The following is a 109324-nucleotide window of genomic DNA, read 5'->3' as shown; positions in this document are numbered from 1 at the left end:
GGCGGCACGGTCGGAGCACGTCGCGGCGGCGGGCACGGCTTCGGAATGTCGATGTTCATACCCGCTGGGTGTGGCGCGGACCACGCCCAGCGCCACACCAATCCAGTCAGACGGACACGAGCAACCAGAGGAGGTGCCGAGATGTCCACAGTGGTCGTGCTGAACGCTTCATATGAGGAGCTGCACCGCGTCAGCGTCAAGAAGGCCATCACCATGCTGGTTCGCGAGGTGGCTGTCATCGAGGAGGCCGTCCCGGACGCCTCCTTCGGCCCGTTCCCGATGCCTGCAGTCCTGCGGCTGGTGCGGTACGTCAAGACCGCTTGGCTGTACCGGCGCCGTTCCTCACCAGGTGGCCGTGTCGTCACCGGGGCGAAGGACACCTGGACGCCGGTGGACGCGCTGGCCGGCTACTCCTTCGAGGGGGTGAAGGTCCGCGACCATCACCAGTGCGCCTACTGCGGTCGGCCACAGGCCAAGGTCGAGACACCTCCTCCGGGCACGCCGGCGATCACCGTCGACCACGTGGTCCCACGGGCACACGGCGGACAGTCCACCTGGGAGAACTGTGTAGCGGCCTGCTGGATCTGCAACTGGGACAAGGCCGACCGCACCCCCGAGCAGGCCGGTCTGGTGCTGCTGTGGGAGCCGTTCGTCCCCACCACCTACGACCTGACCTGGACCACCTGATCTCAGAAGCCCCGTCAGAAGTTCTGGCGGGGCTTCTGTGCGTTCGGGGCCTCAGCGGTTGTCGCCGCAACCTTGCAGGCCATCGCGCTGGGCACGGCAGGCGAGCTTGGCCTGGGTGGCTGCGGCGACCTGGCCGAGGTCCGAATCGAGCAGCTCGGCGATGTGGGACAGGATCCCGGGTACGTCCGGCATATAAGAGGCGGTTGATGAAGGCGAAACTGACACGCAACGTACTCCTACGCGGTGAGCACCACGCGGCCCGGTAGGACGGTAGACGTCACCAAGGACGTCTATGACGAGCTGGTGAGCATGGGCGTCGCAGCGGAAGCCGCAGGACAAAGCCAGCGAAGAAGAAGTAGCGGCCCGTCACCGCACATGAGAGCACTCCGAGAGGGGTGCTCTTTCGTTGTGCCTACTACCCGGGTGGCGGTGGCGGTCGGTAGGCTCGGGTCATGGAACTTGGGCACTGGATAGCCATAGTGGCAGTCGTCGCCACGCTGGTACCTGCCGGAATAACGCTCTACCTGAGGCAAAGGGACAAGTCATCGACGACGCTAGATTACCAAGTGATCGCTCAGACCCCTATCGCCCCGAAGGGAGTGCGGGAGGCAGTGGAAGGTTTGAGTGTGACGTTGGACGAGCGCGAACTCCCTGATCCGCATGTGATGAAGGTTCGTATCGCAAATACGGGAAACAGGCCCATCGCGAAGGGTGATTTTTCTGTACCCATTACAATCTTTCAGGAAGGGTCCAATCCGATCTCCGCTTGGGGAGTTGCCGCCTATCCGGAAGCGCTGAGCGGTGGCGTCAAAATCACAACCGGGGGCGAAGCGGTCAGAGTAGTCCCTGCGCTCATGAACCCGGGGGAGTTCTTCGATTTGGCAATTCTGTGGGAGTCCCTGTCAGACGAAGAAATGTATATTGATGCGCACTTTACCGGTCAAACGCGCCCAATGAGTGCGGTCCGAGAACGTTTTTCATTAGAGATGCTTCGCTACCACCTGACGGCGAGCATGCTCGTAGTGGTCCTATTGTTTTTCCTGCTCGGTGCCAATCTTGGCATTGGCTACGAGTCGCAGACTGCGGCTGGCAAGAGCTTTATCAGCGTCGTGGCGTCAGTGGCTGTGGGACTATTCATTGTCGGCATTCCAGTGGTGTTTTGGTTTGAGTGGAGAAGGTATAGGCAGCGGCGATTGTTGAAGCCATTCTCAATGGTAGCCGGTTGACCAAGCCTTCACATTAAAGGCAACGAGTGGTTTAATGGTGACATATGGCAACAACCCTCCGACTAGAATCATTCGCCCGAGCAAACATCCGTGAACGATCGGTGTTAGCCCATGCAGTGTCAGTCGGAGACAGCTCCATCACAGTCGAAAGCGCCGAGGGCTTTAAGCGCCTGGCCAGGCCATCTACGTTGGCGAACTAGCCCGTGAGGGCATGCGCGAGGGCTGTCGTAGACGCGGTAGCCGACGCAACCACACTGACACTCACATCGCCGCTCCAACACGCTCACAGGGCGTTTGCTGCCGTCACAGCCGTACTTGGCGACCGGGTCTTGGGGCTCGCCAAGTACGGCGATGGCCTGGTCGCGGACAGCCGTCGGCAGGAAGGGAACCAGTGCGTTCCACGCCTTGTTGAAGCCGGCGCGCTCAGGGAAGTCCATGTCCTCGTACTTCGCCATGGCACGGGCCAGCGCGTCGGTCGGCCACTGGCCGGTGATGACCCACAGGGGGTCGCGCCCGGCGAACTCAGCGACCAGCGCGACCTCGAGGCTGCTCACGTCCCGGCCCGAGGCGACCCTCTCGGCGAAGTCGTTCTTGGGGATACCGGCGACCTGAGCCAGCTCGGGCACGGTCAGGCCAGCGTCGGCGGCAAGGGAGGCGATTCTGTCGGTTATCTCGCTCATGAGCGACAGGTGTGGCGCCGCTACTTGTAGACGATCAGCGAGGGCGCGCGGGAGAACTCGACCGCGGTCCACCAGCGACCGGACACCTTCGCGCGGGTGCCCGGTTCGGCCGAGCCCAGGAACTCAGCGACTTTGGGCGGGATGTGGACGCTGACCCAGGAGCCGTCGACCTGCTCGTGCAAGCGCAGGAACAGGTGGCCCAGGAACCGGCCACCGGCGTACTGCGCTGCGCGGCACATCACGACCAGCTGGCCGTCGGCCGGGTGGAGTCCGACGCCGATGACCGTGCTGCCGAAGCCGCCGATGTCGGTGCGACTGACCGGCCTGACCCTGACCTCGCGCTTCATGCCCTGCTGGTGTGGCGGGCCAGATCGAGTGCCTCGCGGTCCAGCCGGTAGGACCATGCCAGGGCGAGCTCGTTGGCCCCGCCGACTGGGTCGGCATCGTCCGGCTCGTGGATACCCAGGTGCGCCCGGTAGTCCTCAATGGTCTGGGCGTCCAGCGGGTGGTCACCGGGAAGAGCGGTCCCTGCCCGGACGTCGTACAGGTGCTCGGCCGCGCCCTGGTGGCGGGCGGCGAGCAGCCGTGTCGCCTCCGGGTCGTCCGGCATGACGCCTGCCATCACGGTGTCGTAGTCGGCCGGCGACAGGCCACCGCGGTCATCAATGGAGGCACGGACGCAGGCACTGATGGCGCGGGCCTTCTCCGTCGTACTGGCCAGCCCCGAGCAGCCACGCGTCATCGTCGCGTGGGCGGTCAACAGCTCGGAGGACGTGGCCTGCGAGCGGCCCGGGTTGCAGGGGTCGAAGTCGGACATGGTGATGATCGCCGCCTGCCGTACTGCGTCGCGCCCGAGACCGCCCAGCCGGCAGTCCGACTCGACCGCGGCACCGGCACCGAAGCGGCCACTCGGGTGGCGGTTCTGCTCTCGTGCGGCCTCTGTAGCGGCGGTCATCTGGGCGCTCATACCTGGCCTACTGTGCGGCGCCCGGTCAGTCCAGAACGACGGTCAGGATGGTGTCCCGGTCGATCCTGAGACCACCACCGGCACTGTCGACCATGACCGAGTCGTCGTCGTAGTCGAGCAGTCTCCCGGACACCTCAGACCCATCGTCCAGGGTAAGCTCGATGGTGACCGGACCGTCACTCAGGATGTCGGCCAGAAGGGCGCTCAGGAGAACCTGGAAGGTGCCCTCCCAGACGCCGGAAGTGCCGTGGGAGAGGGTCAGGGCGGAGCGAGATGTCGTCTTCATGACCTGGTGGTGTGGCGTCTGGAGCCATCAGGCGACGTCGTTTGGCTACTACTGAGCGTCGGTGTATACGACACTCTAAGATCAGTACTAGAGAATAGAGGGGCTTTCGGGCTCCAGATCGGCGAATGAACAGCGCTCTCGAAGTGCCCGACCTACCTTCGGCGCACCCCAGGTCGGATCGGGCCGAATGAGGCATCAACCCCCTGACCTGCGGGTTTGCAAAACGGCCCCGAAAAAGGTGACTGAATTGACTCGCGTTGACTCAGCGCTGAGTCACATGAACGCATGTTCAAACGTGCAGGTCAGAGGCCTAAAAACCCCTACTACTAGCTAGGGTCGTGTTGCGAGCCGGCTAGTGATGGTGCTGGGGATCCTCGGCGCCATCCTAGTGGGGGCGTTCGGGCCCGTTGCCTGGAGCGTGCTCGACCCAGCGAGCTCAGGCGGACCGCCGGTGTCCCGGTCTACCCGACGTGTTGGTGGACGTACTCACCGGAGGGCGGGATCGGGGTGATCACGTCCACAAGGACGCCGTCCGGCGCAGCCAAGATGAAATGCCGCTGGCCGAAGTCCTCGGTGCGCAGCGGTAGCACGACATCCACCGAGGGATGATCGGGCAGCGCGGCATGGAAGGCGTCGACGTCATCGACCTCAAGGTTGACCAGCACTCCCTCGGCAGGCCTTCCACGGAAGGCCTCTGGGATCGTCTCGTGGTCGGGATGGAGGATCGCGAGCTCGTGGCCCTCGCGGGCAAGACTGACGTACCACTCCGAGACGAACGTGGCGGCGAAGCCCAGCACCTGCTCGTAGTACTCGCGGGTGGTCGCGACGTCGCGGCTCATCAGAACCGGGTAGCTGCTAGTAATCACAGTGACTCCTTTGGTGGAAGGTGTGCAGCCGCCCGCGTTCGGCTCGGAGGACGATCTCGGTGAGCTGCTGGGTTCGGAAAAGACCGATGCCTTGATATCCACGGCGCGGTCAGGCACGACGGTCGCCAGGCCGTAGAGCGGCCGTAGAACACCACTCTATTTCTTCGCACCGCCACGCAACTGAAAGCCAGCTCCTTCGCCCTGGTCAGCCACCCGTGCGGCGAACGCCACCAGCCCCGCGGGAGCTCCCTGTCCACGATGGATCTCACACTCATCCTCATCCTCCCTTGCTCTGCTTACTTCACACCTGCCCCGAAGAAGAGCGCGCCCGGCGAGCGATGGTCAAGAATGAAACTGCGGCGGTGCCGACCCAATCGAATCCGCGCACCCACGGCCGCAACCGTAGGGCTCCCGTGCTGCTCGATGACGGCCAGCGTCGGCGTGGCGACGAACTTGACCAGGCCGATGCCGACGAGCCCGTCGGCCACGACCGAGCCACCGTCCGCTGTCACCTGCACAGCCCGACCATGTTCAGCAGCCAAGGTGCCACCCGCCCAGTAGAGGCTGGATCCCGCGTCCACGCACCAGGGAAGGCCGGGAGCCACCGCCACCGGATCCCAGGACCCGACGCAGGCCCTGCGTAACCAGCTCAACCGGCTGAGGAGGGTGGGCAACTAGGTGAGCCTCGGGGCCGTTGTGCTCTCAACTGCCCGATGCCTTCGCCTTCACGAGCTCCTCGACCGCCCGCGGGATAGTGGTCTCGAAGTCGAGCAGCTTGACCCAGGTAGGCGTGACCCGGATGACCACCATCTCGTCGTAAAGGCCCTTCACACCGACCTCCCACTCGACGTACTGCTCCGCGGTCATGAACCTGCGTCCGCCCTCCAGGTAGCCCTCGGGGACGCCGTCGACGATCTCGAGCTCGACGGCGCCGCGGATCAGCAGCACTTTCGGCGGGAACGCGTTGGTGTCGATGGTCAGCGCGACCTTCGGCTTGGCGCGCAGGGCGGCGACCTTCGGCGCGTTCGGCGTCGTCGCCATCACGACTCGGTCGCCCTCGGTCCAGAAGCCGATCGGGACGACCCTCGGGTCGCCGTCGAGGCCGTCGTAGGCGAGGCGGACCGGGTCGGTGCCGTTCAGCAGCTGCTGCGCGTACGGCTTGGCCAGGATCTCGGTGATCTGCTGCTCGTTCATGGTGCTTCTCCTTTCGGTGATGGCTGGACTCGCTCAGTGGACGGAGCCAGTCCAACGTTCTCGACATCGACCGAGCCGTAAGGCGTCCAGGCCTCGTCGATTACCTCCTCGACATGCCTAGTCATCGCGTCCAGGGTGTTGGTCCGATGGGGCAGCGTCCTTGACCATCGTGTCCAGTTGTGGTCGACGTTTATAAGCGCTCCTCGACCAGCCCGACGACCCAATGCCGGGTACCACCGGCCCGTGGAACGTCGACAGCTCGATCCGGCCGTGGCCGTCAGGGTCCGTATCATCGCAATGTTCGCTCGGACGCCGACGAGCCCGAGGAGCTGGTCCACCCACTCGCCCGCGACTGCGGCCTCGCCCTCCAGTGCCAGGCCGAGTTCGTCGAAGAACGCGATAGTAGCCGAGAGGTCCTCGACAACAACGCCGACGTGATCCATCCGGATCGGCATGGCGTTACCCATGGTTCTTGATCTCGTAGCGCAGAAGTGCCACGCCATGGTCGAACCCGGTGGCCTCGATCAGCGTCAGGTCTTCACGGTCCTCGAATACGCGCGTTCCCCTGCCGCGTGACGCCGGGCAGACCAGCATCCGGACTTCGTCGATCAGACCGACGTCCAGCAGGGAGTGCATGAGCTGCAAGCTGCCCCACAGCCAGATGTCCTTGCCGCTGCGCTCCTTGAGTTCCCGAATGGTGGCGGCTGGGTCGCGCATCACGATCGCGGCGGGAAAGTCGCCCCACGGGGCGTCATCCAGCTTCGACGAGGCGACAAACTTGGTGAGGTTGTTAAGCTTCCGCCCCCACTCGCCCTGATCCTTGGCATAAGGCCAGTAGTCCTTGCTCTGGGCGTAGGTGTTCGCGCCGAGGATCATCGTGTCGACCGAGTCGATGAAGCCCATCATGCTTGATTGGAACGGGCTGGTGGAGACGTCGTCGAACGGCTCGCCCGACACGAAGCTGAGCCCGCCGTCCTCCTCCGCGGCGACGTTGTCGACAGTCACCCACTGCTGGACTACCAGCTTTCGCACGTTTTCCATGTTCAGGGTCTCCCTTGCTTCGGTTGCGGATACATTTGGGTCAGGAGTCAGCGGCTGCTTGTCAGAAGGCGGACCGCAGCTGCGACCAGCCCCAACCCGGTCACCTGCTCGATGCGCGTCCGCACTCTGGGTCGTCGTAGCCAGCGGCCAAGCTGCTCGACGCTGACGATGTACAACGAGAACCACGCCAGGTAGAGCCCGGCGAAGATCGCCGAGAGCAGGAGCGCGCGGGCGCGCGGCGAGCCCCCGTCCGCGGTGAGGAACTGTGGCAGGAACGTGACAAAGAACAACGCCACCTTCGGGTTGAGCGCGTTCGATAGCAAGCCCTGCCGCAGATACGCCGCGCCCTGCGGCGCGACCGCCTGATTGTCCGCCTCGGAGGACCGGCGGGACCGGATCGCCTGGCGCAGCATCTGGATGCCCAGCCAGGCGAGGTAGAACGCGCCCACGATCTTCACGACAGTGAACGCTTGCGCCGAGGCAATAAGCAACGCGGACAGGCCCACCGCGGCGGCACCGGCGTGCACCGTGAGGCCGAGGGCGCCACCGAGGACCGTCAGGAAGCCGCCGGACCATCCGCCGACCAGGGCGTTGCGGGTTATCAGAGCCTGGTCGGGTCCCGGCAGCATGATCAGGAGCAGTGAGGCGATTGCGAATGTGGCCATGGCTCCGATGCTGCCCCCAACTGAGTCATGACGTCCAATGCCAATAGTCGCTGAAATACATAGATAAAGTGAATGCATGATGACGCTGACGCAACTCCGGATCCTGTACGCGGTCGCTCGGCACGGGTCGGTGACGGAGGCCGCCCGGGAACTGCACTACTCGCAACCCTCTGTCAGCCACCAGCTCGGCCGGCTCGAAGCCGCCACCGGGGCACGGCTCCTGCAGCGGGTGGGGCGTGGCATCCGGCTGACTCCCGAGGGCGAACTGCTGGCCCGCCGGGCCGCTGAGATCGTCGGCCGGGTCGACGCGGCCTCGGACGAGCTGGCCGCGCACGTGGGACTGCAGGCCGGTCGGGTCCGCCTCGCGGCCTTCCAGACCGTGCTCAGCACCTTGGTCCCGGGCGCCGCGTCCGAACTGGCCCGCCGGCACCCTGGCCTGGAGCTGAACCTCGTCGACGTGCACCCACCCGAGGCCCTGGCCATGTTGCGGGCCGGCCAGGTGGACGTCGCACTGATCTTCCGCCACCCCGACACCCCGCAGGAGGACGAGTGCTTCCGCCTCAGCCACCTGCTCGATGACCCGCTGCACCTGCTGAGCCGCGAACCCGACCAGCGGCTCGCCGACCACCGCGACTCCCTGTGGGTCGGCGGCTGCGAACGGTGCCGGGCCACCCTGGTCGCGACCTGCGCACGTGCCGGCTTCAGCCCCCGCATCGCCTACTCCACCGACGACATGGTCGTGGTCCAGTCGCTCGTCGCAGCCGGCATGGGGGTGGGGACCCTGCCGGGGCTCGCCCTGCAGGCGCACCGCGTACCCGGCGTGCAAGCGACGATGCTGCCGGGGGAGACTCGCCAGGTCTTCGCCGTCACCTACGGTGAGCCGCCCGACCCACCGGCCACCGCCGCCGTGGTGAGGATGCTGCAGAGCCTGGCCGGAGTACTGGTGAGCTCCGGGAGGTGAAGGGCTCGCAGCGCAGAACGCCAAGACGGCGGAGGTCTGGAGCGATGCCACATTCGATTTCGGCCCCGAGCGCCTCCTAGACGACTTCGCCGCCTCATCGCCAAACGCCCGAACTTGCAAGACCTGACAGCAAGCTCATCGAGAACCAGAGCCCGTGCCCTGGGGTCCTCGCTCGGCGCTGCGATGAAGCCGTAGACCGACATCGAGATCGACAGCACTACCGTGCTCACGGCCGTCCTCACGATCGTCCTCCAAGGCGGTCGCTGGCGGCCTCGGGAAGGAACAGGCCGTGATGGGCGCCGCGGTCTGCTTCGGCGTGGTTTGCGGCCGCGCGCACCGGGTAGCGGAGGTGAAGCACTCCCTGACCTTGGATAGCGACGTCGGGATCGCCAAGCACAACTTTCGGAGTCGGTGAATTCGCCCACGTACCGCTTGCCGCGGCCGAGCACGACCGGTACGACGTCGATCGCCATGTAGTCGACTAAGGAGGCCACGGCATACCCGGGCGGGCAAGGTGCCGTTGATGCATCGTGGACATGAGGGTGCATTTCGGTTGACAAACTGAAGGTGGGACTTGCCTATCGCGCGCATCGGGTATGCCTGTCGTCCGTTGTTGCACTCAGCGAGGACCAGGAGCGTGTCCGAGGACCTTCCCTTGGGGTAGAGCCCAGGTAGAGCCTCAGCTCGTTGCCAATTGAGGCCCCGATCTCGGACGCCACCACGCATCGAGTCGGCCTGCGACGTCTGAGGTGAGTAGCTCGTCACCCGACTGGCCGCCCGGGTCCGCATCACGCTGGCCACAACAATCGAGGTCTCGCGGCCGCCTGGGCCGCACCTATATCTACTGCGTGCGGCGTTCGCCTTGATTGCGACCTGGAGCCACTCGACTGCTCCCGGCCGGGCGTTGTTCTCGGTGCCGGCCCGAAACCGCGGGTCGTGCGCGTACAGGTCGCTCTTCTGGGCGTGGAAGTCGGGTCCATCTCGTAGAACCAGCGCGAGATACGCGCTCGCTGGGCCTCGGCGACGTCCATCGCCTCGGCACTGGTCGGGTCGACGCCTGCGTCCATCAGCTCACGGATACGCGTCTCGATCGCAGCGTCGTCGAGGTTGATGCGCTCCCACTCCGCCTTCCCGTAGCGGGCCACGCAGCGGGAGCACTGGTAGTAGGCCTCGGAGTTGCCCCACCGAGCCTTGACCTCGTTGAGGTAGTCCTCGTCCTGATCGGCGAAGTCCCCCAGGCCTCGCGTTTGTCAGCAGTGCTGATTGGTGATCGCGTCATTCTGCTCCCCATGGTTCATCGACGCTCTGGGCTAACGTCGCGTCAGTGTCAAGCAGTTTTCAGGCCTGGCGGGCGAACAGATGAGCGCGCTGCTGGCGTTGTGGTTGTCTCCTAGCCGATGATCAGGCCGATCGTGAGGAGGGCAAGTCCGCCGCCGGTCGTTCCGGCCACGGCCCAGCACCAGCGGGCGCCGGTGCGGTTCTGATAGGAACGGGCGGCTGCCACGAAGAGGGCGCCGGGGACTCCGAAAACCAACCAGGCGGCGGCGAAGTTGAACCAGCCGGTGGAGGTCATGTTCCCGATCCCGACGGGGGGCAGCTCGACGGCGCCGAGGAGGATGAGTGCCTTGACCATGGTCTCGGCCACGGGGTAGATCAGCTGGGCGGCCGCGCAGCCCCACAGGGCGGCCAGGAGCGGGCCTGCTGGGAGCTGACGCCCCCAGTGCTGGATGCTGGCCAGGGCGACGCCGATGGTCGCCAGCCGGAGCAGGGTGGCCGCGAGGATGACCCATCCGGTTGCGTCGACCGGTTCTGAGCCCAAAACGTGGTCGGTGACCCACAGGGCGCCAACGACTGCAACGAATGCGCCGATCAGGACGGTGATGGCCCCCGCTGGCCACCGGGCCGTGAAGCCGGACCTGGCGGTGTGGCGGGTAGGCGTCGGGTGAGCTGACGTGGTCATGGGCTTTCTCCCGGTAGTAGGGCACGTCGGGGCGACGGCCGGTAACCGTGTGGCCGGCGGTAGGTGGCATGGGCGTGGCGCGGTGCTGCGGTTGCACAGAGCGTGGCGCACATGCAGCCGGAGTGTCGTCACCCGGTGGGGTGTCTTCGACGTCCTCTCAGGGGATGCTTCGAGCCCGAGGGATGACTCATCGTGGACGCGGGCGGCGGGGGTCATTCCGCGAGACTGGTCCAGGGGTTCGATGCGCGTCCGTGGTCGAGGGAGGCGTGGCCGGTGGCGCTGGCCCGCCCACGCCGCTGGCTGGTGAGCACCCAACCGCGCCATCGCGTGCAAGCCGGTTGTGCTGTTTGGGCAGCAGTCCGATGTCGACGTGCTGGCCGGGCTCACCGTGCTCCACGGACTCGGTCGTTTTCTTCTCATCGGTCATACTCATCAGTCAACCTCCGTCAGGGTGGAGACCCTCCGCTGCCACAGGGCATTTGAAACGTCCATCTCGTCGTCGACCTCTGCGAAGCGGTCGATGTCCATGACCAGCTCGAGGACCTTGTCCGGACTCGCTTCGACCGTTACCTGCACGTGCACTCTCATGGTGATCTCTGTCTCCTTGGGGTGGGCCGGCCGTTCGTTCGGGCCGTGCGTTGGTTGGACCACGCTCACACGTCGCGAGGATCCCCGTGGCGTGATGCTCTTTTGGACGGCGGCAGGGCTGGGATCCCGGACCCATGTGATCGGGTTGCCGCGGGCTCCATCCACTCCCGCTCGATCCTGCGTACGAGGACCGGATACACGATGAGGTACCGGAGCGGCTTGATCGCGGTCATGTAGGCACGACCCAGCAGTCCGTTGGGTTGAACCAGGGCCGTCATCTGGCCGCGGTACCTGCCGGAGCCGTCGGGAACCCAGCCGATATGTATCACCGTGTGTACGGTCCGGTTGGCCAGCTCCGCCGCCCACTCGTGCTCCAGTTGGTACAGCGGGGCGAACGGTTCGAATTCCGGACCCGAGGGCGCATCGCGCAGATCCGCAGGCAGCCGGTCGCGAAGAGAGGGCACCCGGAAGCCGATGCTGGACTCCTTGCGGTCCCAGCCCAACACTGCGCCGAGGCTCCACCTGGCCTGCCATAGAAGCCTGACAATGAAAGGGGCTCCGTGTGGCCAGTCGTCGGAAGCGAACTGCGACACCAGCCGAGGGAACTCCTCCACGCCACCGGGCGTCCGTAGTAGCCACACATCCTCGACCTTGAAGTCCGGTGCCACCTCGTGTATGCGCCACAGACGCGACGTGTGGGCGGTGATCGGCAGCCTCAACGCTGGACCTCCCTGTCCTCGTGGGCCGGCAATGTCGAGGACCAGACGAGGCTCGGTGGATCAGTCGCGAGCGGGGTGGGCGTCAACCCGAGGACCCCCCGCGCAGCCCGGTCCATGAGTTCGATGTCGTATGGAGCGTGGCCAGCTAGTTCCATCCCGACCGCCTCGACGATGGCGGTGTAGGCGGCTGCCACCGCCGGGGCCGGAGGTCCGGGAGGGATCGAACCGCTGGCCCTGCCTGCAGCGATCAGATCAGCGCAGTCGGCGTCGAGGCGATCAATGATCTCCGCGATGGCCTTTCCGATCGGATGCTCTTGTCCGGTGAACTCGACTCTGAGGGTCATCAGCACTCGGGCCACGTCGCGGCGGCAGTAGATTGCGTGGCCCCGGGCGATCATCATCAGCGCATCGAGGGCGTCGGCTTCTTCGGCGGCGGGATCGCCCACCTCGGCCCGCCAGGTCTCCGCGACCCACTTCACCACCGCCAAGGCGAGCTCTTCCTTATTCGCGAACAGGTGATACACGGCCCCGCGGCTGTATCCCGCCTCGCTCGCAACCCGCTCCAGCACCAGGTTGGCGTATCCGTGGGTGGACATTCGCCGAGCCGCTGCTTCCAACAGTGCGCTCCTGGTATGCGCGCGCCGATCGGCCTGGGTCCGCCGCTGCTTCGCTCCCGTCATCGCTTCCCTCCCGCAAACATGCCTGCACGTCCTTGCTCTCGGAGCCACGGGCTGTCAGCCGATCCCTTGACGAAACGCCTTGGCCTGGCCCGCGATGGCCACTGTGGGTCTTGGCTTGGAGACCAGCCCTGCCGACGTCTGTCCCCGAGCGCGATCAGTCCCCCGATGAGTGGGAACGCCCAGCCCGGCGAGGCCGGGAGCACAATCACAAGCGGCGCTCCCCAAGCGAGAAGGGTCCACCCCAGCCACCCCGGTACACGATGGCCCTGCCGGGCCGACCACACGACGTAGCCACCGAACACGAGGGTCGGGACGCCCCAACTGCCGAAGGTGGTCCAGAACGTCTCGGCGCGCTCGAACTCGCTGAGCGTGCTGGGCGTCTTGAGGGTGAAGGTGTTCCACACTCCATCGCCAAGGACCTGCGACCAGACGTCCCCCCGCTCCAGCGGCGCGACAACGACATGCACGGCACCCATACCGATGGCGACCCAGCCGGCAGCCTGAACGAGGCGAACGCTCTTGCCATCAACCCTGTCTCTCTCCACGAAGCAAACATACATGCATGCGTGTATGTTAATCAAGGTCGCCCGTCGAGTACCGCCAGCCGGCCGCCCCACCTGACCCCTGCCCGTACGCGGAGGGCAAGGGTGGCAGCTGTAGACGGGCGTTAGGGTCGCAGGCATGCTGAACGTCGTTTCGACCACGGCTGCCTACCGGCTGCTCGCTGACGTGTCAGCCGGCCTGGAACGGGAGACGGCGTGGGTCGATGAGTATGAGGCGGCTCATCCCAGCATCTTCGCCGCGTACTACTCCGGTTTCGGTGATCTAGCTAGCCGGGCGCCGGGAAGCATGCGCCGAGGTAGACGTGGTTCTGGCGAACCTAGCTGCACGTGAAGACAGGATGCTGCGCGAGCTAGATGCGGCCAGCACGGACTTCGTGCGCCTGGGGCTGATCCCGGACGACACCGATCTAGATGTCGTCCTCATGGTGGGCGTGGGTGACTCGGACGCCTGGGTCGATGTTCTCCGCAGCGGTCCCACCCTGTTTGTCGCCCTGGAGATGCTGCGCGAACCACCGGCCGATGCTCTGTTGGCGGTGCACGAGCTGGTTCACGTCGCACACATGCGAACCCTGTGGTCGCGGTTCGCCACCGAACCCGAACTGCGACCACGTCGGGATGCGAGTGTGGGCAGAGGGTCTGGCGGTGGCGGGTACCCGGGCGCTGAGGCCAGGTCACCACGACGCCGCCTACCTCTTTGCTGACGGCGAGGCGTGGATCCGCGACTGCGAACGCCACGCGTCCCAGATCCTGGACGTACTGCGAGCCACCGTGGACAAGGTCGACGCCGAGACCACCTACGCGCTGTGTGGCGTCACGGACAGACACCCATGGCCCTCTCGCGCTGGCTACTGGCTCGGCGATCTCGCCGTACGACGGCACTTGGCAGCAGGCTATGACTTGGGCGAACTGTTGTCGTGGGACGTGAATCAGGTCGTCGAGGCTCTCGGTTCCTACAAGGTGCCGCTGCACCCAACCTCACCGGCCATAACGTTGCCTGATGCTCACTGCGGATCCCCATAAGGCAGCGTGTATGTTACATACGAGTCGGGGTTGTGACATCTTCGCTGCATCTCGACACCACCCGCCTGGTCTGCCACGTGATCGGTGGGGTCCGCCAGGAACCAGGCCGCCTCGTCGTCAAGCCGGACATCCTCGTGGTCACCGACCCGCGGGTCGGTTCGCTCCCCTGGCCCGCCAGCTGACCGTCACCGACCCCGACGTCCACCTCCTGTCAGCGGTCGCGCACCTGCATCATCTGGCTCGCTCCGGTTGCGTCGACGAGGAGACCGTCCGCGCAGCCATCGGCCCGCTGTGGATCCTTCGCCGGGGGCCAAACCCTGCGAGCAGACCCCTGCTGCGGTGGCAGTCACCGTCGGCGCCGTCGCGGGACCTGCTCTCCCCCGGGACCGACCAGCTGCGCCAACCTCGAAGCCCGGCGCACCGGGACCAGGATCGCCGGAACGCTGTGAGCCGAGGCGATGAGTCCGAGACCGCCGTGACCGGAACCAACGTGAAGACCTGCCCGACTGGAACCCTCGATAAGGGCCATTCACGCGACCATCACGAAGCCGGGGACCAAGAGAGTGCGCACCTGGCACGAAGGTAGGTGGCACAGGTACTCCGAGAACGTTTGACCGACGCACGAAGGAATCAGACATGGAGTCCACCGAGAACGGCTACGAGGACGAGCCCGAGTACGAGTTCGTCGACGCCGCAGACCTGCCGCGCAAGGCACCCAAGTGGGTCGGCTGGGGCCTCTTCGGTTCGCTGCTGGTCGGTGCTGCACTGGGCGCCGGCGGTGTCCTGGTCTCCGGGATGACCGTCGAGGATCTACGCGGCGAGCCCCAGGTGGACGCCTCCCCCGTCACCACCACGATCTGCTCGGCCGCCGCCAATGTGCGCTCCACCGGGTCGGTCAGCGGCGACATCGTCGACACCCTCGAGTTCGGTGACCACGTGGACGGGATGCTGTCCGGCGCTTGGCTCAAGCTCGACGAGGGCCAGTACGTCTCCGTCAGCGTCCTGTGTGACCTGGCGCCCCCGGAGGTGGCCGAGCCCGACACCGAGGCGACCACGGCCACCGCGGGCCCGCTTCCTGACAGCGAGCAGGTCACCGCCACGGCGCAGCCGGACCCCGAGCCCACCGACGGTCGGACCAAGGGAACCTTCGTAGCCTCCGGCACCGGGCCGCGGACCGTCGAGCTGCCAGATGACGCCCAGACCGGCAAGCTGGAGTTCGAGCACATCGGACCGGGGCCCATGACGATCACCGGGTCCGACGAGGCCGCCACCCCGGACCTCAAGGTCGACGGCGACGCCTACGGCACCACTGTCTTCGGCATGGACGCCCTGGTCAACGAGATCGAGGTCGACACGGAGGGCGAGTGGTCCCTGCGGGTAGCGCCCCTGGACACCGTTCCGGAGATGGTCGGCGGCATCGGCGCACCGTCCACCGCGGCGTTCTACCTCGGGGAGGAGCCCGGCATCTGGCGCTTCGAGCCGTCCTCGGCCATGCGCATCACCCAGTACGGCCCCGACGGCAGCAGCGCCAGTGCGGAGATTGACTCCTCCAGCCGCGTCGAGATGCAGGCCGGCGGCTCCTACGTCGTCGTCTACACCGCCGGCCCGTGGACCGCCGACCAGGTGCCGGACACCCGCCGGGGCGACAACTCGGAGGTCACCTCGGCGCCCTAGTGGTCACCGCGGCCAGGTCCAGGAGCAGGCTGAACCCGTCTGTCGACGACACGGTCAGCTCATCGACCCACCAGCCGTCGTCGTCCACGTGAGCCAGGGCACTCATGGCGGCAGTGAAGCCGGGCAGGTCCAGGTCGTCATCGCGCGGGACGGGCCGCATCCTGGCATCCAGGCTGTCGCCGAGCACCAGTCGACCGCCACGTCTAGGCTCGAGCCGCAGGTAGGCCACGTCCGGGGCCAGCGAGAGCACGTAGTCGGCCACAACACGCAGCGCGAGGGCCTCCAGCCGGGCCTGCGCCTGTTCGGCGGCGGCCTGTGCAGCGGTCAGGTCATCGAGGGTCGGCGTCACCACACCGCACCAGTTTGTCACCGATCAGCGGTTGCGGTCATCCCAGCGGTCGTCTCGGTGGTCGTAGCTGCCGGTGCCCAGGAACTCGTCCAGCAGGTCCGTCACGACCACCAGGACCAGCGGAGCGGCAACCAGGAAGCCGACGACGTGCCTCCAGTCGACACCACCCATCAGGTCATCGAGCTCGGCCCGGGCCTGCGCGATGCTGGGGACCACGCCGGATGACGACAGCGCCCACCAGGTCAGCAGCAGCACCACGATGAACACCACGAGCAGGGCCAGTGCCTTGAGTGCGCGGACCGCTGCACGCCTGAATGCTTCCTTGATTCGATCCAACACGGGCGACCACCTCCTGACCATGAACATGCCCCGGCTGCCCCGACCGTCTTGGCATGTTCATGAGTAAGCCGGTGTTTCCGTCCCCCGGCACCCACTCACGACCACGAAGGTTTCCGCAATGCCACCTGTCCAGAAGCAGCCCGCCGCCCGCCACCGCGAGCCCAGGCGGCTGCGCATCGTCCCCTCATCCCGCCGGCTGTTCGAGTCCCAGGTCGGCCCGGAGATTGTGCGCGTCGGCCCGAGCTCCGCCACCCGCTGACCGCCACACCAACAGGCCATGAGCACCAAGACGAAGGCCCGCAAGCACCGTGGTATCGCCAACCCTGGATACGCCCAGGGCATGGCTGAACTGCGCCGTTCCAACGCCGCCGGCACCCACGGTGACCGGCGTACCAAGCGAGCCCGCGACCGTGGTGCCCGCCGTCGTCTAGCCATCAGCGACCAGGACCGCTAGCCGTCTTGGCATGTTCACCAGTGTGGACGACGACGAGACCGACGAGCTGACCCAGGAGGCACCTGGCAAGGCCCCGCGCAAGCCCCTCATCACCAAGGGGCACGGTCGCCGGGCGCTGGTACTGGTCGTCGTCCCGATCATCGGCATCGCGCTGGTGCTCTTCATGGTCTCCCTGATCAAAGGCCTCATTGACGACAGCGAGGGCCAGGACAGCGACGCCGTTCAGGTCACCGAGTCGGCCACCAAGGACGAACCCACTGAGCCCGAGCAGGCTAAGGCCGCGGCACAACCACCGGCCGAGTCCACCGCTCAGGTCTGCTCCGACGTGGCGAACCTGCGAGCCGGGCCGAGCACTGACCACGAGGTCGTCGGCACCGTGGTCGCCGGCGATGAGCTCCTGACCACGACCACCGATGCCGACGGCTGGCTGCAACTGGCCGGCACGGACAAGTACATCTCGACCATCACCTTGTGCGACTAAGGAGCACGCAATGATCACCCTGGAAATCCACCCCCGTGAGGGTGGCGCGGACGCCGAGTCGTTTGCTGCAGAACTGGGCGACGCGATCGCCAAGCACACCGGCAGCACCACCTCCCGGGACGGCCGCACCATCGTCCTGGAGCGTCTTTGACCCTTCCCTGAGGTCACTGGCCGGCACGCACCGCATCCAACGCGTTCCCGCCACCGAGAAGCGCGGCCGCCGGCACTCCTCCGAGGTGGCCGTCATCGCCCTAGAGGACACCGGTATGCCCGCCCACGTGAAGATCGACAAGGCCGACGTGCGGGTCGACACCTACCGTGACACCGGGCCAGGCGGGCAGCATAGGAACAAGACCGACAGCGCGATCAGGATTACCCACCTGCCGACCGGGATTGTGGTGACCGCCGCCGAGGAACGCTCCCAGCACCAGAACCGTGCCGTCGCCTGGGACCGTCTGCGCACCGAATTGGAGCGCCAGGCAGCCCACCGGGCCCACGAACAGGTCAACGGGACGCGGACCGAGATCATCGACGGTGGCAGGTCCTGGACGTGGACGGGCTGGCGCGATGAGGTGAAGGGTCCCGGTGGCAGGAAGACGTCCATGTCGCGCGCACTGTCCGGGAAGCTGGAGCCCATACTGGGCTGAGCCTAGAACGCTTGGAGCCCGACCTGGTCGGCTGCCCGCTTGAACGTCTCGTTGTCCAGGTCGATCGTGAAGGTGCCGGTCAGCTTCGTTGGCTCGAGGTTTGTCGGGTGACCGTCATCCATCTTCCGCAACCATGCCGCAAGACACCCCAGGTCTTGCCCGTGCTTGGAGCCGAACGCGATGCCGTGCGGGAGGCTACCGTCTTGGAGGACCACGGCGTGGATGTACGCGGCCACCGTGGTCGTGATGCGACGACTCTCCCCGGTGAGGTGTCCGCGGGTCAGGGCGTCGACAACGTCACGTGAGTCCCCGGAGTCCGGGGGGAGCACCTGGGCGATGCGTGCGTTCAGGGCTGTCAGAGTGTCGCTGTGCTCGATGTCGACGAGCCACCCGTCCCAGGGGAGCTGCAGTTCGTACAGGCGTCGCTCATCTCGCCAGACCTGAGGAAGCTTGCCCACGGTGAAGCCTGTGAACTGGTCATCCCACTGAGATCGGATGACGTCCAAGAGGGTTCCGGGCTGTTCGGTCGAGTCGTCGTCAGGGAAGACGTCGCGAGTGGCGACATTCAGCCGCGGTGATGGGCTCAGATACTTGAGGACCTCGATGTAGGCCCCATACTCACTGTCCGCCGCGTAAGCCGTACGGTGACCGTCGACATCCCATCGGCCCCACGACTCAACCTGCCCCCCAGTGCGTTGCACTGGGTTCAGGGCACCGTAGGACGTCTTGGCTATCCGGTAGATGGTTTGCCGGCGACAGGCGACCAGACGTAGGCCCGTTCGAGCACATGTCGTTCCAGCCCGGTCGTCGCGGCTGAGGTCATCCGTCGGTGCCGTCTGCGAAGGCACCAGCGGCCAAAACCACCAGGTCGCTCTCGCCTTCTCGCAGCGCCTCCAGGGGGGAACGTTCCGCCAGTCGCGGGTTGGTGCCGATGAACCAGTTCCGGGCCACGTACTCACCCTCAGAGAGGACCAGGATCTGCCATGCACGGTGCGCCGCGAGCAACCTCTTTTTAGTAGCCGCACGAGGCTCGACACCATCCGGTCTCGCCCACCGTCCGGCCTGCTTGCGGTCCTTCGCATCAGCGAGAAAGGACACTGCGGTGGTACCGAGTGCCTGGTTCAGCTGACGCACCGTCTCGTGGATGTTCTGCCGCGTCGTGCCCGCGTGCGTCTTGGTCATCAGGTCGCTCATGATTAGCACTCCTTCCGGTTCACATCCCCATGCTAACACCCATAAAAGCCCCTTAAAAGCCCCACAAAAGAGCATCTCGGTCAACGAGCTGGCGAGTCTGCTGTTCGTGATGCTCTGCTACTTCGCCGTGACACTGCGAGCTGCTTCACAGCAGTGGGGCCAGCGCGCGAGCCCCGCACAGTAGACCAGGCATGAGCATCCAGCAGATCAGCAGCCAGGCCGAGGCAACTCGCGAGCAGGCGCGCTCTCCCGATGGCAAGTTCGGGGTCCAGCCTGCTTCCGAAGCTGATGGCGACGTCCTGACCGGCACAGTGGAGGACGACCTGGCCAGCGTCACCGACCCCGACCGTGCGCAGGACCGCAACGGCGAGGTGGCCCGGCTGGTGGCAGCGCGCGAGACGCTCCGTCAGTGCCTGCGCCGCAGCTTCCCCGGCGCGACAAAGGTGCGGCTGCGGCAGGACGAGGGCTACCCCGGTCCGCACCTGGCCGAGGCAACGGGTCCCGACGGCGAGTTCATCGACCTGACCGAGCCAGAGAACTTCCCGGCCGATGGCGCCTACTACTCCTACGACGCCGCCGTCGAACACGGCGCGAGTTCCTGGGATGCCACGGTCGTCGACGAGATCTACGGCCCCGAGGTCGACGGCGCCAGGACCCTGGAGCTCGAGGTCGACCACCCGGATGCACCGTGGGGCGAGGACTGGCACGACCCGGACACTGGACAGCCCGATCACTTCGACTCATTCTCGGAGGCGGCCAGTCATGGACCGCACCGGAGTGTGGCGCAGGAGCGTGATCGGCTGGTCCGTGGCCGGGAGGCGTTTAAGGAACTGTTCCGCGCCTACCAGCCTAGCGTGACCCGGGTTGAGATCTGCGAGGAGTCTGACGGCCCGTACATCGAGAGCGCGACCGATGCCGCCGGCGCCCGTGTGGAGCTCGAGTACGGCTGGCCCGAGGACGTCGACACCGGTGAGGTCAACGAGGGCCTCCGTCAGCTCATGGCCAGCCCCAACGACGGCGACCGGGCCCAGGTCTGGGGCTACGAGCGTGGCTCCTACTGGGTCGAAATCTGACGCCAGGAAACGCAAAACCACTAGCCGTTGCCCAACAGGAGCTATGAGTGAGCGGTTGCTTACCCTGGTCACCTGCGGCGGGCGCCTGTACCAGCTACCCAGCGGCAAGTGGTCCCACGAGAAGAAGATCGTGGTGACTGCTGTCCCGGCCAGCTCGAGCGCCCAGGCGGCCGGCTAGCCCCACACCCGCAGAAGGCCCGGTCGGCACTGTTCTGGAACGAGAACAGTGCCGACCGGGCCTTCTGTCTGCTAAGGACCTGGGCTACTGCGCGCGCCAGTCGTCCAGTGCGCGCTGGTAGTCCTCACCAGCAGGGCCACGAATAGCGTTGGTCAGGGCTGGGCGACCCGTGCGGGTGACCGTGTTGCTCAGTTCCTCGACTTCGTCCGCGCTCCAGTCCGGAGTCCGCGCGAGATGGAGGGCGAGCGTGTTGATCGCGTTGGTGTCCTTCGATGGCTTGCCGTGCCTGCCTCGGTCCGATCCCTCGTCAGCCCAGGCGACCAGGTCACGAAGGTAGGTGTCCAAGTCGGCGTCACCGGGGTGCGGGCGTCCGGTGGCGGCGATGAAGTTCGCGGCGTCCTCCAGGTAGTCACCGGTGGACTCTGAGCCGTCTGTGTCGGCCAGCATGATCGCGAGCCGGTCGATGGCGAGGGAGTCGGTCTCTGGTGTCCACGGGCGCTGGCGCTTCGGTACGACCGACGGCCCCAATGCGACCTCGGACTCCCCCGCAGGCTTGGTAGCGAACTTACCTCGCGGCCCGCGTGGGTGCTTGGTCTCGTCGTAGGCGGTGCTCATCGGCTTGGTGCTCCTGTCTTGCGGAAGGTGTTCATGAGGGTGTCGCGACGTCCGGCGATCTCGTCGAGCTCGGCCAGGACCTCACCGGTGCGGCGGTGGCCAAGCGGCTGGTCGTCGTAGGTCAGGGCTACGTCTTCGTGCTGGGCGCTGTAGGAGGCCTCGATCTGGCGGCCGTCGTCGGTGTGCAGTGTGGCCTCGCCGTCGCTGTGCCGGTTGTAGGCATCAGGCTCGATGGCGAAGCTGCCGCGCGGCGAGGTGACTTCGATTCCGTCACCGGTCAGCTCAGCCTGCACGTCTGGCCCGACGACTCCTTGGACTGCGTCACGGACGGCGACCTGGGCGTGCACGGCGCCTCGCACACGGGAGTAGACCCCGACGACTTCCTGGTGCTCCTGGGTGAGGCCGCCATCCCTCGAGGTGCGGATCTGCTCGGTGCCGGTCTCGGGGTGGCTGACAGCGACCAAGCGACCATCCAGGGACGAGAGCACCCGGAACTGGCCGAGCTCGCTGTCGTTGACATCGAACTCCATGTCGGTCGCGAACATGTGCACCTCGCAGACCACGTGACCGTCCACTCCGGACCTCTCCAGGGCGGCCGCCACGTTCTCCAGGCCTTCGCGGTCGTCGGGGTCAGCCAGCTCGCTCCGGGAGATCTGCAGGCTTGCTCGGGGCCCGGAAGGGAGCTCGGTGTCGGACTCGGTGGCCGGTTGGACCCCGAACTTGCCTCCAGGCCCGCGATTCTGCTCTCGGGCAGCCTCGGCGGCGGCAGTCATGTGCGTGCTCATGCCCGGTCTACTGTGCGGGGCCGATCAGAGCTGGACGTTCGACTCGTTGGCGCTGTGTGAGGCGAACTGCCCACCGCGCCCGCCGTAACTGCCTGCCGCGTGCCGGCCCTGCATTGCGGTGTAGCCGCCCAGGGCCGATGAGTGGTAGCCGCCTGCGAAACGGCGGGGCTCGGGGGTATACGGCTCGATCTTGCCGACGATGCCGTATCGCCCCATCTTCGCCACACCGTGCATCTTGCGACCCTTGGAGTCGGTGTACGGGCTGGTGTGGCTGGGTGCTTGCAAGGCACCGATCGGTCCGAAGCCGGCAGTGGTGTAGCTCGCCCCGCCACCGGAATAGTCGGCCTCCCGGTTGTACTCGTCGTTGCCGGTGAGGACTCCCCCGGTGTTCTTGCCCGTCCACTTCACGTCGGCGAGTGCACCGAACGTGGCCCCGGCCAGCCAGGACTCGTTCGCCCTTTCGACGGAGTGGTTGTTCTCGGCGACGTCCCAGGTCATCGTCGAGTTCTTCCGGTCGAACGACACGGACGCCTCATCGCAACGGAAATGGGTCGTGCGGCTGTTCGGGAAGTCGACATCAGACTTCTGCACCCGAGCTGGCCGGGACATCCCCTCGTGGCCTCCCAGCATCTGCCAGGCTTCATCCCGGGCCGGGCCATGCGGCACCTGGCGGGCCCAGTGGTACAGCGCTTCCCGGTAAGCCTGCGGGTCGGTCTGCTCCTTGCGCGACAGCCCCTTCCAGAAGGACTGGGTCTGCTCGAAGGCATCAGTCTTCACCTTGGCTGCGGCGTCCTGGACCCTCTGCCGCACCTTCGCGAACTCGGCCGTCGGCAGCTTGATCTCGCCACGTTCCCACTCGTACTTGCTCATCGCGATGCCTCCTGGTCGACCTCGCTGGCCTCGACAGAGAACCGGGCCCGGAGCCGGTTGGCAGCGGGGTGACCGTCACGGATGAGCCCCTTGACGGCCGCCGAGTCGGACGCGTGGCGTCGCTCAGTGTTCAGTGTCATCAGGTGGGCCACCGCCGGCAGGTCCTTCTTCGATCCCGGCTCGCTGATGCAGTGCCCGTGGTCGAGCGGGTGCCCGGTCAGGTCGAAAGACGCATCCCGCGTGGAGCCCTTCAGGCAGTACCTCACCCCGTCCGGACGCGTCGGATCGGGGACCCTCTCGACCTGGTGGCGCTCCAGCACCTCGTCCGGCGGGTGCACGTCCGAGCCGTCCTCGACGTACTCCACCTCACCGTCCCAGCGGATGATCGCCGGGCCGTCCTGGTGGTCGCGGTGGGGCTCGTCGTGGAAGGACCACCGGGCTCCGTCGGGATCGAGCCTGGCCGGGCCCTCGTCGGGCGGTCGGTGCTCATCCCAGGGGGAGCTCGGGTCGTAGTGGGCGAACGAACCGTCCGGCTTCACCTCATAGGTCGGGTTGCCAGTCTCCGGGTCATAGACGGTGCCCTGGCCGTCGTCGTGAACCTCTCGGACCGTGGAGAATCCACGAACCCACACCATCGGCTCACCGTCCTTGTTAAACAGCGCCGGGGCACCGTCAGTGTCGGAGCAGGCACGGAACAGCGGGGCGTGCTCGTCACCGTTAACTCGCCAACGCACGCTGCCGTCATAGCGGTCAACCTCGACGACACCACCGTCAGCCTCGTGGGCGGCGACCTCGTCGGCCATCGCTACCTGGGCGGCGTTGGGCTGCTCACCGCGGCTGGCCCGGGCCAAGGCGACCCACAGCTCGCGGTCTTCGCTGTCGTCGAAGTCACCGCTGGCAGCGTCATAGCGCCAGTAGGTGTCGTAGGCCGACTGGGCAACGTCTTGCGCGGTGGCGTTCTCCGGGTCGGCCGCGGCTTCCTCGATGAACGAGCTGGCCGAGTGTAGGTCGTCCAGCGCCGGGTCCGACAGTCCGGTGGCCGACGTGTTGAGCAGGTCCTCAGACCACATGGCGAAGTTGCCGGAGTCCGGGTCCTCGTCATGCCACGAATAGTTGCGGATGAACTGAGGCGCTGCCCCGGTGGTCGGGTTGATTGACAGGCCGCGGGTGGCGACGACCAGTTCTCGAGTTTGCTCTCGCTCAGCCTCGTGGGTGGCCTCATCAAGGGCGAGGTCCGTCTCGGAGGCCGGCTGGCGCCCGAACTTGCCAGAGGGGTCACGGTGCTGCTCCCGGGCAGTCTCGGCGCGGTCGCTGATGTGGTTGGTCATACCCCGTCTACTGTGCGGTGCGACCCACGAAAGCCACACCACTGGTCGACCAGTGGTGTGGCTTTCGTGGTTCGGCTAGCCCGTCTGGGTGCCGCGGTACATCGCAGCGAGCTTGTCCCGGTTGTCCGGCAGCTCGCTGGACTCCAGGTGCAGATACACCCGGTCGGTGACCCGGGAGTCCTTGTGGCCGAGCAGGATGGCGACCTGCTGAGGCGACATGCCAGCGTGCTGCACCAGGTTGGTTGTCAGGGTGTGGCGCAGGACGTGAGTCGACGAGCGCCCCTTCTCCAAGATGCGCCCGAGCCCGGCAGCCTTCATAGCAGGGTTGAACTTTCGGCGGCGGTAGGTGTCCTGATCCAGTCGCCCACCACGTGGCCCGGTGAACAGCAGATCTCCCGGCTTTTGACCCCGCTCCTCGACCTGTTGAGCGATACGTTCTGCGGTCTGAGGCATCAGGGTATTGATGGACCGCAGACCTGCCTGCGTCTTGGTGCGCCCAATGGTTCCGCGCTTCTGCATCGACCCGCGGATGTGCACAACCCCAGCCGCGAGGTCGACGTCGCTCACACGCAGGGCCGCCAGCTCACCGATGCGACACCCGAGCTCAATCTGGACACGGACCGCGAGCCGCCACCAGAGGTCCATTTCCTTCTCCAGTCGGTCGAGCTGCTCCACGGCGAGGTACCGGCGCACGATGTCCTCGACCGGGTCGCTGTGCGTTGATCGACGCCGGGGCAGCCCTACCGTCGGGTTGCTGGCGATGAGACCGTCCGCCAGTGCCAGCGACATGGTCTGCCCGAGCACCTGGCGGCACTTGTCAATGGTGGCCTTCTTCTTGTTCTTCGCCCGCATCTGCGCCTGGAACGCCATGACGTCGCTAGACCTGATCTCACACAGCGCCATACCGCCGAACACTGGCAGCAGGTGGTTCCTGGATACCGAGACGTAGGTGGCGCGGGTGCTGTCTGAGACGTGAAGCATCTCCAGCCACTGCTCGTGCCACTGAGCCCAGGTCATCGTCCCGCTGGGCCGGGCGGCTTCAGTTCTGGGCTCCACGTCGTAGTCCCCCGCGCGTACGGTCCGTACCCACGCGCGTGCCTCCTCGAGAGTGTCGAAGGTCTGGGTGGCTTTCCTGTCGCCGCCGACCCGCACCCTGGCTCGGAAGGTTGTGCCTTCTGCGCCATCTCTGCGGGAGATGTTGGGCTCGACGTTCTTGTACTGGGGTTTGCTGCTCATGCTGACCTCTTCCTGGGTCGCCCGCTGCGACGTACTGCAAGGGGTGGTGCCGCAGCGGCGGAGTTGGTTCCCGCGATGGCATCCAGGTAGGTCTCGATGTGCTTGTCGGTGAACCTCAGCTCTTTGCCGAGCTTGAGGAAGCCGATGCGACGCGCCGACGTGAGTTTGTACACGTAGCCCTTAGGCACGGAGAGGTAGTCCGCCAGTTCATCGACCGTCCACAGTCTTGGAGGCAATCCATTCATGTGGCTGGTGGTGTGGCGTGGCTCGGGGGTTAGGCCCACCCCGGGCCAATACCCGGGCCAATACCCTCGGACTACTGTTCTACAAACCAGCGTGATAACACGCTGACCTGCGCAAATACTGGTGGGCGATACTGGGTTTGAACCAGTGACCTCTTCCGTGTCAAGGAAGCGCGCTACCACTGCGCCAATCGCCCTGATGTTGTGGGTGGTGCTTGTTGCGAGGTGGCGACGGGATTTGAACCCGTGTAGACGGCTTTGCAGGCCGTTGCCTCGCCTCTCGGCCACGCCACCGTGAGGCAGTTTGGGTGGTTGCCTCCGAGCGGACGACCGGGTTCGAACCGGCGACCTCAACCTTGGCAAGGTTGCGCTCTACCAACTGAGCTACGTCCGCATCTTCCCTCGGGTGTTCCCCTCAGGCGTCACGGAAGATTATCCGACGTCTGGCCCACTCACCAAATCCGCGTGTCAGGAGGGGTTCGTGGGGCCGTCGCGGCGGGGCAAGCGCTCGGGGTCGGTGCGGTCCTCGATGTGCGAGAGCGGCTGCGCCGGCTCGGCTGACCGCTGGTCCCACCAGTCCCCCGCGCGCTCGATCGGGCCCCGATAGTCGTCTGTCGGCCACAGCCGCCGGATGGAGGCGTTGGTCGCGGCACCGATCAGGATGGCGAGCGCCACGAGGAAGAACCACGTCAGTGCGATGATGGGGGCGGCCAACGGACCGAAGATCGTCGTGCCACCCACCGCGACGGAGGCCCAGGCCCGCAATCCGATGGAGCTCACCAGCCAGATCACGGCCGCGACGACCGCCCCCGGGAAGTCGCGGTAGAAGGGCGTCTTCTCTTTCGGCGCGTAGTGGTAGAGGCAGGTCAGGCCCAGCAGCGCCAGACCCGCCACGACAGGCCAGTACGCCCCGACCAGGGGGTCTAGCTGCTCGGGGAGCCACTCACGCAGCAGCCCCGGCCCGATGATCGCCAGCGGCACGAGGACGCCGGCGAGCAGCACGGCTCCGACATACAGGCCAAGGGACATGGCCCGTGCCCCGATGATGCTGCGCTGCCCGCTCTGGGCATACATGATCTGCACAGCGTCCATGAAGACGTGCAGCGCCCGCGAGCCGGACCACAGACTGATCAGGAAGCCGATCGAGAGCAGGTCCGCACGCCCGCCCGCCAGAGTGTCCTCGACCGTGGGCACGATGATCTCGCTGACCACCTCCTGCGTCAGGAACTGGGCGCTGAGCCGCTCGATGGCCCCGGTCACCCGGGCCACCGCCTGCGGGTCGAACGTGCTCCCGAAGAAGCCGACGCCGGCCGTGATCCCCAGCAGCAGCGGCGGCAGGCACAGCAGCATGAAGAACGCGGCCTCGGCCGACAACCCGGTCACCCGGTGGCGGAAACAGAGCCGGAAGACCTCGACGACGAGCCGCGCCAGGGGCAGGGCCCCGGGCACCGGGGCGAGGACCGCCCTGACCCTGCGCCGCACCGTCATTCCCCTACGGTATGGCGCTCGGCCGGGTCAGGCGGGCAGGTGACCGACCGCGTCTCTCCCCTCCGAGTCCGGCACAGGGCTCCGGTGAGCGGGCAACAGCCCGGCACCACGGCATACTGGATGATGGTGCGCTGACAGAGTCGTCTGCCCCGCTCCGCCCCCTGCAGAGAGACCTTGATGGATATCTGGCCCGGCAAGCCCTACCCGCTGGGTGCCACCTACGACGGCACCGGCGTCAACTTCGCGATCTTCTCCGAGATCGCCACCGGGGTCGACCTGTGCCTCATCGATGACGCCGGTGAGGAGACCCGCGTCCCGCTGACCGAGGTGGACGCCTACGTCTGGCACGGCTACCTTCCGCAGGTCGAGCCGGGGCAGCGCTACGGCTTCCGCATCCACGGGCCCTACGACCCCGATGAGGGGCACCGCTGCAACCCCGCCAAATTGCTGCTCGACCCCTATGCCCGGGCCTTCGACGGTCACGTCTCCGGTGAACAGCCGGTCTTCTCCTACGACTTCGAGGACCCGGAATCGCTCAACGAGGAGGACTCTCTCGGCCACAACCTGCTCTCGGTCGTGGTCAACCCGTTCTTCGACTGGGCCCACGACCGGCCACCACGCCACGAGTACCACGACAGCGTCATCTACGAGACCCACGTCAAGGGTCTGACCATGCAACACCCGGACGTGCCCGAGGAGATCCGCGGCACCTACGCGGCGCTGGGCCACCCGGCGATCATCGGGCACCTGACCGACCTCGGGGTGACGGCCATCGAGCTGCTCCCGGTGCATCAGTTCGTGGAGGAGCGCACCCTGCTGGACCAGGGGCTGAGCAACTACTGGGGCTACAACACGATCGGCTTCCTGGCGCCGCACAACGGGTATGCCGCACACGGCACCCAGGGACAACAGGTCACCGAGTTCAAGACGATGGTCAAGAACCTGCACGCGGCCGGGATCGAGGTGATCCTGGACGTGGTCTACAACCACACCGCCGAGGGCAACCACCTGGGCCCGACCCTGGCCTTCCGGGGCATCGACAACAAGAGCTACTACCGCCTGGTCGATGAGGACCCGGCGCACTACTACGACACCACCGGCACCGGCAACAGCCTGCTGATGCGCAGTCCGCACGTGCTGCAGATGATCATGGACTCGCTGCGCTACTGGGTCACCGAGATGCACGTCGACGGGTTCCGTTTCGACCTGGCCGCCACCCTGGCCCGCCAGTTCCACGAGGTCGACAAGCTGTCCGCCTTCTTCGACATCATCCAGCAGGACCCGGTGATCTCGCAGGTGAAGCTGATTGCCGAGCCGTGGGACTTGGGGGCCGGTGGTTACCAGGTCGGCAACTTCCCGCCGCTGTGGACCGAGTGGAACGGCAAGTACCGCGACACCGTCCGCGACTACTGGCGCGGCCTGCCCTCGACGCTGGGCGAGTTCGCGTCCCGGATCACCGGCTCCTCCGACCTCTACGCGCACAGCGGCCGCTGGCCGATCGCCTCGATCAACTTCGTGACGGCCCACGACGGGTTCACGTTGCGGGACCTGGTCTCCTACAACGAGAAGCACAACGAGGCCAACGGCGAGGACGGCAACGACGGGGAGAGCCACAACCGCTCCTGGAACTGCGGTGTGGAAGGGCCCACCGATGACCCGGAGATCAATGCACTCCGGCTCAAGCAACAAAAGAACTACCTGGCGACCCTGCTGCTGAGCCAGGGCGTGCCGATGATCTCCCACGGTGACGAGCTGGGGCGCACGCAGTCGGGCAACAACAACGTCTATGCCCAGGACAACGAGCTGTCCTGGGTGGACTGGGAGCTGGACCGGGAGCAGCAGGAGCTGCTCGACTTCACCACAGACCTGATCGCCCTGCGCAAGGCCCACCCCGTCTTCCGGCGACGCCGCTTCTTCGCCGGTGACGCGGAACACGGCGGCCAGAGCGAGCTCGGGGACATCGTCTGGTATGCCCCGCAGGGGCTGATCATGGACGACGACGCCTGGCAGTCCCACTTCGCCCGCTCGATCATGGTCTTCCTCAACGGGGAGGCCATCGCGGCCCCCGACGAGATGGGGCGACCGGTCACCGACGACCACTTCCTGCTGTTGTTCAACGCCCACCACGAGTCGGTGGACTTCACCCTCCCCGAGGGCATCGACGCGACCTCCTGGACCGTCGTGGTCGACACCACCGGCACCGTGCACGAGGAGGACTGGCAGACCGCTCAGACCTACGCCGTGCCACCGCGGTCGGTGATCGTGCTGACGGGCATCCCACAGCCCACTCTCGCCTGAGTCAGCGGGCGGTCTTGGCCAGCCGCTTCTTCTCCTTGGCGATGTCGAAGTCTGCCGGCGGCCACCCCAGATCGAAGGCGTGCAGGTGCTCACGCAGCAGCTGTTGGACGGCCAGCCGGGCATACCACTTGCGGTCGGCCGGCACCACGAACCAGGGGGCGTGCTCGGTGGACGTCTTGTCCATCACGGCCTGGTAGGCCTCCATGTAGTCGTCCCACTTCTCGCGGGTATCCACGTCACCGGGGTTGTACTTCCAGAACTTGTCCGGTCGCTCGAGCCGCTCGGCCAGGCGCTCCCCCTGCTCCTCGTGGGAGAGGTGCAGCATCACCTTGATGACCGTCGTGTCGTCCTCGACCAGGGACTTCTCGAAGTCGTTGATCGTGGTGTAGCGACGCGCCCACACAGCGGGTTCGACCAGTTCGTCCACGCGCACGATGAGGACGTCCTCGTAGTGTGACCGGTCAAAGACGCCGATCATGCCGGCCCCGGGCAGGGCCTTGCGGATGCGCCACAGGAACGGGTGGTCGAGCTCCTCCTGCGTCGGCGACTTGAAGGCGGTGATCTCGGTGCCCTGCGGGTCGACCGCGCCGACCACGTGCCGCATGATGCCGCCCTTGCCGGCCGTGTCCAGTCCCTGGATCAGGAGGAGCACCTTGTGCGTGCCACCGCTCTGGCCATGGGCGTAGAGCCGCTCCTGCAGCTCGTCCATCTCCTCGTCCGCATCCGCCAGGGCGTCCTTGCCGTCAGCCTTGTCGCCGTCGAAGGCCGGCGTCGCTCTCGGATCCACGTCGCTGAGCGTGAAGCCCTCCCCCACGCGCAGTGCGTCGCTGAAAGGTGTGCTGGTTGACCGTGTCGATTTCTTGCCCATCGCGCCATCCTGACACCTGATGGGCGACGATGTCGGACATGGTCAAGATCTCAGGTGAGCCCCAGTCGGTGGATGCCTTGCTCGAGTCGTATGCCGTGGGGCCGGGTCCGGTGGTCCGGGCCAACTTCGTCACGACCCTGGATGGCCACGCCACCGGAGGTGACGGGCGGTCCGGGTCGATCAACTCCGCGGCGGACAAGCAGGTCTTTGACCTGCTGAGGGCTCTGGCCGACGTCGTCGTCGTGGGTGCCGGGACCATCCGCGCTGAGGGCTATGGTCGTCTGCGCACCGAGGACCCGGCCATGCTCGAGCTGCGGCGCAAGGCCGGGCGGTCAGACCACCCCGTGCTGGCGGTGGTCACGGCCTCCGGCGACCTACCGGAGAAGGTCCTCGAGCCGGACCCCGACGCAGGGGATCTGCTGGTGCTGTGCGCCTCCGCGGTCTCCGCGGAACTGACTGAGCGGCTGGGCGACACAGCTGTGATCGCCTGCGGCGCAGACACCGTCGAGGCCACCGTCGCTGTGGAGGAACTGCACGCGCGGGGCCTGATCCACGTCCTCACCGAGGGTGGACCGCACTTGTTGGGCGCCTGGCTCCAGGCCGGCGTTGTCGACGAGCTGTGCCTGACCGTGCGGCCGATCATTGCCGGCGGCACGGGCCCGCGCATCGTGGAGGCACCGTCCGGCTCGGAGCTCCTGGCACGCTTCGACCTGCAGCACGCTCTGGCCTGGGAGGGCGACCTGATGCTGCGCTATGTCGCCGGCCGGGTGTGAGCCACCGCGCCGACCGCACGTAGCGTCGCGGCTATCTGGCCTGCGCGGCATGCTCGCTCCTCGGGCACCGGTCTGTGCCATCTTGGAGCACTTCCGGGTTCTTGCAGCGCGCTATAGCAGGCTCCAAGAGACCGGAGGCGCTCTCAGTTGGGCAGCTCGGCCGCGTCCGTCAGGATGCCGTTGCTGCTAGGACCGGCGCGAGATCACGGCCCACGCCACCGCGGCCACCAGGAGCTCCGCGAACAGCAGCAGGGCGAGCACCATCGACACGTCGGCACCCAGCCCGATCGCCACCGCCGCGGCGCCGGTCAGGGGCACGGCACTGATGCCCAGCACGGCCAGCGAGTGGGTGAGCAGCGCGTCGTCGCGCTCGTCCCCCTGCTGGGTGAAGGCCCGCTCGAAGCTCGTGGCACGCGCGGGGTTGCGGGTGACCCGCCAGGCGACCACGGCCACCCCGAGCACACCCACTGCGGCACCCTGGAGGAAGCCGGTGCCCATGTTGCCCGGCCCGTGCTCGCGCAGCAGCAAGCCAAGCACAACGATGCCGCCGCAGGCGACCATCATGACGAGCAGCGCGAGTGCCTTCTGACGTCCCGTCATCTCAGTCGTCGACATGGAAGATCTCCTCTACGGTGCGGTGGAAGTGCCGGGCGATCGCAATCGCCAGCGGCAGCGACGGGTCGTAGCGACCCGTCTCGATCGAGTTCACGGTCTGCCTGGACACCTGCAGGACCTCGCCCAGCTCCCGCTGCGACAGGCCGGAGGCGAGCCGCAGCTCGCGCACATCGTTGTCCATCCACGACTCCCCAGAGGTGTCTAACTCCCTTGACACGTCAAAGGTACTTGACACGGTTGGTCGATGTCAAGCGTCCTTGTCAAGCGCCGGGGTCAGGAGCCGAAAAAGACCTCGTCGGGCGGGTACGCCGGGCACACCGGCTCCAAGTCCTGGCGCTCATCCTGAGGGAGCATGTCCAGATAGCTGTTGGGCCACCAGCTCCGCTGGGGCGTGAAGAACGCCGAGATGTAGGTCTCCCGACTCGGCTGCTGAGCCCGGTTCACCGGGACACCGTGCGCCTCCATGCAGGGGATGAAGTACTGGTCCCAGTAGTCGTAGACCAGCCCGATCTGGCCCTCAGTCCAGTCCTGGACGTAGTCCGGGTCGGGCGTGAACCGGGCGTTGCAGGTGTACCAGGCCAGGCTCCACGCCGACTGTTGTTCTGGCGGTGGAGTGCCACCCGGATAGCTGATGCTCCCGGCGTCGATCTCGATCGGGAAGCCGGACCCGGTCATGCAATCCGACAGCACTGTGTCCGACTCCGTCCGGGGGTGGACCCAACGCTCAAGCGCCACCTCGGGGGCGGGCCCGTCCAGGTCATCCGCCTGGTTCTTGAGGTAGCTGTCGCGCCACGCCTGTCGCTCCGCCTCGCTGAGCCGGGTGATCGTGACCGAGACGGTCGGCTCCCAGTTGCCGGGATCCCACTGCCCAGCCTGGCCCGTAGGCGCGGGGTCAGGACCGGTCGTCTCGACCACCGCTGATGACGGGTCTGCCTCCTCCGCAGGCCCCGCCGGGCTCTGCTGCGGAGGCTCCAGGGACGAGCACGCCGCCATCGTCACCACGACGGCAAGCGCCGCACCCGTTCGCAACAACATCGTCACCTCGATCATCTCCCGGCCGTGAGTTGACCGGACCTTACCCCCCGGTTCACAGGATCAAGCCGTCAGGAACTCTGCGACGGTGCGCTCCCACCGCTCAGCATCGGTGTTCCACCCCCGGCAGTGCAGCGGCCCGTCCCACAGGTCCAGAGTGATCAGGTCTGGCCGCTTCTTCGCGAGCTCCTCGGAGGGCCCGTAGGGCACGACGTCATCGGTGCGCGAGTGCATGAGCAGGATCCGGTGACGCAGCTCGTCAGCACGGGCCACCCAGTTGGTGACCGCGATGTCCAGCGGCTCGGCCACCCCGACCAGGTGGCGAGTGGCCTTGCGGCCCATCAGGACCTTGCCCAGCATGCTGGCCAGTCGTGGCAGTTTGTTGAGATCGGCGTGGTGGCTCAGCACCACCCCCCAGTCGATGACCGGGCAGTCCAGGACCACCTTGACCACGAACCGGGCGTAGTCGGAGCGGTCGAGGGTCTGCAGCACGATGGCTCCGCCCATGGACCACCCCAGCAGGGTGACCTGGCTGGCTCCCTGACTCACGGCATACGAGATGGCCGCCTCGACGTCCCGCCACTCCGAGAGCCCGAGGTTGTAGCGGCCGTCCGCGCTGGGTGGTGCGCCCTGGTCGTTGCGGTACTTCGGCACCAGGGAGGTGAACCCGAGGTCGTGCAGCAGTCGCAGGGCCCGGATCGTCTCCTCCCGCCTGGCCGAGCGACCATGCACCAGCACGGCCCACTCCCCCGGACGCTCCGAGTCCTCCCGCGGCGGCACCTGCCAGGCGGGCAGGTCACCGACATCCGAGGGCACGTGCACGTCCTCGAAGTCCAGACCGACCGCCGTGCCCGGGTCGCCGCAGTAGTAGTAGCTGTTCCATCGGGCCGGCCCCGGGACCAGACGTCCTTCGTCGAGGTCGAGGAGCTCTCGGACCACGGTGCGGTCCACCGACTTGCGCGGCGTCAGATCACTGGAGATCACCTCGCCGACGCGGGCATGGCCCTCTCCCCCGTCGAGCCACAGACCGTAGCGCCCCGGCGAGAGGCTGTGCGGGGCAGCGACGAAGGTGATCGTGCTGGCGTCCGGTCCGTCACGGTCGATCGACACGATCCAGGTGTCGTCCTTCTTCTCGTGCTCCGGGGTCACGACGCGGCGGGCGAAATAGGTCGCCACGCCCAGGGAGGCCAGGGCCGTGGTCACCGCCGCGCCGACACCTCCGGCCGCCAGGACAGTGCTCAGCCTGGGTTTCATTCGCAGCTCAGCCACCGAGCACCTCCCGCAGGTCGAACTCCACCGGTGTCTCCAGCTGCTCGTAGGTGCAGCTCTCCGGCTCCCGGTCCGGGCGCCAGCGCACGAACTGCGCGGTGTGCCGGAACCGTGCGCCCTCCATGTAGTCGTACTTCACCTCAACCACACGCTCGGGCCGCAGCGGCACGAAGGACAGGTCCTTGCCGGCGTTCCAGCGGCTGGTCTCGTTCTTGCGGGGCGTGCCCTCGAACGTGGCGGCCCAGTCCCAGGGGTGCCCCGTGATGTCGGTCACGAGCGGCTGCAACTCCTCGAGCAGTTCGCGACGGCGCTGCATCGGGAAGGCCCCGATGACGCCCACCGAGGCGAGCGTCCCGTCCTCGCTGTAGAGCCCGAGGAGCAGCGAGCCCACTGCGTCCGGGCCGGACTTGTGCAGGCGGTAGCCGGCCACCACACAGTCGGCGGTCCGCGTGTGCTTGATCTTGCTCTGGGTCCGCTTGTCCGGCTGGTAGACGCCTGCTGGGTCCTTGGCGATCAGGCCGTCCAGCCCGGCCCCCTCGAACCGCTCGAACCACTCCTGGGCCTCACCGGTGTCCTTGGTCAGGCGCGTGAGGTAGATCGGTGGCCGGGTGCCGGCGAGGGCCTCCTCCAGACGAGCCCGACGGTGCTCCAGCGGCCAGTCCATCAGGTCCTCATCGCCCAGGGCCAGCAGGTCGAAGGCCACGAAGCTGGCCGGCGTCTCGACGGCCAGCTTGCGCACCCGGGAGTCGGCCGGATGGATCCGCTGCTGCAGCACCTCGAAGTCGAGCCGGTTCGCCGCGGTGTCGGCATAGATGATCTCGCCGTCGATCACCGCCCGCTCGGGAAAGTGGGCCAGGACCGCCTCGACGACCTCCGGGAAGTAGCGGGTCATCGGCTTCTCGTTGCGCGAGCCGATCTCCACCTCGTCGCCGTCGCGGAAGATGATCGAGCGGAACCCGTCCCACTTGGGCTCGTAGAACTGCCCCTCCGGGATCCCCTTCACCGGCTTGGCGAGCATTGGCTTGACCGGTGGCATGACGGGCAGGTCCATGACGCCATACTGCCCGATGGCTCGTGCCCGGCGCCGGAGCCCCATCCACTGTGTCCTGCACGCACAGGGTCAGAACACCGCCAGTGCAGGACACAAGCACCGGCGCCGCTAGCGGTCGATCCGGTTGCCCTGCTCGTCCCAGTGCTCGGCGACCTTCTTGCTGGGCTGCACCCGCGGCGGCTCGCCCGGCATCTTGGGATGGTCGGGTGGGAAGTTGAGCTCGCCCAGGCCCCGCTCCAGGTCGGCCTCCCACAGGGCGTAGGCGCCATCGATCGTGCCCGCCTCGTCGTGGAGGTGCTCCCACGCGTCGCCGTGCTCGGCCAGCCAGTCGGGCACGGTCCGCACCGTCAGCTCATCGGGCCCGATCTCACCGAGCTGTTCCCAGGTCATCGGCACCGACACCGGCCCACCGGGCCGGACTCTCGGGGACCAGGCCGCCGCCAGCGTCCGGTCCCTGGTGGCCTGGTTGAAGTCGACGAAGATCCGCTGGCCCCGCTCCTCCTTCCACCAAGCCGTGGTGACCAGCTCCGGCATCCGGCGCTCCAGCTCGCGGGCAATCCCGATCACCGCGTGCCGCACCTCAAGGAACTCCAGTCGCGGTTCGATCGCTGCGAAGACGTGCACGCCGCGACTACCGGTCGTCTTGACGAACGGAGTCAGCCCGACCTCGGTCATCACCTCCCGCAACCCCCGGGCCACCTCCACGATGTCGGCGAAGCCGAGCCCCGGCTGCGGGTCCAGGTCGATCCGGATCTCGTCCGGGTGGTCGTTGTCTCCGCTGCGCACCGGCCAGGGGTGGAAGGTGACCGTGCCCATCTGCGCGGCCCACACGGCCGCCGCCAGCTCGTCGACGACCAGCTGGGGGTGGCTACGGCCGGACGGGTAGGTCACCATCGTGGTGCGCACCCACTCCGGCACACCCTTGGGCGGGTTCTTGGAGTAGAAGACCTCCCCCTCGATACCGTCGCGCACCCGTTGCAGCGTGACAGGGCGGTCCTTCAGGGCCCGCAGGAGGGGCTCGCCCACCGCCATCAGGTATGCCGCGAGGTCGGCCTTGGTGATCGCCTCGCCAGCGTTCGTGGCTGGCCAGACCGTCTTGTCCGGACTGCTCAGCCGCACCTCCCGGTCACCATCCGGGCCGGGCACGGTCAGCATCTGCGCAGTCGCCATGGTCGTGACGCTACCGTCCCTGGGTGACACCGGCCGGGGTCGACTCGGAGAACCGCGCAACCCGGCGTACGGTGGAAGGCACTATGACCGAGAACAACAACTACCCCGTCAGCAAGACCGAGCAGGAGTGGCGCGAGCAGCTCACTCCTGAGGAGTATGCCGTGCTCCGTCAGGCGGGCACCGAGCGGCCGTTCGTCGGGGAGTACACCGACACCACCACCGAGGGCGTCTACTCCTGCCGAGCCTGCGGCGCTGAGCTGTTCCGCAGCGAAACCAAGTTCGAGAGCCACTGCGGCTGGCCGTCGTTCTATGCGCCGCTGGCGCAGGACCGCGTCGAGTACATCGAGGACAACTCGCTGGGACGCACCCGCACCGAGGTGCGGTGCGGCAACTGCGGCTCCCACCTGGGGCACGTCTTCGAGGGAGAGGGGTATGACACCCCGACCGACCAGCGCTACTGCATGAACTCGATCGCCATGACCCTGCAGCCCCTGGACGCCCAGGCCGCGTCCTCGACAGGCTCGACGAGCGTCGGCGGCACGTTCTGATCCCGTAGGCCTCAGCCCGCACCGGAGCCCCGGACCGAGATGGTGACGGTCGGGGCTGCGGTGCGCGAGAGCCACTCCGTGAACTCGGTGACCTCCGCGGACAGCACGCCGTCGTCCCCACCGGCCTCGATGACCTCGGCGTCGACCTCCACGTCCAGGGCATGGGCGAGTCAGTGGCTGCGGGGTTGCCTTCTCCTGAAAGAAATCTCAGGGCAGGCTGGCGACCAGCTGCGCGACGTCGACCCGGGGACCGGTGTAGAACGGGACCTCCTCGCGCACGTGCCGTCGTGCGTCGACGGCCCGCAGCTCACGCATCAGGTCCACGATCCGGTGCAGCTCATCAGCCTCGAAGGCCAGCACCCACTCGTAGTCACCCAGGGCGAAGCTGGCCAGAGTGTTGGCCCGCACGTCCGCATAGTCCCGGGCAGCCAGGCCGTGCTCCCGCAGCATCTGTCGCCGCTCGTCCTCCGGCAGGATGTACCACTCGTAGGAGCGCACGAACGGATAGACACAGGCGTAACCCCGCGGCTCCTCGCCCGACAGGAACGCCGGAATGTGCCCCCGGTTGAACTCGGCCGGCCGGTGGATCGCGACGTTGCTCCACACCGGCTCGAGCTGGACCCCCAGCTGGGTCCGGCGCAGTCGTTGGTAGGCGGACTGCAACTGCTCGACGGTCTCGGCGTGCCACCAGACCATGAAGTCGGCGTCGGCCCGCAGGCCGGAGACGTCATAGAGACCGCGCACCACGACGCCCTCGTCCGTGATGGCGCCCAGCAGTTCCTCGAGCTCCTGCGTCAGGCCGTCGCGGTCCGGACCCAGCGGGTTCACGGTGCGGAAGACGGAGTACATCGCGTAGCGGACCTCGTTGTTGATCCGTTCGCTGTCGACGGGCACGGGGTCGCTCGTGGGGGCCTGCGCGTCGGAGGGGGCCTGGGGGTGGTTGGTCATGGCTCCATTCTCGCAAGCGCGCCCCGGAGGGGCTCACCGGGTGGCCAAACACCCGGCCCGGGCAGAGTGAGAGGTTCAACGTCTTGCGTCTACTCCTCCAGCAGGCTCTGCGCGGCGGCCCGTCCGCTCGCGATGCAGGCAGGGACTCCGACTCCGTCGTAGGTGGCACCGGCCACCGCGAGGCCCAGCACCTCCCCGACCGCCCCACGCACGGTGGCCACCAGGTCACGGTGCCCCACGGCATACTGCGGCAGGCCGCCTCCCCACCGCTGCACGTGACCGTCCACAGGGCCCGGCAACTGGCTGCCGATGGCCGTGGACAGGTCGCGCAGGCCGCGGTCGAGCAGCGTTCCGTCCGGATGCTGCAGCGAGTCCTCCTCGCGGTGCCGACCGACGGACCCGCGCAGCAGGACCACGTCCCGACCACCCGGTCCGGCTCCTCTCCCGTGCTGGCGCACCCAGTCCCACTTGTTGGCGCTGAAGGTCGCTGCCTTGAGGAACCGGTCGTCCCGGGGCGGGACGAGGAACCCCGACCCGGGCAGCTCTCGGAGGTCTCCCACCGCGAAGGCGTAGGTCAGCACAGCCATCGAGGCGGTCTCCACGGTGGCCAGGGCGCGTGCAGCCTCCGGAGCAACGGTGGCGAGCAGCCGCGCGGTCGGGGCACTGGGCAGCGCCACGACCACCCGATCGGCGTCGTGCAGCTCGGGGGCCGGCACGGGACCGGTGATGGCCTGCCACCCGCCGGGCGTGCGGTGCAGCTCCCGGACGATCGCCTCCGTGCGGATCGTGACACCGCGCTCCCTCAGCTGCTCGGCCAGGGCCTGCGGCAGGCGGCGCAGACCCCCCTCGACCCCGGCAAAGACCGGCGGCCGGGGCGCCGTTGGGTCCGGGGCCGGCACCGCACGCGCGGCAGCTTCTACGAGTGACTCCCCCGCCCTGGCGGCTGCCAGGAGGCCCGGAGCGGCCGCCGCCGCAGAGATGAGCCGAGCGTGCCCGGCATACACCCCGCCCAGGAGTGGCTCGACCAGTCGGTCGACGACGGCGTCGCCCAGCCGGGCGGCCACCAGCTCACCCACCGCGACGTCCTCCGCACCCAAGGGCTCCGGCGTCTCCGCCCGGACCCGTTCAACCTCCTCGGCCGTGAGGAGGCCACTGAGCTCGCCGGGATCTGCCGGCACCCCCAGCAGGGTCCGTCGGGGGATCGCGTGCAGCGCACCCCGGCTCCAGATGGCCGCGGACACCCCCGTCGGATGCACCAGCGCGTCACCCAACCCCACCTCGCGGATCAGGTCGACCGCCTCCGGGCGGCGAGCCAGGACCGACTCGGCACCGACATCGACACCGACCCCCGCCACCGACGCTCCACGGAGCTTGCCGCCGGGCCGGTCCCGCGCCTCGAGCACAGTGACCTGGTCTCCTGCGACGTGTTGCACCAGTTGCCAGGCTGCGCTCAAGCCACTGATGCCGCCGCCGATCACGAGATAACGCATGGGGTGAGCCAATCATGCGCACGGCTCGGAGCGTGTGAAACCCGGATGAAAGCGGGGTCGGGCACGGTCGGTGGACCGCCCGGTGAGTGGCGGCCCGACCTAGGTGAGGAGTTCACCCGGTGACCACGAACTTCACCGACACCCAGCACGAGGACCTCCGTTCGCGCGTGCGGGCCTTTGCCGAAGAGCAGGTGCGACCGCGCCTGCCCGAGCTGGAGGCGACCCGGACGGTCAGCGAGGACCTGTCGCGGCTGGTCGCGGCCCAAGGGTGGCTGGGCGTCACGATCGAGGAGGAGTTCGGCGGTATGGGCGCCGGGCACCTGGCGAAGACGATCATCATCGAGGAGTTGTCCCGGGTCTGTGGAGCCATGGGCGCGATGGTGCAGGCCAGCCAGTTGGGCGTGGCCAAGATCATCCACTTCGGTGATGACGCCCAGCGCAAGACCTGGCTGCCCAAGGTGGCATCCGGTGAGGTGCTGCCGACGATCGCCGTGACCGACCCGGTCTCCGGTGGCCACGTCCTGGGGATGCGGGGCACGGCGGTCCGGGACGGCAACGAATACGTCCTCAACGGACGCAAGGTCTTCGTCGGCAACAGTCATGTCGGGGATCTGCACGGCGTGGTGCTGCGCACCGGTGAGGGCTCGAAGGGCCTGTCTGCCTTCCTCGTCGAGAGGGATCGGCCAGGGTTCCGCCTCGAGCCACAGCAGCAGGCAATGGGCCTGCACGGCTTCAGCTTCGGCGAGCTGGTCTTCGAGGACTGTCGCATCCCGGAGGGCAACCGGCTGGGCGACGAGGGCCAGGGGCTGGCAGTGGCCTACTCCTCCAGCATGCTCTATGGGCGCCCCAACCTGACCGCCGTCTCCCTCGGCATCCACCAGGCGATCATGGAGGAGACCGTGCGGCTGTGCCAGGAGAGGGAGCGCTATGGCGAGCCGCTCGGTGCGCTCGGTGCGGTCGCCGTCAAACTGGGGCAGCTGCAGTCGCGGTTGATGACCGCCCGGCTGACGGCCTACCACGCAGTCAGACTGCTGGACCAGGGCCTTTCCTGTGACGCCGAACTGATGAACGCCAAGGTGGTCAACGTGGAGCTGGCTCTGGACTCCGCACGTGCAGCCATGGAGATCCACGCGGCGAGCGGGCTGTTCACCGACTGCCCCCTCGAGCGGTATCTGCGCGATGCCTTCCACATCTTCGCCCCGGCCGGGACCTCGGACGTGCAGTGGTTGCGCCTGGCCGAGGTCGCCCAGGGCACCGCACGAGGCTCCTGGTCCGAGCAGTTGGCTCGGGCGGCTGTCTGAGCCAGTCAGGAGCCTGGCCGGTCGCACACGGACGTCGGAGCGTTATGCAAACCCGACCGAACGGTGACCTGATCGTGACCCAGGGTCTGGAACGAGGCGTCAGGATCGATGGTCTCAACGAGAGCGCAGGCAACCAGCCGGTGCCGCCCCGTTGCTGCTCTTGAAGGAGACCGACCATGACTCGCTCATTCCGATCCCGTGGACGTCTGGCCCTGGTCGCCGGCGCCGCCGCGCTGACCCTCGCACTGGCCGCTGGTTGCTCCAGCGGTTCGGACGAGTCGGCGGACAGGGCAGCGGTCCCGGCGGCTGCCGACAGTGCCATGGACGACTCCGGTGGCGGTGACTCCGGTGCCGAGGCCGGGCGCGAGGAGTCCGGTGGCGGTGAGTCCGGCGCCGACGGCCTGGGCGCTGAGGGTGAGGCGGCTCCCGGGTCAGCCGACGGCGAGCAGGCGCAGGTCGTCTCGGCGAACCTGCCCGAGGGGCGGATGATCGCGCGTGATGCACAGTTGGGCATCGCCGTCGAGGATGTCACGACGGCGGCCGCAGAGGTCCGCTCCGCCGCCATCGCTGCCGAGGGATGGGTGGTCAGCGAGGAGGTCCGACCGGACCGCGGCCCGGTGGTCTTCGACGGCCACGCCACGCTCGTGGTCTCGGTGCCCAGCGCCCGGCTCGATGCCACGCTCGAGAAACTCGGTCCCACCGGGCGGGTGACCAGCAGCAACATCAGCAGCCTGGACGTGACGCAGGACTATCGCGACACCACCACGCGCATCGAGACGCTGGAGGCGAGCATCACCCGGGTGCGTGCCCTGATGGAGGACGCCACCGACATCGAGGACGTCGTCCTCCTGGAGGGTGAGCTCGCCACCCGTGAGGCCGAGCTCGACGTTCTCAAGGCCCATGCCAAGGGGCTGGAGGGCGATGTCGAGCGCTCCAACATCACGGTCAACCTGACGGAGACCGACCCCGCCGAGCCGGTGCAGACGGTCGAGGACGAGCCGACCGGCTTCGCCGCGGGGGTTGCCGGAGGCTGGGAGGCCTTCCTGGGCGGCGTGACCTTCCTGCTCACGGCCATCGGCGCCCTGCTGCCCTTTGCCGTCGTGGCGATCGTGCTCGCACTTCCGGTCCTCTGGTGGCGTCGTCGTCGACCGGCCACCGACGACTCGGCACCAGCGCCCGTCGACGCCTGACCGAACGCACTGTGATCGGGCGCCTCGGCGTCCTGGTGCCGGATCGGTGGTGCCAGATCCGCGCTGGAACCCCAGACACGCCGCAGCGATCACGGCATGGTGCGCGACACGCGCACTGGGGGCCGGGCCTGTTGCGCCAAGAGAGCAGGCTGCGGGCGTGAGCTGAAGCGGAGACGTCAGCCGAGCAGACGTCAGCGGCGCGGGAGTGCGAGGCGGGCATGAGCTGGAGCGGCGACGTCAGCCGCGCGGGAGTGCGGGGCGGGCATGAGCTCGAGCGGAGACGTCAGCCGCGCGGAGACGTCAGCAGCGCGGGAGTGCGGGAGCCGACCTGGTCCAGGGTGGACGGCTAGCCGGCGACGCGCTGGCGGAGCCAGGCGATGTCGGCGCCCTGCTCGAGCGCCCCGCCCGGGGTCTCCACGACTGCCGGAGCACCTGCTGCACGCACCACCTCCGCCACCGCGTCGCCGACGATCTGGCCGGCTCCGAGGTTGGTGTGCCGGTCGGCGCCGGAGTCGAAGGCGTCGCGGGAGTCGTTGGCGTGCACCAGGTCGATGCGCCCGGTGATCGCCCGCACCCGGTCGACGGCATCAGCCAGGTCGATGCCCCCGGCGTGCGCGTGGCAGGTGTCGAGGCAGAAGCCGACCGTGTCACCACCCTCGGCCAGGCCAATCGCCTCCCAGAGACGGTCGAGGGCCTCCAGGCGCCGCGCCATCGCGTTGTCGCCGCCGGCGGTGTTCTCGATGAAGACAGGGACCGGCATCTCCAGGCCGTCGATGCACTTGCGCCAGTTGTCAAAGCCCTTCGCGGAGTCCTCGTCCACGCCGAGGTGCCCGCCGTGGACGATCACTCCCTTGGCACCGATCTCGGCGGCCGCCGTGACGTGCTGCTGCAGGAGCTTGCGACCCGGGATGCGGATCCGGTTGTTGAGCGAGGCCACGTTGATCGGGTAGGGCGCGTGGACATAGATCTGCACCCCCGCCTCCTCGGCGGCGGCCTTCAGCGCGGCCGGACCCGCGGCATACTCCACGACGGGGCCCTTGTAGCTCTGCGGGTCACCGAGGAAGAACTGCACCGCGTCCGCGCCGCGGGCCTGTGCCTCAGCGATGGGGTCGGTCTGACTGACGTGTGCGCCGATGGGGTGTGCCATGGCTCCACCGTAGGCGCCACCACCGACGACCGACACCCGACCCGAGACTGACCGGGCCGGACCGGGCCGACCTGTGCCTCGGCATACTCCGTGACCGTGCGCTGTTGCCCCTGACGTGAGCACCGAACAGCGCATCCCCGATGATGTGTCCGTGGACGTCCCCCTCGAGCCCGACGCGCCGCGCGCGGTCCTCGGCCTGCAGCCGATGACACCACGCCAGCAGCTGCGGTCGGGACGTCTTCCGCGGCGGCTGACCCAACTCACGATCGGCCTGACCATCTTCGGCCTCTCCATGGCGATGCTCATCCGCGGCGGCCTCGGGATGATCCCGTGGGACGTCTTCCACTACGGCATCGCCGCACACGTGCCGCTCACGTTCGGCACGATCGCGATCCTGGTCGCCCTGGGTGTGCTGCTGCTGTGGATCCCGCTGCGGGAGATGCCCGGTCTAGGGACCGTCGCCAACGCGATCTGGGTCGGGATCTCCGCGGACCTCGGGCTGGCGCTGATGAGCACCCCGGACTCCCTCGCCCTGAAGATCACCATGATGGTCGGCGGGATCGTGCTCAACGCGTTCGCGACGGCGCTCTACATCGGGGCACAGTTCGGGCCCGGGCCCCGCGACGGGCTGATGACCGGCCTGGCCCGGCGGCTGCCGGTCAGCCTGCGCCTGATCCGCACCGGGATCGAGGTCGTCGTGGTGGTCATCGGCTGGCTGCTCGGTGGCGTGGTCGGCGTCGGCACCGTGCTGTTCGCGCTGGCCATCGGTCCGTTGACCCAGTTCTTCCTGCCACCGCTGGTCGTGCGGGTCACCCCGCCGCCCCTCAGCCCAGCGAGTGCACCAGCTCCACCACGCGCGTGAGGACCGTCGGGTCGGTGTCGGGCAGGACCCCGTGGCCCAGGTTGAGGATGTGCCCGGGCGCACCACGGCCCTCCTCCACGAGCTGGGTGACCCGCTCCTCGATCACGGGCCACGGCGCGAACAGCAGGGCCGGGTCCAGGTTGCCCTGCACCGCGTGACGACCGCCCGTGCGCTGCACGGCATCGGTCAGGGAGACCCGGAAGTCCACGCCGATCACCTCGGTGCCGGCAGCCGCCATGTCGCCCAGCAGCTCACCGGTGCCGACCCCGAAGTGGATGCGCGGCACGCGATCGCCCACGCCCTGCAGGACGGCCCGGGAGTGCGGCTCGACGAAGCGCAGATAGTCCGCCCGAGGGAGCGCGCCGACCCAGGAGTCGAACAGCTGCACCGCCGAGGCACCGGCATCGATCTGCACCTGCAGGAAGGTCCGGGCGATCTGCGCCAGCCGGGCGCACAGGTCGCGCCACAGCTCCGGGTCACCGTGCATGAGCGCCTTGGTGCGCTGGTGCGTCTTGGACGGCCCGCCCTCGATCAGGTAGCTCGCCAGCGTGAAGGGGGCCCCGCTGAAGCCGATCAGCGGCGTCGGGCCCAGCTCTGCAACAAGCGATCTGATCGCGTCGGTGATATACGGGACGTGCTCGGGCGTCAGCTCCGGCAGGCGGTCCAGGTCCGCCCGGGTCGCGATGGGCTCGGCCACGACGGGGCCGGTGCCGGCCACGATGTCGATGTCGAGTCCGACCGCCTTGAGCGGCACCACGATGTCGCTGAACAGGATGGCGGCATCCACCTGGTGCCGCCGCACCGGCTGGAGGGTGATCTCGGTGACCAGATCCGGTGTCGCACAGGTCTCGAGCATGTTGGTGCCCTGCCGCAGCGAGCGGTACTCCGGCAGAGAGCGCCCGGCCTGACGCATGAACCAGACCGGAGTATGCGGAGTGGCCCGGCCCCGTGCTGCCTGCACCAGAGCGCTCTGGCTCGGGTCTCCGGTGGCCGGGGTGTCGGCATACGGCGGGTCAGTGGGGGTCTGGGAGGTGGGCGTGGCGGAGGAGTCAGGGGTGGTCACACTGTCCGATCTTGCCATGCGTCCGGCGACTGTCGGCGTGGCCTGCGGGATCCTGTCGGTGGACGCGCCTACTGTAAGCGACGTGGTGAGCCGCATCCAGTCCCGGCCGCGCAAGGCGTCCGGAGGTGAGACCGTGCGCGATGAATCGACCTTCGCTGAGGCGCTGGCGTCCGTGCACGCTGCGGTGCTGCGCCCCGAGGTGCTCATCGAGGAGGTTCCGGCGCCGACGCGCCTGGCCCCCTCGGCCCTGGCGCTGTCCGGCGAGGTGATCCCGAGCCGCAACGCCGACGACGAGCCGACCGCGACCGGACGCTTCGTGCTGCTCCACGACCCGGAGGAGCCGGAGCCCTGGGAGGGCGCGTGGCGCGTCGTCACCTATGCCAAGGCCGCCGTCGAGCCCGAGGTGGGGCACGACCCCTACGTCGGTCGGGTCGGCTGGTCCTGGCTGACGGACGCACTGGAGCAGCGAGGCCTCGCGTGGGCGGCCGAGGCCGGCGCTGTCACCTGTGTGCTGAGCGAGAGTTTCGGGGCCCTGTCGGACCGCGAGCCCACGGTCGAGATGGAGATCCGCGCCTCCTGGACCCCCCTGGATGGTCACCAGATCGATGAGCACCTGCAGGCCTGGGGTGACCTGCTGTGCACCATCGCCGGTCTGCCGCCGCTGCCCGAGGGTGTCGTCGCCCTCCCCCAGCGCCGGTAGGGTCCTGGAGCGATGACGGACACCGACGAAACAGCTGCCTTCCCGCCCGACGAGGCGGGTGCCGCCGACCGTCCGCCGGACCCTGAGGGCCCACCGATCGAGCAGCTCACCGAGCCGGCTGACGGCGTCCCACCCGTCGCGGCCGACGCCTCGGCGTTGACCGAGGTCGCTGCGGCGCTGGCCGCCGGGGTCGGCCCGGTGGCCGTCGACGCCGAGCGGGCCTCGGGCTATCGCTACGGTCAGCGCGCCTATCTCGTGCAGTTGCGCCGTGCGGGGGCGGGCACCTTCCTGATCGACCCGATCGCGCTGCCCGACCTGAGCACGGTCAACGATGCGCTGGCTGGCGTCCAGTGGGTGCTGCACGCCGCCACCCAGGACATCCCCTGCCTGGCCGAGGTCGGCCTGCGGCCGACGAGCCTGTTCGACACCGAGCTCGGCGCTCGGCTGGCGGGGCGCCCCAAGGTGGGCCTGGCAGCGGTGCTGGAGCACTACCTCGGGGTGGGCCTGGCCAAGGAGCATTCCGCAGTCGACTGGTCGACCCGGCCGCTTCCGGAGCCGTGGCTGCTCTACGCGGCCCTGGATGTCGAGCTCCTGGTGGAGCTGCGGGACGCGGTGGAGAACGACCTGCGTGCCCAGGGCAAGAGCGACTGGGCAGCGCAGGAGTTCGCTGCCGAGGTCGAGTTCACCGGCCATGCCCCGCGGCAGGACCCATGGCGCCGGACCTCGGGGATGCACCGGGTCCGCAACCGTCGGGTCGCTGCTCACGTCCGTTCCCTGTGGGAGGCCCGTGACCAGATCGCCCGCCAGCGCGATGTGGCCTCCGGCCGGGTGCTGCCCGACGCCAGCCTGATCGACCTGGCCGTGCGCCAGCCGCAGACCGCGGCCGCACTGGTCCCCGAGCGCCCGGTCGAGTCGGGTCGGTCGCGACAGCGGCGCGCCCAGCAGGGACTGCAGCGCTACCAGCGCCAGTGGCTCGAGGCGATCGGGGAGGCCGCCGACCTGGCCGAGAACGACCTGCCGGACCTGGCGCGCCGCAACGACGCCCCGCCACCGGCCCGCGCCTGGGCCGACCGGGACCCCGTGGCCGCAGCTCGCCTGGCCAGCGCCCGTGCGGCGCTCAGCGAGCTCTCCGACGAGGTCCTGGTTCCGGTGGAGAACCTGCTGACGCCCGAGACCCTGCGCCGCGTGCTGTGGACCCCGCCGGAGCAGACCGATGCCGCGGGTGTCGACGCCGCCCTCGCAGCACACGGAGCCCGGCCGTGGCAGCGCGAGCTAGTCTCGCCGATCATCGTCGAGGCGCTGCAGGAGACCGCCGACCCGACCGACTGATCCGCTGGTCGCGGCACGCGAGCTCACCCGAAACCCTCGCCTACCAGTCGGTAGCCTGCCGTCGTGTCGATGTCGGTGTATCTCATATGTGATCTAGAGTGGCTCCATGACCGAGAGCTACCTGTCCCGTGTCGGCGCCCTGATCCGTGACGCCCGCCGTCACAAGGATCTGACCCAGGCCGAGCTGGCGGCCCTGCTCAACACAAGCCAGTCCGCGGTCGCCCGCATCGAGCAGGGGAAGCAGAACCTCTCCCTGGAGATGCTGGCGCGCATCGGCGAGAGTCTCGACTCCGAGATCGTCTCGGTGGGCAGCGCCCTCCCCCAGAACCTGCGGATCAACGGCGGCAAGCGGCTCTCCGGCGAGATCGACGTGCGCACCTCCAAGAACGCGGCGGTCGCCCTGCTGTGTGCCTCGCTGCTCAACAAGGGCAAGACGACGCTGCGCAACCTGGCCCGCATCGAGGAGGTCAACCGGATTGTCGAGGTGCTGACCAGCATCGGCTTCAAGATCCGCTGGCTGGCCGACTCCTCGGACCTGGAGATCATCCCGCCTGCAACCATCGATCTGGCCTCGATCGACGAGGCGGCCGCACGCCGCACCCGGACCATCATCATGTTCCTGGGCCCGCTCATGCACGAGCTGGAGGAGTTCGAGCTGCCGTATGCCGGCGGGTGCGACCTCGGGACCCGCACCGTCGAGCCGCACATGGTCGCGCTGCGCCACTTCGGCATCGACGTCACCGCCACGATGGGCAGCTACCACGTCACGGTCGACCCCGATCGACGCCCGACCCGTCCGATCGTGCTCACCGAGCGGGGAGACACGGTCACCGAGAACGTCCTGCTCGCTGCTGCACGTCACCCCGGCACGACCGTCATCCGCAACGCCTCGTCCAACTACATGGTCCAGGACCTCTGCGTCTTCCTGCAGCAGCTGGGTGTGCAGATCGAGGGGCTGGGCAGCACCACGCTGACCATCACCGGTGTGCAGGAGATCAACCAGGAGATCGAGTACTCCCCGTCCGAGGATCCGATCGAGGCGATGAGCCTGCTCGCCGCCGGTGTCGTGACCGGCAGTGAGATCACCATCAGGCGGGTCCCGATCGAGTTCATGGAGATCGAGCTCGCGGTCCTGGACACGATGGGCCTGCGTTACGAGCTCTCCGAGGAGTACACCTCCGCCAACGGCCACACCCGCCTGGTCGACCTGCGCACCATCCCGGGCCCGCTGAAGGCTGCGATGGACAAGATCCACCCGCTGCCCTTCCCGGGCCTCAACATCGACAACCTGCCGTTCTTCGCGATCATCTCGGCCTGCGCCGAGGGGTCCACGCTGATCCACGACTGGGTCTATGAGAACCGGGCGATCTATCTCACCGAGCTCTCCACGCTCGGGGCCAAGGTGCACCTGATGGACCCGCACCGGGTGATGGTCGAGGGCCCGACCAAGTGGCGTGCCGGCGAGATCATGTGCCCGCCGGCGCTGCGTCCCGGCGTGGTGATCCTGTTGGCGATGCTCGCCGCGCCCGGTGAGTCCGTGCTGCGCAACGTCTACGTGATCCACCGCGGCTACGAGGACCTCGCCGCCCGGCTCAACAACCTCGGCGCCGAGATCCAGACCTTCCGCGACATCTAACCCATTTTTGGGGAGGATCGGACCGCCCGTCCCGCATTCTTGGGGAGGATCGGACCGCCCGTCCCGCATTCTTGGGGAGGATCGGACCGCCCTCGTCGAAGCTCCCATCGGCGGTGCCCGGACTGAGGTGCGCTGGGCACACCCACCGGCGCCTCGGCATACAGCAGGAGTCGGTAGCGTCACCCAGGTGACCCGGACCGCCTATCTCGACCACCCCGGCCCTCTCCCGCTGGCACACCGCGGCTTCGACCGGTTGGGTCTGGAGAACTCGATGCCGGCCTTCCAGGCGGCCATCGACCTGGGCTACCGACACCTGGAGACCGACGTGCACGCCACGTCCGACGGGGTGCTGCTGGCCTTCCATGACGTGAGTCTGGACCGCGTGACCGACCAGACCGGGCAGATCCCGCGGCTGCCGTGGGAGCAGGTGTCCCGGGCCAAGATCGGTGGGGCCGAGCAGATTCCCCGGTTGGAGGTGATGCTGCACGCGTGGCCGCACGCCCGATTCAACATCGATATCAAGTCGGCGGGCGCCATCGGGCCACTCGTGCGAGTCATCGAACGAGCTCGCGCGCACCACCGTGTGTGTGTCACCTCCTTCTCCGACGCCCGACGCCGGGAGGCTCTGCGACGCCTGACCCGTCCGGTCGTCACCTCTGCAGGCCAGGGCTCCACCGCACGGTTTCGCCTGGCCGTCCAGGCTGGCCCCGGACTGCGCGAGCGGCGGGTGGCGGCAGCACTGCGGGACGCGGACGGACTGCAGGTTCCGGTCGCCTTCCGCGGCATCCCGGTGGTCACCGCGCGGACCGTGGCCGCCGCCCATGCCGCCGGCAAGTTTGTGCACGTGTGGACCATCAACGAGGCCAGTGAGATGCACCGGTTGCTGGACCTGGGAGTCGACGGACTGGTCACCGACCGGGCCGACGTGCTCAAGGAGGTGCTGACCGAACGAGGTCAGTGGTTCTGACCAGAGGGGTCAGGCACGGCCCCGCGGCCACGACGCCCGTGAAGTGTCAGGTGAGGGTCTACTCTCGGCCGCCGTTCCGGGGCTCGCGTGGCGGGGCGAGCGCGATGAGGGTGACTCCGGACTCGTCCACGTCAGACTCCTCGGTGAGCACTGTCGCTTGCGTCCCGTCGTGGGTGAACAGCAGCACGGCCTCGGGGTTGCGCTCCCGATAGTGCGCCAGGGTGAACTCCTCGGTCAGCCGGGTCAGCCGCACTGTCATCCCGCTGGCGACCCGGTCCTCGAGCTGCTCGTAGGTGAGCGCCGGTCGGAACGGAGCACGGGCCGCGAGCTTGTGATAGCTGCTGTTGCGTTCGGTCCGCTGTCTGGTCGCTTGCTCGGTGGCCCCAGACGAGGAAGCGGCCGTCACGGGCTTCTCCTCAACGCGCTGCTCCCCCGAGCCTGACGGAGGACCGGCGGAGTCCTCACGACGGAGCTGAAAGACGTGGGCACGACCCAGGGTGTGGGTGAACTCGCGTGCTGCAGTCGTGTTGGTGCCGTCGTCGTCGGTGGCTGCGATGAAGCTGCCAATCCCAGCCAGATCGAGGTCATTGATCGCGTAGTCGGACAGGATGTTGGTGCGCTCGGTGCGCACCCCGTCCATCCGGGCGCGCTGCAGCTCGCCATGGTCCTGACTCACCAGGATCGTGGGAACGCCCACCTCTCCCAGTGCCCCAGCGGTCTGACGCACCCAGGCCTGGGAGCCCGCGAAGACCACGCCCTGGGGGTTGGTGGTCGCCAGGCCCAGACGCTCTGCGAGGCGGCCCACACCGAGTCCGTAGACGGCCACGGTGACCACGATGGTGACGAAGACGAGCGGCACCATCGCCTCTGCCTGCTCCGCGAGGTCAGCCAGGGCCTCGGCCCGGTCGCCGGTGACCGTCGCCGCCGCATGCTCAAGCTCCAGGGCGAAGATGCTGGTCACTGCGGCGGCGACGATGCCGCGGGGCGCCATGCCTGACATCAGCAGTCGTTCCTTGCGCGTCGTCTCAGTGCCGAGCAGGCCCAGCCAGATGCTGACCGGACGCACGATCAGGATCAGGATGGCGACGAACCCCAGCGCCATCCAGAGGTTGTCGAGCACCTGTTGCGGTGTGACTCGCCCGGCGAGGATCACGAAGAGCACCCCGACCAGCAGGACCTGGAGGTGCTCGTAGAACTCCTTGACGTGCTCCAGGTGCAGCTTGCGCCGGTTGCCGAGCACGATGCCGAGCACGGTCACGGTCAACAAACCGCTCTCGGGCTGGATCATGTTGGACCCGACCAGACTGCCGGCCGCCACCGCGAGGAAGAGAGTGCCGTGGAGGTAGTCCGGCACCAGGTGGCGCACCATCACGAACTCGAGCGCCACGGCCAGCACCAGGGCGAACAGCAGAGCGACGCCGATCGAAATGGCGAGCGTGAGGACCGCGGTGCCGAAGGCGTCCTCCCGGTTGCCGACGAGGACTGCCTGGTAGACCAGCACCGCAAGGATCGCGCCGATGGGGTCGACGACGATGCCCTCCCAACGCAGCAGGGAGGAGATTCGGCGGGTCGGCCGCAGTTGACGCAGGATCGGGTTGATCACGGTGGGTCCGGTGACGACCAGAATGGCGCCGATCAGCAGCGCCAGCTGCAGATCCAGTCCGACCAGCCAGCCCGCGCCCGTGATCAGCGCCCACGCGATCAGCACGGTCACCGAGCACAGACGCAGGACCGGGCGACCCAGGTCGCGCACGTCGGCCAGGCGGAGGGTCAGGCTCCCCTCGAAGAGGATGATGCCGACGGCGAGTGTCACACCGGCAAAGAGGACGTCCCTGCCCAACACCTCATCGGGACTGATGTAGGTCCCGCCGAGGAATCCCAGGATGAGCAGGATGAGGATCGACGGGATCTTGATGGCCCAGGCGACCCACTGTGCCAGGGCCGCGAGGACGAGGACGGCCCCCAGGTACACAACAGGTTCCACGCAGCACTCCCTGCAGGTCAACGACGGTGAGTTCGCACCCGGGCGCGGGCACAGGAGGCCTCACGCTACGCAACGCCAGGGCCGACCTCAACCGCACCCTCGGCCCGCGAGCGCTCGCCGGCTCGGACTTCAGGAGCCGGCCGACGACTCGCGGTCGTCACAGCCGGTGAAGCGCCACAGGGAGGCCTGACCGCCTTCGTCCACCAGCTCGAACCCGTCGCGGCTGGTGTCGACGTACATCAGCCCCTGAGTGGTCTCCTCCCACTTGGCGCCCTCCTCGAAGGTGAGGTCGTCGGTGTACACGTGGGTGATTCCGAGGTCACGCACCGCCCGGCACACCTCCGGCTCGAGGAACCAGCGGTTGAACTCGCTGGCCAGCAGCGCTCGCTCCGGGGACCCTGCGATCGGTGTCAGTTGCGGGTAGACGACCTCGACGTCGCTGCGCGCGAGCAGGTAGGAGGAGCCGTCAACCGGATTGCCCAGCACGACCGCGTCATCGGGCAGCACCTCGTCGGCGCGGTCGATCATCGCCAGTTCGTCCTCGGAGTCGATCATCGTGCCCCAGGCGATCGGCCAGTTGCTGTAGACCGAGGACATCACCTCGACCTGGGAGGGCCAGCGCAACCCGAAGGTGGCGAGGGCGACCCCGATGAGCACGACGATGGTGGTGCCGGTGATGGGCATCCGCCCACGGTCGGCCACCTTGCGACAGGTCCAGGCCAGTCCGCCGGCGGCCAGCACGATCATCGGGATCACGAAGAGCTGGTTGATCCGGGAGGCCTGGGTGTACCAGAAACCCGCCAACGGCCGCAGGACGTTCTCCGGCGGCCCCGCGGCGAGCAGGGTCAGCACGGCGGCGGCCACCAGCGCGACGACCAGCCATCGTGCGTGTTTTCGGGTGATTGTCAGATAGATGCCGATGAAGGCCATGGCGGTGATCACCAGGTTCACCGACTTGATCTCGTAGACGTAGATCAGCGGGTGGTCGATCAGCAGGCTGCCGATGCCGGGCCAGTAGCTCTCCTGGCCGCCGCGCTCGTAACCCAGGATCGCCTGCACCGGTTGGAAGTTGACCAGGACGACGGTGCCGACGACCACGGCGACGGCCAGCAGGACGCCGGTCACCCCCACGGGGACCTGGTGCCCCCGCCGCCAGCAACGGCGGCCCTGGCGGAACAGCAGCACAGCGAGCAGCGGGGCCGCAAGCAGGACCAGGGAGAACAGGCCCGACCCATGGGCCAGGACGACGCCCGAGGCCGCGGCGGCGAACCCCATGGCGTGGGCCAGGTGGATCCGCCACGTCTGGTTGCCGCGCAGGGCGGCGATCATCAGGGCCAGCGCGCCAGGCAGGCACGCCACGCTCACCGCGAACGGCCACACTCCCAGCATGGAGACCGAGATCGCCGGGAAGGTCACGAACGTCGCGGCGATGATCGGAGTCAGCACGACCGGCAGGGCACGGGCCGGCCAGACGACACGGGACAGTGCCACGAGTGAGGTCATCCAGACCGCCGTGCCGAGCACGATCGAGGACGCGTTGGCGGCCTGCGTCACGTTGTCGAAGCCGGGGGCGATGGCCACGATCGAGTGCCAGACGGTCGGGTAGTAGGGCGTCGCCACGTCGGCATACATCGGCGCCAGGGACCCCAGGCTGGAGGCGTTGCCGGTGTCCTGGATGAACCACAGGGCGTTGAGGTGATAGACCGCGTCCCAGACCTGCAGCGGCATGTCCGCCCGCTGCATACCGGTCATCATGGCCAGCGCCAGGACCCCGCCCCCGACCAGCCCGGTGGCCGCGAGCCAGCCCCGCTCACTGCGGCCCAGCCGGCGCATGCCCGCGACGGTGTCGCCGGCCCGCGCACGATTGGTGCCGAGGAGGCGACCCACGACGAGCGACACCAGGATGGAGACCACACAGCCGATGAGGAAGGTCAGCAGGCTCCAGGTGATCCCGACCTTGTCGTAGCCGATCGCCAGCACCCCGGCCAGACCGGAGGTCACGCCGCCGCCGGCGCCCAGCGCCAGGAGCCCGCGCACCCCGAGGGCACGCAGGAACAGATAGCCCGGCACGACCCAGAGCACCGCGAGCGCCGCGATGCCGGGGAGCACCCCCCACCAACTCATCCGGTGACCGGTTCACCGCCGCCGATGGTCAGCCGGGGCACCCCGGTGAACGCGGCGGGGTCGGTGATGCGGCGCCCGTCCAGCATCAGCTTCAGGCCCGGCAGGTCGGCCGCGGTGAGCTCGGCATACTCGGGGTGGTCGGCCTGCACGATGGCCACGTCGACCGGCTCGCCGGGCTGACCGGCGCTCCACCGGTACGGCTGCCAGCCCAGCGCGCTGAGCTCCTCGTCGGAGAACATCGGGTCGTGCACGAGCACCTGCGCGCCGCGCTCCCGCAGGGCGTCGACGGTGCCGAACACGCCGGAGAAGGCAGTCTCCTTGACCTTGCCGCGGTAGGACGCACCCAGCACCACGACCCGCATGCCCGACAGTGAGCCCAGCAGGGACTCGGCGCGGGCCACGGCATACTCCGGCATCGCGGCGTTGGCCGCGCGGGCGTTGCTGACCACCGTGGCGTCGGGGTCGGTCGACAGGTAGAGCCGGGGATAGACCGGGATGCAGTGCCCACCGACCGCGATGCCGGGCTGGTGGATGTGGCTGAACGGCTGGGAGTTGCAGGCCTCGATGACCCGCTGCACGTCGATGCCGACGGTGTCGGCATAGCGGGCGAACTGGTTGGCCAGCCCGATGTTGACGTCGCGGTAGGTCGTCTCGGCGAGCTTGGCCATCTCGGCCGCCTCGGCAGAACCCATGTCCCACACGCCGTTCGGGCGCGGCAGGTCCGCGCGCTCGTCGAAGGACAGGACCGCCTCGTAGAACTCCACCGCACGCTCGGTGCCGGCCACGGTCAGCCCACCGACCAGTTTGGGATAGCGGCGCAGGTCCTGGAAGACCCGGCCGGTGAGCACCCGCTCGGGGCTGAAGACCAGGTGGAAGCCCTGGTCGGTGCCCTCGGTGAGGCCCGAGATCTCCTCGATCATCGGCTTCCACCGGTCGCGCGTGGTCCCGACCGGCAGGGTCGTCTCGTAGGAGATCAGTGTGCCCGGTGTCAGGTGCTGCGCCAGGCTGTTCGTCGCCTCGTCCATCCAGCCGAAGTCGGGCTGACCGGTCGCCTCGTCGACGAACAGGGGGACGACGAGAACCACCGCGTCCGCACCCGGGATCGCGTCGGCATACTCCGTGGTGGCGCGCAGGCGCCCTGCCGGGACGAGCTCGGCGAGCTTCTCGGCCAGGTGCGCCTCACCCGGGAACGGCTCCGTCCCCTGGTTGACCAGGTCGACCACGCGTTGGTTGACGTCCACCCCCACGACCTCGTGCGAGGGATCGGCGTCGGCGAACTGCACCGCTAGCGGCAGCCCGATCTTGCCCAGGGCGACGACGGCGATCTTCATGGCTCTCCTGTGGTCGACAACGGTCGGGCGGTCCAACGCGCTGGTCAGCGCCGGGGTTCCGGGGGTGGCCCCCGCGACCGAGTTTAGGCGCTGCCGGGTGCCCGGCGGTCCAACCCGGCCAGGTCGTCGCGGACCGTCTCGGCGCGCGCCGCCCAGGTGTGCTCCGGTCGCGTGGCCTGGACCCGGTCCGTGGCCGCACGCACCTCGTGGGGGTGGTCACGCAGCCGCGTGAGTATGCCGACCAGCGCCTCCCGCTCGTAGGGCACCTCCCAGCCGAGGTCCTGCTGGGCGATGGTCTGCCCGGCCAGGGTCCGGGCGCTGGCCAGCACCGGCTTGCCGTGGCCGAGGTACTCGTAGAGCTTCACGGGCGCGGCGAAGTCGCGGTACTCGGACGGCTCCACCATCAGCGAGCAGAGGTCGGCCCGGCCGAAGAGCTCCAGCAGGCCGTCCCCGTGCCGGTGCACCACCTCGACCCCGCCCTCGAGGAAGGGCTCATAGTCCTGGCGCACCGCGGCCCAGGCCTCCTCGGGGGTGCACAGGATCATCCGCACGCCCGGGGTGTCCGCGACCGCGCCGACCATCTCGGTCATCCGGTAGTAGGTGCTGAGGTTGCCGACGTAGAGCACGGTGAGCTCATCGGAAGTGGCCCCGCCGGGGCTGGCCTGCGCGTCGACGATCCGGCCCCCGGGTGGCAGCGCGGCGACCTGCTCCTCGTGCAGGTGGGGCACGTAGTCGGCGATCTGCAGCGACGGCAGGTAGACCCGGTCCAGCCAGCGCCGGTAGGCGCGCAGCTCGGCGTGGTAGAGGGTGCGGGTCCCCGCGGCGATGACCGGGTGGACCCGCTCGGTGTACTCCGGGAAGGCCCAGTAGATGTCGCGGTAGAAGATGCTGGTCGGCACCCGGTGGCGGTGCAGCAGCCGCAGCAGCCGCAGGTCGACGACCGGGTGGGTCGGCAGGTGGTGCGGCTGGGTGAGCAGGGTCGGCATCGTGGAGTTCTCGCCGTAGGCGAAGTCGACGTGCAGCCCCTCGGCCAGGCGCCGGGACAGGTCACGGACAGCCTGGACCCGCTCACGCCCCCAGCCGGTGACCTCGATGACCTCGCAGCCGATCGTCTCGAACGCCTCACGCATCCGGACCGGTCGGACACCGGACCCCGAGCCGGCACGCTCCCCCAACGGGTAGGGGGCGTGGAAGACCATGGTGCTCATCGGCGCCCGTGCCCCGCCCGGTCGTAGGCGTCCTGGTAGCCGGCGGCGACCGACGCCACCGAGAAGCGCTGGCCGACGGTGTCGGAGATCTGCTGGGCGGTGAGCCCCTTGGTGCGCTCCAGGACCGACTCGACCGCGTCCGCGTAGGCCCTGGCGGACTGGGTGGGGACGGTCTGCCCGACGGACGGGTCGATGTACTCCCCCTGCCCCCCGGTCGAGCCGACCACGACCGGGCGGCCGGCCACGAGGGCCTCGGCGCAGGAGACGAAGAAGTTGTCGCCGCGGGTGGGCCCGAGGAACAGGTGCGCACGGGAGAGCTGGTCGAGCACACCATCGCGGTCCAGGGGGCCGGTGAGGCGGACCCGGTCGGAGATGTCCAGGGCCCGGGCCCGCTCCCGGACCTGCTCCTCCAGGGGTCCCTGGCCGACGAGGGTGAGCCTGACGTCGTGGCCGCGGAGCAGCAGCTCGGTGACGACGTCGACCGCCAGCAGCGGGTCCTTGCGCTCGATCAGACCGCCGACCGAGACCAGGCGCAACCTGCTGTCGTCGGCGGAGCGGGCCGGCACCGGGTCGGGGACCGGGACGATGCACGGCACGACGGTGGTGAGCTTGGGTCCGCGCACCTCCCGGATCGGCGCGGCCAGGTAGTCGCAGACCGCCGTGGCCACGTCCGGCCGGGCGAGCAGGCGCTTGAGCACGGGGAGCATCCGCTGCCACGAGGCCGGCAGCGTCTGCGGGGCAGTCAGGCCGGACCAGTGCTCGGTGTGCACCCAGGGCGCACCGGGCCGCCGGACTGCCAGTGGCAGCAGGCTGGAGAAGGCCATCGTGTGCACCAGGTCGGCGTGCTGCGCCATCCCCCGCAGTTCCCGGCCCGCCCGCGCGATCTGCAGCGGGTCGTTGGTGCCCATCGGCACCCGGGTGACCGGGAGACCCCCGATCGTGTCCCGTTCGACCAGGCCCTCGGCATACTGCGCCGGTGGGACCAGGTGCACCAGGCGCACGTCGTGGCCCAACCCGGCGATGGCCTGCGCGTCCCGGACCACGAAGGCGCCGGTGGACGGGCTGCCCGGCGTCGGGAGCCAGGTGGTGACGGCGAGGATGCGCATGGCGTCCAAACTATCCGGCCCGCCGCACCCCTCCCCCACCGAGCGCACCGCGTGGCGAGAATCCACCCCACCGAGCGCACCGCGTGGTGAGAATCCACCCCACCGAGCGCACCGCGTGGTGTGAATCCACCCCACCGAGCGCACCGGGTGGCGAACGGGCACCGCCGGTCCGGGCCAACCGTAGGGTGGGCGTCGTGAAGATCCTCAGTGTCGTCGGTGCCCGCCCGCAGTTCGTCAAGCTCGCACCCGTGGCCGACGAGTGCCGGCGACGCGGGGTGGAGCACGTGATCGTGCACACCGGGCAGCACTACGACCCGATGCTGTCCGACGTCTTCTTCAGCGACCTGGGCATCCCGGACCCGGACGTGCACCTGGGCGTGGGGTCCGGCACGCACGGGCAGCAGACCGGCGCAATTCTCGGCGCGATGGACGCGGTGCTCGACGAGCACCGGCCGGACTGGGTGCTGGTCTACGGCGACACCAACTCCACGCTGGCCGGGGCACTGTCCGCTGTGAAGCTGCACCTGCCGGTCGCGCACCTGGAGGCCGGGCTGCGCTCGTTCAACCGCCGCATGCCCGAGGAGCACAACCGGGTGCTGACCGATCACGCGGCCGACCTGCTGCTCGCACCGACGCTGGTGGCGATGGAGCACCTCGCCTCCGAGGGGTTGGCTGAACGCTCCGTGCTGGTCGGGGACGTCATGGTCGATGTGCTGATGCTGGTCCGCGAGCGCCTGGCCGACACCGGCGCGCTGCTGGAGCGGCTCAGCCTGACATCTGGTGGGTTCTCCGTGGCCACGATCCACCGGGCGGAGAACACGGACGAACCCGCACGCCTGTCGGCCATCATCGCCGCGCTGCAGGATGTGGACCATCCCGTGGTCCTGCTGGCCCACCCGCGGCTCCGCGTCAAGGCGGCCGAGCAGGGCCTGGACCTCGACGGCGGCTCGCTGACGACACGGGACCCGCTGGCCTATCCGGACCTGGTGGCCGCGGTCGATGCTGCTCGCGGGGTCATCACCGACTCCGGGGGCCTACAGAAGGAGGCGTTCGTGCTGCGGACCCCGTGCACGACGGTGCGCACCGAGACCGAGTGGGTGGAGACGGTCGAGCTGGGCTGGAACGTGCTGGTCGAGCCCGGCCCGGCCGTGGCGACCGCCGCGAGCCGTCCGGCGCCCGAGCCGACCGAGGACGCACCCTACGGGACAGGGCACGCCGCGGCAGCGGTGCTCGACGCTCTCAGCGACTGACGGAAGCGGCCAACTTGGTCACCACTCGATGTCCTCCGGGCGTGCTTCTGGACACTCCGTCACGGGAAGGAACTTTCCATCGACGCGGTGCGCGGACCAGGGCCCACCTGCCTCGGCAAAGTAGGAGCTGACATACGTTTCGCGACTCGGCGGCAGCTCCGGGGTGTAGCCATGCGCAACTAGGCACTCATAGGCCTCGATCTCAAGGTCATAGAACTTGCTGAGTTCGTCCGCACCAGGTGGCGGTGCCGTAGGCCTCCCCCCTAGCCGCTCTGCGCAGGTCTCGCGGGCTTTCCTCATCTCCTGGATCCGGCCATGATGCTCGACCTTGAGCGGAGTTAGACCGCGATCCTCGGGCTGCACGGAGGCCGGGTAGCCCAAGTCGGTCAAGCACTCCGCCTCAGCCTTCTGGAAGGCGTGCGCTTTCTCCGCATAAGCCTGCCGGTCGAACCGAGTCGAGGTCGAAGCGTCATCCGTGCTGGATGAGGTCCCACATCCCGCCGTAACGCCAAGAACGAGGATCGACGTAACCACTTTTACCCAGAAATCACACCTGTGTGCAGGAGCCATAAGTCCCAGAATCACCCTCCGCCATTCCACACCAGCCCCATTGCCGGTGGGTGCCTTTCACGGTGCCATAACCCAGAGCGGACTTCAATGGTCGCAGGTGCGCTCAGCCACGACCATGGATCTGAGCCTCTCGTCAGCGGCGTGCCCGTGTGTTGAGCGCGTCCACGGCGGCGGCCCAGCCCTTGATCTGCTCCTCCGCCGAGAGCTCGCGCGCAACGGCGTGGCTGGCCTCCTTGTAGCTCGCCACGGACTCCGGCGTGAGGGCATCGAGCGCCTGCGCGAGCCCCTCGGCCGTGAAGTCGGGAGTCACCACCCCGAGCCCGTGCTCGCGGACCAGGCCCGCCATCTCGGGACTGGGTCCCACGACGATCCCCAGTCGGGCCTGGACGAAGTCGAAGAACTTGTTGGGCAGGGTGTTGAGGTAGTTGAAGGTCAGCGGCGGCAGCACGAAGACCCCGACGTCGCAGGCACCGAGCCGCGCCACCAGCTCGTCCGGTGTCACCGGGTCGTTGAACCGCACCTGCGGCAGGTCGGCGGCCTCCTGCTGGAGCTCGGCCAGGTAGGCCGGGTCGTTGGGCACCAGGTAGAGATCCAGCGTGACGGGACGCTCGGTGAGCCGGACCGCGTCGAGCATCACCCCGAGGCTGCGGTTGCGACGGGCCGCCCCGGAGTGGACCAGGCGGAGCGGGTCGCCGACCGGGGTCGGTGAGCGATCGGCATACGGCGCGGCGTTGGGGACCACTCCGGCCTGGAGGCCGAACTCCCGCCGGTACTCCTCCGCCAGGATGGACCCCACCGTGGTGACCGAGTCGGCCCGGGTCACCCAGGTGCGCACCAGCCAGCGCCGGAACGGTGCCACGAACCATCGCCAGCGGCGGGACTCCTCGTTCTGGCGGGAGGCGTACTCGTGCAGGTCGGCGTGCACCCCACCCCGTGGTCGCAGGGTCACGGCGAGCGGCACAGCGTCGACGTCGTTGGCCAGGACCACGTCCCACCGGCCGGGCTCGAGGCGGGGGGTCAGGTGCCGGATCACCGGCGCCGTGTCGTATGCCGCCTGGTAACGGCGCAGGATGAGCAACCGGCGGTCCTTGTGCCAGGAGATGATCTCGTCGGGGACCTGGACGTGGTCGACCACCCCGTCGGGGGCCGGCCCGTAGCCGACGGTGGTCACGGCGTAGCGGTCGGCGAACAGCCGGATCTGCCGGAGCACCCGGGCGTCGGCGACCAGGGTGCTCAGGCTGATGATCAGCAGGCTGGGACGCTGGATCATCAGCGCCTCCGACCGAGGACCCGCGCATAGAGGGCCAGCAGCTCGGACTCCTCGTGCTCCCAGGTGAGTGTTGTCGCGGCCCGGCGGGCAGCGGCGCGGTAGTGCTCCGGGTCGGCCAGGATCGTGCTGATCGTGTCGGCCATGTCCTGCGAGCTCTGCGCGTCGAAGATCTCTCCCACCCCGTGCTCACGCACCAGGGCGGCCGTGTCGGGCAGGTCGGCGGCGGCGATCGGGAGCCCACCGTGGATCGACTCGAACAGCTTGTTGGGCAGGCTGAACCGATAGGACAGGCAGACCGGTCGCACGTAGACCACGGACAGGTCGGCGTCGGCCAGGGCCGTGGCGACCTCGGCCGGCGGGACCTTGCCGACGAAGTGCACCCGGTCGTGCAGCCCGAGCGCGTCGATCTGCCGGTGCAGGACCGCCAGGTAGTCGGGCTCGCCGTAGCCGAGCAGCACGAAGTGCACGGTGCCTGGGAGCAGCGCCATCGCCTCGAGCGTCTCCTCGATCCCCCGCGAGGTCGTGATGCGCCCGCCGTAGGCGACCACCTGGTCCTGGGGCCCCAGTCCCGCCAGCTCGCGCAACCGGCCATGGCTGGGATCGACCGGCCCGCCGGCGCCGCTGGGGATGTTGCGCACCAGCGTCGGCGCCTCGGGCAGGTCATACATGTCCTGCAGCCAGGTGACGATCGAGGGGCTCACCGTGATGACGCCGTCGGCGCGCCGGATGACGGCGGACTCGATCAGCCCCTCCACCAGCGGAGCAACGGGACGATCCGGCCGGACATTGCGGTGCCGCCACAGCTCGTGGGCGTCGTAGATGACCCGGGCGCCGGACCGCGCAGCGATCCAGGAGGCGGGCGCCAGGGTGTTGCCGTCGTTGGCATGGACCACGTCCGGCCCCCAGGCCACGGCCTCCCGCGCGGCCACCGCCCAGTAGAGCCCCAGGCTGGCGGTGCGAAACGCGCGCAGCCACAGGTCGTTGGCCGCGACCAGGACCCGGTCCCGCGCCGACGGCCGGGCCGGCAGCGTCGGGATCTGCACGACTGCCTCGGGGGGTGGGGTCGACTGTGACCGCGCAGCGGGGGGCTGTGGGTCCGGCTCTGGTGCGACCGGGGGTTGCGTCGTCGCGACCTCGGGCTCCAGGGCGACCTGACGCCCCAGGAGTCGACGGGCGATCTTCACCGCCCACGGGGCATAGCGCACCAGCTCGAACTCCGGAGCCCGGTGCACGGGGATGGCGTCGCCGACGCTGTCCGGGCCCTCGGCATACCCCGCCCTGGCCCGTGCGACCGCGAAGATGCGCACCTGCGCCCCGGCCGAGCGCAGGGAGGCGGCCGTCTTGAGCACCCGGGCATCGGCGTGTGCGTCGTTGTAGACCAGCAGCGCGACGCGGGGCGCCCGACCGTCGACCGTGGGCAGGTCAGTCACGGGTCTCCTCCTGGTTGGTCAGGCCGGCCAGGGCTGCCTGGGCGGCGAAGTCCGGCTCGGCAGCGACGACCTCGTCGAAGGTGCCGGAGGCCAGGATCTGACCGTCGCGCATGAAGCACACCTGGTCGCTGTGGCGGATGGTGGCCAGCCGGTGCGCCACGACGATGACCGAGACCTGCCCCTGCAGCTCCCGGATCGCGCTGGTCACCGCGGCCTCGGTCGAGGTGTCCAGGGCGGAGGTGGCCTCGTCCATGACCAGCACGAGGGGGTCGTTGTAGAGAGCCCGGGCCACCCCGAGACGCTGCCGCTGCCCGCCGGAGAGGCTGAGACCGCGCTCCCCCACCGTGCCGTGGATGCCGCCGGGGCGTGCCTCGATCACCTCGAGCAGCTGGGCACGGGCCAGCGCCCGCCTCACCCGGTCCTCGTCGACCTCCTCGTCCTTCCAGCTCAGCGCCACGTTGCGGGCCACCGAGGAGTCGAAGAGGGACACCTCCTGCGGCACGTAGCCGACCCGCAACCGCCAGTCGCGCATCACGTCGGTGAGGGGGTAGTCATCCACCATGATCCGACCGCTCTGCGGCTCCAGCAGCCCGAGGATCAGGTCCACGAGGGTGGACTTCCCGGACCCGGAGGCACCGACCAGGGCCAGCGTCTGACCGAACGGCAGGGTCAGGCTCACGTCCCGCACGGCGGGTGTCTCGGCCGCGGGATAGGTGAAGGAGATCTGCTCCACCCGCAGGGTGCGGGCGTCGTCGGGCAGTGGTTCGTGCCCGGTGTGCTCGGCCGCGTCGGCGTTGCGTCGGCCGCGATCGATCTCCTCCATGACCTCGTGGGCGTAGGGCATGTTGGCTCCGGTCTGCCCCATGATGGTCTGGAAGCGGGTGAGGGAGGGCACCAGTCGGAAGCCGGCGACGCCGAAGAGCGCGACGGCTGCGAGCGCACCGGCCACCGGGTCGGTGTCCCCGGTGGCCTGGGCCTGGAGGTAGCCGATCACCGCGCCGATGACCAGGCCCCCGACGAGCCCGGCCTCCAGGACATAGCGCGGGATCACCCCCAGGAAGCTCTGGTTGGCCCGCGCCCGCGAGGCACGGCTGCGCACCCGCAGGACGATCTCGGCGACCTCATCGGACTTGTCCCGCAGCGTGATCTCCTTGAGGGAGTGCACCATCTCGCTCACCAGGCGCACTGCCCGGCGGGAGGACTCCCGGTTGTCCATCCCGGCCTTGACGGCACGCTTGTGCACCACAGAGAACAGCAGCAGGGCGACCAACCCGAAGTAGACGATGACCGCGAGCGCCAGGACCGGCTGCGCCACGACCAGCACGATCATCACGGCCAGGAAGGTGAAGGTCTCACCGGAGAGCTGGGCGAAGGGGATCAGCACGCCGGACACGGTGGCCCCCACGCCGACGTCGGTCGAGCGCGCGATGTCCGTGGAGTTGCGCTGCAGCCGCTCGGTCCAGGGGGCCCGGAAGGTCGCCTCGAGCAGTTGCGCGCCAAGGGTCTGCTCGAACCGGGCGAACCGGCGGGTGGCCCACCACTGCAGCCCGATGGCGAAGACCGACTTGCTGACGATCAGGGCACCCACCAGCAGCAGCACGATGGCGAACTCGCGGGGCTCGGTGAGCTCGACGCCGATCACGGGGATCGTCGCGGTGCCTTCCGCCAACATCGGGGCGAGCACGATGGCCAGCAGCCCGATCGCACCGACGTCGAGCATGGCGAGCAGGCTCTGCAGCACGGCAAAGACGAGGAAGAAGCGTCGGGTGCCCTCCGGGAGCACAGCGAGCAGGTCGCGCACCGTGCGGAACAGGGCGAGCATCCGCTCCCTCTCGTCAGTCGATCAGCCGTATGCCGTGGGCCCTGGGCCGGCGGGTCCGTCCCGGGCGCCGCCCCCAGCCTAATCGGCGAGGGCCACAGGATCCGTCAGGTCAGATCTCGTCAGGCCGTAGACGATGAGGTCGACCCTTCCGTGATGGGAAGTCGGCCGAGCGAAGCACACCGTCACGGAGGGTTTTGTGGACAGATCTCCTGAAGCGCCTGGAAGTCAGCGCTGTCAGGTATTTCAACCGTCGGATCCCAATGCTTCCCTTCGTCTTGTTCAGCGACGGCAAGCCAAGACTCAAAACTGGGCGGGTCACTGATCGCAATACCTTGACCCTCAAGACACGGCTTCACCTCATTCACGAAGTAGTCATACAACTCTTCATAATGATCTGGGCCGACTGCCAAGAACTCCTCGGCAAGAGGATACTGAGCAAAGCAGGCATAGAACGACTCGTTTATGGCTGACTTCTGCTCAGGGATGTTCTGATACTGCAAACCGCCGTCCTTGACTGCTGTCGCAGGCCACCCCTCTTCTTGCATGCACCCAGCGATAAGGTCAAGCTGTTCATCGGGATTGACCACCCGGACGATATCGACCGACGGGGGATCTGCGACCTCGTACATGTTTGAGATCTGCTCCAGATACGCCGCATAAATTTCAGGCGAGAGGCTCTGCTCCGCAGTGGAGGAGTCCTCGCCGGAACAACCGGCAAGGATGGCACCGCTCACCCCGAGCGCAACACAAACATGGGTGGCTCGCGCACCGACCTTTTGGACCCCGTGTTCATAGGTGGCTGCCGCAACCAAGCGAGCCAAGAGCCGTTTCATGATGTGACCCCTTCCCCGTGGTGGAGCCCCTTCTGGCGGTGGAGCCCCTTCTGGCGGTGGAGCCCCTTCTGGCGGGTGACGCTACCACCACGCCCATGGGTGCAGGTGACGAAGTCACCACGCGTTTGCAGGCTGCTAGGTGAAGGCGCGCTCGACCATCTCGTCAGTGATCACATGACCCTCTACACGGGGCAGCCTCGGGAAGTCCCCGTCTCCTGGCCACACGGCTGCGGCCTCCTCCATCTCATGTCGCTTGAGCGCCAACTCCGAGATCGCCTGACCAAGGGTAATGCGACGCGTGCGCGCCCGACTGCGTGCAGCCGCAAGCACACGATCATCGAGCTCAACCGTCGTCCGCATGCCGATGCTCATGCTCCTGGTGCAGGCACGGGCACCCGTTCTGGGCCATCAGCACGTGCACGGTGGCTCGGATCGACGTGCCGACCCACACCAGGGTGCGCTGCGATGGGTGCGGCGCGGCGACCATCCACTCCGCGGCCCAGGCGCCGGACGCCACGGCAGCGTAGGAACCCATGGGCCGCGAACGGTCGGCCAGATCGCGCACCAGCCAGGTCACCGACACCCCGGCTGGCCGCTGCAACTCCTCCACCTCCGGGCTGACGGTCTCGACGAAGGCCTGACCGTAGGCGTCCTGCGGCAGACCCGCCAGGGCGTCCCGCAGGTCGGGCAGGTCGGCGTCGTCGGAGACGAACAGATGCACGGCGTCGATGGCGAAACCCCCACGCAGTCGCTGATGGATTAGGTGAGCCTTACCTTACTGCGTTGCCGGCCGAGATGCCAGAGGCTCGCATCCATCGCTGCCGTGCCGGGTCAGCGATCCCACCGCGAGGACTGTCAGAGCTCAGAGCACGACCCAGAGCAGCACGGCCACGACCATCAGCAGGACGACCCACATCCACCTCGCCGGAGCGCCTGAGCCCGGGGCCTCGGGAGCGGGCGCCTCGGCGAACTCGGCGGTCGGCATCTCGTCCGTGAGACGCCGCTCCCGGTCCGCTCGAAGCCCTCGCCACTGCTCCACCATGTCCTCGACGTCCACGCGCCCGGCGACGGCAGGCGAGGTGGGACCCATCACGGGCTTGCGCCGGTCCGCCAGCACCCGGGCGTTGTAGTCCTCCAGCCGCTCGCGCACGGCAACCTCGTCGGAGATCCCCGCGAGCGACTCCGGGAACCCCCGGCGCTCCTGCCGCAGAGCCATCACGGTCGGCAGCGCCGAACTCATGTCGAGCTTCTCCCGCTCGATCAGCCCCTTCACCCACCAGTCGGGGTCATCCTGGTCCAGGTTCTTCAACGGCTTGCCGGCGCCCGGGAGGTTGTCGAAGTCGCCTCGCCGCTGGGCCTGTTCGATCTCCACATCCACCCAGGAGTGGATCTGCTGGAGGTTCATCCGGGGCCGGGCCTGCTTCGCGGCGGCCCGGCGCAGGTTCTCCTCCGCCTCGGCCGCCGACTCGAGGCGGCCCGGCACGACCTCCGCCCCGCCGCCCTCGCCCTGGGCGGCGCTCTCGTTGCTCGGCATACTCATCGGTCCCATCTCCCTGCTCACCCGGTGGGACGCCTCATTCTACAAACCGGTGCGGCGGGCCGCCACGAAGATTCGCCGGAACGGCAGCACCGTGCCCACCTCCTGCCGCGGATAGGCCTCGCGCAGGGCGGCCTTGTAGTCCGCCTCGAACTGCGGTCGCACGTCGTCGGGCAGCGCCTGCAGCACCGGCCGGGCACCGGTGCCGGAGATCCACTCGAACACCGGGTCCTCCCCCGGCAGCACGTGCAGGTAGGTCGTCTCCCAGGCGTCGACCTGCCAGCCGGGCCGGGAGAGCAGGGCCAGGTAGTCGGCCGGGTCGAGCGCCGCGGCCCGGGGGCCCAGGTCGGCGGTGAAGGGCTCGTATGCCGACCGTCCCGCGATCTCCCACAGGAGCCGGTGGCTCGGGGCACCGAAGTTGCCCGGCAGCTGGAACGCCAGGGTCCCGCCGGGTGCGATGTGCTCGGACCAGGGCACCAGCAGGTCCGCGTGCCCCGGGACCCACTGCAGCATCGCGTTGGAGACCAGGACGTCCACCGGCTGGTCGGGCGCCCAGTGCACGGCGTCGGCGACGGCATAGCTGGCAAGCGGGTCGGTGTTCGCCTCCTGCGCGCGGGCGATCATCTCCGGTGAGGAGTCCAGACCGCTGATCTGTGCCTCGGGCCAGCGCTGCCGCAGGACCGGTGTCAGCTGACCAGGACCGCACCCGAGGTCGACCACGGTGCGCGCCTCCGTGCTGACCTGCGAGACCAGGTCGACGAAGGGACGCCCCCGCTCGTCGGCATAGCGGAGATACTGGCCCGGGTCCCACGTCGCAGTCGTCATGCCTCCATCCAAACAACCTGCGTGGCGTGCCAGCACCTGGTTTTTGGACGGACCTACGAGCAGTCGATGGCGCCGAGCTCGGCCAGCCCGGCCAGGTCGCCATCGCCGTAGTCGGTGACGAACCCACCGTGCTCGTGCATCAGCTGCCGCGGGTCGTCGACGTGGCCCAGACCCACCAGGTGGCCGAACTCGTGGTCGACGATGGCCTGCCGCATGGCGTCGGAGCGCATGTCCTCGTAGGCGTCCCGGTCCAGGATCACGAAGCCGGTGACATAGCGCTGGGTGCCGCCGCCATAGCCGGAGACGCGGTAGCTGCCGCCGACGCCGGCGATGTCCTCGGCCAGGTCCGGAGCCTCGTCCTCGTCGGCCCACATGACCAGCACGGGGTCGTCCATGCTCATGTTCTCGAAGTCCCGGTCCCGCGTCGTGCCGACCAGCTCGAACTGCAACCCGGTCGCGTCACTGGTGCGCTGCATCGCGGTCTCGACCAGCTCCCGGTGATCGTCGGGTGCGCCGTCGGGGTTGATAGCCACTTCGATCACCTCGCACGGGTCGTAGCCCACCGGCTCCCCGGTCTCCGGCTGGGCCGCCATGAAGCTGAACTCCCCGGGGCCGCTGGGGATGTCCCGGGCCGGCAACAACCGCTCGGGGGTCGTGCCGAGGAGCTCGTGCACCCGGTCGGGGAAGATCTGCGGCTGCATCGCGAAGACCGCGGAGACCGTCAGCCCCGACACCACCAGCAGGGCGATCACCCCGGACAGGCGTGAACTCCGCCGCGGCGGCGGTGCGGCGGGAGGCAGCGCACCGAGACCGTAGGTCTGGTCCAGCCAGTCCAGCTCGCGCAGGCGGCGCTCCATCTCGCGCTGCCTGCGTCGCCGGGACCCGAACATGCCTGCAAGTATGCCGCTCGCACCTGACAGCGACCCACGCTCGCCACGGTGCGGTCCGGCTCAGCGACGACCGGCCGCGCCGGTCGTGGAGAGCACCACCCCAGCGGCCTCGGAGCCCGTCCGGGCCAGGGACCGGTGCTCCAGCACCCAGCCGGCGCGCCGGGACCGCTCGCTGTCCGGCGTCGGGTGAGCCCGCAGCACCCGGACCATGGCCTCAGCCACCGGGCCCACGGCATACTCCACCGCCTCGCCGAGTCCGTGCTCTCGCAGGTCGGCGGCGGCCGGTCCGGGCCCGGCGTAGACGACCGGGGTGCCGCACGCCAGCGCAGCCAGGACCTTGGTCGGGTAGGCGAAGTCGTAGCCCAGCCCGGGCCTGATGGAGACCAGTGCCCCTGCGGCGGCCCGCTGCCAGGCGGCCGCCTGCTCGGGCGGCACCAGCGGACGCAGCTCGAGCGTGCCCGGTGGCAGCTCGGCGGCGATCTGCTGCAGGGCGGCCCAGGAGCTGCCCTGCCCCAGGAAGACCAGCCGGGCCCCGGGCACCTGCTCGATCACCTCGTGCATCGCCGCACCGAAGATCTCCGCACCCTGCCACTCCGAGGCGGTGCCGGCATACACCAGGAAGGGGGCGGCCGGGGCAGCACCGGGCACCGCGCCCTCCGGGGTGAACAGCTCGGTGTCGATCCCGTTGCGCACCACCGTGACCGGGTCCGCCCCGAGCTCGCGCACCCGCTCGGCGACCCCCTCGGACACGGCCAGCACGTCGCGCGCGCCGCGGAGGGCGAAGCGCTCGACCCACCGCAGCAGGCCGACCACGGCCCGCGGGGCCCCGACCGACTCCGAGGCGTCGGACCACACGTCGGCGGCGTAGTAGACATAGGGCACCCGGCGGCCGAGCAGGGACCGCATGCCGCTGACGACGCGCACCACCGCGCCGGTCGTGGGCGGCGGCTCCACCAGGATCACGTCGGGGCGCGGGGTCGTCAGCAGCCGCACCGCCAGCGGCGCGTCGAAGGACAGGTAGGGCAGGTAGCCTCGGACGTAGCCGGTCGCGTCCCGCAGCACCGGTGCCCGTCGGACCGCTGCGCCGGGGACGTCGGTCGCGTCACGGGCCTGCTGCCCCGGCGGTGGGGCGCTGGTCAGCACCCGCACCTGCGCCCCGCGGGCGACCAGAGCGCGCACGACCTCGGTCAACCGGAAGGTCGCCGCCGCGGCCTCCGGGGCAAAGATCCGGGAGGCGAGCACGACCCGCCGCGCCGGGTGGCGCGCGTCGCGGTGTCTGCGTGCGGTCACAGGGTGATGGTGGTGCCCGTCGCAGCGGACTCGAGCACCGCCTCGACGACCTTGAGCGCGTGCACACCCTCGGCCATGCTCACTGACTCGGACTCCCTGCCCCACAGCCGGTCCCGGAAGTTCTCCTGCTCCACGCGCAACGGCTCGCGCTTGGCGATGGCATAGCGGATCGAGTCGCCCTCGGAGACCCCACGGAAGACCGTGACCCGGTCCCAGTCGGAGCGGACGTCCCCGTTGGCCACGAACGTCAGGTCCCCGGAGAGGGTGTTGGCGATGAAGGACCCCTTCTCCCCCGTCGCGACGGTCTCCCGGACCTTCAGCGGGGAGAGCCAGTTGACGATGTGGTTGACGATCGTGCCGTTCTGCAACCGGCCGGAGGCCACCACCATGTCCTCGTGCTCCCGACCCGAGCGATGGGTCACCTGCGCACTGATCAGCGCATAGGGCGACTGGGCGATCCAGGAGGTCAGGTCCACGTCGTGGGTCGCCAGGTCCTTGACCACACCGACATCGGCGATCCGCGCCGGGAAGGGCCCCTGGCGCGAGGTGGTGATCTGATAGACGTTGCCCAGCTCACCGGCCTCGATCCGGTGCCGCATCTCCAGCAGCGCGGGGTTGCACCGCTCGACATAGCCCACGCACCCGACCAGCCCCGCCGACTCGAAGGCCGCAGCGACCCGCTCGCCCTCCTCGAAGGTCGCGGCGATCGGCTTCTCGATCATCGCGTGCACGCCCGCCTCCGCCAGAGCCAGCCCGACGCTCTCGTGCAGATAGGTCGGCACCGCCACCATCGCCGCGTCGATGCCCTGGGCGATCAGTGACTCGACGTCGGGCTGCACCTCCAGGCCACCGGCCACGCCGTGCTTGTCGCCCTGGGCATCGGCGACCGCCACCAGCTCCATGCCCTCGACCTCACGAATCACCCGGGCATGGTGCCGGCCCATCGCCCCGAGCCCGATCAACCCCATCCGGATGGTCCTGCCCTCCGGGATCACCCCGCTGGTCACCTCGGCACCGGTCATGTCCTGCGTCTCCTCGCCCGCCGCGCCGCCCGTCGCGTTGCCCATCACGCGCCCGCCTGCACCGCGGCGGAGACCGCCGCCGCGATCCGCTCCAGGTCCTGACCAGACAACGAGGGGTGCACCGGCAGACTGATCACCTCGGCCGCGGCCCGCGCCGTCTCCGGCAGCTCGTGCTCGGGCGCGAACCGGTGCAGCGAGACCAGCTCGTGGTTGGGCGTCGGGTAGTACACGCCACAGCCGACCCGGTGCTCCTCGCGCAGCGCGGTGACGACCCGGTCCCGCTCGGCACCCGTGGCCCCGTCCAGACGGATCGTGTACTGGTGGTAGACGTGCGTGCAGCCCTCCCGCACCGGCGGCACCACGACACCGCCGACGCCGGCCAGGTGGGCGTCCAGCCAGGACGCGTTCTCCTGCCGCCGGACCGTCCACGCACCGACCTTGGTCAGCTGGACCCGCCCGATCGCCGCGTGGATGTCGGTCATCCGGTTGTTCAGCCCGACGATCTCGTTGGCGTACTGCGCCTCCATGCCCTGGTTGCGCAGCAACCGGATCCCGCGGGCCATCTCCTCGTCCGCGCAGGAGACCATGCCGCCCTCCCCCGAGGTCATGTTCTTGGTCGGATACAGGCTGAACATCGCGAAGGTGCCGAAACTACCCACCGGCGCCCCGGCATACTGCGCCCCGTGCGCCTGGGCGGCGTCCTCGAACACCTGCACGCCCGCCTCATCGGCGATGCTCTGCAGTGTGGTCATGTCGGCCGGGTGACCGTACAGGTGCACCGGCATAATCGCCGCCGTGTTGTCGGTGATCGCCGCGCGCACGCTCTCCGGAGCCAGGTTGAAGGTGTCGCGCTCGATGTCGGCGAAGACCGGCGTCGCACCGGTCAGCGCGACCGAGTTGGCCGTGGCCGCGAAGGTGAAGGAGGGCACGATCACCTCATCGCCGGGACCGACCCCCGCCGCGAGCAGGCCGAGGTGCAGCCCCGAGGTGCCCGAGTTGACCGCGACACAGGTGCGCCCACCGACCAACTGCTCGGCGAACTCCTGCTCGAAGGCCGCGACCTCCGGCCCCTGCGCGACCATCCCCGAGCGCATCACCCGGTCAACCGCCTCGCGCTCCTCGTCGCCGATGACCGGCTTGGCCGCCGGGATCATGGCCAGTTCGCTCATTGCTCCACCTTCCGCAGGGTGTCATCGCTCTGCTCGTATGCCGTGCTGGTCACCGGGCAGGTCCAGCGGCCGTCACCATCCTCGCGCAACGGGTGCCCGGACTCCCCCACCCAACCGATCCGACGGGCTGGGACACCAGCGACCAGCGCGTGGTCGGGCACGTCCCGGGTGACGACGGCCCCGGCCGCCACAGTGGCCCACGCCCCGATCGTCACCGGAGCCACGCACACTGCTCGCGCGCCGATGGAGGCACCACGGCCGATGGTGACCCCGACCGGGTCCCAGTCGTCGGCGCTCTTCAGGCTGCCGTCGGCGTTGATGGCTCGCGGGAAGGTGTCGTTGGTCAGCACCACGGCCGGGCCGATGAAGACGCCGTCGGCGAGCACGGCCGGCTCGTAGACCAGGGCGTAGTTCTGCACCTTGCAGTGGTCGCCCAGTCGCACGCCGGTGCCGATGTAGGCACCCCGACCGATGACACAGCCCTGGCCGAGGACCGCCTCCTCACGCACCTGGGCGAGGTGCCAGACCGAGCTCCCGTCACCGATGGTGGCCCGCTCGTCCACGTCGGCGCTATCCGCGATGCGTGTCGTCACCGGCATCCTCCAGGTTCTCGGTCGGGTGTGGGAGACAATGCAGCCATGAGCCTAACGCCCCCGGTCGCCGGACCGATCGCAGACGCGTGGCTCGTCATCCCGCTGTTCAACGAGGCCACCGTGATCGGTGAGGTGATCGCCGGTGCACGCGAGACCTTCCCGCACATCGTGTGTGTCGACGACGCCTCCACCGACGGCTCGGGCCGCGCGGCCCGCGAGGCCGGGGCTGTCGTGGTGACGCACCCGTTCAACCTGGGACAGGGCGCCGCACTGCAGACCGGCATCGACTATGTCCTCCGTGCCACCGACGCGCAGTATGTCGTGACCTTCGACGCCGACGGTCAGCACCGGGTGGAGGACGCCGCGGCCATGGTCGAGCGAGCTCGCGAGGAGGAGGCCGCGATCGTCTTCGGCTCCCGGTTCCTGGACGGACGCACCAAGCCGGGACTGCTGCGCCGGATCATCCTCAAGGGAGCGGTGTGGATCACCAACCAGCAGACCGGGCTGCGCCTGTCCGATGCGCACAACGGGCTGCGGGTGATCCGGCGCGATGCCGCCGAGCACCTGGACCTGGAGCAGAACCGGATGGCCCACGCGACCGAGATCGTGCTGCAGCTGGCACGCACCCGGTTGCCCTGGGTGGAGCACCCGGTGCTCATCGTCTACACCGACTACTCCCGGGCCAAGGGGCAGTCGCTGATGAACTCCATCAACATCCTGATCGACACGATCGTGAAGTGAGGGCGGACCCATGCTGGACCAACCACTGATCAAGGTCATCCTGCTCGTCGGGATCGTGGGCGTGACGATCCTGCTCACCCGCTCCACCGCCGGCGCCCGGCACCAGGCCGTGCGCCGCCTGCTCCTGGTCGGGTTCGTGCTGCTGGCCGCGATGGCGATCCTGTTCCCGCCGCTGCTGACCCAGGTGGCCCAGACCGTCGGCGTGGGCCGCGGCGCCGATCTGTTGCTCTACGGTCTGACCATCACCTTCCTGGGCTACGTCGCCGCGAGCTATCGCAGGATGCGTCAGCTCGAGCAGCAGAACACCGTGCTCGCCAGGCACATCGCGCTCAGCGACGCGATCCGCCCCCGGCCGGGCTCCACCAACGGTTCTGCGCACGACCCGCGCTGACCGCGCGCGATGTCTGTAGGGTTCAACCTCACCCGACGAGAGGCCGTGATGAGCACCGACGACCCCATTCAGTCCTTCTGGGAGGACGCCCGTGTCCGCGCCAAGGCCAACCGGGTCCCCGGCTATCTGGGCGTGACAGCCCGTGAGTCACTGGCTCCCCCGGCCTGGTCGTTCGGGGCGGGCCCCGACGATGCCGACGAGCTGTTGGACCTGGTGCTCTCGGGCACCAAGACCGCCACGTCCTCGGCCCAGCGTGACTACGTCGACGGCGAGGAGCGGGAACCGGAGGAGGGCGACCTGTCGATCATCACCGATGGCGAGGGGCGGCCACGGGCTCTGATTCAGACCACCTCAGTGCGCACCGTGCCGTTCGGTGAGGTGGATGCGGCCCACGCGGCGGCCGAGGGAGAGGGCGACCTCAGCCTCGGGCACTGGCGCGATGTGCACCGCCGCTTCTTCGAGCAGTCCGCGGGCGGTGCACCCGTGACAGACGACCTGCCGGTCATCCTCGAGGAGTTCACGATCCTCTACGCCGCGGACACCGGCGACTGAGCGCGTCAGAACCCGACCCCCCACCCCACCGACCGCGCCAGAACCCGAAGGGTGCCGAGCGCCGCTCCAAGACCTCCGCTCTGATCCGCGACACGTCGCAGCGACATCGGCATCGTGCACGACACGCCGAGCTGACGGGGGGGGTGCGTGTGGCGGTCGGTATCGCCCGGCCACTGTGCAGACACGCTGCCTGTTCTGCCGAGGGGTCAGATCTCAAGCTCGTCGAGCGTGAGCAGCACGAGCGCACTGGTCCACCCCAGCGGGGCCGGCCCGCCTGGCTCGCCGTCCGGCCCGACCTTCTCCGGTAGCGCGCCCCACGGCGCGCGATGGGCGTCGAGCCAGTCGAGCCAGTGTTCCGCCACGCCGGTCTGCCCGTCGGCGGCCGCGGTATAGGCCACCAGCGCGACCTCGGGTGTCCAGGACACCCCGTCCTGCTTCCAGTCCGCGCCCGGGGCAAGACCACCTCCGGGCCGCGCCGCCAGTTCCTGATAGCCGATCCACGCCTCACGTGCGCCCGGCAGCGGCTCCGGGTCGAAGGGCGGCATCAGCATGGCGCTGGCAGCATCGACTCCCCCGCCGGTGGCCGTGCGCTCGAAGCCCGGGCCAAAGTGGTCCGCGACCCGTCCCCTGAGCCGGTCGGCAGCACTAGCCACGGACGCGGCACGCGCCTGCTGCCCACCGGCCTGGTAGTCCGCCGCCGCCGACCGCAGACCCAGCACCAACGGCGCATTGGCACCGAGCAGCCGCTCGAAGGTGGCCCGCTCCCAGTAGTCCGGGCTGGGGGCCGCCAGGTGGCCGCCTCCCCCGGTCGCGCGCAGGAGCTGGTCGGTGCACCGGTCCCGCAGGTCGTCCACCTCGACGGACAGAGCGGTGTGTTGGCGGGTCTCAGCGACGGCCCACAGGATCCAGCCGCAGCCGTCCACCTGCGCACCGCGCGGGTCCTCCACGACGCGTGCGCCATCCAGCAGGTAGCGCGCGTCGAAGCCATAGAGCGGGTCCAGATAGAGGTCGGCGACCAGGTCCAACACGCGAGCGGCGTCGGCACCATGACCGGTCTGGGCGAGCGCCACCGCGACAAAGGCGCCGTCGCGCGGCCAGAAGTAGTCCCACTTTGCGGCCGGCCCCGCTGCCGGAAGGGTCCCGGCGTCAAGCCCCAGGGTGAGCAGCCGCAGGTCCTTCAGCGCGGCCCGGGCCATGTCCTCGTGCGCGGTGCCGGCCCCCGGCAGGATGCCCTCGTCGATCCACGCAGCGACCTCAGCGGCGGGCTCCCCGCCACCGTGGAAGTCCTCACCGAGGAGTGGACCCTGCGGGTCGGCCGGGTCAGCCACGGCCTCGGTCTCGGGAGAGGGCCAGGCCGTCGAGACGACCAGAAAGGACACCGTCACAGCAGCCACCGGGACCATCCAGCGCACCGCGGCGACCCGGGAATGCAGGACCCGGCGAGTGACCCGGACCACCAGGGTGCCGATCAGGCCGAGCAGTGCCCCGCTCACCAGACCGATCCAGGCGTGGGCAAGATCGCGGGCCGCGGCCACCTGCCCCAGTGCCGGGACGAGGTACTGCCATACCTCGACTGCTGCCGGCAGCACGGCGGCCACAGCGAGCCACCGGGGCCGTGCCCACAACACCACGCCGGCAAGGACCAGAGGCATCATCAGCACCAGCCGGGGGTCAGCCTCCAGCCAGCGCCACGGCCACAGCAGTTGACCCAGATCGAGGTCGAGCGTCGGCGCCAGCCCGGCCACCGGCCCGCCTCGCGGAGGCAGCGACGTGAGCGCCACAGAGAGGCTGAGCGCCACGACGGCGACCCAGCCTCCGACCCGGGAGCTCGTGGACATCGGGCTCCACGCTAGGCGTCCTCAGCCAGACGACTGCCGCCCGTTATCGGATCGTCACCGGAGTGCACCGGATCGTGACCCTCGGGCGGTCCTCAGCGCTCGAGGGCCCGGCGAACGTGCGGGACGACCTGGTCGATCCCCCGCTGCAGCATCACGATCGTGTAGTGGTTGACCCCCTCGATCTCGGCCACCTCCAACCCGGGATGTTCGGCGGTCCAGTGCAGCCGCGCCGCTTCCGGATAGAGCGGCGGCACCTCGTCCATCAGACCCCTCGGAGCCAGCAGCCAGGACGCCGGATGGCGCAGATTGGCCAGCGCTCTGAGCAGCGAGTCCCCGTCGACCAGCTCCCTGATGTCCTCCTCGAGCGCCTCGACCCGGGTCGCGGGACGGAGCGCACCGTCCTCGGTGGCCACCAGGTCGAAGTCGACATAGGCGCTGGTCAGGTCGGTCCACTCGGCGAAGGCCGGGTGCTCGCGCCACATCTGTCGGTATGCCGCATGGTCCGGGAAGGTCATCGCGAGCCGCTCCGCGGCCGGGCCCAGGATCGCCAGCGACAGATCGCTGGGCTCCACCCCCTCGGGTGGCAGCAGCGGCAGGCCACCGTCCACCAGCACCAGGGCGCTGGCCAGGTGCGGGTGCCGGTCGGCCAGGACGAGGGACACGAAGCCACCCATCGAGTGGCCCACCGCCACGACCTGATCGACCCCGAAGTGGTCCAGCACCGCCGCGACGTCATCGGCGTGGCTCGGCATGCCGTAGGGCGCGGGCAGATCCCGAGAACGCCCCCTCCCCCGCAGGTCAGGTGCGATGAGCCGCACGTCCGGCAGGGCCTGGGCGAGCAGCGGCCAGGCGACGTGCGAGGCCGTGATGCCGTGGATCGCCAGCACCGTGGGGGCGTCGGCGGCACCGTTGGCCGGTTCCCAGACCCCAACATGCATCATGCCGCCGCGCACCTGCACCTGGTGTGGGCTGTAGCGGTCGCCTACCACCGCGGCCAGCGAGGGCAACATCTGCGAGGTGGTCACTGGGCCGTCCACCCGCCGTCCATCACGTAGGAGGTCCCGGTGACCATGCGCGCTGGCTCGCTGGCCAGGAACCCGGCGAGCGCGCCGACGTCCGCGGGCTCGATCAGGGACTTGATCGCCGAGCGGGTCAGCATGATCTTCTCGATGACCTCATCCTCCGGGATGCCGTGGGTGGCGGCCTGGTCGGCAATCTGCTGCTCCACCAACGGAGTCCGCACATAGCCGGGGTTGATGCAGTTGGAGGTCACCCCGTGCGGGGCACCCTCCAGGGCAGTCACCTTCGATAGCCCCTCGAGGCCGTGCTTGGCGCAGACATAGGCGACCTTGAACGCCGAGGCGCGCAGCCCGTGCGCCGAGGAGACGTTGATGACCCGGCCCCAGCCCTGCGCATACATGTGCGGCAGGGCTGCCCGGACCAGCAGGAACGGCGCCTCCAGCATGAGGCGCTGGATCAGCCGGAAGTCCTCGGGGGCGAACTCGTGGATCGGCGCGACCCGCTGGATGCCGGCGTTGTTGACCAGCACGTCACAGTCCAGCCGCAGGTCCTCCAGCGCCGCGGCGTCGGACAGGTCGACCACCCAGGCCTCTCCCCCGATCTCGCCGGCGAATGTCTCGGCGGCCTCCGCGTCACGATCGGCCACGACGATGTGCAGCCCGTCCGTGGCGAGCTGACGGGCGATGGCGGCACCGATGCCGCTCGCACCTCCGGTCACCAGTGCCTTGCGCGTCATCCCTGTGTCCCTTCCATTTCTGGGGAGGTTTGGACCGCCCCCTGCGCATTTTTGGGGAGGTTCGGACCGGGGGTGTCCGGCGCGGTCGGCGCCAGTGCCCCACGGATCACGTCCATCAGCCCCTCAAAGACCCCCTCGGGGATCTGGTCGGCGTCCTCCCAGAGCACCCACCGCATCCCGATGAGCTCACCGGCGCCCATCAGCGCCCAGGCAGCCACGACCGGGTCCACGTCCCGGATCTCCCCGCGGGCCCGGGCCGCCTCGAGCCCGGAGGCATAGCCGTCGACGATGTTGTCGTAGTGCCGGCGCATCACCGACGGAGAGACGAACTCGGCCTGCCGGATGATCCGATAGAGCGCCGGGTGCTGCGCGGTGAAGGCAAAGAACGCGCGGAACCCCGCCCGCTCTGCCGCGATCCGGTCCTGCTCACCGGTGGAGGCCTCGCTCATGGCGTGCCGAACCCGCTGGGACAGGTCGAGGACGACCTCGTCGAAGATCTCCTTCTTGCCCTCGAAGTGGGTGTAGAAGGTGCCGAGGGCGACCCCTGCCTGCTCGGTGATCTTGACGATCGAGGCCTCGTGGTAGCCCACGGTGGCGAAGACGTGCTCGGCCGCCTCGAGCAGCTTGGCCCGCGTGCGGGCCCCGCGGGGTGTCCGGGCCGTGCGGTCGACCGGTTGGGTGCTCATCGCTGACCTCCGTATGTCGTGTGGCTGGCGGACCCCTCGGCCGCCAGGGCAACGTCCAGGGCGGCCTGCCGGGCGATCTTGCCGAGCGATCCGTAGGGCAGCTCGCCCACGAAGTGCACGGCGGCCGGCACCTTGAAGGCAGCTAGCCGCTCCCGGCAGTGCTCGGTGAGCTCAGCCGCGTCGGTCACCACACCGGTGCGGCGCACGACGAGCGCGACACCGCGCTCCCCCCAGCGCTCGTCCGGCACGCCGACGACGACCACGTCCTCCACGGCCGGGTGCATCCGCAGGGCTGCCTCGACCTCCGCCGGGGCGACGTTCTCGCCACCGGAGATGTAGATGTTGCGCAGCCGGTCCACGATGCGCAGATAACCCGCCTCGTCCCGCGTGGCCACGTCACCGGTGGCCAGCCAGCCGTCCCGCCAGATCGCCCGGGTGGCTGAGGGATCCCGGAAGTAGCCAGCGAACATCCCGGGCCCGCGCACCAGCAGCTCACCGGTGCCGGGACCGCTGAGGTGCTCGCCCGTCACCGGGTCGGCCAGCTGCACCTCGACGTGGGGGTAGGGCACCCCGGCCCAGCCGATGCGGTCCATCGCGTGGCGGGGCGGGACGCAGAGCACATTGGGCCCGGCCTCGGTCAGGCCATACCCCTGGGTCAGCGCGACGCCGTGCTCGTGGAAGATGCGCAGCAGCGGAGCCGGCATCGGGGCCCCTCCCACGACGGCGCTGCGCAGTGCGCTCAGGTCCGTGCGGTCGAAGGTGGGGTGCTCGGCCAGCCGGGCGTAGTGCGTCGGGACGCCCATCATCGTGGTGACCCGATGCTCGGCGATGAGACTGAGCGCACGGGCCGGGTCGAAGGACCGCTCCAGCACGACGGTCGCACCGGTCCACCAGGCCAGCAGCGGCTGGATGTTCCACCCGCCGACGTGGAACTGCGGGAGCACGCTGAGCACCACGTCGGACTCGTCCAGCTCCAGGGTGCGGGACAGCGACAGGTTCGTCCAGAAACAGGAGGCATGGGTGAGCACGGCGGCCTTGGGCCGCGCCGAGCTACCCGAGGTGAAGACCATCAGCAACGGGTCCTCGTCCTGCACCGGGCCCGCCTCGGCCAACCGGGGTCCCAGCCGACCGGCGGCCGCGGCGGGCAGGTGCGCCTCGGCATACCGGGTGGTGTCGTGGGTGCTGTGCCACGGGGCCGGCACCGGTTGCTCCACCCCGACCTGCCCGACGTATGCCGTGGGGACGGGGGCGGCGAGCCGCGCCAGGGCGCCCCGGGCGAGGGTCTCGGTCTCCTCCTCCACCAGCAGGACGGCCGGGTCAGCGTGGGTCAGCTGGTCGGCCAGCTCAGTGGCGGTCAACCGCCAGGACAGCGGCACCAGCACCAACCCGGCTCGGGCACAGGAGAACAGGGCGATGACGTGCTCGGCGCTGTTGCCGACCAGCGTGGCGACCCGGTCCCCGCGGCGGTAGCCGGCGCGCTCCCACGACTGGGCGAGGGCCCCGGAGCGCTCATCCAGGTCGTGGTAGGTCAGCTCCACGCCGCGGTCCACGATGGCCACCCGGCTGGGGTGCAGCCGCGCACGGTCGGTGGGCCAACGCCCCAGGGTGTGTGGGCCCGGGGCAGCGTGGCTGGGGGTCACGTCGCTGCTCATGATCGCTGATCATCCTCCTGCACCAGGTCGCCCGGGGTGCGTTCGCCATCAGCCAGCTGCGACCGTGCCCGGCGTGAGAAGAGCGCCCGCGCCCGCAGCCCCAGGGCGGCGAGGCCACCGGGCAGGAACAGCACCACGAGGATGAAGATGGTGCCCAGGATGAACATCGGCTCGGACAGCGGGATCGCCAGCACGGCGGGCAGGTCGTCGATGGCCGAGGACTGGGCCAGCACGGCCAGACGCTGGCTGAGGATGACGTAGACGAACGCACCGGCCACGGCGCCCCACCGGGAGCCGACGCCTCCCAGCACCACCATGAGCAGGAGCGAGATGGTGAACTCGGCGCTCATCGTGTGCGGGACGGCACCGGAGTTGAGCAGCAGGTGCACCATGCCCATGCCCGCCGCGATGACCGAGGCGGCGACGAAGATCGCCAGCTTCACCAGGAAGGGCCGCATGCCGAGCACCTGCACGCGCAGCTCGTTCTCCCGGACCGCTTCGGCCACGTGGCCGGCCCGGCTGCGCTGCACCCAGGTCGCGATGACGAAGGCCAGCACGAGGGCTCCCAGCGCCACCCAGTAGAGGTTGCGCGTGTCGGCCACCCCCACCAACCAGTCGGGCACATAGTCGGTCGGCAGCCGCAGCCCCTCCTCGCCGCCGGTGAGGCCCCCGGGATTCTTGCGCACCAGGACGAAGCCGGCCTGGGCGAAGGCCAACGTGACCATCGCGAACGGGATCCCGGTGACCCGTAGGGACACGGCACCCAGAATCGTCGAGAGGACGATCCCGGCCATGATGACCACCAGCGTCGCCGGCACCAGGCCGAGCTCGAGCTCCTCCATCACGATTCCCAGGCCGTAGGCGCCGAGACCGAAGTAGAGCGCGTGGCCGAAGGAGAGCAGGCCGGCCACGCCGAACAGCAGGTTGTAGGAGAGCGCGGCACCTGCCATCACCATGGCCAGGGCCAGCAGGTGCAGGGTGCCCGGGGTGTAGGTCGCTCCCGGGAGAACCCCCGGGATCGAGAGGTTGAGCAGTGGCAGGCACGCCAGCAGCACGACCAGCCCGACGGGCGCGATCAGCCCGAGCAGCCTGGACCGTGAGCCGGTGGCACCGGCGTCGTCCGCGGGCGGCGCAGCGGCCGCCCGCATCGCTGACACCTTGTCCTTGACTCTGGTGTCCATGTTCTGTGTGTTCCTGCTGGTCATGCCTTCCTCCCCATCAGGCCGGAGGGGCGGGTGAGTAGCACCAGGGCCAGGAGGATCACCACGGCGAAGTCCCCGGTGCCCCACAGGTAGAAGTTGGCGAACTGCTGCAACAGCGCCACCAGGACGGAGGCGACCGCTGCACCGATCAGGGAGCCGAGGCCACCGATCACGGTCACGATGAACGCGAAGATCAGCAGGGTCTGCCCGAGCATCGGGGACACATAGCCGAAGTGGTGTGAGGCCAGCACGCCACCGATGCCGGCCGCGGCACCGCCGATCGTGAAGACCAGGGTGAAGGCGTTGCGCACGTCGATGCCGAGGGCGGTCACCATGGCGCGGTTCTCCACGCCGGCGCGGATGATCATGCCGTAGCGGGTGTGCTTGAGGAAGAGGACGACCGCGGCCAGGACGGCTGCTGCCGAGATGATGGCCACGAACACGATGTTCGGGATGTTGGCGCCCCCGATCGTGGTGGTCTCACTCAGCCAGGCCGGTCCCCGCGGGAAGCGCGGGTCGGTGCCCCAGATGCCGTCGAAGAGCGCCACCGCAGCCAGGCCGAGGCCGACCGTGACCAGCACCTGCTCGATGTGCCGGTTGTAGAGCTTCTGCACCAGCACCCGCTCGGTCAGCGCCGCGAATGCGGCTCCGGCCAGAGCGCCGACCAGCAGGGACACGGCGAAGCCGGTCCACGTGGAAGCGCCCAGTCGCTGGGCGACCTCGAGCCCGAGAAAGGCACCGAGGGTCAGGAAGACGCCGTGGGCGAAGTTCAGGACGTGCATCAGCCCGTAGATCAGGGACAGGCCCGAGGCGACCAGGAAGTAGATCGCGCCAAGACCGACACCGGTGACAGCCAGCAGGATGACCTCGCTCACACCGATCCCTCCGCTCCGGTGCTGACGCCCAGCAGGCGCTGGGTCAGCTCTGGGTCGTTGAGGAACGCTGCTGCCGCTCCGTGGTGCACGCTCCGTCCGCCAGTGAGCACGACGGCGTGCTGGGCCAGCTCGCGCACCACCTGGAGGTTCTGCTCGACGAGCAGGACGGGGACCACCTCGGCGGCCCGCGCCAGGACCTGACCAACCTCCTGGACCAGCCGCGGGGCCAGCCCCTTGGTCGGCTCGTCCACCAGCAGCACCCGGTTGTCGTTGAGCAGCGCCCGGGCCAGCGAGACCATCTGCTGCTGGCCACCGGACAGCGTGCCCGCCGCCTGGCCGGCACGCTGCTTGAGCTCGGGGAACAGGTCGTAGACCAGGTCGTACTGGTGCGCATGCCCCGGGCGCTCGGCGATCCGCAGGTTCTCGCTGACGGTGAGCGCGGAGAACACCTCGCGGTCCTCGGGCACGTAGCCGACACCGAGCTGGGCCACCTTGTGGGTGGGCAGCCCGGAGATGTCCTGACCGGCCAGGTCGATCCTTCCGGTGCGACCGATCAACCCCATGACCGCCTTGATCGTCGAGGTCTTGCCGACCCCGTTGCGGCCGAGGAGGGCGGTGACCCCCGTGGCGGCCACCTCGAGGTCGACGTGCTCGACGACCTGCTGGCCGGCGACGTGGGCGGTGAGGCCCCGCACGGACAGGATGTGCTCGCCCGAGCCGACCACGGCCCCAGGGGCGGCGGTCTCGGGGACGGGAGCGGGCGTCATACGGGCTCTCCCAGGTAGGCGCTCTGCACGGTCGGGTCGGCCATCACGGCATCCGGGCTGTCGATCGCCAGCAGGTTGCCGAAGTGCAGCACGGCGACCCGCTCAACCAGGCCGAGCAGCACCTCCATGTGGTGCTCGACCATGAGCACCGTGCAGCCGTGCTCTGTGTGCAGGCTGCGGATGACCTCGGTGAGCCCGGCGACGTCACCGGAGGCGACACCGGCCATCGGCTCATCGAGCAGGACCACGGAGGGGTCCGTGGCCAGCAACATGGCGATCTCGAGCTTGCGCTTGTCACCGTGGGGCAGGTCACCGGCCCGGAAGTCCATCCGGTCGGCCAGCCCGACCTCGCGCAACAGGTCGCGGGCCCGGCTGCTGGCCGCGTCGCCACGGCGCGGGAAGGTCAGCAGGGAGAGCGCCCGGCCGGCGGCGACCTGGGCGGCGAGCCGGACGTTCTCCTGCACCGACAGCGCAGGGAAGACCGACGACGTCTGGAAGGTGCGCCCCAGGCCGGCGACGGCACGCTGGGTGACCGAGCGACCGGTGACGTCACGGCCGTCCAGCAGGACACTGCCACCGGTGGGGGCCAGGACACCCGAGACGAGGTTGAACAGCGTGGTCTTGCCGGCACCGTTCGGGCCGATGACGCCGACGATCTGACCGGCCGGCACGGTGAAGGAGATGTCCTCCAGGATCTGTGCGCCACCGATCTTCAGCGACAGGTCCCGGACCTCCAGCGCGGGCGGCGTGCTGACCCCGCCCGCACTGGGGTCGTGGTGGGTTGCGATCACTTGCCGGACGCCTCCGGCGGTGCGACGTCCTCGGCCGGCACGGTGTCGATCAGCTCGGGCACCCAGGAGTCGCCCTCCTGGACCAGGCTCGCGGTGTACATCTCCTGCAACAGGGCGTGGTCGCTCTCACGGATGGTCGTGGTGCCCTTGGGCCCCTCGAACTCCCAACCCTCCAGGGAGTCGATCATGGCGTTGACGTCGCCGTCACCCTCGCTCAGGGCGTGGACGATCATCTGGCCGGCGACGAAGCCGTCCGGTGTGAACAGGTCCGGCGTGCCTCCGTCCTCCTCGACCGCCTCGACCATCGCGGTGTTGACCTCGTTGTCCGGAGCGCCCGGGAAGTAGTGGTTCAGGAAGCTGATGTTCTCCGCGACCGGGCCGTAGGCGTCGAAGGTGACCGAGTCACCCAGGCCGGTGACGACCGGGGCCACGTCGAAGACCTCCTGCTGGTCCAGGGCCTGCCACATGTTGGCGGACGTGGCGCCGGCCCAGGCGACGAAGATCATGTCCGGCTCGGCGTCCTTGAGCTGGGCGGCGAAGGGTGTGAACTCAGTGGCGTCCTCGGGGACCATCACGCTGCTCACCTCGGCCCCGCTCGCACCGAGCACGGCGTCGACGGCTGCCAGGTTGCCCTGTCCGAAGGCGTTGTCCTGGGCGAAGACGACCACCTTGTCGGCCTCACCCTCCAGGAAGGCGCCGGCTGCGGCGACGTCCTGCAGGCTCTGCCGACCGGACCGGAAGGTGTAGTCGTTGATGCCGGTGAGGGCGTCGACCGCGGCTGGGCCGGAGATGTAGAGGATCTCGTTCTGCTCGGCCTGGTCAGCCATCGCGACCGCGATACCCGAGACGATCGTGCCGCCGAGGATCTTGTAGTCCTGGCCGATCAGGTCCTTGGCCGCGGCGACCGCGGTGTCCTGGTTGCCGGCGTCGTCCCGGTAGGTGATCTCGATCCCGCGACCGTCGATCTCGCCCGTGCCGTCGGTGGCGTAGTCGATGCCGGCCTCCAGGCCCGCGCGGTACTGCTCGCCGTAGGCGGCCAGTGGGCCGGTCTCGGAGTAGATGATGCCGACCGGGTAGGGGTCGCCGCCCCCCGCGTCCTCGCCGCCGGCGCCGTTCTCGGCGGTTGTGCCGCCGTCGTCATTCCCGCCGCCGTTGTCGGCGTCGGTGTCGTCATCGGAGGCGGACGGGGCGCAGGCGGCCAGCGCCAGGACCGCGGCCAGTGACAGGGCCATGAGGGACGAGCGTGCCATCGAGCACTCCTTTGTGTGATCCGCAACCTGAAAGGTGATTCAGGTTTCGACATGAAGGTAACGACGTCGCGCCCCCAAGTCAACGCGGACACGGTCACAATGCGATCACGAACCCCAAAACCCCGACCGAGCGCGCCGGCGCCCGCCCCAGAACCCCACCGAGCGCGCCGGCGCCCGCCCCACAACTCCACCGAGCGCGCCGGCGCCCGACCCAGAACCCCACCGAGCGCGTGGGCGCCCGACGCGAATCTAGGGAATCAGCGGCACCAGGAGGTCGTAGAGTTCACGGTCGGCGGCGCCGATGATCCCGTTGGCCGGTATCGTCCGTGGGTCGTAGGCCGCGCTGCCGAAGGTGCCCAGGAAGCCGCCGGCCTCGCTGAGCAGCAACGACCCCGGCGCGTGGTCCCAGGGTTGGCGCCCCTTGTAGACGATGTAGTCGGCCGCCCCCTCCACGAGCATCGGGTAGTCAACGGCGCAGCAGATCCAGGTGAGCTCCATGGGCGGCAGCTCGCCAAGGCTCGTGCCGATCCACCGGCGGTGCGAGGTCACTCCCCGCGGTGCCTCTGGGTCCAGGACCGGCGGGCGGGTGAGGCGCTCGCCGTTGCGGAACGCACCCGAGCCACGCTCGGCGACGTAGGCCACCTCGTGCTGCGGCTGCCAGATCCAGCTGCGCACCACGTCCGGTCCCAGCAGTTCGGCGACCATGACGCCGTGGTCCTTGGACCCGTTGACGAAGTTCTTGGTGCCATCGATCGGGTCGACGGTGAAGGCATGGTGCGCCTCGGCATACTCCTGCAGGACAGCACGATTGGTCTCATAGTGCTCCTCCCCCAGGACGACCGCTTCTGGATAGGCCTGCTGCAGCCGCTGGGTGATCAGGACCTCGGCCTCCCGGTCGGCCACTGTGACCAGGTCGCCGGGGTTCTTCTCAATCACCTGGTGTCCGGCGAGTGCCCGGAATCGGGGGTTGATGACCTCTTCGGCCACCTCCTGCAGCAGACTGAGCATCGCGTCGGTGTCCACAGCCTCAACCTATCCGGCCAGCACCGCCCGAGGAGCAGGGGCCCGCACCACGACGCGCCCGGTCAACCAGAAAGACGCGCCACGACGCGCCCGGTCAACCAGAAAGACGCGCCACGACGCGCCCGGTCAACCAGAAAGACGCGCCACGACGCGCCCGGTCAACCAGAAAGACGCGCCACGACGCGCTCGGTCGGGGTTTGGGTAGGGGTCAGCCGTCCAGGGCGGTGCGGTGCATCGTCGCCAACCCCGGGTAGTGCCCGATCGACGCGCGCATGCCCGCCGTCTCCTCCTGGGTCAGCTCACGGCGCACCTTGGCCGGCACGCCGGCCACCAGCGAGCCGGGCGGCACCTGAGTGCCCTCGAGCACCACCGCACCCGCAGCGACCATGCTGCCCTCGCCGATCACGGCGCCGTTGAGGACCACCGAGCCCATCCCGATGATGCAACCGTCGCCCACCGTGCACCCGTGCAGGACCGCGGCATGGCCGATCGACACGTTGTCGCCGATGCTGGCCGGGGACCCGGGGTCGGCGTGGATCACCGCGTTGTCCTGCAGGTTGGAGTGCGCACCGACGGTGATGTCCTCGCAGTCACCCCGCGCGGAGGCGCCGTACCAGATGCTCGTGCCGGCCCCGATGGTGACCCGCCCGGAGACCACGCTGTGGGGGGCAAGCCAGGCGTCGGGGTGCACCTCGGGCACCCGGTCGCCGAGGGGCAGGACCAGTCCGGAGTTCTCAGTCATCACACCGCTCTCATCGTCAGGCCGCCGTCGACCGGCAGGCACACCCCGTTGACATAGGCCGCCTCGTCCGAGGCGAGGAAGAGCGCCGCGTTGGCGACGTCCCAGGGCGTGCCCATCCTGCCAGGTGGGCAGGCGGCGTGCCGGGTCGCGAGCAGCTCCTCGATCGAGTCCGCCTGGGAGTGCAGCTGCGCGCGCACCAGCGGAGTGTCGATGAAGCCGGGCGCAACCGAGTTGGCCCGGATGCCGTGCGCGGCGTTGCGCAGCGCGATCGACACCGTCAGCTGGTCCACCGCGGCCTTGGCCGCCATATAGGCCGGGTAGTCGTAGCCGACGTCACGCAGCGAGGCGACCGAGGAGATATTGACGATGGCACCACTGCCCCGCTCGATCATCGAGGGCAGGACGTACTTCGTGGTGAGCAGCACCGAGTCGACATTGATCGCGAAGGCCCGGTGCCAGGACTCCAGGGAGATCTCGGTCGGCCCACCCAGGAAGGTCGCCCCGACATTGTTGTGCAGTATGCCGACAGGCCCCAGGGCGGACACGGCACCTTCCACGGCGCTGGCCACCTGGGTCTCCTCGGTGACGTCGGCGGCCAGGGCGACCGCTGTGCCGCCCTCGGCCTCAATCATCGCGACAGTGGCCTCGGCGGCCTCCAGCGAGATGTCGACGCAGCCGACAGCGGCGCCCTCCCGGGCGTAGGTGACCGCGGCCGCCTGACCGTTGCTGACCCCGTCGCCCACGGAGCCTGCTCCGACCACGAGGGCGACCTTGCCCTGCACACGTCCTGCCATCAGAGAATCTCCTCCACGTAGAGCTCGAAGGTGACCGCCACCGGGTTCTCTCCCAGCGCGATCACGCCGTTGTGCACCTCGCCGTAGATGTCGACCAGGGTGCCCTGCAGCTCGACCACCGGCTCGGGACCGGACAGGTCGGCGCCGCCCACCAGCTGGGTGAACTCCACTGCCGGCCAGGCGACCTCATGGATCTCACCGTCCTCGGCCAGGAGTCGCGCACCGACCGTGCTGCCCAGGCTGGCCCGCACCCGGGCCTTCGCGAACCCGGCCTCCCGGCAGACCCGCAGCACCGCCTCGTCGAGGTAGACGCCGGGCAGGACCCGGGAGATCACCGCGCGGGGCGAGTCCTCGAGAGCCTGGCGAACCGGACCCTCAACGCGCCGCGGGGTGAAGGCCGGCATGCCGGTCTCCGGGTCGTTGTCGCTGAGCTGCTCAGCCCCAGGAAGGGCTCGCAGCACCACCTCGATCGGGACGTCGCCGACCCGCGCCTCGGGCAGCAGGTGCCCGCCGCGCAGGCGGCCCCGGGCGTCCAGCCAGGTCGCGTGGGTGTGTGTGAACCGCTCCCCGAAGCGATAGCCCACGGTGCCCGAACCGCTGAGCACCATGGCCGGCCCCGGGGCCACGTGCGGCTCGGTGAAGGACACCGGCATGGCGGGATCCGCACCGATCGCCGGGAAGACGAAGGGCAGGTGACCGAACGTGCCCGTGCCGAGCTCCACGCAGGCCGCGAGCGCCCCGGTCGGCTCCAGCAGCGCCCAGATCGCGTCGGTCAGCACCTCACCAGGAGCCAGCTCATCGCGCACCACGACGACGGGGGTGGGCACCGAGACGAGCCGCTCCGCCGGGGCCGGCCCCGGATAGACCAAGGGTTCGCCCGCGCGGCCGGCGACCGTCGGTGCCGAGCTGCCACGCGTCATACGGTGCCGTCCTGGGCGAGCAGGGTCTCCCGGATGGTGCGCTTGACGATCTTGCCGTAACCGGACTTGGGCATCTCGTCCCAGAAGACGAAGCTCTTGGGCATCTTGTAGCGCGCCATCAGGGGGTCCAGGAAGGCCCGCAGCTGCGCTTCGTCCAGGTCCTCCCCCACCTTGGGCACACACACGGCCACGCCGATCTCTCCCCACTTGGGGTCGGGCAGACCGAGCACGGCGCACTCCCCCACGGCCGGGTGCTTGAGGATCTTCTCCTCGATCTCCCGGGGGTAGATGTTGGAGCCGCCGCTGATGTACATGTCCGAGGCGCGGCCGGTGACATAGAGGAAACCCTCCTCGTCCAGCATCCCCAGGTCACCGGTGCGGAACCAGCCGTCCCGGAAGGCCTCGGCGTTGGCCTGGTCGTTGTTGAGGTAGCCCGCGAAGACCGCCGGGCCGGCGACACAGATCTCACCCTGCTCACCGGTCGCGACCTCCGCGCCGTCCTCGGTGCGGATGCTGACCTCCATCCCGGTGCGGGGGAAGCCGCAGGTCCCGAACTCCACGCCCTCCGGGGACGGCCGGCTGTGCAGGTGCGGAGGCAGCACGGTGATGTTGCCGGTGACCTCCCCCAGGCCGTAGTACTGCACGAGAACCTCACCCAGCACCTGCCGGGCGTGGTCGCGGTCGGCCATGTACATCGGGGCGCCGGCGTAGATGACGTAGCGCAGCGAGGAGTGGTCGTACTGCGCCGCTTCGGGCGCCTCGGCCAGCGTCTTCAGGATGGTCGGCACGGTGAACATATTCGTCACCTGCTCGCGCTCGACCAGCGACCAGAGCTCGTCGGTGTCCATGCTCGCCGAGGTCGGCAGCACGGTCTTGGCGGCCCGGGCCACCTGGGCGGCGTGGTGGATGCCCGCGCCGTGCGACAGGGGCGCGACCACTAGGTGGGCGTCGTTCTCGGTGGTGCCCGGCATCAGGTCACACAGGTGGTTGGTGAGCACGAAGCCCATCTGGTCGTGGGTCAGCACCGCGGCCTTGGGCCGGCCGCTGGTGCCGGAGGTGAAGAAGTACCACGCGTGGTCGCCCGGCAGCAGGTCCACGTCCGCCGGCACAACACCGCTCGGTATGCCGAGAATCGCACCTTCGTGGTCGGCCGGGGCACCGATCCAGCGGGTGCCGGCGGCCAGGTCGACCTCGGCCGCCACGGCCGCAGCGTGCTCGGGGAAATCGACGTGACAGATCAGGGCCTTCGGCTGGCACAGCTCGGCCAGCCCCGCGGCCTCTCCCGGGGTGAGTCGGAAGTTGGTCGGCGCGAAGACAGCCCCGATCCGCCAGGTGGCATACATCACCTGGATCAGCTCGATGTGGTTGGCAGAGTGCACCAGCACCACATCGCCACGGCCGATGCCGTCGGCCTGCAGCGCGGCGGCCAGGTCGTCGACGAGGGCGTCCAGCTGGGCCCAGCTCGTCCGGGTCTGCCCGTGCACGACGGCGTCCCGGTCAGGGAACCGCTGGGCGTTGTGGCGCAGGGACTGCGCCAGGCTCACGGCCCGCACCTGCGGCCGTAGGGCTGCCATGGGCATCAGCTGCTCGAACGGGCTGCCGTGCGCGGGACGGGCCTCCTGGAGCTGCGCGCTCACTTGGTGCGCTCCAGCACCGAGAAGTAGTTGGCGACGGCCGCACCGCCCATGTTGAACACCCCGGCGACGTCGGCGTCCTCGATCTGCATGTCTCCGGCCTCCCCGGCGAGCTGCATGGCAGCCATGATGTGCTGGCTCACGCCGGTGGCACCGATGGGGTGGCCCTTGGACTTCAGACCGCCGGAGGGGTTGACCGGCAGGTCCCCGTCCCGGGTGGTGCGACCGCTCTCGATGGCGGTCGCGCCCTTGCCCGGCTCGGCCAGCCCAAAGGCCTCATACTCCAGCAGCTCGGCGACGGTGAAGCAGTCGTGCGTCTCCAGCAGAGACAGGTCCTCCAGGCTCGTGCCGGCCTCGGTCATCGCCCGCGTGAAGGCGTCCTTGGCGCCGACGAACTCCAGCACGTCCGCGCGCTTGCTCAGCGGCAGGTGGTCGTTGGCCTGCCCGCGGCCGCGGAAGCTGATCGCCCGGGGTGCTGCGTCCGTCAGGTCCGCGGCGGTAATGACCAGGGCGGCGGCACCGTCGGAGACCATCGAGCAGTCCGTGCGACGCAGCGGTCCGGCAACCAGGGGGTTCTTGTCCGAGACGGTGTTGCAGAAGTCGAAGCCGAAGTCCTTGCGCAGGTGGGCGTAGGGGTTGTGGATGCCGTTGGCGTGGTTCTTCGCGGCGATCCGGGCCAGGGTGTCGGCGTGGTCGCCGTAGCGCGCGAAGTACTGCTCGGCGATCTGCCCGAAGATCGCGGCAAAGCTGCCCGCTTCCTCCTCCTCGGCCCGGTAGGACGCGTGCAGCAGCGCGTTGTTGACGACCTCGTGCGGCGAGGCGGTCATCTTCTCGGCCCCGGCGACGAGCGCGACCTTGCCGCGGCCGGACTGGACGAAGTCGAGAGCGGCGTAGAGCGCGGCCGACCCGGTGGCGCAGGCATTCTCCAGCCGCACAGCGGGGACCCGACCGAGCGAGGGCTGCCCGACACCGACGAGGCCTGCCTCGAAGCCCTGCTGGGAGAAGCCGGCGTTGAAGACACCGACGAAGATCCCGTCCACCTCGTCGGCCCCGACCTCCGCGTGCTGCAGTGCCTCGGCCGTCACCCCCGCCAGGAGCGTCTCGACGTCGGGTTCCTGCGACTTGCCGAACTGGCTGTGCGCCCAGCCGGTGATCACGGGTGATGTGCTCATGAGGTCCTCCTCGGGGCCTGTGCTCTCGGGGACACCGGTCCGGCGCCCTCGTCGTGCTGCTGGTTGGCGAGGGAGGCCTCGATGACCGAGGCCTCCTTCTTCATGACCGCCACGAGCTCGTCGCGGCGGGCGCCGCTGAGTCGCGGCTCGATGCTGGCGACCGACAGTGCTGCGGTCGGTCCCCGTCCGGGGACGTTGATGATGACGGCGACCGCCCACGAGCCGGGAGCCACCAGGCCCTCGTTCAGGGCATAGCCGTCGCGCCGGGTGCGGTCGACGATCCCGCGGAGCACGTCGGCCGAGATGCGCGGGTACCGACGACTCATGATCTCGCCGTTGACCTCGATGACGTGCTCGACCTCGGCGTCCTCGAGGGCGGCGAGGATGGCCAGGCTGCCGGCACCGACCCCCAGCGGGTGCCGGTCGCCCACAGCCAGGGCGTTGTTCCGAATCTCCCCGAAGCCCTCCTCACGGCGTGCGCACAGCGAGAACGACCCCTGCCGGACTGTCAGGAAGGTGGTGTCCTCGGAGAGCTCGGCGATCCGCACCAGGCTCGGGCTGGCGAGCCGGAGGAGCGGATCGGTCCGCTCGCCGGCCAGCTCACCCAGGATCTGGGACTGCAGCCCGAGGCGGTAGCGCCCAGAGGGCTCGATGCGCTCGGCGTATCCCAGCTGCACCAGGGCGTTGAGCACCCGGTGGACGCTCGCCTTGGGGCGTCCGCTGACGTGCGCCAGGTCGGCGAGCGTGACGCCATCGGGTCGGTCACGGGCCATGACACCGAGCAGGTTCAGCAGCGTGAGGGCGCGGTGGATGCTCTGGGCACCAGACCCTGCCGCAGACTCGTCCATGGCGTGGACGATGTTCCATGTTGCAGAACGTCTCGTGATCTGGCCCCGGTCACGGACCGTCTCCAGCGGGTCGCTGGTGGCATCTTCGCGCATAGATGCAGTATGCAGACCGCAGCATGAGACGTAAAGTGCGGTCCGTATTATGGAATGGCAATATGGGAAATCACGGGGTGGAACGTTGACACGACCCCTCGGCGGCACGCAACATCAGTCAATGGCCACGACGGGGTGCGTTCCCCGAGGACTCCCGTCAAGCCGAACCCCCGCGGCGCGCAGGCGCGTCACGCACCGGGCGCAGAGCGGCGCCCCCAACGGCAGGAGAACACCCGTGAAAGCACGCAAGCCCCTTGGCCTGATGTCGGTCGTCCTGGCCGCCGGCCTGGTCCTGACCGCCTGTGGTGGCGGCGACGACGCCACCGCCGACGGTGACACCTACGACTGGGACTTCACCATCACGACCGGCAACACCTCGACCTGGCACGAGGGTGCCGAGCTCTTCGCCGAGCAGGTCGAGGAGGAGTCCGGTGGCCGCATGACGGTCAACATCTTCCCCAACGAGCAGCTCTCCAACGGCAACACTGTGGCCGGCCTGGAGCAGCTGATGAACGGCGAGAAGGACCTGTCCTTCAACTCGACCATCATCTACGCCAGCATCGACCCCAAGTTCGGTGCGGTCAACGCCCCGTTCCTCTACACCGACCTGGAGCAGGCGCGGGCCACCCTGGAAGCGACGGGACTCGAGGCCTACAAGGAGGCCTCCGCCGAGCACGGCGTGCAGCTCCTGGCGATGGGCGAGAGCGGCTTCCGTCAGATCACCAACAGCGTCAAGCCCATCCGCACCCCGGAGGACCTCCAGGCCCTGAAGGTCCGCATCCCGGGCATCGGCCTGTTCGATGACATCTACAAGGCGCTGGGAGCCAACCCGACGACGATGTCCTTCTCCGAGGTGTTCACCTCGCTGCAGCAGGGCACCATCGACGGCCAGGAGAACCCGATCGACATCATCTACACCTCCGGCCTCGACGAGGTGCAGGACCACCTCACGGTCTGGAACTACGTCTACGACCCATTGATCCTGGGCATGAACAAGGACGTCTACGACAGCCTGTCCGACGAGGACAAGAAGATCGTCGACGACGCGGCCCAGGCTGCCGCCGAGCTCCAGATCACCAACAACCGGGACAAGGAGGACGGCGAGCTGGAGGAGCTGCGCGACAAGATGGAGGTCGTCGAGCTCACGGAGGAGGAGTCCACCGCCTTCCGCGATGCGATGACCCCCGTCTACGAGCAGTACCAGGACATCTGGGGCGAGGACCTCGCCACAGCGGTCACGCCCGAGGGCTGAGCTGTGGACCGCGCGCTCACTGCGGTCGAGAACGGGTTAGCGGCACTGGCGTTCGCCACGATCACCTCCGTGGCGTTCGTCAACGTCCTGAGTCGCTACTTCCTGGACGCCTCGCTCGCCTTCACCACCGAGATCATGATCAACGTGGCGGTCTGGCTGACCATGCTCGGCGCTGTGATCGGCCTCCGGGAGGGCAGCCACCTCGGCTTCACCCTGCTGCAGGAAAAGCTCCGCGGGCGTGCGAAGCAGGCGGTGACCATTCTCGTCAGTCTGGCCATCATCGTGTTCTTCCTCGTGCTGGCTCGCTACGGCTGGGACCAGGTCGCCTCACAGCTCAACAGCGGTCGCGCGACCCCCGCCATGCGACTGCCCCAGTGGATCTTCACGCTCGCTCTGCCGGTCGGCTCGGCGCTGGGCATCCTGCGCACGGTGCAGGTGACGGTGCGCTCGCTGCGCGGTCAGTCAACCGGTGCGAACACGACTGAGGGGCAGGCGATCGCATGATCGAGCTCATCCTCTTCGGCACCTTCCTGGTGCTCCTGGCACTCGGAGTCCCGGTGGCCTTCTCCCTCGGCCTGGCAGCCGTGGCCACCATCGTGTACGCCTCAGGCGCTGAGCAACTCTCCGTCGTGCCGAGCGTGGTCTTCGCCTCGTTGTCCTCAGAGACCCTCCTGGCGATCCCGTTCTTCATCCTCGCCGGAGCGATCATGGAGTATGCCGGGATCAGTGCCCGGCTCATCGACTTCGCCGATGCCGCCGTCGGCAGGTTCAAGCACGGCCTCGCCATGGTCGTGGTGATCTCGGCGTTCTTCTTCTCGGCCATCTCCGGCTCCGGGCCGGCGACGGTGGCAGCGATCGGGTCCATCCTGATCCCGGCCCTGATCCGGCGCGGCTACGCCAAGCGGCACGCCGCGTCCATGGTGGCCGCCGCCGGGTCGATGGGCATCGTGGTGCCGCCGAGCATCGCGTTCATCATCTTCGCGGTGGTTGTCTCGGAGTATCAGCGCGTCTCGATCGGCCGCCTCTTTATCGCCGGGATCATCCCCGGGCTTCTGATGGCGGTCGCGCTGATCGCGGCCGCGTTCTTCCTGCCCCGCGCCATGCCGACGGCCAGCAGGGTCACGCAACCGGCGCTGGCCGGGGCCACGGGTGGATCCGGGGGCGGGCCCCTCCCTGCTGACTCAGCCGGTCTGGGCCAGGGTGCCTACACCGCAGCGGAGGCCGAGCCGCTCTCCGCCGCTGAGGGCGAGGTCGCCGAACACGTCGGTGACGGCACCGCGCGACAGCACTGGCTCGGCGCGTTCCTGCGAGCCATCCCAGGTCTGCTGGTGCCGATCATCATCCTCGGCGGCATCTACGGTGGCATTTTCACCCCGACCGAGTCGGCCGTGGTCGCCTCGGTCTATGCCCTGGTCGTCGGGCTGGTCGTCTACCGGGAGATCAAGATCACCCGGCTGCCGCGCGTGTTCACGGTGGCTGCCGTGCAGTCCGCGGTGGTCATGCTGATCGTCGGGTGCGCCTCAGTGTTCGCCTACGTGATCACTCGGCAGCAGGTGGCCCAGACGGTGGCCGACGCTCTGCTCAGCGTCACGGAGAACAAGTACCTCATCCTGCTCATCGTCATGGTGCTGCTGCTGATCGTCGGGATGTTCGTCGACGCTGTCTCGGCCCTCTACCTCTTCGTGCCGCTACTCGCCCCGGTGCTGCTGCACGTGGGGGTCGATGTGACCACCATGGGCGTGATGATGGTCGTCAACCTCGCCGTCGGCATGATCACGCCACCGGTCGGCGTGAACCTCTTCGTCGCCGCCGGCATCGCCCGCGCGCCTCTGGCAGAGGTGATCAAGGGCATCATGCCCTTCCTGTTCGCCGTTCTGCTGGTGCTGACCCTGGTGACGTTCTTCCCCGCGCTGTCCAACTGGCTACCCGACCTCCTAGGAGTCTGAGATGACCCAGACCGCTGAGACCCCGACCACCGGACCGGTCGATCTGTTTGACCTGACCGGCAGGGTGGCCCTGGTCACCGGCGCCGCACGCGGCATCGGCCGGTCTGTCGCCGACCAACTCGCCCAGCGGGGCGCCAGCGTCGTCGTCGTGGACGTGCTCGATCCGGCCGAGGCCGTGGAGTCACTGCGCACGGCCCACCCCTCGAGCACCTTCGAGGGGCGGGTCGTCGACGTCCGGGAGCGGGCCGAGGTGGAGGCCGTCGTCAACGACACCGTCGAGCAGTTCGGACGCCTCGACATCCTGGTCAACAACGCCGGCACCGCCAGCCGCAGCGGTCTGCCGGAGTTCACCGACGAGGAGTGGTTCCGTGACATCGACACCAACCTGCGTGGGACATTCCTGTTCTGCCAGGCAGCGCTGCACCCGCACATGGTGGAGCGTGGGTCGGGCACGATCATCAACATCAGCTCGATCAGCGGCATCATGGGCGGGCCGCTGTCCGGCGGCGCGGGCGGAGCTCGCTCAGGCCCCGCCTACGCGGCTTCGAAGGGCGGCATCATCGCGCTGACCACCTGGCTGGCCAAGGAGGTCGGCACGCACGGCATCACCGTCAATTCCGTCGCGCCCGGCCCGGTCGCCACGCCGCTGACCGACTCGGTCGACTACGACTTCAGCCAGCAGTTGCTGCAGCGCATGGGGACTCCGGAAGAGATCGGTGCGGCGGTGACGTACCTGGCCTCCCCCGGTGCCGCCTACGTCACCGGTCAGACGCTGCGCGTCTGCGGCGGCGCAGCCCTGGGCTAACCACCCCCCAACCGACCGAGCGCACCGTGGCGCGAGAATCCAGCCCACCGGGCGCACCGTGGCGCGAGAATCCAGCCCACCGGGCGCACCGTGTGGCGATGTGTGACTGACAGGATGTGACCCCGTGGGCCGTGATCACGCCGCGTTGACGGCCGACCTGACCGAGCGACTCGGTGGGTCGGCCGTCAGCCGACGACCGCTGGACCTGCACGCGATGGCCCACGACGCCTCGCACTACCTGCTGACTCCGGAGGTGCTGGTCCGACCGACCACGACCGAGCAGGTGGCCTCGGTGCTGGCGGCGTGCGATGCGGCAGGTGCGCCGGTGACCTTCCGGTCTGGAGGCACCAGCCTGTCGGGACAGGCCATCACGGACGCGGTCCTGGTCGACACCCGCCGCCACTTCGGTGACGTCGAGGTGCTGGACGGCGGAGCCCGGGTGCGGGTGCAGCCGGGCGTGACCGTCCGGGCCGTGAATGCCCGGCTGGCGGCCTACCAGCGCAAGCTCGGACCGGACCCGGCCAGCGAGGGTGCCTGCACCATCGGCGGCGTCGTGGCCAACAACTCCAGCGGCATGCACTGCGGGACGGAGTTCAACACCTACGCCACGCTCGAGTCGATGGTGTTCGTGCTGCCGACCGGCACCACGATCGACTCCGCGGCACCCGACGCCGAGGCGCAGCTCGCGGCTCGCGAGCCCGAGCTCGTCGCCGGCCTGGTGGGGCTGCGGCAGCGGGTGCTGGACGACCCCGAGTCGGTCGCCACGGTCCGGCGACTCTTCAGGATGAAGAACACCATGGGCTACGGCATCAACGCCCTGGTTGACTTCGAGTCGCCGCTGGACATGCTCGTGCACCTGATGATCGGCAGCGAGGGCACCCTGGGGTTCGTCGCCTCGGCGACCTTCCGGACGCTCCCCGTGCTGCCGCACATCAGCACCGGCCTGCTGGTCTTCGACTCGGTCGCCGCGGCGACCGAGTCCGTCCCGGCCCTGGTCGACACCGGGACCGGGACCGCAGAACTGCTGGACGCCGCCTCACTACGAGTGGCCCAACAGGACCCCACCTGCCCCGCACAGATCGCCGCGCTCTCGGTGGTCGACCACGCGGCTCTCCTGGTCGAGTGGCAGGGCAGCACGGGAGATGAGCTCGAGGACGCGGTCGCGGCGGCCAGGCCGACGCTGGAGGACCTACCCCTGTCCACCGCCCTCGAGCTCACCCGGGACACCTCTGCTCGCGCCGGCCTGTGGCGCGTGCGCAAGGGCCTGTTCTCCGCGGTCGCCGGCGCCCGCCCGGCCGGCACCAATGCCCTCCTGGAGGACGTCGTCGTGGGTGTCGACGTCCTGGGCGAGACCTGCGTCGCGCTGACCGAGCTGTTCGCGGCGCACTCCTACCAGGAGTCGGTCATCTTCGGCCACGCCCGCGACGGCAACGTGCACTTCATGCTCAACGAGCGGTTCGACGACCCCACCTCGCTGCGCCGCTACGAGGCCTTCACCGACGACATGGTCGACCTGGTCCTGGGCAACGGTGGCTCCCTCAAGGCCGAGCACGGCACCGGTCGGATCATGGCTCCGTTCGTGCGCCGGCAGTATGGCGATGAGCTCTATGACGTCATGTGGCAGCTCAAGCGGCTCATCGACCCGCGCGGGCTGCTCAACCCCGGCGCAGTGCTCTCCGACGACCCCACCTCCTACCTGCGCGACCTCAAGCCCAACCCCAGGGTCGAGGAGGAGGTCGACCGGTGCGTCGAGTGCGGCTACTGCGAGCCGGTCTGCCCCTCCAAGGACCTGACCCTGACCCCGCGGCAGCGCATCGTGGTCCGCCGTGACATCCAGACCGCCCGGGCCGCCGGGGACCACGCCCTGGCCGACTCCCTCGAGAAGGACTACGACTACGACGGCAACCAGACGTGCGCCGTCGACGGGATGTGCCAGACCGCGTGTCCGGTCCTGATCGACACCGGTGACCTGACCCGGCGACTGCGCCGCGAGTCACAGTCGCGCCTCGCCGACCGGGCCTGGGCGCTGGCCGCCCGTTCCTGGGGTGCGATCGCCCCGCTGGGAGGGGCGGCACTGACCGTCGCCAAGCTGCTCCCCTCCGGCCTGCCGGTCGGGGCGACCCGTCTGGTGCGGGCCGTTGTCAGCCCCGACCAGATTCCCTCGTATGACGCTCAGTTGCCTCGCGGAGGCACGTCCCGTCGCGCGTTCGCTCCCCGAGCGCCTCAGGCGGTGCTGTTCAGCGCCTGCATCGGTGAGATGTTCGGCCCCGAGGAGGGTCACGACACCTGCTGTGCCAGTGGCGGCCGCGGGTGCGGCTCCGCCAGCACCTCTCAGGGGGAAGGGGCCACCGGCGCCCTGGTTGACCTGTGCGTGCGGGCGGGGGTTCCGCTGCGCACCCCCGAGGGTCTGGGCGGCCTGTGCTGCGGCACCCCGTGGAAGTCCAAGGGCCTGACCAGCGGCTATGAGGTCATGGCTGACCGGGTCGTGCCGGCCCTGCGGGCCGCCACCGAGCAGGGTCGCCTGCCGGTCGTCGTCGAGGCCTCGTCCTGTGTCGAGGGACTGGTCGCCATGCTGGCGACCAGGGCTCCCGAGCTGCGGGTCGTGGACGCCGTCGAGTTCGTGCGTGCTGAGGTGCTCCCCCACCTGTCCGTCACCCGCTCTGCGCAGGCGGTCGTGGTGCACCCGACGTGCTCCTCACACCGGGCCGGCACCACCGAGGCCCTCGTCGACCTGGCCCGCGCCGTCTCCGACGACGTCGTGGTCCCTGTGGCGTGGGGCTGTTGCGCCTTCGCCGGGGACCGCGGCCTCCTGCACCCCGAGCTCACCGCCTCGGCGACCATCGCCGAGGCGGCCGAGGTCGCCCTGGCCGTGGCCGACCGCCCTGGCGAGACGGCATACGTCTCCTGCAACCGCACCTGCGAGATCGGCATGACCCGCGCCACCGGCAAGCCCTACCGCCACGTCCTGGAGCTGCTCGCCGACGCCACCCGCTGACACCCTGTTCGGGGCCGTAGGCTCAGGGCCATGAGCACCGAGGTGGCGAGCGAGCGCGCGGTTCTGGAGGAGTTCGTCGACCGCCAGCGGGCGGCGATCGCCGGCCTGCTGGACGGGCTGACCGAGGAGGAGGCGCGAGCACGCCTCGTGCCCTCGCTGACCACGCCGCTCGCCCTGGTGACCCACGCGACCTTCGTGGAGAAGGTCTGGTTCCACCACCGCCTGGCCGGAAGAAGTCGCGAGGAGGTGGGGATCCCCGAGACCGTCGAGGAGAGCTTCGTGCCCGGTGACGATGACACCATCGCGACGGTGCTGACCAGCTATCTGGCCGCATGTGAGGAGTCGCGCGCGATCGCCGCGGGCCGCGACCTCGACGATCAGCTCGACTGGCGTGGCCGGGCCGTCAACCTGCGCTATCTGTATGGCCACATGGTGGCCGAGTTGGCTCGGCACGCCGGACACGGCGACATCTTGGTCGAGCAGATCCGCGCCGCGCGTTGAGCTCCTCCCGCAACTGAGCGCGGCCGGCGCGAGCGTTGCTACTGCCTCGGGTCGGTCCAGGTCGGGTTGGCCAGTTCGGGGTCCGGATGGGTCGAGCCGCCGACCTGCAGGTGGTCACCCTCACTGGCGACCGCGCCGGTGAGCCGGTTGATGCCGTTCATCCCGTGGTAGAGCACCAACGCCGCGGCCGTGCCCAGGGCGATCCCCTCGAAGGCCAGGTCACCCACGACCCAGGTGTAGTTGGCGATGCCCACGATGAGCGCGACAGCGCCCGTGGTCAGGTTGATCGGGTTGCTGAAGTCGACGCGGTGCTCCACCCAGATGCGGAAGCCGAGGACGCCGATCATGCCGTAGAGCACGGTGGCCGCACCGCCGAGCACTCCGACGGGCACCGTCTGGATCGCGGCCCCGAACTTGGGCAGGAAGGCCAGGCCGATCGCGGTGAACCCGGCGATCCAGTAGGCGGCCGTCGAGTAGACCTTGGTCGCCGCCATGACGCCGATGTTCTCGGCATACGTCGTGGTGCCGGACCCTCCGCCGGCGCCGGCCAGGGTGGTGGCCAGCCCGTCCGACATCAAGGTCCGTCCGATCATCGGGTCGAGCGCCTCGGAAGAACTGTCCGTCATCTGCGCCACCGACTTCACGTGACCGATGTTCTCGGCCACCAGGACGAGGACCACGGGCAGGAACAACCCGGCGACATTCCAGTGGAAGTCGGGGAGCATGAACTCGGGAGCACCGACCCAACCGGCCTCGGAGATCGCGGTCGTGTCGACCTCGCCGCGGATGACCGCGACCACATAGCCGACGACCACGCCCAGCAGGATCGACAACCGCCCCAGCAGACCGCGGAAGATCACCGTGCACAGGACGATGGCCAGCAGCGTGGCGAAGGCCGTGGTCGGGGCCTCCTGGACGTTGTTCCATGCTGCGGGCGCCAGGTTGAGACCGATCAGCGCGACGATCGCACCGGTCACCATGGGCGGCATGAGCCGACTGATCCACGCGTGCCCGACCGCCTGCACGATCAGGCCGATGAGGAACAGCGCGGCACCGGCCATGACGACGCCGCCGAGGGCACCTGCCGGCCCGTGCTGTCCCTGCGCTGCCGCGATCGGGGCCAGGAAGGCGAACGAGGAGCCCAGATAGGACGGCACCCGGTTGGCCGTGATGAGCAGGAACAGGATCGTGCCAACACCGCTGAACAGCAGCGTCGTGCTCGGCGGGAACTCGGTGATCAGCGGCACCAGGAAGGTCGCGCCGAACATGGCCACCACGTGCTGCATGCCGATGCCGATGGTGGGTGCCCACGCCAGACGCTCGCCCGGGGCGACCACCTGACCCGGCTCGATCCGATAACCGTCGCCGTGCACGCTCCACAGGCTCACGTGGTCTCCTCAGGTGGGTTGGTCGGCATGTCGCTCGTATGCCGTGGGCCGGCTTGGGTGGTCGGCCCGCGTGATCCTATCGCCCGGGCCTCACGGCGGATAACGTGTCGCCGTGATCTCATCGCTTCCCGTCAGTCGGGTGCCCGACCCTGCTAAGGCTCCCCCGCTGCGCTGGGGCATCCTGGGCCCCGGCACGATCGCGCGCACCTTCGCCGGAGCGCTGCTCAAGCACTCCCGCCAGCAGTTGGTGGCGGTTGGGTCCAGCTCCCCCGAGCGCGGGCAGCAGTTTGCGCGCGAGTTCGGCATCCCGCGTGTGCACCGCAGCTATGAGTCGCTGGTGGCCGACCCGGAGGTCGATGTCGTCTATGTCGCCACCCCGCACTCGCACCACCGCGAGCAGGCGCTCCTGGCCATCTCGGCCGGCAAGCACGTGCTCGTCGAGAAGGCATTCACGCGCAACGCGATCGAGGCCCGTGAGGTCGCCGTCGCGGCTGACGCGGCGGGCGTCGTGGCACTGGAGGCGATGTGGAGCCGGTTCCTGCCCGGCACCGACGTGCTTCGGCAGGTGCTGAGCGCCGGGACCGTCGGGGAGATCGTCTCGGTGACCGCCGACCACGGCCAGCTGATCGGCCCGGGGGACGCCCGGCGCCTGCACGACCCCGCCCTCGCCGGAGGGGCGCTGCTCGACCTGGGCATCTATCCGCTCTCCTTCGCCTCCCTGGTGCTCGGACCACCGGAGACTGTCAGCGCCACCGGTCGTCTCACGACCAGCGGAGTGGACGAGCAGGTCCGGGCCGTCCTGACCGCGGGGCCTGCCGAGGCCGTCCTGACCACCACGCTCGCCGAGCACACGGCCAACACCGCGACGGTGGTCGGCACGCGGGCGCGGGTCGACCTGCCCAGTGACTTCTACACGCCCGTGCCCCTCACCGTCACCAGCACCGACGGTGCCGTGCTGACCGCAGATCCTGGGCCGATCCACGGCCACGAGGGACTCGTCTATCAAGGCGCCCACCTGGCCCAGCTCGTCGCCGACGGGACCACGGACTCGCCGCTGCTGCCGATCGAGGACACGATCGGCATACTCACCACCGCCGACGAGATCCGGCGACAGGTCGGCGTCACCTATCCCGGCGAGTGAACGGCCTGACCGGGACGATGTCTCGGTCGAGGGAGGTTAGTGTCGGCGAGTCGAGACCACTGACAGCACGTCATTCCATTGGCAACTACTGCCCGTAGAGAACTGCATCGGGTGGATACTGTGGGCAGACTGCCTCCATCGTCTCGCGTTCGTCCGCCGGGAGGCGTTGACTCCACTCATTGGGCCACCAAGAAATCCTCTGACCACTATTGAAGGCGCTGACATACGATTCACGGCTTGGCTTCTCGTTATCCTGGATGTTGTGACCATTCGCGCGCATGCACGGAATATAGTACTCAACCCAATAGTCGTAGACTAGACCAGCCTGACTATCAGACCACCCTTGCCCATAGACAGGGTGCATCATGTATTGCCCGTCGCAGACATAACTTGCCAGGGAGAGCGAGTCTTCCTGGGACACGTGCACACCTGGGTCGAAGTAATATGTTTGACCCTCTTGTACTGCCGGAAACCCTGCGTCTTGCAGGCAGGTGGTCATATTTGATGCATATTCCACACTGCCCTCGCTCCATCGAATCAGCGCTACTTCCGGGGGCTGAGTCGATCCAAGCGCCTGGGCACCACTCTCGAGTTTCTGCTGGTGGTAGTTCTGGAGTTCGACGTCGATGAACTCTGGTGGCGTGATCTGCACAGTGGGCTCCCACGCCTGCGGATCCCAGCTGCTGGACTGGCCAGGGGCCGCTCCAGCGCTAGCCGTAGGAACGGGATCGGATTTCCCGCTCTGCGCCCCTTCGCCTCCGGAACTACCTACCGAGGGAGCCTCCGGGTCGCTGTTGTCCGCACAACCTGCAGCAAGGAGCAGGCTGGCCACTATTGCGGGCGTGATCTTTACAGCCACACGGGCACGCAACGTCATCCTCCGGGCAAGCACATCCCGTAGGTGCCTGCGTAGTAGAGTGACTCTGAACTTCCTGACCACGTTCGCGTTCCGGAAAAGTTGGAACTTCGAACGACATCGTAGACATTTGGACTGTGGTATATCACCACATTGTGGACCTTCAGCGTCAGCCAGTCGCCGTAAAGCTGCTGCTCACCGCGCACGGCTACCGTATTGGCACCACAATTGACCGTTCCCGAGTCGGTGGACGCGGCAGCCATGCCAGTTTGAGCGGCGGCGAGACAAGCCACCATAGCCATGGTCGCTCCCACCCTCAAGACCCTGCACTGCAGTCGTTGACCCTTTGCTTTCATTGTGCTCATTACAACTCCTCTCTGAATTGTTTCTTGAACACACCGTCGACTTTCGAGTCCATTTGCTCACCTAGCCGACGCCCGGCTACCCTCAAAGGATTAAAGTAGTGCGCGAAGCCGGGCATGTCAAGGTGACGAAAATGCCGCTGTGCACCAGACAGATCTGCAGTCTGCCGGAGAGACTCTGCTGCGCGAGGATCTGATCTTTGCTCAGGTGCACGGGGTCCGAGGTCGGGCCAGGGGGCATCATGAGGCCGGGACAAGACGTGGGTGCCCGACCTCGCCGTGGAGTCTATGGTGAGGCGCATTACCAACCCGTGTGAGAGGACACATGCCGGACGGGCAGTGGCACTTCCTCGGGGGGGCCGTGCTGCGTCAGTTTGCTGACCGCCGATCCTGGGCCGATCCACGGCCACGATGGACTCGTCTATCGGGCCACACACCTGGCCCAGCTCGTCTTGGACGGGACCACGGACTCGCCGCTGCTGCCGAAAGAGGAGACGATCGGCATACTCACCACCGCCGACGAGATCCGGCGGCAGGTGGGCGTCACCTATCCCGGCGAGTGAGCCACAGGCCGAGACACGCGCGACCGATCGGGCTAACGTGTGGCCATGGCGGCCAAGGACAGCACGTTCCTCGGGTGGCCCGTGCTGCGTCAGTTGGCCACCGGGGACTTCCTCGGTCGAGGGGCGGCGGCGACCTCACGCAGGACCCGCGAGCAGCAGCCACGCACCGTCACTGCCGATCGCGTGGTGCAGAGCGTGTGTCCCTACTGCGCCGTCGGCTGCGGGCAGAAGGTCTTTGTCTCGGACGAGAAGGTCGTCCAGATCGAGGGTGACCAGGACTCCCCCATCAGCCGGGGTCGCCTGTGCCCCAAGGGAGCTGCCAGCGAGCAGCTGGTCAACTCCCCCACCCGGCAGACCCACGTGCTCTATCGCGCGCCCGGCGCCACCGAGTTCACCCGGATGGACCGGGACGAAGCCCTGGACATGGTCGCCGACCGCTTCGTGGAGTCACGCGCGCGGACCTGGCAGGACCACGACGAGCACGGACGACCGCTGCGGCGCACCATGGGCATCGCCTCGCTCGGGGGCGCGACCCTCGACAACGAGGAGAACTATCTGATCAAGAAGCTGTTCACCGCGGCGGGCGCGATCCAGATCGAGAACCAGGCCCGGATATGACACAGCTCCACGGTTCCCAGTCTGGGGACCTCGTTCGGGCGCGGCGGCGCCACCCAGTCCCTGCAGGACATGGCCAACGCGGACTGCATCATCATCCAGGGCTCCAACATGGCCGAGTGCCACCCGGTCGGCTTCCAGTGGGTCACCGAGGCCAAGGCCAGGGGTGCGCGGGTCATCCACGTCGACCCGCGCTTCACCCGCACCTCGGCGATCGCTGACACCCACGTCCCGATCCGGGCGGGCACCGACGTGGTGCTGCTCGGCGCGCTGATCAACCACGTGCTGTCCAACGAGCTCTACTTCCACGACTACGTCGTCGCCTACACCAACGCGGCCACACTGGTCAGTGACAACTTCCGGGACACCGAGGACCTGGACGGCGTGTTCTCTGGTTTCGATCCCGAGACCGGCACCTACGACCCCTCCTCCTGGTCGTATGCCGAGCGCGCGGCTCCCCCAGGCCCCTCCCCCCGGGCCGGTGGTCCCGCGGGCGAGGCCGTGTCGGGCGACGGCGAGATCGAGGGCGCGGGTGGCGACGAGCAGGGCTCGGCCCGGCGGGCCCGTGCCGGCGGCCAGGAGCACGGCGCCGCCGGGCCCTCCCTCGAGCACGCCAACGTCGTCCGGGACGAGTCCCTGCAGCACCCGCGGTCCGTCTTCCAGATCCTCAAGCGGCACTACGCGCGCTACACCCCCGAGATGGTGCGCGACGTGTGCGGCATCCCCGTCGAGCAGTTCCACGAGGTCGCCCGCGCCCTGACCGAGAACTCGGGGCGAGAACGGACGACCTGCTTCGCCTACGCGCTCGGCTGGACCCAGCACAGCCTGGGCGCCCAGTTCATCCGAACCGCCGCGATCCTGCAGCTGCTGATGGGCAATATGGGACGCCCCGGCGGCGGGATCATGGCCCTGCGGGGGCACGCCAGCATCCAGGGATCCACCGACATCCCGACGCTGTTCAACATCCTGCCCGGCTACCTACCGATGCCTATCGTCGGTGAGCACGACACCTGGCAGGACTACCTCGACCACATCTCCTCGCCGCTGCAGAAGGGCTTCTGGACGGAGGCACCGAGCTACACCGCCAGCCTGCTCAAGGCCTGGTGGGGCGAGGCGGCGACCGCGGACAACAACTTCTGCTACGACTACCTTCCCCGGCTGACCGGGGCCCACGGCACCTACCAGACGGTGCTGGCGATGCTGGACGACGAGGTCGAGGGCTACTTCGTGCTCGGGCAGAACCCCGCCGTCGGCTCGGCGCACGGCTCGATGCAACGCAAGGCGATGACGCACCTGAAGTGGCTCGTCGTGCGTGACTTCCAGCTCATCGAGTCGGCCACCTTCTGGAAGGACTCCCCGGAGATCGCGACCGGCGAGCTGCGCACCGAGGACATCGACACCGAGGTCTTCTTCTTCCCGGCGGCCAACCATGTGGAGAAGGCCGGCACGTTCACCCAGACCCAGCGGATGCTGCAGTGGCGCCACCAGGCCGTCCGTCCACCGAACGATGCCCAGAGCGAGCTGGACTTCTTCTACGACCTGGGCGTCCGCATACGGCAGCGGTTGGCCGGCTCCACCGACGAGCGGGACCGCCCCCTGCTCGACCTGACCTGGGACTATCCGACCGACGAGCACGGCGAGGTCGACGGTGCGGCCGTCCTCAAGGAGATCAACGGCTATCACCTCACCGGAGAGCACGCGGGCGAGCTGCTCGACTCCTTCAGCCAGATGCGGCCGGACGGGTCGACCTCGGGCGGGTGCTGGATCTACACCGGGGTCTTCGCCGGCGGCGTGAACCGGTCGGCCAACCGCGTCCCCGGCGCCGACCAGGACGAGGTGGCCCACGAGTGGGGCTGGGCCTGGCCCCTGAACCGGCGCATCCTCTACAACCGGGCCTCCGCCGACCCGGAGGGCAGGCCGTGGAGCGAGCGCAAGGCCTATGTGTGGTGGGACGAGGAAACGCGTCGCTGGACCGGCAAGGACATCCCCGACTTCCCGATCGACCGGGACCCCTCGTTTCGCCCGGACCCCGACGTGGGCGGCCCGGCGGCGATCGCCGGCGACGACCCGTTCATCATGCAGGCCGACGGCAAGGGCTGGCTGTTCGCGCCCAAGGGGATGGTCGACGGGCCGCTGCCCACGCACTACGAGGCGCAGGAGTCGCCGGTGGCCAACCCGCTCTACACCCAGCAGAGCAACCCGAGCCGGCTGGTCTACCCCCGCAAGGACAACTTGTGGAGCCCGTCGGGCGATGAACCGGGAGCCGACGTCTACCCCTACGTCTTCACGACCTACCGACTGACCGAGCACCACACCGCGGGAGGCATGAGCCGCTGGCTGCCCTACCTCTCCGAGCTGCAGCCGGAGATGTTCTGCGAGGTCTCCCCGGAGCTCGCCGCCGAGCGCGGCCTGACCAACGGTGACTGGGCCACGATCATCTCGGCCCGCAGCGCGATCGAGGCGCGCGTGCTCGTCACCGAGCGGATGCAGCCGCTGACGATCCAGGGCCACACCGTGCACCAGATCGGTCTGCCCTATCACTGGGGCGTCGGCGCGGACGCTGTCGTGGAGGGTGACGGCGCCAACGACCTGCTCGGCATCGTCCTGGACCCCAACGTCCAGATCCAGGAGTCCAAGGTGGGATCCTGTGACATCCAGCCGGGACGCCGTCCCCGCGGAGAGGCCCTCCTCCGGCTGGTCGCCGACTACCAGTCCCGTTCCGGCACAACGTCCGAGACCGGCAACGCCCGCCTCACGGAAGGAGATCGCTGATGGGTTATCTGGCCCGCCAGCTCGCCGGGCGCACCGACCCCGCTCGCGATGCGGGCTGGGAGGAGCCGCCCAGCCGCAAGGGTTTCTTCACCGACACCTCGATCTGCATCGGCTGCAAGGCCTGCGAGGTGGCGTGCAAGGAGTGGAACGCCCTGCCGATGGATGGCGACCTCGACCTGACCGGCAACTCCTACGACAACACGGGCGGCCTGGGCGCGAGCACCTGGCGACATGTCGCGTTCGTGGAGCAGAGCCAGGAGCGGATCTCCGCCGCCCGGGAGTCCGGGCGCCGGCTGGTCGACCTCGGTATGCCGACAGTCGGCTCTCCCCCCGCCTCACCGGAGGCTTCCTCCCGAGGTGTGCCAGCGGGCTACGGCACGTTGCCGGCGCCGCCGGAGGACCACGGGCCCTCACTCGGTGAGCTGTTGTCGCAGAAGGAGTCCGCCGAGAACGGCGACCTGGGCACGACGCTCGAGGGCACACCGATGGTGGGACCGCTGCCGGAGTTCCGGTGGCTGATGGCCTCCGACGTGTGCAAGCACTGCACCCACGCCGGGTGCCTCGACGTCTGTCCGACCGGCGCGCTCTTCCGCAGCGAGCAGGGGACGGTCGTCGTGCAGGCCGATGTCTGCAACGGCTGCGGCTACTGCGTGGGCGCCTGCCCGTTCGGCGTCATCGAGCGGCGCACCGACTCGTCGGTGTCCGTCACCGGCGACGGGCACGTCCCGAATGTTGGTGTCGCGCAGAAGTGCACGCTCTGCTACGACCGGCTCAGCCACGACCAGGAGCCGGCCTGCGCCCAGACCTGCCCGACGACCTCGATCCGGTTCGGCGCGCGTGACGACATGGTCGCCGCCGCGCAGGACCGTGTCGCGCAGCTCCACGAGCAGGGCTTCACCGAGGCCCGCCTCTACGGCGCCAACGATGATGACGGCGTCGGCGGGACCGGCTCGGTCTTCCTGCTGCTGGACGAGCCGGAGGTCTATGGCCTGCCGCCCGACCCGGTCTGTGCCACGTCCAAGCTGCCCGAGATGTTCCGGACGGCGGGGGTCGCCGGCCTGGGGCTGCTCGCCGCAGGAGCGGTGGCCTTCCTCGGCGGCCGCCGGTGACCACCTCCCCGTTCGACAGCTACCGGCCACCCGAGGAGGGTGGCCGACGACGCCGCAGCGGCGTGCGCGGCGCGGTCACCGGTGCCGTCTCGGACGCGTCCCGCGGGATGGCTAAGGGCCGCACCAGCTGGCTCAGCCGGGACGGCGGCGGACGCCGGGAGGCCCCGGCCGTGCCGGACGCGGAGTTCTCCAGCTACTACGGCCGGGCCATCATCAAACCTGTTCCGTGGAAGCACGAGATCCCCGCCTACCTGTTCGTGGGCGGGGTGGCTGCGGGGTCGGGCATCATCGCTGCGGGCGCAGCAGTCACCGGCCGGGAACTGCTCCGGCGCAACAGCCGCCTCACGGCGATGACTGGTGTCGCGGTCAGCGGCGCCCTGCTGGTGGCCGACCTGGGTCGGCCCGAGCGCTTCCTCAACATGATGCGCACGGTCAAGCTCACCTCGCCGATGTCGGTCGGCACCTGGATCCTGTCTGGCTATGCGGCGTTCGCGGGGGCGACCACCGCCTCGGAGGCGGCCCGGATGGTGCCGCTGCCTGAGCGCGGTCCCGTCGGTGCCCTGGCGCGGTTGGTGCAGGCAGTCGACACCCCGGCGAGCGTCGGTCAGGCACTGTTCGCGGCGCCCTTGGCGGCCTACACCTCGGTCCTCCTGTCGGACACAGTGACGCCCGTCTGGTTGGAGAGCCGGCGCGAGCTCCCCTTCGTCTTCGTCGGGTCGGCCGCCCTGGCCTCTGCCGGAGTCCAGCTGGTGCTCACCCCGATCGACCAGACCGGTCCCGCCCGGCGGTTCGCGCTCATCGGCGTCGTCACCGAGCTCATCGCCATGCACCGTCTCGAGGAGCACCTGACCGAGCTGGACCTGGACGAGCCGGTCCGCACCGGAGCGGGCGGGTCCAAGCTGCGACTGGCCAGGGCGCTGACCGTCGCCGGCGGCCTGGGCACCCTGCTGGCCGGCCGCAGCCGGGTCGCCGCGGTCGCCTCCGGCCTGGCGCTGGCGGGCGCCTCGGCGCTGACCCGGTTCGGCATCGTGGAGGCCGGGATCGAGTCCGCCACGGACCCGAAGTACACCGTCGGGCCGCAGAAGCGCCGCCTGGAGGAGCGCCGCGACCGTGGGCAGGTGCACGACAGCGTGGTCACCGTCCGCTGAGGGCGGTCAGCACGCTCTGGCTCTCAGTCCTCCGTGGCGAACGGAATGTGTTGCGGAGAGATAACTGCAGGGTCTCCGTAGGGTGTGCCGCCGGATGCATGAGCACCGAGTGTCGGAGACCCTGCGGTCCGAGATGTCGCTCTTGTGCTCCGGGTCCTCGCGACAGCTGCCGCCGCACTGAGCCGTTTACGAGCATCATCACTGAGTCGTCTGCTCTGCTCACTTCGGTGGCGTCGACTGTTGTTCGACATGGCGGCAATTCCGGATGTTCACAGGGGTCGTTTGTAGCCCTCGTGGGTGGCTTGGTAGCCAAGCCTGTCGTAGAAGCGGTGGGCATGGGTGCGCGTCTTGTCGGTGGTCAATTGGACCAGGGTCGCGCCATGCCGGTGGCCATACTCGTGAGCCCACTCGAAGAGAGCTGTTCCCAGTCCGGTGCCGCGCGTGCCGGACGCAAGGCGCACCGTTGCCGATGAGTGAGCAGTAGTGCTCATCTCACCAGCACCCCGTCTCGGGGTTGTTCGGCCACCGTGCGGTGGCTTCCCTTTCGCGCTTCACGGCCACCTGCCGGGCGAGGCCC

General features: G+C 68.9%; 118 protein-coding genes, 3 tRNA genes and 1 pseudogene (1 of these 122 cut by a window edge). 39 read left to right on the top strand and 83 right to left on the bottom strand.

Features of this window, described 5'->3' with window-relative positions; all coding sequences use genetic code 11:
* A protein-coding gene (locus tag DPQ65_RS06955) for an RNase H family protein (RefSeq protein ID WP_162802074.1) crosses the window boundary here: on the bottom strand, positions 1-59 show its beginning. 787 nt of this gene lie to the left of the window's left edge; only the first 59 of its 846 coding nucleotides appear in the window; the start codon lies at positions 57-59; its stop codon lies off the left edge, out of view.
* An 82-nt stretch (positions 60-141) separates the two neighbouring features.
* Between DPQ65_RS06955 and DPQ65_RS06950 the strand changes: the two genes are divergently transcribed.
* Entirely contained in the window at positions 142-687 is a 546-nt protein-coding gene (locus DPQ65_RS06950) for an HNH endonuclease (protein ID WP_114906994.1), read from the top strand.
* A gap of 51 nt (positions 688-738) precedes the next feature.
* On the opposite strand, the gene DPQ65_RS15595 is transcribed toward DPQ65_RS06950, so the two are convergent.
* Complete coding sequence (locus tag DPQ65_RS15595) at positions 739-879, bottom strand: hypothetical protein (protein WP_162802073.1); 141 nt, start codon at positions 877-879, stop codon at positions 739-741.
* Positions 880-1139: 260 nt separating this feature from the next.
* Between DPQ65_RS15595 and DPQ65_RS15590 the strand changes: the two genes are divergently transcribed.
* On the top strand, positions 1140-1913 hold the full coding sequence (locus DPQ65_RS15590; protein WP_162802072.1) for a hypothetical protein: 774 nt from the start codon (positions 1140-1142) through the stop codon (positions 1911-1913).
* Between the two features lie 119 nt (positions 1914-2032).
* On the opposite strand, the gene DPQ65_RS06940 is transcribed toward DPQ65_RS15590, so the two are convergent.
* From DPQ65_RS06940 to DPQ65_RS06895, 10 genes are all read right to left on the bottom strand, one after another.
* Complete coding sequence (locus tag DPQ65_RS06940) at positions 2033-2593, bottom strand: hypothetical protein (RefSeq protein ID WP_114906645.1); 561 nt, start codon at positions 2591-2593, stop codon at positions 2033-2035.
* A gap of 20 nt (positions 2594-2613) precedes the next feature.
* Entirely contained in the window at positions 2614-2940 is a 327-nt protein-coding gene (locus DPQ65_RS06935; RefSeq protein WP_114906644.1) for a hypothetical protein, read from the bottom strand.
* Complete coding sequence (locus tag DPQ65_RS06930; RefSeq protein ID WP_114906643.1) at positions 2937-3560, bottom strand: hypothetical protein; 624 nt, start codon at positions 3558-3560, stop codon at positions 2937-2939. Before DPQ65_RS06930 ends, DPQ65_RS06935 begins: the two co-directional genes overlap by 4 nt.
* 25 nt (positions 3561-3585) lie before the next feature.
* Complete coding sequence (locus DPQ65_RS06925) at positions 3586-3846, bottom strand: hypothetical protein (protein WP_114906642.1); 261 nt, start codon at positions 3844-3846, stop codon at positions 3586-3588.
* A gap of 461 nt (positions 3847-4307) precedes the next feature.
* Complete coding sequence (locus DPQ65_RS06920) at positions 4308-4712, bottom strand: VOC family protein (protein ID WP_238146735.1); 405 nt, start codon at positions 4710-4712, stop codon at positions 4308-4310.
* A 296-nt stretch (positions 4713-5008) separates the two neighbouring features.
* Positions 5009-5230, bottom strand: coding sequence for a hypothetical protein (locus DPQ65_RS06915; protein WP_114906640.1), 222 nt, complete (start codon positions 5228-5230; stop codon positions 5009-5011).
* A 184-nt stretch (positions 5231-5414) separates the two neighbouring features.
* Positions 5415-5906 carry a pyridoxamine 5'-phosphate oxidase family protein gene (locus tag DPQ65_RS06910; protein ID WP_114906639.1) on the bottom strand — a complete coding sequence of 164 codons (492 nt, stop codon included), beginning with the start codon at positions 5904-5906 and terminating at the stop codon, positions 5415-5417.
* The gene (locus DPQ65_RS15840) at positions 5903-6361 is read right to left on the bottom strand and encodes a VOC family protein (protein WP_202863039.1); all 459 of its coding nucleotides are present in this window, start codon (positions 6359-6361) and stop codon (positions 5903-5905) included. Before DPQ65_RS15840 ends, DPQ65_RS06910 begins: the two co-directional genes overlap by 4 nt.
* 4 nt (positions 6362-6365) lie before the next feature.
* Positions 6366-6947 carry a dihydrofolate reductase family protein gene (locus DPQ65_RS06900; protein ID WP_238146734.1) on the bottom strand — a complete coding sequence of 194 codons (582 nt, stop codon included), beginning with the start codon at positions 6945-6947 and terminating at the stop codon, positions 6366-6368.
* A gap of 47 nt (positions 6948-6994) precedes the next feature.
* Complete coding sequence (locus DPQ65_RS06895; RefSeq protein WP_114906638.1) at positions 6995-7612, bottom strand: LysE family translocator; 618 nt, start codon at positions 7610-7612, stop codon at positions 6995-6997.
* A 76-nt stretch (positions 7613-7688) separates the two neighbouring features.
* On the opposite strand from DPQ65_RS06895, the gene DPQ65_RS06890 reads away from it, so the two are divergent.
* Positions 7689-8573 carry a LysR family transcriptional regulator gene (locus DPQ65_RS06890; RefSeq protein WP_114906637.1) on the top strand — a complete coding sequence of 295 codons (885 nt, stop codon included), beginning with the start codon at positions 7689-7691 and terminating at the stop codon, positions 8571-8573.
* Between the two features lie 788 nt (positions 8574-9361).
* Here DPQ65_RS06890 and DPQ65_RS16470 read toward each other — a convergent pair.
* The 6 genes from DPQ65_RS16470 to DPQ65_RS16465 form a co-directional block, all read right to left on the bottom strand.
* Positions 9362-9811: a TipAS antibiotic-recognition domain-containing protein gene (locus tag DPQ65_RS16470; RefSeq protein ID WP_114906636.1), complete on the bottom strand. Its 450-nt coding sequence runs from the start codon at positions 9809-9811 to the stop codon at positions 9362-9364.
* 152 nt (positions 9812-9963) lie between these two features.
* Positions 9964-10533 carry a hypothetical protein gene (locus tag DPQ65_RS06880; protein ID WP_114906635.1) on the bottom strand — a complete coding sequence of 190 codons (570 nt, stop codon included), beginning with the start codon at positions 10531-10533 and terminating at the stop codon, positions 9964-9966.
* 432 nt (positions 10534-10965) lie between these two features.
* Complete coding sequence (locus DPQ65_RS15585) at positions 10966-11121, bottom strand: hypothetical protein (protein WP_162802071.1); 156 nt, start codon at positions 11119-11121, stop codon at positions 10966-10968.
* A gap of 65 nt (positions 11122-11186) precedes the next feature.
* Positions 11187-11840: a DUF2867 domain-containing protein gene (locus DPQ65_RS06875; protein WP_114906634.1), complete on the bottom strand. Its 654-nt coding sequence runs from the start codon at positions 11838-11840 to the stop codon at positions 11187-11189.
* Positions 11837-12520: a TetR/AcrR family transcriptional regulator gene (locus DPQ65_RS06870; RefSeq protein WP_114906633.1), complete on the bottom strand. Its 684-nt coding sequence runs from the start codon at positions 12518-12520 to the stop codon at positions 11837-11839. The genes DPQ65_RS06875 and DPQ65_RS06870 overlap by 4 nt, the downstream gene beginning before the upstream one ends.
* Positions 12517-13080 carry a DUF6463 family protein gene (locus DPQ65_RS16465; protein WP_114906632.1) on the bottom strand — a complete coding sequence of 188 codons (564 nt, stop codon included), beginning with the start codon at positions 13078-13080 and terminating at the stop codon, positions 12517-12519. The genes DPQ65_RS06870 and DPQ65_RS16465 overlap by 4 nt, the downstream gene beginning before the upstream one ends.
* A 121-nt stretch (positions 13081-13201) precedes the next feature.
* Here DPQ65_RS16465 and DPQ65_RS15580 point away from each other — a divergent pair, with 121 nt between their 5' ends.
* Positions 13202-13414 carry a hypothetical protein gene (locus DPQ65_RS15580; protein WP_162802070.1) on the top strand — a complete coding sequence of 71 codons (213 nt, stop codon included), beginning with the start codon at positions 13202-13204 and terminating at the stop codon, positions 13412-13414.
* A 76-nt stretch (positions 13415-13490) separates the two neighbouring features.
* Here DPQ65_RS15580 and DPQ65_RS15575 read toward each other — a convergent pair whose 3' ends face one another.
* A complete protein-coding gene (locus tag DPQ65_RS15575) occupies positions 13491-13634 on the bottom strand; it encodes a hypothetical protein (protein ID WP_162802069.1) in 144 nt (47 codons plus the stop codon).
* A 501-nt stretch (positions 13635-14135) separates the two neighbouring features.
* Here DPQ65_RS15575 and DPQ65_RS15570 point away from each other — a divergent pair.
* Both DPQ65_RS15570 and DPQ65_RS06855 read left to right on the top strand, forming a co-directional pair.
* Positions 14136-14285 (top strand): hypothetical protein, encoded by a 150-nt coding sequence (locus DPQ65_RS15570; RefSeq protein ID WP_162802068.1) that lies wholly within the window; start codon positions 14136-14138, stop codon positions 14283-14285.
* Positions 14286-14739: 454 nt separating this feature from the next.
* Complete coding sequence (locus tag DPQ65_RS06855) at positions 14740-15777, top strand: hypothetical protein (protein ID WP_114906630.1); 1038 nt, start codon at positions 14740-14742, stop codon at positions 15775-15777.
* On the opposite strand, the gene DPQ65_RS06850 is transcribed toward DPQ65_RS06855, so the two are convergent.
* Both DPQ65_RS06850 and DPQ65_RS06845 read right to left on the bottom strand, forming a co-directional pair.
* Positions 15761-16129, bottom strand: coding sequence for a hypothetical protein (locus DPQ65_RS06850; RefSeq protein ID WP_114906629.1), 369 nt, complete (start codon positions 16127-16129; stop codon positions 15761-15763). The genes DPQ65_RS06855 and DPQ65_RS06850 overlap by 17 nt on opposite strands.
* A 21-nt stretch (positions 16130-16150) precedes the next feature.
* Entirely contained in the window at positions 16151-16465 is a 315-nt protein-coding gene (locus DPQ65_RS06845; protein ID WP_114906628.1) for a hypothetical protein, read from the bottom strand.
* Positions 16466-16583: 118 nt separating this feature from the next.
* Between DPQ65_RS06845 and DPQ65_RS15565 the strand changes: the two genes are divergently transcribed.
* The 6 genes and pseudogenes from DPQ65_RS15565 (at position 16584) to DPQ65_RS06835 (ending at position 18047) form a co-directional block, all read left to right on the top strand.
* Complete coding sequence (locus tag DPQ65_RS15565; protein WP_162802067.1) at positions 16584-16724, top strand: hypothetical protein; 141 nt, start codon at positions 16584-16586, stop codon at positions 16722-16724.
* A gap of 18 nt (positions 16725-16742) precedes the next feature.
* Complete coding sequence (locus DPQ65_RS15560) at positions 16743-16919, top strand: hypothetical protein (RefSeq protein ID WP_162802066.1); 177 nt, start codon at positions 16743-16745, stop codon at positions 16917-16919.
* A gap of 10 nt (positions 16920-16929) precedes the next feature.
* Positions 16930-17400 carry an SH3 domain-containing protein gene (locus DPQ65_RS06840; RefSeq protein WP_114906627.1) on the top strand — a complete coding sequence of 157 codons (471 nt, stop codon included), beginning with the start codon at positions 16930-16932 and terminating at the stop codon, positions 17398-17400.
* A 10-nt stretch (positions 17401-17410) separates the two neighbouring features.
* On the top strand, positions 17411-17551 hold the full coding sequence (locus DPQ65_RS16060; protein WP_238146733.1) for a hypothetical protein: 141 nt from the start codon (positions 17411-17413) through the stop codon (positions 17549-17551).
* A 7-nt stretch (positions 17552-17558) separates the two neighbouring features.
* A pseudogene (locus tag DPQ65_RS16460) lies at positions 17559-17633 on the top strand (PCRF domain-containing protein); the annotation flags it as partial.
* Between the two features lie 33 nt (positions 17634-17666).
* A complete protein-coding gene (locus DPQ65_RS06835; protein ID WP_238146732.1) occupies positions 17667-18047 on the top strand; it encodes a peptide chain release factor-like protein in 381 nt (126 codons plus the stop codon).
* A gap of 2 nt (positions 18048-18049) precedes the next feature.
* Here DPQ65_RS06835 and DPQ65_RS06830 read toward each other — a convergent pair whose 3' ends face one another.
* Both DPQ65_RS06830 and DPQ65_RS06825 read right to left on the bottom strand, forming a co-directional pair.
* Positions 18050-18748 carry an RES domain-containing protein gene (locus DPQ65_RS06830; protein WP_238146731.1) on the bottom strand — a complete coding sequence of 233 codons (699 nt, stop codon included), beginning with the start codon at positions 18746-18748 and terminating at the stop codon, positions 18050-18052.
* 118 nt (positions 18749-18866) lie between these two features.
* Entirely contained in the window at positions 18867-19241 is a 375-nt protein-coding gene (locus tag DPQ65_RS06825) for a hypothetical protein (protein ID WP_114906624.1), read from the bottom strand.
* 191 nt (positions 19242-19432) lie between these two features.
* On the opposite strand from DPQ65_RS06825, the gene DPQ65_RS06820 reads away from it, so the two are divergent.
* Positions 19433-20314, top strand: coding sequence for a hypothetical protein (locus DPQ65_RS06820; protein WP_114906623.1), 882 nt, complete (start codon positions 19433-19435; stop codon positions 20312-20314).
* A 43-nt stretch (positions 20315-20357) separates the two neighbouring features.
* The gene (locus tag DPQ65_RS16285; protein ID WP_272947641.1) at positions 20358-20492 is read left to right on the top strand and encodes a sortase family protein; all 135 of its coding nucleotides are present in this window, start codon (positions 20358-20360) and stop codon (positions 20490-20492) included.
* Between the two features lie 84 nt (positions 20493-20576).
* Here DPQ65_RS16285 and DPQ65_RS06815 read toward each other — a convergent pair whose 3' ends face one another.
* The 10 genes from DPQ65_RS06815 to DPQ65_RS06770 form a co-directional block, all read right to left on the bottom strand.
* Positions 20577-21107: a hypothetical protein gene (locus DPQ65_RS06815; RefSeq protein WP_114906622.1), complete on the bottom strand. Its 531-nt coding sequence runs from the start codon at positions 21105-21107 to the stop codon at positions 20577-20579.
* Positions 21104-21892: a hypothetical protein gene (locus DPQ65_RS06810; RefSeq protein ID WP_162802064.1), complete on the bottom strand. Its 789-nt coding sequence runs from the start codon at positions 21890-21892 to the stop codon at positions 21104-21106. Before DPQ65_RS06810 ends, DPQ65_RS06815 begins: the two co-directional genes overlap by 4 nt.
* A 24-nt stretch (positions 21893-21916) precedes the next feature.
* On the bottom strand, positions 21917-22762 hold the full coding sequence (locus tag DPQ65_RS06805; protein ID WP_114906620.1) for a hypothetical protein: 846 nt from the start codon (positions 22760-22762) through the stop codon (positions 21917-21919).
* Positions 22759-24090, bottom strand: a complete 1332-nt coding sequence (locus DPQ65_RS06800; RefSeq protein ID WP_114906619.1) for a PQQ-binding-like beta-propeller repeat protein — start codon at positions 24088-24090, stop codon at positions 22759-22761. Before DPQ65_RS06800 ends, DPQ65_RS06805 begins: the two co-directional genes overlap by 4 nt.
* Before the next feature lie 75 nt (positions 24091-24165).
* On the bottom strand, positions 24166-25326 hold the full coding sequence (locus DPQ65_RS06795) for a tyrosine-type recombinase/integrase (protein ID WP_114906618.1): 1161 nt from the start codon (positions 25324-25326) through the stop codon (positions 24166-24168).
* On the bottom strand, positions 25323-25571 hold the full coding sequence (locus DPQ65_RS06790) for an excisionase family DNA-binding protein (protein WP_114906617.1): 249 nt from the start codon (positions 25569-25571) through the stop codon (positions 25323-25325). The genes DPQ65_RS06795 and DPQ65_RS06790 overlap by 4 nt, the downstream gene beginning before the upstream one ends.
* A gap of 119 nt (positions 25572-25690) precedes the next feature.
* Positions 25691-25765 (bottom strand) — tRNA-Val (locus DPQ65_RS06785).
* A 26-nt stretch (positions 25766-25791) separates the two neighbouring features.
* A tRNA-Cys gene (locus DPQ65_RS06780) sits at positions 25792-25862 on the bottom strand.
* 27 nt (positions 25863-25889) lie between these two features.
* Positions 25890-25962: transfer RNA gene (locus DPQ65_RS06775), tRNA-Gly, on the bottom strand.
* Between the two features lie 74 nt (positions 25963-26036).
* Positions 26037-27056, bottom strand: a complete 1020-nt coding sequence (locus tag DPQ65_RS06770; protein WP_114906616.1) for a YihY/virulence factor BrkB family protein — start codon at positions 27054-27056, stop codon at positions 26037-26039.
* Between the two features lie 177 nt (positions 27057-27233).
* Between DPQ65_RS06770 and glgX the strand changes: the two genes are divergently transcribed.
* Positions 27234-29354 (top strand): glycogen debranching protein GlgX, encoded by a 2121-nt coding sequence (gene glgX / locus DPQ65_RS06765; RefSeq protein WP_114906615.1) that lies wholly within the window; start codon positions 27234-27236, stop codon positions 29352-29354.
* A gap of 1 nt (position 29355) precedes the next feature.
* On the opposite strand, the gene DPQ65_RS06760 is transcribed toward glgX, so the two are convergent.
* Positions 29356-30222 (bottom strand): PPK2 family polyphosphate kinase, encoded by an 867-nt coding sequence (locus tag DPQ65_RS06760; RefSeq protein WP_114906614.1) that lies wholly within the window; start codon positions 30220-30222, stop codon positions 29356-29358.
* A gap of 38 nt (positions 30223-30260) precedes the next feature.
* On the opposite strand from DPQ65_RS06760, the gene DPQ65_RS06755 reads away from it, so the two are divergent.
* Entirely contained in the window at positions 30261-30995 is a 735-nt protein-coding gene (locus DPQ65_RS06755; RefSeq protein WP_162802063.1) for a dihydrofolate reductase family protein, read from the top strand.
* Positions 30996-31181: 186 nt separating this feature from the next.
* Here DPQ65_RS06755 and DPQ65_RS06750 read toward each other — a convergent pair whose 3' ends face one another.
* The 6 genes from DPQ65_RS06750 to ligD form a co-directional block, all read right to left on the bottom strand.
* A complete protein-coding gene (locus tag DPQ65_RS06750) occupies positions 31182-31610 on the bottom strand; it encodes a hypothetical protein (RefSeq protein ID WP_114906612.1) in 429 nt (142 codons plus the stop codon).
* Complete coding sequence (locus tag DPQ65_RS06745) at positions 31597-31791, bottom strand: helix-turn-helix transcriptional regulator (RefSeq protein ID WP_114906611.1); 195 nt, start codon at positions 31789-31791, stop codon at positions 31597-31599. Before DPQ65_RS06745 ends, DPQ65_RS06750 begins: the two co-directional genes overlap by 14 nt.
* Positions 31792-31883: 92 nt before the next feature.
* The gene (locus DPQ65_RS06740) at positions 31884-32645 is read right to left on the bottom strand and encodes a hypothetical protein (protein WP_162802062.1); all 762 of its coding nucleotides are present in this window, start codon (positions 32643-32645) and stop codon (positions 31884-31886) included.
* Positions 32646-32705: 60 nt separating this feature from the next.
* Positions 32706-33911 (bottom strand): alpha/beta hydrolase, encoded by a 1206-nt coding sequence (locus tag DPQ65_RS06735; protein ID WP_238146730.1) that lies wholly within the window; start codon positions 33909-33911, stop codon positions 32706-32708.
* A complete protein-coding gene (locus tag DPQ65_RS06730; RefSeq protein ID WP_114906991.1) occupies positions 33904-34962 on the bottom strand; it encodes an ATP-dependent DNA ligase in 1059 nt (352 codons plus the stop codon). The genes DPQ65_RS06735 and DPQ65_RS06730 overlap by 8 nt, the downstream gene beginning before the upstream one ends.
* Before the next feature lie 108 nt (positions 34963-35070).
* Positions 35071-36132, bottom strand: a complete 1062-nt coding sequence (ligD, locus tag DPQ65_RS06725; protein ID WP_114906609.1) for a non-homologous end-joining DNA ligase — start codon at positions 36130-36132, stop codon at positions 35071-35073.
* 83 nt (positions 36133-36215) lie between these two features.
* Here ligD and msrB point away from each other — a divergent pair, with 83 nt between their 5' ends.
* Positions 36216-36680 carry a peptide-methionine (R)-S-oxide reductase MsrB gene (gene msrB, locus DPQ65_RS06720; protein ID WP_114906608.1) on the top strand — a complete coding sequence of 155 codons (465 nt, stop codon included), beginning with the start codon at positions 36216-36218 and terminating at the stop codon, positions 36678-36680.
* 11 nt (positions 36681-36691) lie between these two features.
* Here the strand turns inward: msrB and DPQ65_RS15555 are convergent, their stop codons facing one another.
* The 3 genes from DPQ65_RS15555 to hemG all read right to left on the bottom strand — a co-directional run bounded on the left by DPQ65_RS15555 (position 36692) and on the right by hemG (position 39118).
* Positions 36692-36832 carry a hypothetical protein gene (locus DPQ65_RS15555; RefSeq protein ID WP_162802061.1) on the bottom strand — a complete coding sequence of 47 codons (141 nt, stop codon included), beginning with the start codon at positions 36830-36832 and terminating at the stop codon, positions 36692-36694.
* 55 nt (positions 36833-36887) lie between these two features.
* Entirely contained in the window at positions 36888-37628 is a 741-nt protein-coding gene (hemQ, locus tag DPQ65_RS06715; RefSeq protein ID WP_114906607.1) for a hydrogen peroxide-dependent heme synthase, read from the bottom strand.
* Positions 37629-37717: 89 nt separating this feature from the next.
* The gene (gene hemG, locus DPQ65_RS06710) at positions 37718-39118 is read right to left on the bottom strand and encodes a protoporphyrinogen oxidase (protein WP_114906606.1); all 1401 of its coding nucleotides are present in this window, start codon (positions 39116-39118) and stop codon (positions 37718-37720) included.
* A gap of 119 nt (positions 39119-39237) precedes the next feature.
* On the opposite strand from hemG, the gene DPQ65_RS06705 reads away from it, so the two are divergent.
* Entirely contained in the window at positions 39238-40419 is a 1182-nt protein-coding gene (locus DPQ65_RS06705; protein ID WP_114906605.1) for an acyl-CoA dehydrogenase family protein, read from the top strand.
* Between the two features lie 176 nt (positions 40420-40595).
* Positions 40596-41609 (top strand): DUF4349 domain-containing protein, encoded by a 1014-nt coding sequence (locus DPQ65_RS06700; protein WP_114906604.1) that lies wholly within the window; start codon positions 40596-40598, stop codon positions 41607-41609.
* A gap of 346 nt (positions 41610-41955) precedes the next feature.
* Here the strand turns inward: DPQ65_RS06700 and DPQ65_RS06695 are convergent, their stop codons facing one another.
* Entirely contained in the window at positions 41956-42756 is an 801-nt protein-coding gene (locus tag DPQ65_RS06695; RefSeq protein WP_114906990.1) for a deoxyribonuclease IV, read from the bottom strand.
* 115 nt (positions 42757-42871) lie between these two features.
* On the opposite strand from DPQ65_RS06695, the gene yczE reads away from it, so the two are divergent.
* Positions 42872-43618, top strand: a complete 747-nt coding sequence (yczE, locus tag DPQ65_RS06690) for a membrane protein YczE (RefSeq protein ID WP_238146729.1) — start codon at positions 42872-42874, stop codon at positions 43616-43618.
* Here the strand turns inward: yczE and hemE are convergent.
* Complete coding sequence (gene hemE, locus DPQ65_RS06685; protein WP_114906603.1) at positions 43581-44699, bottom strand: uroporphyrinogen decarboxylase; 1119 nt, start codon at positions 44697-44699, stop codon at positions 43581-43583. The two genes, yczE and hemE, sit on opposite strands and share 38 nt — an antisense overlap.
* Here hemE and DPQ65_RS06680 point away from each other — a divergent pair.
* The 4 genes from DPQ65_RS06680 (at position 44674) to DPQ65_RS06665 (ending at position 49313) form a co-directional block, all read left to right on the top strand.
* Positions 44674-45381: a DUF3000 domain-containing protein gene (locus DPQ65_RS06680; protein WP_238146727.1), complete on the top strand. Its 708-nt coding sequence runs from the start codon at positions 44674-44676 to the stop codon at positions 45379-45381. The two genes, hemE and DPQ65_RS06680, sit on opposite strands and share 26 nt — an antisense overlap.
* A gap of 12 nt (positions 45382-45393) precedes the next feature.
* The gene (locus tag DPQ65_RS06675; RefSeq protein ID WP_114906601.1) at positions 45394-46710 is read left to right on the top strand and encodes an HRDC domain-containing protein; all 1317 of its coding nucleotides are present in this window, start codon (positions 45394-45396) and stop codon (positions 46708-46710) included.
* A 106-nt stretch (positions 46711-46816) separates the two neighbouring features.
* Positions 46817-48346, top strand: coding sequence for a helix-turn-helix domain-containing protein (locus DPQ65_RS06670; RefSeq protein ID WP_114906600.1), 1530 nt, complete (start codon positions 46817-46819; stop codon positions 48344-48346).
* Positions 48347-48533: 187 nt separating this feature from the next.
* The gene (locus DPQ65_RS06665; RefSeq protein WP_238146726.1) at positions 48534-49313 is read left to right on the top strand and encodes a glycerophosphodiester phosphodiesterase family protein; all 780 of its coding nucleotides are present in this window, start codon (positions 48534-48536) and stop codon (positions 49311-49313) included.
* A gap of 58 nt (positions 49314-49371) precedes the next feature.
* Here the strand turns inward: DPQ65_RS06665 and DPQ65_RS06660 are convergent, their stop codons facing one another.
* The 5 genes from DPQ65_RS06660 to DPQ65_RS06640 all read right to left on the bottom strand — a co-directional run bounded on the left by DPQ65_RS06660 (position 49372) and on the right by DPQ65_RS06640 (position 57066).
* A complete protein-coding gene (locus DPQ65_RS06660; RefSeq protein ID WP_114906599.1) occupies positions 49372-51297 on the bottom strand; it encodes a cation:proton antiporter in 1926 nt (641 codons plus the stop codon).
* Positions 51298-51426: 129 nt separating this feature from the next.
* Positions 51427-53421 (bottom strand): DUF6541 family protein, encoded by a 1995-nt coding sequence (locus DPQ65_RS06655; protein ID WP_162802060.1) that lies wholly within the window; start codon positions 53419-53421, stop codon positions 51427-51429.
* On the bottom strand, positions 53418-54752 hold the full coding sequence (locus tag DPQ65_RS06650) for a nucleotide sugar dehydrogenase (RefSeq protein WP_114906597.1): 1335 nt from the start codon (positions 54750-54752) through the stop codon (positions 53418-53420). The genes DPQ65_RS06655 and DPQ65_RS06650 overlap by 4 nt, the downstream gene beginning before the upstream one ends.
* An 83-nt stretch (positions 54753-54835) precedes the next feature.
* The gene (locus DPQ65_RS06645; protein WP_114906596.1) at positions 54836-55960 is read right to left on the bottom strand and encodes a glycosyltransferase family protein; all 1125 of its coding nucleotides are present in this window, start codon (positions 55958-55960) and stop codon (positions 54836-54838) included.
* A complete protein-coding gene (locus DPQ65_RS06640; RefSeq protein WP_114906595.1) occupies positions 55957-57066 on the bottom strand; it encodes a glycosyltransferase family 4 protein in 1110 nt (369 codons plus the stop codon). Before DPQ65_RS06640 ends, DPQ65_RS06645 begins: the two co-directional genes overlap by 4 nt.
* Positions 57067-57260: 194 nt before the next feature.
* Between DPQ65_RS06640 and wecB the strand changes: the two genes are divergently transcribed.
* Positions 57261-58316 (top strand): non-hydrolyzing UDP-N-acetylglucosamine 2-epimerase, encoded by a 1056-nt coding sequence (gene wecB / locus DPQ65_RS06635; RefSeq protein ID WP_114906594.1) that lies wholly within the window; start codon positions 57261-57263, stop codon positions 58314-58316.
* Positions 58317-58334: 18 nt separating this feature from the next.
* Here wecB and DPQ65_RS06630 read toward each other — a convergent pair whose 3' ends face one another.
* The 13 genes from DPQ65_RS06630 to DPQ65_RS06565 form a co-directional block, all read right to left on the bottom strand.
* Positions 58335-58706 carry a hypothetical protein gene (locus DPQ65_RS06630; protein WP_162802059.1) on the bottom strand — a complete coding sequence of 124 codons (372 nt, stop codon included), beginning with the start codon at positions 58704-58706 and terminating at the stop codon, positions 58335-58337.
* 313 nt (positions 58707-59019) lie between these two features.
* Positions 59020-60156, bottom strand: a complete 1137-nt coding sequence (locus DPQ65_RS06625) for a glycosyltransferase family protein (protein ID WP_238146725.1) — start codon at positions 60154-60156, stop codon at positions 59020-59022.
* Positions 60156-61586 carry a glycosyltransferase gene (locus DPQ65_RS06620; RefSeq protein ID WP_114906592.1) on the bottom strand — a complete coding sequence of 477 codons (1431 nt, stop codon included), beginning with the start codon at positions 61584-61586 and terminating at the stop codon, positions 60156-60158. Before DPQ65_RS06620 ends, DPQ65_RS06625 begins: the two co-directional genes overlap by 1 nt.
* Entirely contained in the window at positions 61579-63408 is a 1830-nt protein-coding gene (locus tag DPQ65_RS06615; RefSeq protein ID WP_114906591.1) for an ABC transporter ATP-binding protein, read from the bottom strand. Before DPQ65_RS06615 ends, DPQ65_RS06620 begins: the two co-directional genes overlap by 8 nt.
* Before the next feature lie 182 nt (positions 63409-63590).
* Positions 63591-64241: a hypothetical protein gene (locus DPQ65_RS06610; protein ID WP_162802058.1), complete on the bottom strand. Its 651-nt coding sequence runs from the start codon at positions 64239-64241 to the stop codon at positions 63591-63593.
* A 343-nt stretch (positions 64242-64584) separates the two neighbouring features.
* Positions 64585-64962 carry an SIP domain-containing protein gene (locus tag DPQ65_RS06600; RefSeq protein WP_162802057.1) on the bottom strand — a complete coding sequence of 126 codons (378 nt, stop codon included), beginning with the start codon at positions 64960-64962 and terminating at the stop codon, positions 64585-64587.
* 141 nt (positions 64963-65103) lie between these two features.
* The gene (locus DPQ65_RS06595) at positions 65104-65781 is read right to left on the bottom strand and encodes a DnaJ family domain-containing protein (RefSeq protein ID WP_238146724.1); all 678 of its coding nucleotides are present in this window, start codon (positions 65779-65781) and stop codon (positions 65104-65106) included.
* Positions 65782-65820: 39 nt separating this feature from the next.
* Positions 65821-66603 carry a trans-aconitate 2-methyltransferase gene (locus DPQ65_RS06590; protein ID WP_114906587.1) on the bottom strand — a complete coding sequence of 261 codons (783 nt, stop codon included), beginning with the start codon at positions 66601-66603 and terminating at the stop codon, positions 65821-65823.
* A gap of 53 nt (positions 66604-66656) precedes the next feature.
* Positions 66657-67493 carry a zinc metalloprotease gene (locus DPQ65_RS06585; RefSeq protein WP_114906586.1) on the bottom strand — a complete coding sequence of 279 codons (837 nt, stop codon included), beginning with the start codon at positions 67491-67493 and terminating at the stop codon, positions 66657-66659.
* Between the two features lie 60 nt (positions 67494-67553).
* Positions 67554-68783 carry a glycosyltransferase family 4 protein gene (locus DPQ65_RS06580; protein WP_114906585.1) on the bottom strand — a complete coding sequence of 410 codons (1230 nt, stop codon included), beginning with the start codon at positions 68781-68783 and terminating at the stop codon, positions 67554-67556.
* Positions 68780-69805 (bottom strand): Gfo/Idh/MocA family protein, encoded by a 1026-nt coding sequence (locus tag DPQ65_RS06575; protein WP_114906985.1) that lies wholly within the window; start codon positions 69803-69805, stop codon positions 68780-68782. The genes DPQ65_RS06580 and DPQ65_RS06575 overlap by 4 nt, the downstream gene beginning before the upstream one ends.
* Positions 69806-69849: 44 nt before the next feature.
* Entirely contained in the window at positions 69850-70974 is a 1125-nt protein-coding gene (locus DPQ65_RS06570) for a DegT/DnrJ/EryC1/StrS family aminotransferase (protein ID WP_114906584.1), read from the bottom strand.
* On the bottom strand, positions 70971-71567 hold the full coding sequence (locus tag DPQ65_RS06565; RefSeq protein WP_114906583.1) for an acyltransferase: 597 nt from the start codon (positions 71565-71567) through the stop codon (positions 70971-70973). Before DPQ65_RS06565 ends, DPQ65_RS06570 begins: the two co-directional genes overlap by 4 nt.
* A gap of 45 nt (positions 71568-71612) precedes the next feature.
* Between DPQ65_RS06565 and DPQ65_RS06560 the strand changes: the two genes are divergently transcribed.
* Genes DPQ65_RS06560 through DPQ65_RS06550 form a run of 3 tightly spaced genes read left to right on the top strand, consistent with a single transcriptional unit; the run spans position 71613 to position 73251 of the window.
* Complete coding sequence (locus tag DPQ65_RS06560) at positions 71613-72308, top strand: glycosyltransferase family 2 protein (protein ID WP_114906582.1); 696 nt, start codon at positions 71613-71615, stop codon at positions 72306-72308.
* 10 nt (positions 72309-72318) lie between these two features.
* Complete coding sequence (locus tag DPQ65_RS06555; protein ID WP_114906581.1) at positions 72319-72699, top strand: DUF2304 domain-containing protein; 381 nt, start codon at positions 72319-72321, stop codon at positions 72697-72699.
* Positions 72700-72747: 48 nt separating this feature from the next.
* A complete protein-coding gene (locus DPQ65_RS06550) occupies positions 72748-73251 on the top strand; it encodes an ASCH domain-containing protein (RefSeq protein WP_114906580.1) in 504 nt (167 codons plus the stop codon).
* A gap of 206 nt (positions 73252-73457) precedes the next feature.
* Here DPQ65_RS06550 and DPQ65_RS06545 read toward each other — a convergent pair whose 3' ends face one another.
* From DPQ65_RS06545 to DPQ65_RS06465, 17 genes are all read right to left on the bottom strand, one after another.
* A complete protein-coding gene (locus tag DPQ65_RS06545) occupies positions 73458-75089 on the bottom strand; it encodes a hypothetical protein (RefSeq protein ID WP_114906579.1) in 1632 nt (543 codons plus the stop codon).
* Between the two features lie 92 nt (positions 75090-75181).
* The gene (locus tag DPQ65_RS06540; protein WP_238146723.1) at positions 75182-76114 is read right to left on the bottom strand and encodes an alpha/beta fold hydrolase; all 933 of its coding nucleotides are present in this window, start codon (positions 76112-76114) and stop codon (positions 75182-75184) included.
* The gene (locus tag DPQ65_RS06535; protein WP_114906578.1) at positions 76111-76845 is read right to left on the bottom strand and encodes a 3-hydroxybutyrate dehydrogenase; all 735 of its coding nucleotides are present in this window, start codon (positions 76843-76845) and stop codon (positions 76111-76113) included. The genes DPQ65_RS06540 and DPQ65_RS06535 overlap by 4 nt, the downstream gene beginning before the upstream one ends.
* Positions 76842-77531, bottom strand: a complete 690-nt coding sequence (locus DPQ65_RS06530; protein WP_114906577.1) for a TetR/AcrR family transcriptional regulator — start codon at positions 77529-77531, stop codon at positions 76842-76844. The genes DPQ65_RS06535 and DPQ65_RS06530 overlap by 4 nt, the downstream gene beginning before the upstream one ends.
* Positions 77528-79183: a class I adenylate-forming enzyme family protein gene (locus DPQ65_RS06525; RefSeq protein WP_114906576.1), complete on the bottom strand. Its 1656-nt coding sequence runs from the start codon at positions 79181-79183 to the stop codon at positions 77528-77530. Before DPQ65_RS06525 ends, DPQ65_RS06530 begins: the two co-directional genes overlap by 4 nt.
* The gene (locus DPQ65_RS06520; protein ID WP_238146722.1) at positions 79180-80388 is read right to left on the bottom strand and encodes a branched-chain amino acid ABC transporter permease; all 1209 of its coding nucleotides are present in this window, start codon (positions 80386-80388) and stop codon (positions 79180-79182) included. The genes DPQ65_RS06525 and DPQ65_RS06520 overlap by 4 nt, the downstream gene beginning before the upstream one ends.
* Positions 80385-81260: a branched-chain amino acid ABC transporter permease gene (locus tag DPQ65_RS06515; protein ID WP_114906575.1), complete on the bottom strand. Its 876-nt coding sequence runs from the start codon at positions 81258-81260 to the stop codon at positions 80385-80387. Before DPQ65_RS06515 ends, DPQ65_RS06520 begins: the two co-directional genes overlap by 4 nt.
* Positions 81257-82027: an ABC transporter ATP-binding protein gene (locus tag DPQ65_RS06510; RefSeq protein ID WP_114906574.1), complete on the bottom strand. Its 771-nt coding sequence runs from the start codon at positions 82025-82027 to the stop codon at positions 81257-81259. Before DPQ65_RS06510 ends, DPQ65_RS06515 begins: the two co-directional genes overlap by 4 nt.
* Positions 82024-82818: an ABC transporter ATP-binding protein gene (locus DPQ65_RS06505; RefSeq protein ID WP_420330073.1), complete on the bottom strand. Its 795-nt coding sequence runs from the start codon at positions 82816-82818 to the stop codon at positions 82024-82026. Before DPQ65_RS06505 ends, DPQ65_RS06510 begins: the two co-directional genes overlap by 4 nt.
* A complete protein-coding gene (locus DPQ65_RS06500) occupies positions 82815-84068 on the bottom strand; it encodes a substrate-binding domain-containing protein (RefSeq protein WP_238146721.1) in 1254 nt (417 codons plus the stop codon). Before DPQ65_RS06500 ends, DPQ65_RS06505 begins: the two co-directional genes overlap by 4 nt.
* 249 nt (positions 84069-84317) lie before the next feature.
* Positions 84318-85091, bottom strand: a complete 774-nt coding sequence (locus DPQ65_RS06495) for an inositol monophosphatase family protein (protein ID WP_114906573.1) — start codon at positions 85089-85091, stop codon at positions 84318-84320.
* Between the two features lie 208 nt (positions 85092-85299).
* Positions 85300-85833, bottom strand: coding sequence for a gamma carbonic anhydrase family protein (locus tag DPQ65_RS06490; RefSeq protein ID WP_114906980.1), 534 nt, complete (start codon positions 85831-85833; stop codon positions 85300-85302).
* Complete coding sequence (locus DPQ65_RS06485; RefSeq protein ID WP_114906572.1) at positions 85833-86627, bottom strand: SDR family NAD(P)-dependent oxidoreductase; 795 nt, start codon at positions 86625-86627, stop codon at positions 85833-85835. Before DPQ65_RS06485 ends, DPQ65_RS06490 begins: the two co-directional genes overlap by 1 nt.
* Positions 86627-87547, bottom strand: a complete 921-nt coding sequence (locus DPQ65_RS06480; RefSeq protein ID WP_114906571.1) for a PPC domain-containing DNA-binding protein — start codon at positions 87545-87547, stop codon at positions 86627-86629. The genes DPQ65_RS06485 and DPQ65_RS06480 overlap by 1 nt, the downstream gene beginning before the upstream one ends.
* Positions 87544-89184 (bottom strand): acyl-CoA synthetase, encoded by a 1641-nt coding sequence (locus DPQ65_RS06475; protein WP_202863035.1) that lies wholly within the window; start codon positions 89182-89184, stop codon positions 87544-87546. The genes DPQ65_RS06480 and DPQ65_RS06475 overlap by 4 nt, the downstream gene beginning before the upstream one ends.
* Positions 89181-90353: an acetyl-CoA acetyltransferase gene (locus tag DPQ65_RS06470; RefSeq protein WP_114906570.1), complete on the bottom strand. Its 1173-nt coding sequence runs from the start codon at positions 90351-90353 to the stop codon at positions 89181-89183. Before DPQ65_RS06470 ends, DPQ65_RS06475 begins: the two co-directional genes overlap by 4 nt.
* Entirely contained in the window at positions 90350-91294 is a 945-nt protein-coding gene (locus DPQ65_RS06465; RefSeq protein ID WP_114906569.1) for an IclR family transcriptional regulator, read from the bottom strand. The genes DPQ65_RS06470 and DPQ65_RS06465 overlap by 4 nt, the downstream gene beginning before the upstream one ends.
* A 235-nt stretch (positions 91295-91529) precedes the next feature.
* On the opposite strand from DPQ65_RS06465, the gene DPQ65_RS06460 reads away from it, so the two are divergent.
* The 6 genes from DPQ65_RS06460 to DPQ65_RS06435 all read left to right on the top strand — a co-directional run bounded on the left by DPQ65_RS06460 (position 91530) and on the right by DPQ65_RS06435 (position 98793).
* On the top strand, positions 91530-92546 hold the full coding sequence (locus tag DPQ65_RS06460) for a DctP family TRAP transporter solute-binding subunit (protein WP_202863034.1): 1017 nt from the start codon (positions 91530-91532) through the stop codon (positions 92544-92546).
* Positions 92547-92549: 3 nt separating this feature from the next.
* On the top strand, positions 92550-93050 hold the full coding sequence (locus DPQ65_RS06455) for a TRAP transporter small permease (protein WP_114906567.1): 501 nt from the start codon (positions 92550-92552) through the stop codon (positions 93048-93050).
* On the top strand, positions 93047-94492 hold the full coding sequence (locus DPQ65_RS06450; protein WP_114906566.1) for a TRAP transporter large permease: 1446 nt from the start codon (positions 93047-93049) through the stop codon (positions 94490-94492). Before DPQ65_RS06455 ends, DPQ65_RS06450 begins: the two co-directional genes overlap by 4 nt.
* 1 nt (position 94493) lies before the next feature.
* Positions 94494-95297 carry an SDR family NAD(P)-dependent oxidoreductase gene (locus DPQ65_RS06445; protein ID WP_114906565.1) on the top strand — a complete coding sequence of 268 codons (804 nt, stop codon included), beginning with the start codon at positions 94494-94496 and terminating at the stop codon, positions 95295-95297.
* Positions 95298-95421: 124 nt separating this feature from the next.
* On the top strand, positions 95422-98292 hold the full coding sequence (locus tag DPQ65_RS06440) for an FAD-binding and (Fe-S)-binding domain-containing protein (protein ID WP_238146720.1): 2871 nt from the start codon (positions 95422-95424) through the stop codon (positions 98290-98292).
* Between the two features lie 30 nt (positions 98293-98322).
* Complete coding sequence (locus tag DPQ65_RS06435; RefSeq protein WP_114906564.1) at positions 98323-98793, top strand: DinB family protein; 471 nt, start codon at positions 98323-98325, stop codon at positions 98791-98793.
* 38 nt (positions 98794-98831) lie between these two features.
* Here DPQ65_RS06435 and DPQ65_RS06430 read toward each other — a convergent pair whose 3' ends face one another.
* Positions 98832-100175 (bottom strand): uracil-xanthine permease family protein, encoded by a 1344-nt coding sequence (locus DPQ65_RS06430; RefSeq protein WP_114906977.1) that lies wholly within the window; start codon positions 100173-100175, stop codon positions 98832-98834.
* Between the two features lie 118 nt (positions 100176-100293).
* Here DPQ65_RS06430 and DPQ65_RS06425 point away from each other — a divergent pair, with 118 nt between their 5' ends.
* On the top strand, positions 100294-101322 hold the full coding sequence (locus DPQ65_RS06425) for a Gfo/Idh/MocA family protein (protein WP_238146719.1): 1029 nt from the start codon (positions 100294-100296) through the stop codon (positions 101320-101322).
* A gap of 85 nt (positions 101323-101407) precedes the next feature.
* Here the strand turns inward: DPQ65_RS06425 and DPQ65_RS15550 are convergent, their stop codons facing one another.
* Positions 101408-101974, bottom strand: a complete 567-nt coding sequence (locus tag DPQ65_RS15550) for a hypothetical protein (RefSeq protein ID WP_162802056.1) — start codon at positions 101972-101974, stop codon at positions 101408-101410.
* Between the two features lie 940 nt (positions 101975-102914).
* Between DPQ65_RS15550 and DPQ65_RS06420 the strand changes: the two genes are divergently transcribed.
* From DPQ65_RS06420 to nrfD, 4 genes are read left to right on the top strand one after another with little or no spacing between them, the layout of a single operon-like run.
* A complete protein-coding gene (locus DPQ65_RS06420; RefSeq protein WP_114906563.1) occupies positions 102915-103103 on the top strand; it encodes a hypothetical protein in 189 nt (62 codons plus the stop codon).
* Between the two features lie 45 nt (positions 103104-103148).
* Positions 103149-106490 carry a formate dehydrogenase gene (gene fdh, locus DPQ65_RS06410; protein ID WP_238146718.1) on the top strand — a complete coding sequence of 1114 codons (3342 nt, stop codon included), beginning with the start codon at positions 103149-103151 and terminating at the stop codon, positions 106488-106490.
* On the top strand, positions 106490-107599 hold the full coding sequence (locus DPQ65_RS06405; RefSeq protein WP_114906560.1) for a 4Fe-4S dicluster domain-containing protein: 1110 nt from the start codon (positions 106490-106492) through the stop codon (positions 107597-107599). Before fdh ends, DPQ65_RS06405 begins: the two co-directional genes overlap by 1 nt.
* Positions 107596-108747, top strand: coding sequence for an NrfD/PsrC family molybdoenzyme membrane anchor subunit (nrfD, locus tag DPQ65_RS06400; RefSeq protein ID WP_114906559.1), 1152 nt, complete (start codon positions 107596-107598; stop codon positions 108745-108747). The genes DPQ65_RS06405 and nrfD overlap by 4 nt, the downstream gene beginning before the upstream one ends.
* Before the next feature lie 269 nt (positions 108748-109016).
* Here nrfD and DPQ65_RS06395 read toward each other — a convergent pair whose 3' ends face one another.
* Complete coding sequence (locus tag DPQ65_RS06395) at positions 109017-109238, bottom strand: GNAT family N-acetyltransferase (RefSeq protein WP_114906558.1); 222 nt, start codon at positions 109236-109238, stop codon at positions 109017-109019.
* Between the last annotated feature and the right edge of the window lie 86 nt (positions 109239-109324).

The sequence above is a fragment of the Ornithinimicrobium murale genome, assembly GCF_003352835.1.
GTDB lineage: Bacteria > Actinomycetota > Actinomycetes > Actinomycetales > Dermatophilaceae > Ornithinicoccus > Ornithinicoccus muralis.
This window is presented reverse-complemented; position numbering and strand designations above follow the sequence as displayed.

Coding starts and splice junctions, on each gene's coding strand:
- DPQ65_RS06670 (WP_114906600.1), top strand. CDS start 46,817: ATGACCGAGAGCTACCTGTCCCGTGTCGGCGCCCTGATCCGTGACGCC.
- DPQ65_RS06930 (WP_114906643.1), bottom strand. CDS start 3,560: ATGAGCGCCCAGATGACCGCCGCTACAGAGGCCGCACGAGAGCAGAAC.
- DPQ65_RS06795 (WP_114906618.1), bottom strand. CDS start 25,326: ATGAGCAGCAAACCCCAGTACAAGAACGTCGAGCCCAACATCTCCCGC.
- DPQ65_RS06585 (WP_114906586.1), bottom strand. CDS start 67,493: ATGTTCGGGTCCCGGCGACGCAGGCAGCGCGAGATGGAGCGCCGCCTG.
- DPQ65_RS06880 (WP_114906635.1), bottom strand. CDS start 10,533: ATGACCACGTCAGCTCACCCGACGCCTACCCGCCACACCGCCAGGTCC.
- DPQ65_RS06640 (WP_114906595.1), bottom strand. CDS start 57,066: ATGCGCATCCTCGCCGTCACCACCTGGCTCCCGACGCCGGGCAGCCCG.
- DPQ65_RS06485 (WP_114906572.1), bottom strand. CDS start 86,627: ATGGCAGGACGTGTGCAGGGCAAGGTCGCCCTCGTGGTCGGAGCAGGC.
- DPQ65_RS06815 (WP_114906622.1), bottom strand. CDS start 21,107: ATGAGCACCGCCTACGACGAGACCAAGCACCCACGCGGGCCGCGAGGT.
- DPQ65_RS06435 (WP_114906564.1), top strand. CDS start 98,323: ATGAGCACCGAGGTGGCGAGCGAGCGCGCGGTTCTGGAGGAGTTCGTC.
- DPQ65_RS06625 (WP_238146725.1), bottom strand. CDS start 60,156: ATGATCCAGCGTCCCAGCCTGCTGATCATCAGCCTGAGCACCCTGGTC.
- DPQ65_RS06835 (WP_238146732.1), top strand. CDS start 17,667: ATGCCCGCCCACGTGAAGATCGACAAGGCCGACGTGCGGGTCGACACC.
- DPQ65_RS06750 (WP_114906612.1), bottom strand. CDS start 31,610: ATGTCGACGACTGAGATGACGGGACGTCAGAAGGCACTCGCGCTGCTC.
- DPQ65_RS06740 (WP_162802062.1), bottom strand. CDS start 32,645: ATGTTGTTGCGAACGGGTGCGGCGCTTGCCGTCGTGGTGACGATGGCG.
- DPQ65_RS06935 (WP_114906644.1), bottom strand. CDS start 2,940: ATGAAGCGCGAGGTCAGGGTCAGGCCGGTCAGTCGCACCGACATCGGC.
- DPQ65_RS15580 (WP_162802070.1), top strand. CDS start 13,202: ATGCTGAACGTCGTTTCGACCACGGCTGCCTACCGGCTGCTCGCTGAC.
- DPQ65_RS06790 (WP_114906617.1), bottom strand. CDS start 25,571: ATGAATGGATTGCCTCCAAGACTGTGGACGGTCGATGAACTGGCGGAC.
- DPQ65_RS06810 (WP_162802064.1), bottom strand. CDS start 21,892: ATGAGCACGCACATGACTGCCGCCGCCGAGGCTGCCCGAGAGCAGAAT.
- DPQ65_RS06650 (WP_114906597.1), bottom strand. CDS start 54,752: ATGAAGATCGCCGTCGTCGCCCTGGGCAAGATCGGGCTGCCGCTAGCG.
- DPQ65_RS06925 (WP_114906642.1), bottom strand. CDS start 3,846: ATGAAGACGACATCTCGCTCCGCCCTGACCCTCTCCCACGGCACTTCC.
- DPQ65_RS16285 (WP_272947641.1), top strand. CDS start 20,358: ATGAGTGAGCGGTTGCTTACCCTGGTCACCTGCGGCGGGCGCCTGTAC.
- DPQ65_RS15585 (WP_162802071.1), bottom strand. CDS start 11,121: ATGAGAGTGCACGTGCAGGTAACGGTCGAAGCGAGTCCGGACAAGGTC.
- DPQ65_RS06855 (WP_114906630.1), top strand. CDS start 14,740: ATGGAGTCCACCGAGAACGGCTACGAGGACGAGCCCGAGTACGAGTTC.
- DPQ65_RS06770 (WP_114906616.1), bottom strand. CDS start 27,056: ATGACGGTGCGGCGCAGGGTCAGGGCGGTCCTCGCCCCGGTGCCCGGG.
- ligD (WP_114906609.1), bottom strand. CDS start 36,132: ATGGCGACTGCGCAGATGCTGACCGTGCCCGGCCCGGATGGTGACCGG.
- DPQ65_RS06480 (WP_114906571.1), bottom strand. CDS start 87,547: ATGACGCGTGGCAGCTCGGCACCGACGGTCGCCGGCCGCGCGGGCGAA.
- DPQ65_RS06510 (WP_114906574.1), bottom strand. CDS start 82,027: ATGACGCCCGCTCCCGTCCCCGAGACCGCCGCCCCTGGGGCCGTGGTC.
- DPQ65_RS06555 (WP_114906581.1), top strand. CDS start 72,319: ATGCTGGACCAACCACTGATCAAGGTCATCCTGCTCGTCGGGATCGTG.
- DPQ65_RS06450 (WP_114906566.1), top strand. CDS start 93,047: ATGATCGAGCTCATCCTCTTCGGCACCTTCCTGGTGCTCCTGGCACTC.
- DPQ65_RS06470 (WP_114906570.1), bottom strand. CDS start 90,353: ATGAGCACATCACCCGTGATCACCGGCTGGGCGCACAGCCAGTTCGGC.
- DPQ65_RS06910 (WP_114906639.1), bottom strand. CDS start 5,906: ATGAACGAGCAGCAGATCACCGAGATCCTGGCCAAGCCGTACGCGCAG.
- msrB (WP_114906608.1), top strand. CDS start 36,216: ATGACCGAGAACAACAACTACCCCGTCAGCAAGACCGAGCAGGAGTGG.
- DPQ65_RS06520 (WP_238146722.1), bottom strand. CDS start 80,388: ATGACCAGCAGGAACACACAGAACATGGACACCAGAGTCAAGGACAAG.
- DPQ65_RS06760 (WP_114906614.1), bottom strand. CDS start 30,222: ATGGGCAAGAAATCGACACGGTCAACCAGCACACCTTTCAGCGACGCA.
- DPQ65_RS06615 (WP_114906591.1), bottom strand. CDS start 63,408: ATGCTCGCCCTGTTCCGCACGGTGCGCGACCTGCTCGCTGTGCTCCCG.
- DPQ65_RS15590 (WP_162802072.1), top strand. CDS start 1,140: ATGGAACTTGGGCACTGGATAGCCATAGTGGCAGTCGTCGCCACGCTG.
- DPQ65_RS06570 (WP_114906584.1), bottom strand. CDS start 70,974: ATGAGCGAACTGGCCATGATCCCGGCGGCCAAGCCGGTCATCGGCGAC.
- hemG (WP_114906606.1), bottom strand. CDS start 39,118: ATGCGTTATCTCGTGATCGGCGGCGGCATCAGTGGCTTGAGCGCAGCC.
- DPQ65_RS06675 (WP_114906601.1), top strand. CDS start 45,394: ATGACGGACACCGACGAAACAGCTGCCTTCCCGCCCGACGAGGCGGGT.
- DPQ65_RS06610 (WP_162802058.1), bottom strand. CDS start 64,241: ATGAAACGGCTCTTGGCTCGCTTGGTTGCGGCAGCCACCTATGAACAC.
- DPQ65_RS15595 (WP_162802073.1), bottom strand. CDS start 879: ATGCCGGACGTACCCGGGATCCTGTCCCACATCGCCGAGCTGCTCGAT.
- DPQ65_RS06500 (WP_238146721.1), bottom strand. CDS start 84,068: ATGGCACGCTCGTCCCTCATGGCCCTGTCACTGGCCGCGGTCCTGGCG.
- DPQ65_RS06395 (WP_114906558.1), bottom strand. CDS start 109,238: ATGAGCACTACTGCTCACTCATCGGCAACGGTGCGCCTTGCGTCCGGC.
- DPQ65_RS06525 (WP_114906576.1), bottom strand. CDS start 79,183: ATGAGCAGCGACGTGACCCCCAGCCACGCTGCCCCGGGCCCACACACC.
- DPQ65_RS06800 (WP_114906619.1), bottom strand. CDS start 24,090: ATGACCAACCACATCAGCGACCGCGCCGAGACTGCCCGGGAGCAGCAC.
- DPQ65_RS06405 (WP_114906560.1), top strand. CDS start 106,490: ATGGGTTATCTGGCCCGCCAGCTCGCCGGGCGCACCGACCCCGCTCGC.
- DPQ65_RS06940 (WP_114906645.1), bottom strand. CDS start 2,593: ATGAGCGAGATAACCGACAGAATCGCCTCCCTTGCCGCCGACGCTGGC.
- DPQ65_RS06840 (WP_114906627.1), top strand. CDS start 16,930: ATGTTCACCAGTGTGGACGACGACGAGACCGACGAGCTGACCCAGGAG.
- DPQ65_RS06560 (WP_114906582.1), top strand. CDS start 71,613: ATGAGCCTAACGCCCCCGGTCGCCGGACCGATCGCAGACGCGTGGCTC.
- DPQ65_RS06755 (WP_162802063.1), top strand. CDS start 30,261: ATGGTCAAGATCTCAGGTGAGCCCCAGTCGGTGGATGCCTTGCTCGAG.
- DPQ65_RS15560 (WP_162802066.1), top strand. CDS start 16,743: ATGAGCACCAAGACGAAGGCCCGCAAGCACCGTGGTATCGCCAACCCT.
- DPQ65_RS06645 (WP_114906596.1), bottom strand. CDS start 55,960: ATGAGCACCATGGTCTTCCACGCCCCCTACCCGTTGGGGGAGCGTGCC.
- DPQ65_RS06950 (WP_114906994.1), top strand. CDS start 142: ATGTCCACAGTGGTCGTGCTGAACGCTTCATATGAGGAGCTGCACCGC.
- DPQ65_RS15840 (WP_202863039.1), bottom strand. CDS start 6,361: ATGCCGATCCGGATGGATCACGTCGGCGTTGTTGTCGAGGACCTCTCG.
- DPQ65_RS06700 (WP_114906604.1), top strand. CDS start 40,596: ATGACTCGCTCATTCCGATCCCGTGGACGTCTGGCCCTGGTCGCCGGC.
- DPQ65_RS06890 (WP_114906637.1), top strand. CDS start 7,689: ATGATGACGCTGACGCAACTCCGGATCCTGTACGCGGTCGCTCGGCAC.
- hemQ (WP_114906607.1), bottom strand. CDS start 37,628: ATGACCAACCACCCCCAGGCCCCCTCCGACGCGCAGGCCCCCACGAGC.
- DPQ65_RS06870 (WP_114906633.1), bottom strand. CDS start 12,520: ATGACGGGAGCGAAGCAGCGGCGGACCCAGGCCGATCGGCGCGCGCAT.
- DPQ65_RS16465 (WP_114906632.1), bottom strand. CDS start 13,080: ATGTATGTTTGCTTCGTGGAGAGAGACAGGGTTGATGGCAAGAGCGTT.
- DPQ65_RS06550 (WP_114906580.1), top strand. CDS start 72,748: ATGAGCACCGACGACCCCATTCAGTCCTTCTGGGAGGACGCCCGTGTC.
- DPQ65_RS06730 (WP_114906991.1), bottom strand. CDS start 34,962: ATGGACCTGCCCGTCATGCCACCGGTCAAGCCAATGCTCGCCAAGCCG.
- DPQ65_RS06465 (WP_114906569.1), bottom strand. CDS start 91,294: ATGCGCGAAGATGCCACCAGCGACCCGCTGGAGACGGTCCGTGACCGG.
- DPQ65_RS06490 (WP_114906980.1), bottom strand. CDS start 85,833: ATGACTGAGAACTCCGGACTGGTCCTGCCCCTCGGCGACCGGGTGCCC.
- DPQ65_RS06805 (WP_114906620.1), bottom strand. CDS start 22,762: ATGAGCAAGTACGAGTGGGAACGTGGCGAGATCAAGCTGCCGACGGCC.
- DPQ65_RS06445 (WP_114906565.1), top strand. CDS start 94,494: ATGACCCAGACCGCTGAGACCCCGACCACCGGACCGGTCGATCTGTTT.
- glgX (WP_114906615.1), top strand. CDS start 27,234: ATGGATATCTGGCCCGGCAAGCCCTACCCGCTGGGTGCCACCTACGAC.
- DPQ65_RS06575 (WP_114906985.1), bottom strand. CDS start 69,805: ATGACCGGTGCCGAGGTGACCAGCGGGGTGATCCCGGAGGGCAGGACC.
- DPQ65_RS06900 (WP_238146734.1), bottom strand. CDS start 6,947: ATGGAAAACGTGCGAAAGCTGGTAGTCCAGCAGTGGGTGACTGTCGAC.
- DPQ65_RS06895 (WP_114906638.1), bottom strand. CDS start 7,612: ATGGCCACATTCGCAATCGCCTCACTGCTCCTGATCATGCTGCCGGGA.
- DPQ65_RS16060 (WP_238146733.1), top strand. CDS start 17,411: ATGATCACCCTGGAAATCCACCCCCGTGAGGGTGGCGCGGACGCCGAG.
- DPQ65_RS06590 (WP_114906587.1), bottom strand. CDS start 66,603: ATGACGACTGCGACGTGGGACCCGGGCCAGTATCTCCGCTATGCCGAC.
- DPQ65_RS06745 (WP_114906611.1), bottom strand. CDS start 31,791: ATGGACAACGATGTGCGCGAGCTGCGGCTCGCCTCCGGCCTGTCGCAG.
- DPQ65_RS06695 (WP_114906990.1), bottom strand. CDS start 42,756: ATGGCACACCCCATCGGCGCACACGTCAGTCAGACCGACCCCATCGCT.
- DPQ65_RS15565 (WP_162802067.1), top strand. CDS start 16,584: ATGCCACCTGTCCAGAAGCAGCCCGCCGCCCGCCACCGCGAGCCCAGG.
- DPQ65_RS06820 (WP_114906623.1), top strand. CDS start 19,433: ATGAGCATCCAGCAGATCAGCAGCCAGGCCGAGGCAACTCGCGAGCAG.
- DPQ65_RS06535 (WP_114906578.1), bottom strand. CDS start 76,845: ATGACGCGCAAGGCACTGGTGACCGGAGGTGCGAGCGGCATCGGTGCC.
- DPQ65_RS06655 (WP_162802060.1), bottom strand. CDS start 53,421: ATGAGTTGGTGGGGGGTGCTCCCCGGCATCGCGGCGCTCGCGGTGCTC.
- hemE (WP_114906603.1), bottom strand. CDS start 44,699: ATGGCAAGATCGGACAGTGTGACCACCCCTGACTCCTCCGCCACGCCC.
- DPQ65_RS06825 (WP_114906624.1), bottom strand. CDS start 19,241: ATGAGCGACCTGATGACCAAGACGCACGCGGGCACGACGCGGCAGAAC.
- DPQ65_RS06530 (WP_114906577.1), bottom strand. CDS start 77,531: ATGAGCACCCAACCGGTCGACCGCACGGCCCGGACACCCCGCGGGGCC.
- DPQ65_RS06545 (WP_114906579.1), bottom strand. CDS start 75,089: ATGTCCACGAGCTCCCGGGTCGGAGGCTGGGTCGCCGTCGTGGCGCTC.
- DPQ65_RS06595 (WP_238146724.1), bottom strand. CDS start 65,781: ATGAGTATGCCGAGCAACGAGAGCGCCGCCCAGGGCGAGGGCGGCGGG.